The organism is Micromonospora gifhornensis, assembly GCF_016863515.1.
In the GTDB taxonomy this organism is placed as follows: domain Bacteria; phylum Actinomycetota; class Actinomycetes; order Mycobacteriales; family Micromonosporaceae; genus Micromonospora; species Micromonospora gifhornensis.
The window spans coordinates 1-114,716 of record NZ_BOPA01000012.1 but is presented as its reverse complement, the minus strand read 5'-3'; the positions used below and the strand labels follow the sequence as shown (position 1 = coordinate 114,716).

General features: G+C 71.0%; 96 protein-coding genes and 4 pseudogenes. 57 read left to right on the top strand and 43 right to left on the bottom strand.

What is annotated here, in order from left to right:
* The first annotated feature begins 394 nt into the window (after nt 1-394).
* The 4 genes from Vgi01_RS07740 to Vgi01_RS07725 are packed head-to-tail and all read left to right on the top strand — an operon-like array spanning nt 395 to nt 4,990.
* Nucleotides 395-3,577 (top strand): sensor histidine kinase, encoded by a 3,183-nt coding sequence (locus tag Vgi01_RS07740; RefSeq protein ID WP_204290562.1) that lies wholly within the window; start codon nt 395-397, stop codon nt 3,575-3,577.
* On the top strand, nt 3,574-3,981 hold the full coding sequence (locus tag Vgi01_RS07735; RefSeq protein WP_067313320.1) for a roadblock/LC7 domain-containing protein: 408 nt from the start codon (nt 3,574-3,576) through the stop codon (nt 3,979-3,981). Before Vgi01_RS07740 ends, Vgi01_RS07735 begins: the two co-directional genes overlap by 4 nt.
* A gap of 42 nt (nt 3,982-4,023) precedes the next feature.
* Entirely contained in the window at nt 4,024-4,386 is a 363-nt protein-coding gene (locus tag Vgi01_RS07730; protein WP_102658793.1) for a DUF742 domain-containing protein, read from the top strand.
* Nucleotides 4,367-4,990 carry a GTP-binding protein gene (locus Vgi01_RS07725; protein ID WP_013735905.1) on the top strand — a complete coding sequence of 208 codons (624 nt, stop codon included), beginning with the start codon at nt 4,367-4,369 and terminating at the stop codon, nt 4,988-4,990. The genes Vgi01_RS07730 and Vgi01_RS07725 overlap by 20 nt, the downstream gene beginning before the upstream one ends.
* Nucleotides 4,991-5,115: 125 nt before the next feature.
* On the opposite strand, the gene Vgi01_RS07720 is transcribed toward Vgi01_RS07725, so the two are convergent.
* Genes Vgi01_RS07720 through Vgi01_RS07700 form a run of 5 tightly spaced genes read right to left on the bottom strand, consistent with a single transcriptional unit; the run spans nt 5,116 to nt 12,726 of the window.
* A complete protein-coding gene (locus tag Vgi01_RS07720; RefSeq protein ID WP_102658794.1) occupies nt 5,116-6,204 on the bottom strand; it encodes a uroporphyrinogen-III synthase in 1,089 nt (362 codons plus the stop codon).
* Nucleotides 6,205-6,552 (bottom strand): nitrite reductase small subunit NirD, encoded by a 348-nt coding sequence (gene nirD / locus Vgi01_RS07715; RefSeq protein ID WP_013735903.1) that lies wholly within the window; start codon nt 6,550-6,552, stop codon nt 6,205-6,207.
* On the bottom strand, nt 6,549-9,071 hold the full coding sequence (nirB, locus tag Vgi01_RS07710) for a nitrite reductase large subunit NirB (protein WP_204290561.1): 2,523 nt from the start codon (nt 9,069-9,071) through the stop codon (nt 6,549-6,551). The genes nirD and nirB overlap by 4 nt, the downstream gene beginning before the upstream one ends.
* Nucleotides 9,068-10,504, bottom strand: a complete 1,437-nt coding sequence (locus tag Vgi01_RS07705; RefSeq protein ID WP_204290569.1) for an FAD-dependent oxidoreductase — start codon at nt 10,502-10,504, stop codon at nt 9,068-9,070. Before Vgi01_RS07705 ends, nirB begins: the two co-directional genes overlap by 4 nt.
* A 14-nt stretch (nt 10,505-10,518) precedes the next feature.
* Nucleotides 10,519-12,726: a molybdopterin oxidoreductase family protein gene (locus tag Vgi01_RS07700; RefSeq protein WP_204290560.1), complete on the bottom strand. Its 2,208-nt coding sequence runs from the start codon at nt 12,724-12,726 to the stop codon at nt 10,519-10,521.
* 248 nt (nt 12,727-12,974) lie between these two features.
* On the opposite strand from Vgi01_RS07700, the gene Vgi01_RS07695 reads away from it, so the two are divergent.
* From Vgi01_RS07695 to Vgi01_RS30520, 8 genes and pseudogenes are all read left to right on the top strand, one after another.
* On the top strand, nt 12,975-13,232 hold the full coding sequence (locus Vgi01_RS07695) for a hypothetical protein (protein ID WP_102658798.1): 258 nt from the start codon (nt 12,975-12,977) through the stop codon (nt 13,230-13,232).
* The gene (locus Vgi01_RS07690) at nt 13,222-13,515 is read left to right on the top strand and encodes a type II toxin-antitoxin system PemK/MazF family toxin (protein WP_204290559.1); all 294 of its coding nucleotides are present in this window, start codon (nt 13,222-13,224) and stop codon (nt 13,513-13,515) included. The genes Vgi01_RS07695 and Vgi01_RS07690 overlap by 11 nt, the downstream gene beginning before the upstream one ends.
* Before the next feature lie 105 nt (nt 13,516-13,620).
* A complete protein-coding gene (locus Vgi01_RS07685) occupies nt 13,621-14,988 on the top strand; it encodes an MFS transporter (RefSeq protein WP_204290558.1) in 1,368 nt (455 codons plus the stop codon).
* Nucleotides 14,989-15,196: 208 nt separating this feature from the next.
* On the top strand, nt 15,197-15,640 hold the full coding sequence (gene rplM / locus Vgi01_RS07680) for a 50S ribosomal protein L13 (RefSeq protein ID WP_013735896.1): 444 nt from the start codon (nt 15,197-15,199) through the stop codon (nt 15,638-15,640).
* Between the two features lie 20 nt (nt 15,641-15,660).
* Nucleotides 15,661-16,125 carry a 30S ribosomal protein S9 gene (gene rpsI / locus Vgi01_RS07675; protein WP_102658823.1) on the top strand — a complete coding sequence of 155 codons (465 nt, stop codon included), beginning with the start codon at nt 15,661-15,663 and terminating at the stop codon, nt 16,123-16,125.
* Between the two features lie 186 nt (nt 16,126-16,311).
* Complete coding sequence (glmM, locus tag Vgi01_RS07670) at nt 16,312-17,667, top strand: phosphoglucosamine mutase (protein WP_204290557.1); 1,356 nt, start codon at nt 16,312-16,314, stop codon at nt 17,665-17,667.
* 264 nt (nt 17,668-17,931) lie between these two features.
* Nucleotides 17,932-19,206, top strand: a pseudogene (locus Vgi01_RS30525) (collagen-binding domain-containing protein); the annotation flags it as partial.
* Nucleotides 19,189-19,752: a CLIPPER-2 domain-containing protein gene (locus Vgi01_RS30520; protein WP_425559837.1), complete on the top strand. Its 564-nt coding sequence runs from the start codon at nt 19,189-19,191 to the stop codon at nt 19,750-19,752. The pseudogene Vgi01_RS30525 and the gene Vgi01_RS30520, both read left to right, overlap by 18 nt.
* A 68-nt stretch (nt 19,753-19,820) precedes the next feature.
* Here the strand turns inward: Vgi01_RS30520 and Vgi01_RS07660 are convergent, their stop codons facing one another.
* The gene (locus tag Vgi01_RS07660) at nt 19,821-21,014 is read right to left on the bottom strand and encodes a pyridoxal phosphate-dependent aminotransferase (RefSeq protein ID WP_204290555.1); all 1,194 of its coding nucleotides are present in this window, start codon (nt 21,012-21,014) and stop codon (nt 19,821-19,823) included.
* A gap of 157 nt (nt 21,015-21,171) precedes the next feature.
* On the opposite strand from Vgi01_RS07660, the gene glmS reads away from it, so the two are divergent.
* Nucleotides 21,172-23,085: a glutamine--fructose-6-phosphate transaminase (isomerizing) gene (gene glmS, locus Vgi01_RS07655; protein ID WP_204290554.1), complete on the top strand. Its 1,914-nt coding sequence runs from the start codon at nt 21,172-21,174 to the stop codon at nt 23,083-23,085.
* Nucleotides 23,086-23,218: 133 nt separating this feature from the next.
* Here glmS and Vgi01_RS07650 read toward each other — a convergent pair whose 3' ends face one another.
* On the bottom strand, nt 23,219-24,868 hold the full coding sequence (locus Vgi01_RS07650) for an alpha/beta hydrolase (protein WP_239088832.1): 1,650 nt from the start codon (nt 24,866-24,868) through the stop codon (nt 23,219-23,221).
* A complete protein-coding gene (locus Vgi01_RS07645) occupies nt 24,865-25,161 on the bottom strand; it encodes a hypothetical protein (RefSeq protein ID WP_204290553.1) in 297 nt (98 codons plus the stop codon). Before Vgi01_RS07645 ends, Vgi01_RS07650 begins: the two co-directional genes overlap by 4 nt.
* 170 nt (nt 25,162-25,331) lie before the next feature.
* On the opposite strand from Vgi01_RS07645, the gene Vgi01_RS07640 reads away from it, so the two are divergent.
* The 9 genes and pseudogenes from Vgi01_RS07640 (at nt 25,332) to Vgi01_RS07605 (ending at nt 33,191) form a co-directional block, all read left to right on the top strand.
* Nucleotides 25,332-26,801: an NAD(P)H-hydrate dehydratase gene (locus Vgi01_RS07640; RefSeq protein ID WP_204290552.1), complete on the top strand. Its 1,470-nt coding sequence runs from the start codon at nt 25,332-25,334 to the stop codon at nt 26,799-26,801.
* 92 nt (nt 26,802-26,893) lie between these two features.
* Nucleotides 26,894-28,012 (top strand): alanine racemase, encoded by a 1,119-nt coding sequence (gene alr, locus Vgi01_RS07635; RefSeq protein ID WP_102658805.1) that lies wholly within the window; start codon nt 26,894-26,896, stop codon nt 28,010-28,012.
* Nucleotides 28,009-29,103, top strand: a complete 1,095-nt coding sequence (locus Vgi01_RS07630; protein WP_102658806.1) for an alpha/beta fold hydrolase — start codon at nt 28,009-28,011, stop codon at nt 29,101-29,103. Before alr ends, Vgi01_RS07630 begins: the two co-directional genes overlap by 4 nt.
* 106 nt (nt 29,104-29,209) lie before the next feature.
* Nucleotides 29,210-29,911 carry a uracil-DNA glycosylase gene (ung, locus tag Vgi01_RS07625; RefSeq protein ID WP_204290551.1) on the top strand — a complete coding sequence of 234 codons (702 nt, stop codon included), beginning with the start codon at nt 29,210-29,212 and terminating at the stop codon, nt 29,909-29,911.
* Nucleotides 29,912-30,068: 157 nt separating this feature from the next.
* A complete protein-coding gene (locus tag Vgi01_RS07620) occupies nt 30,069-30,419 on the top strand; it encodes a hypothetical protein (RefSeq protein ID WP_102658808.1) in 351 nt (116 codons plus the stop codon).
* A 461-nt stretch (nt 30,420-30,880) separates the two neighbouring features.
* Complete coding sequence (locus Vgi01_RS07615) at nt 30,881-32,044, top strand: glycoside hydrolase family 11 protein (protein WP_199180231.1); 1,164 nt, start codon at nt 30,881-30,883, stop codon at nt 32,042-32,044.
* A gap of 265 nt (nt 32,045-32,309) precedes the next feature.
* Nucleotides 32,310-32,420, top strand: a pseudogene (locus tag Vgi01_RS31390) (tRNA (adenosine(37)-N6)-threonylcarbamoyltransferase complex dimerization subunit type 1 TsaB); the annotation flags it as partial.
* A 2-nt stretch (nt 32,421-32,422) separates the two neighbouring features.
* A complete protein-coding gene (gene rimI, locus Vgi01_RS07610; RefSeq protein WP_203222346.1) occupies nt 32,423-32,875 on the top strand; it encodes a ribosomal protein S18-alanine N-acetyltransferase in 453 nt (150 codons plus the stop codon).
* A gap of 61 nt (nt 32,876-32,936) precedes the next feature.
* Nucleotides 32,937-33,191 (top strand): hypothetical protein, encoded by a 255-nt coding sequence (locus tag Vgi01_RS07605; RefSeq protein WP_043725801.1) that lies wholly within the window; start codon nt 32,937-32,939, stop codon nt 33,189-33,191.
* 20 nt (nt 33,192-33,211) lie between these two features.
* Here Vgi01_RS07605 and Vgi01_RS07600 read toward each other — a convergent pair whose 3' ends face one another.
* The 8 genes from Vgi01_RS07600 to Vgi01_RS07565 form a co-directional block, all read right to left on the bottom strand.
* A complete protein-coding gene (locus Vgi01_RS07600; RefSeq protein ID WP_204290550.1) occupies nt 33,212-34,867 on the bottom strand; it encodes a copper resistance CopC/CopD family protein in 1,656 nt (551 codons plus the stop codon).
* Between the two features lie 9 nt (nt 34,868-34,876).
* On the bottom strand, nt 34,877-35,614 hold the full coding sequence (locus Vgi01_RS07595) for a DUF4142 domain-containing protein (RefSeq protein ID WP_204290549.1): 738 nt from the start codon (nt 35,612-35,614) through the stop codon (nt 34,877-34,879).
* A 148-nt stretch (nt 35,615-35,762) separates the two neighbouring features.
* The gene (locus tag Vgi01_RS07590) at nt 35,763-36,944 is read right to left on the bottom strand and encodes an ROK family transcriptional regulator (RefSeq protein WP_204290548.1); all 1,182 of its coding nucleotides are present in this window, start codon (nt 36,942-36,944) and stop codon (nt 35,763-35,765) included.
* A 28-nt stretch (nt 36,945-36,972) separates the two neighbouring features.
* Complete coding sequence (locus Vgi01_RS07585) at nt 36,973-38,232, bottom strand: sugar ABC transporter permease (protein WP_102658813.1); 1,260 nt, start codon at nt 38,230-38,232, stop codon at nt 36,973-36,975.
* Nucleotides 38,229-39,047 (bottom strand): ATP-binding cassette domain-containing protein, encoded by an 819-nt coding sequence (locus Vgi01_RS07580; protein ID WP_102658814.1) that lies wholly within the window; start codon nt 39,045-39,047, stop codon nt 38,229-38,231. Before Vgi01_RS07580 ends, Vgi01_RS07585 begins: the two co-directional genes overlap by 4 nt.
* A gap of 101 nt (nt 39,048-39,148) precedes the next feature.
* The gene (locus Vgi01_RS07575; protein ID WP_102658815.1) at nt 39,149-40,246 is read right to left on the bottom strand and encodes a sugar ABC transporter substrate-binding protein; all 1,098 of its coding nucleotides are present in this window, start codon (nt 40,244-40,246) and stop codon (nt 39,149-39,151) included.
* 352 nt (nt 40,247-40,598) lie between these two features.
* A complete protein-coding gene (ybaK, locus tag Vgi01_RS07570; RefSeq protein ID WP_102658816.1) occupies nt 40,599-41,078 on the bottom strand; it encodes a Cys-tRNA(Pro) deacylase in 480 nt (159 codons plus the stop codon).
* A 67-nt stretch (nt 41,079-41,145) separates the two neighbouring features.
* Nucleotides 41,146-42,393, bottom strand: a complete 1,248-nt coding sequence (locus Vgi01_RS07565; RefSeq protein ID WP_204290547.1) for a THUMP-like domain-containing protein — start codon at nt 42,391-42,393, stop codon at nt 41,146-41,148.
* A 488-nt stretch (nt 42,394-42,881) separates the two neighbouring features.
* On the opposite strand from Vgi01_RS07565, the gene groES reads away from it, so the two are divergent.
* Both groES and groL read left to right on the top strand, forming a co-directional pair.
* Nucleotides 42,882-43,190, top strand: coding sequence for a co-chaperone GroES (gene groES, locus Vgi01_RS07560; protein WP_013735873.1), 309 nt, complete (start codon nt 42,882-42,884; stop codon nt 43,188-43,190).
* A 70-nt stretch (nt 43,191-43,260) separates the two neighbouring features.
* Entirely contained in the window at nt 43,261-44,904 is a 1,644-nt protein-coding gene (gene groL, locus Vgi01_RS07555) for a chaperonin GroEL (RefSeq protein WP_102658818.1), read from the top strand.
* A 183-nt stretch (nt 44,905-45,087) separates the two neighbouring features.
* Here the strand turns inward: groL and Vgi01_RS07550 are convergent, their stop codons facing one another.
* Entirely contained in the window at nt 45,088-45,471 is a 384-nt protein-coding gene (locus tag Vgi01_RS07550) for a WhiB family transcriptional regulator (protein WP_043725796.1), read from the bottom strand.
* A 255-nt stretch (nt 45,472-45,726) separates the two neighbouring features.
* Between Vgi01_RS07550 and Vgi01_RS07545 the strand changes: the two genes are divergently transcribed.
* Entirely contained in the window at nt 45,727-46,524 is a 798-nt protein-coding gene (locus tag Vgi01_RS07545) for a helix-turn-helix transcriptional regulator (protein WP_102658819.1), read from the top strand.
* Nucleotides 46,525-46,607: 83 nt separating this feature from the next.
* Here Vgi01_RS07545 and Vgi01_RS07540 read toward each other — a convergent pair whose 3' ends face one another.
* Nucleotides 46,608-47,027 carry a DUF5319 domain-containing protein gene (locus Vgi01_RS07540; protein ID WP_013735869.1) on the bottom strand — a complete coding sequence of 140 codons (420 nt, stop codon included), beginning with the start codon at nt 47,025-47,027 and terminating at the stop codon, nt 46,608-46,610.
* Between the two features lie 217 nt (nt 47,028-47,244).
* Here Vgi01_RS07540 and guaB point away from each other — a divergent pair, with 217 nt between their 5' ends.
* From guaB to Vgi01_RS07525, 3 genes are all read left to right on the top strand, one after another.
* The gene (gene guaB, locus Vgi01_RS07535) at nt 47,245-48,807 is read left to right on the top strand and encodes an IMP dehydrogenase (RefSeq protein ID WP_102658820.1); all 1,563 of its coding nucleotides are present in this window, start codon (nt 47,245-47,247) and stop codon (nt 48,805-48,807) included.
* 28 nt (nt 48,808-48,835) lie between these two features.
* Nucleotides 48,836-49,954 carry a GuaB3 family IMP dehydrogenase-related protein gene (locus Vgi01_RS07530; RefSeq protein ID WP_102658821.1) on the top strand — a complete coding sequence of 373 codons (1,119 nt, stop codon included), beginning with the start codon at nt 48,836-48,838 and terminating at the stop codon, nt 49,952-49,954.
* A gap of 158 nt (nt 49,955-50,112) precedes the next feature.
* Entirely contained in the window at nt 50,113-51,510 is a 1,398-nt protein-coding gene (locus Vgi01_RS07525; protein WP_204290567.1) for a M1 family metallopeptidase, read from the top strand.
* On the opposite strand, the gene Vgi01_RS07520 is transcribed toward Vgi01_RS07525, so the two are convergent.
* Nucleotides 51,450-51,674 (bottom strand): hypothetical protein, encoded by a 225-nt coding sequence (locus Vgi01_RS07520; protein WP_204290546.1) that lies wholly within the window; start codon nt 51,672-51,674, stop codon nt 51,450-51,452. The genes Vgi01_RS07525 and Vgi01_RS07520 overlap by 61 nt on opposite strands.
* Nucleotides 51,675-51,771: 97 nt before the next feature.
* Complete coding sequence (locus Vgi01_RS07515; RefSeq protein WP_204290545.1) at nt 51,772-52,875, bottom strand: LCP family protein; 1,104 nt, start codon at nt 52,873-52,875, stop codon at nt 51,772-51,774.
* Nucleotides 52,876-53,049: 174 nt separating this feature from the next.
* Here Vgi01_RS07515 and Vgi01_RS07510 point away from each other — a divergent pair, with 174 nt between their 5' ends.
* Together Vgi01_RS07510 and guaA are read left to right on the top strand one after the other, a co-directional pair.
* On the top strand, nt 53,050-54,714 hold the full coding sequence (locus Vgi01_RS07510; RefSeq protein ID WP_204290544.1) for an FAD-dependent oxidoreductase: 1,665 nt from the start codon (nt 53,050-53,052) through the stop codon (nt 54,712-54,714).
* Nucleotides 54,715-54,892: 178 nt separating this feature from the next.
* Nucleotides 54,893-56,449: a glutamine-hydrolyzing GMP synthase gene (gene guaA / locus Vgi01_RS07505; RefSeq protein ID WP_204290543.1), complete on the top strand. Its 1,557-nt coding sequence runs from the start codon at nt 54,893-54,895 to the stop codon at nt 56,447-56,449.
* A 241-nt stretch (nt 56,450-56,690) separates the two neighbouring features.
* On the opposite strand, the pseudogene Vgi01_RS07500 reads toward guaA, so the two are convergent.
* Nucleotides 56,691-57,020: pseudogene (locus tag Vgi01_RS07500) on the bottom strand (PspC domain-containing protein); the annotation flags it as partial.
* Between the two features lie 144 nt (nt 57,021-57,164).
* Here Vgi01_RS07500 and Vgi01_RS07495 point away from each other — a divergent pair.
* The 3 genes from Vgi01_RS07495 (at nt 57,165) to Vgi01_RS07485 (ending at nt 60,446) form a co-directional block, all read left to right on the top strand.
* Nucleotides 57,165-58,112, top strand: coding sequence for an NUDIX hydrolase (locus Vgi01_RS07495; RefSeq protein WP_043721911.1), 948 nt, complete (start codon nt 57,165-57,167; stop codon nt 58,110-58,112).
* Between the two features lie 112 nt (nt 58,113-58,224).
* Nucleotides 58,225-59,148, top strand: a complete 924-nt coding sequence (locus Vgi01_RS07490; protein ID WP_233196944.1) for an NUDIX hydrolase — start codon at nt 58,225-58,227, stop codon at nt 59,146-59,148.
* A 371-nt stretch (nt 59,149-59,519) separates the two neighbouring features.
* Complete coding sequence (locus Vgi01_RS07485) at nt 59,520-60,446, top strand: CDP-alcohol phosphatidyltransferase family protein (RefSeq protein ID WP_204290566.1); 927 nt, start codon at nt 59,520-59,522, stop codon at nt 60,444-60,446.
* Nucleotides 60,447-60,507: 61 nt separating this feature from the next.
* Here Vgi01_RS07485 and Vgi01_RS07480 read toward each other — a convergent pair whose 3' ends face one another.
* The 3 genes and pseudogenes from Vgi01_RS07480 to Vgi01_RS07470 all read right to left on the bottom strand — a co-directional run bounded on the left by Vgi01_RS07480 (nt 60,508) and on the right by Vgi01_RS07470 (nt 64,041).
* Nucleotides 60,508-61,755 carry a phosphatidylserine decarboxylase gene (locus Vgi01_RS07480; protein ID WP_204290542.1) on the bottom strand — a complete coding sequence of 416 codons (1,248 nt, stop codon included), beginning with the start codon at nt 61,753-61,755 and terminating at the stop codon, nt 60,508-60,510.
* A 298-nt stretch (nt 61,756-62,053) separates the two neighbouring features.
* Nucleotides 62,054-62,326 (bottom strand): annotated as a pseudogene (locus Vgi01_RS30515) (hypothetical protein); the annotation flags it as partial.
* Nucleotides 62,323-64,041 carry a PspC domain-containing protein gene (locus tag Vgi01_RS07470; protein ID WP_204290540.1) on the bottom strand — a complete coding sequence of 573 codons (1,719 nt, stop codon included), beginning with the start codon at nt 64,039-64,041 and terminating at the stop codon, nt 62,323-62,325. The gene Vgi01_RS07470 and the pseudogene Vgi01_RS30515, both read right to left, overlap by 4 nt.
* Before the next feature lie 193 nt (nt 64,042-64,234).
* Between Vgi01_RS07470 and Vgi01_RS07465 the strand changes: the two genes are divergently transcribed.
* The 7 genes from Vgi01_RS07465 (at nt 64,235) to Vgi01_RS07435 (ending at nt 72,381) form a co-directional block, all read left to right on the top strand.
* Nucleotides 64,235-65,473, top strand: coding sequence for a PspC domain-containing protein (locus Vgi01_RS07465; protein WP_373306898.1), 1,239 nt, complete (start codon nt 64,235-64,237; stop codon nt 65,471-65,473).
* The gene (locus Vgi01_RS07460; protein ID WP_204290565.1) at nt 65,473-66,159 is read left to right on the top strand and encodes a response regulator; all 687 of its coding nucleotides are present in this window, start codon (nt 65,473-65,475) and stop codon (nt 66,157-66,159) included. The genes Vgi01_RS07465 and Vgi01_RS07460 overlap by 1 nt, the downstream gene beginning before the upstream one ends.
* 362 nt (nt 66,160-66,521) lie before the next feature.
* Nucleotides 66,522-68,153, top strand: a complete 1,632-nt coding sequence (locus Vgi01_RS07455) for a peptide ABC transporter substrate-binding protein (protein ID WP_102659610.1) — start codon at nt 66,522-66,524, stop codon at nt 68,151-68,153.
* Nucleotides 68,154-68,259: 106 nt separating this feature from the next.
* A complete protein-coding gene (locus Vgi01_RS07450) occupies nt 68,260-69,321 on the top strand; it encodes an ABC transporter permease (protein WP_102659609.1) in 1,062 nt (353 codons plus the stop codon).
* 71 nt (nt 69,322-69,392) lie between these two features.
* Nucleotides 69,393-70,337, top strand: coding sequence for an ABC transporter permease (locus tag Vgi01_RS07445; RefSeq protein WP_102659608.1), 945 nt, complete (start codon nt 69,393-69,395; stop codon nt 70,335-70,337).
* Nucleotides 70,338-70,340: 3 nt separating this feature from the next.
* The gene (locus Vgi01_RS07440) at nt 70,341-71,378 is read left to right on the top strand and encodes an ABC transporter ATP-binding protein (protein WP_204290539.1); all 1,038 of its coding nucleotides are present in this window, start codon (nt 70,341-70,343) and stop codon (nt 71,376-71,378) included.
* The gene (locus Vgi01_RS07435) at nt 71,371-72,381 is read left to right on the top strand and encodes an ABC transporter ATP-binding protein (RefSeq protein WP_102659606.1); all 1,011 of its coding nucleotides are present in this window, start codon (nt 71,371-71,373) and stop codon (nt 72,379-72,381) included. The genes Vgi01_RS07440 and Vgi01_RS07435 overlap by 8 nt, the downstream gene beginning before the upstream one ends.
* 145 nt (nt 72,382-72,526) lie before the next feature.
* Here the strand turns inward: Vgi01_RS07435 and Vgi01_RS07430 are convergent, their stop codons facing one another.
* Nucleotides 72,527-72,877 carry a chorismate mutase gene (locus Vgi01_RS07430; RefSeq protein ID WP_373306897.1) on the bottom strand — a complete coding sequence of 117 codons (351 nt, stop codon included), beginning with the start codon at nt 72,875-72,877 and terminating at the stop codon, nt 72,527-72,529.
* Nucleotides 72,878-73,209: 332 nt separating this feature from the next.
* On the opposite strand from Vgi01_RS07430, the gene pcrA reads away from it, so the two are divergent.
* Both pcrA and Vgi01_RS07420 read left to right on the top strand, forming a co-directional pair.
* Complete coding sequence (gene pcrA / locus Vgi01_RS07425; RefSeq protein ID WP_102659605.1) at nt 73,210-75,603, top strand: DNA helicase PcrA; 2,394 nt, start codon at nt 73,210-73,212, stop codon at nt 75,601-75,603.
* Between the two features lie 224 nt (nt 75,604-75,827).
* Nucleotides 75,828-77,489, top strand: coding sequence for an ATP-binding cassette domain-containing protein (locus Vgi01_RS07420; protein WP_233196943.1), 1,662 nt, complete (start codon nt 75,828-75,830; stop codon nt 77,487-77,489).
* 12 nt (nt 77,490-77,501) lie between these two features.
* Here the strand turns inward: Vgi01_RS07420 and Vgi01_RS07415 are convergent, their stop codons facing one another.
* On the bottom strand, nt 77,502-78,302 hold the full coding sequence (locus tag Vgi01_RS07415; RefSeq protein ID WP_102659604.1) for a M23 family metallopeptidase: 801 nt from the start codon (nt 78,300-78,302) through the stop codon (nt 77,502-77,504).
* A 276-nt stretch (nt 78,303-78,578) separates the two neighbouring features.
* The gene (locus Vgi01_RS07410) at nt 78,579-79,292 is read right to left on the bottom strand and encodes a M23 family metallopeptidase (protein ID WP_013735844.1); all 714 of its coding nucleotides are present in this window, start codon (nt 79,290-79,292) and stop codon (nt 78,579-78,581) included.
* Between the two features lie 458 nt (nt 79,293-79,750).
* Here Vgi01_RS07410 and icmB point away from each other — a divergent pair, with 458 nt between their 5' ends.
* From icmB to sucD, 3 genes are all read left to right on the top strand, one after another.
* Nucleotides 79,751-80,155 carry a coenzyme B12-dependent isobutyryl CoA mutase small subunit gene (icmB, locus tag Vgi01_RS07405; RefSeq protein ID WP_102659603.1) on the top strand — a complete coding sequence of 135 codons (405 nt, stop codon included), beginning with the start codon at nt 79,751-79,753 and terminating at the stop codon, nt 80,153-80,155.
* Nucleotides 80,156-80,647: 492 nt separating this feature from the next.
* The gene (sucC, locus tag Vgi01_RS07400; protein ID WP_102659602.1) at nt 80,648-81,826 is read left to right on the top strand and encodes an ADP-forming succinate--CoA ligase subunit beta; all 1,179 of its coding nucleotides are present in this window, start codon (nt 80,648-80,650) and stop codon (nt 81,824-81,826) included.
* Between the two features lie 2 nt (nt 81,827-81,828).
* On the top strand, nt 81,829-82,716 hold the full coding sequence (sucD, locus tag Vgi01_RS07395; protein ID WP_102659601.1) for a succinate--CoA ligase subunit alpha: 888 nt from the start codon (nt 81,829-81,831) through the stop codon (nt 82,714-82,716).
* A gap of 46 nt (nt 82,717-82,762) precedes the next feature.
* Here the strand turns inward: sucD and Vgi01_RS07390 are convergent, their stop codons facing one another.
* Entirely contained in the window at nt 82,763-83,032 is a 270-nt protein-coding gene (locus tag Vgi01_RS07390; RefSeq protein ID WP_013735840.1) for a hypothetical protein, read from the bottom strand.
* A gap of 160 nt (nt 83,033-83,192) precedes the next feature.
* On the opposite strand from Vgi01_RS07390, the gene Vgi01_RS07385 reads away from it, so the two are divergent.
* On the top strand, nt 83,193-84,485 hold the full coding sequence (locus Vgi01_RS07385; protein ID WP_204290538.1) for a cell division protein PerM: 1,293 nt from the start codon (nt 83,193-83,195) through the stop codon (nt 84,483-84,485).
* Between the two features lie 84 nt (nt 84,486-84,569).
* Here the strand turns inward: Vgi01_RS07385 and Vgi01_RS07380 are convergent, their stop codons facing one another.
* On the bottom strand, nt 84,570-85,169 hold the full coding sequence (locus Vgi01_RS07380; RefSeq protein WP_102659599.1) for an ABC transporter permease: 600 nt from the start codon (nt 85,167-85,169) through the stop codon (nt 84,570-84,572).
* A 57-nt stretch (nt 85,170-85,226) separates the two neighbouring features.
* A complete protein-coding gene (locus tag Vgi01_RS07375) occupies nt 85,227-86,186 on the bottom strand; it encodes an NAD-dependent epimerase/dehydratase family protein (RefSeq protein WP_204290537.1) in 960 nt (319 codons plus the stop codon).
* A 112-nt stretch (nt 86,187-86,298) separates the two neighbouring features.
* On the opposite strand from Vgi01_RS07375, the gene Vgi01_RS07370 reads away from it, so the two are divergent.
* On the top strand, nt 86,299-86,988 hold the full coding sequence (locus tag Vgi01_RS07370) for a TetR/AcrR family transcriptional regulator (RefSeq protein WP_204290536.1): 690 nt from the start codon (nt 86,299-86,301) through the stop codon (nt 86,986-86,988).
* 134 nt (nt 86,989-87,122) lie between these two features.
* On the opposite strand, the gene Vgi01_RS07365 is transcribed toward Vgi01_RS07370, so the two are convergent.
* Together Vgi01_RS07365 and Vgi01_RS07360 are read right to left on the bottom strand one after the other, a co-directional pair.
* Nucleotides 87,123-87,845, bottom strand: a complete 723-nt coding sequence (locus tag Vgi01_RS07365; RefSeq protein ID WP_204290535.1) for a DUF4190 domain-containing protein — start codon at nt 87,843-87,845, stop codon at nt 87,123-87,125.
* Between the two features lie 6 nt (nt 87,846-87,851).
* Nucleotides 87,852-88,097 carry a CD225/dispanin family protein gene (locus Vgi01_RS07360; RefSeq protein WP_233196942.1) on the bottom strand — a complete coding sequence of 82 codons (246 nt, stop codon included), beginning with the start codon at nt 88,095-88,097 and terminating at the stop codon, nt 87,852-87,854.
* Nucleotides 88,098-88,305: 208 nt separating this feature from the next.
* Between Vgi01_RS07360 and purN the strand changes: the two genes are divergently transcribed.
* Nucleotides 88,306-88,923: a phosphoribosylglycinamide formyltransferase gene (purN, locus tag Vgi01_RS07355; protein WP_102659595.1), complete on the top strand. Its 618-nt coding sequence runs from the start codon at nt 88,306-88,308 to the stop codon at nt 88,921-88,923.
* Nucleotides 88,920-90,491 (top strand): bifunctional phosphoribosylaminoimidazolecarboxamide formyltransferase/IMP cyclohydrolase, encoded by a 1,572-nt coding sequence (purH, locus tag Vgi01_RS07350; RefSeq protein WP_102659594.1) that lies wholly within the window; start codon nt 88,920-88,922, stop codon nt 90,489-90,491. Before purN ends, purH begins: the two co-directional genes overlap by 4 nt.
* Nucleotides 90,492-90,548: 57 nt before the next feature.
* Here the strand turns inward: purH and Vgi01_RS07345 are convergent, their stop codons facing one another.
* The 5 genes from Vgi01_RS07345 to Vgi01_RS07325 form a co-directional block, all read right to left on the bottom strand.
* Nucleotides 90,549-91,571: an ABC transporter ATP-binding protein gene (locus Vgi01_RS07345; RefSeq protein WP_204290534.1), complete on the bottom strand. Its 1,023-nt coding sequence runs from the start codon at nt 91,569-91,571 to the stop codon at nt 90,549-90,551.
* Nucleotides 91,555-92,592, bottom strand: a complete 1,038-nt coding sequence (locus tag Vgi01_RS07340) for an ABC transporter ATP-binding protein (protein ID WP_204290533.1) — start codon at nt 92,590-92,592, stop codon at nt 91,555-91,557. The genes Vgi01_RS07345 and Vgi01_RS07340 overlap by 17 nt, the downstream gene beginning before the upstream one ends.
* 6 nt (nt 92,593-92,598) lie before the next feature.
* Entirely contained in the window at nt 92,599-93,555 is a 957-nt protein-coding gene (locus Vgi01_RS07335) for an ABC transporter permease (RefSeq protein WP_102659591.1), read from the bottom strand.
* Nucleotides 93,548-94,486 carry an ABC transporter permease gene (locus Vgi01_RS07330; protein ID WP_204290532.1) on the bottom strand — a complete coding sequence of 313 codons (939 nt, stop codon included), beginning with the start codon at nt 94,484-94,486 and terminating at the stop codon, nt 93,548-93,550. Before Vgi01_RS07330 ends, Vgi01_RS07335 begins: the two co-directional genes overlap by 8 nt.
* 84 nt (nt 94,487-94,570) lie before the next feature.
* Nucleotides 94,571-96,175: a peptide ABC transporter substrate-binding protein gene (locus Vgi01_RS07325; protein ID WP_102659589.1), complete on the bottom strand. Its 1,605-nt coding sequence runs from the start codon at nt 96,173-96,175 to the stop codon at nt 94,571-94,573.
* A 425-nt stretch (nt 96,176-96,600) separates the two neighbouring features.
* On the opposite strand from Vgi01_RS07325, the gene Vgi01_RS07320 reads away from it, so the two are divergent.
* Both Vgi01_RS07320 and Vgi01_RS07315 read left to right on the top strand, forming a co-directional pair.
* Nucleotides 96,601-97,461: a bifunctional methylenetetrahydrofolate dehydrogenase/methenyltetrahydrofolate cyclohydrolase gene (locus tag Vgi01_RS07320; protein ID WP_203222307.1), complete on the top strand. Its 861-nt coding sequence runs from the start codon at nt 96,601-96,603 to the stop codon at nt 97,459-97,461.
* Nucleotides 97,462-97,637: 176 nt separating this feature from the next.
* Nucleotides 97,638-98,588 (top strand): malate dehydrogenase, encoded by a 951-nt coding sequence (locus Vgi01_RS07315; RefSeq protein WP_102659588.1) that lies wholly within the window; start codon nt 97,638-97,640, stop codon nt 98,586-98,588.
* Between the two features lie 84 nt (nt 98,589-98,672).
* Here Vgi01_RS07315 and Vgi01_RS07310 read toward each other — a convergent pair whose 3' ends face one another.
* Nucleotides 98,673-99,461, bottom strand: a complete 789-nt coding sequence (locus tag Vgi01_RS07310) for a TetR/AcrR family transcriptional regulator (RefSeq protein WP_204290564.1) — start codon at nt 99,459-99,461, stop codon at nt 98,673-98,675.
* Nucleotides 99,462-99,539: 78 nt separating this feature from the next.
* Between Vgi01_RS07310 and Vgi01_RS07305 the strand changes: the two genes are divergently transcribed.
* Both Vgi01_RS07305 and Vgi01_RS07300 read left to right on the top strand, forming a co-directional pair.
* Nucleotides 99,540-99,938: a VOC family protein gene (locus Vgi01_RS07305; RefSeq protein ID WP_102660644.1), complete on the top strand. Its 399-nt coding sequence runs from the start codon at nt 99,540-99,542 to the stop codon at nt 99,936-99,938.
* 226 nt (nt 99,939-100,164) lie between these two features.
* Nucleotides 100,165-101,382, top strand: coding sequence for an NADP-dependent isocitrate dehydrogenase (locus tag Vgi01_RS07300; protein WP_102660645.1), 1,218 nt, complete (start codon nt 100,165-100,167; stop codon nt 101,380-101,382).
* Between the two features lie 579 nt (nt 101,383-101,961).
* On the opposite strand, the gene galT is transcribed toward Vgi01_RS07300, so the two are convergent.
* From galT to Vgi01_RS07285, 3 genes are all read right to left on the bottom strand, one after another.
* A complete protein-coding gene (gene galT, locus Vgi01_RS07295) occupies nt 101,962-103,038 on the bottom strand; it encodes a galactose-1-phosphate uridylyltransferase (RefSeq protein ID WP_204290563.1) in 1,077 nt (358 codons plus the stop codon).
* A gap of 45 nt (nt 103,039-103,083) precedes the next feature.
* On the bottom strand, nt 103,084-104,613 hold the full coding sequence (gene cysC, locus Vgi01_RS07290; RefSeq protein ID WP_204290531.1) for an adenylyl-sulfate kinase: 1,530 nt from the start codon (nt 104,611-104,613) through the stop codon (nt 103,084-103,086).
* A gap of 99 nt (nt 104,614-104,712) precedes the next feature.
* Nucleotides 104,713-106,284 (bottom strand): glycosyltransferase family 2 protein, encoded by a 1,572-nt coding sequence (locus tag Vgi01_RS07285; RefSeq protein WP_102660648.1) that lies wholly within the window; start codon nt 106,282-106,284, stop codon nt 104,713-104,715.
* Nucleotides 106,285-106,509: 225 nt separating this feature from the next.
* Between Vgi01_RS07285 and Vgi01_RS07280 the strand changes: the two genes are divergently transcribed.
* The 4 genes from Vgi01_RS07280 to Vgi01_RS07265 are packed head-to-tail and all read left to right on the top strand — an operon-like array spanning nt 106,510 to nt 109,949.
* Nucleotides 106,510-107,424, top strand: coding sequence for an ABC transporter ATP-binding protein (locus Vgi01_RS07280; RefSeq protein ID WP_102660649.1), 915 nt, complete (start codon nt 106,510-106,512; stop codon nt 107,422-107,424).
* The gene (locus Vgi01_RS07275) at nt 107,417-108,298 is read left to right on the top strand and encodes an ABC transporter permease (protein WP_102660650.1); all 882 of its coding nucleotides are present in this window, start codon (nt 107,417-107,419) and stop codon (nt 108,296-108,298) included. Before Vgi01_RS07280 ends, Vgi01_RS07275 begins: the two co-directional genes overlap by 8 nt.
* Nucleotides 108,295-109,239: an ABC transporter ATP-binding protein gene (locus tag Vgi01_RS07270; RefSeq protein ID WP_102660651.1), complete on the top strand. Its 945-nt coding sequence runs from the start codon at nt 108,295-108,297 to the stop codon at nt 109,237-109,239. Before Vgi01_RS07275 ends, Vgi01_RS07270 begins: the two co-directional genes overlap by 4 nt.
* The gene (locus Vgi01_RS07265) at nt 109,239-109,949 is read left to right on the top strand and encodes an ABC transporter permease subunit (protein ID WP_204290530.1); all 711 of its coding nucleotides are present in this window, start codon (nt 109,239-109,241) and stop codon (nt 109,947-109,949) included. The genes Vgi01_RS07270 and Vgi01_RS07265 overlap by 1 nt, the downstream gene beginning before the upstream one ends.
* A gap of 149 nt (nt 109,950-110,098) precedes the next feature.
* Here Vgi01_RS07265 and valS read toward each other — a convergent pair whose 3' ends face one another.
* Together valS and Vgi01_RS07255 are read right to left on the bottom strand one after the other, a co-directional pair.
* Complete coding sequence (gene valS, locus Vgi01_RS07260; protein ID WP_204290529.1) at nt 110,099-112,714, bottom strand: valine--tRNA ligase; 2,616 nt, start codon at nt 112,712-112,714, stop codon at nt 110,099-110,101.
* A 43-nt stretch (nt 112,715-112,757) separates the two neighbouring features.
* A complete protein-coding gene (locus Vgi01_RS07255) occupies nt 112,758-114,626 on the bottom strand; it encodes an ABC transporter ATP-binding protein (protein WP_233197063.1) in 1,869 nt (622 codons plus the stop codon).
* Nucleotides 114,627-114,716 lie beyond the last annotated feature (90 nt).

The following is a 114,716-nucleotide window of genomic DNA, read 5'->3' as shown; positions in this document are numbered from 1 at the left end:
CCTCAGTGGATATTCTGGGTAGGTCTGCCGTACCGTGTGCGCGAAGCCTGCAAAACCTTGCCAATGCCGGGCGCTGGGGTCAAGCGGAGCCGCCGGGGAGCGTTTCGGGACGTCAATCCCACATGTTGGCGTAACCAGATGTTTTCGTATGCTCACGCTGGCGACATGAATGACCACTCTGGAGTGACATGCCCTGATCAAGGGCACTGTGGAAATGTAGGTATTAGTTGAGCGGACAACAGGATGCGTGTCCACCAACCGTTTCCTGCCTCACTGCGGCTTCCCAAACCCGATCTCGTCTGATGAAATCGCGGCCGTGCCGCGCGTGGCGCCGGCCGTCGTTCCAACTACGGGTCGACGGGTCAGGCGCGGAGAAAACGACGGAGGCGATGTCGTGAGCACCGGACCGACGACCCTGCCCGCCAGCGGCGACGCCGAGCACAACGGACGGCGCAGGCTGCCCCGGCTGCGCGACGCCCGGATCCGGTCCAAGCTGGCGTTGATCCTGGTCGTTCCGGTGGCTGCGGTCATCGCATTGGCCACAGTCCGTCTGGTCGCCGTCGGTGAAGGCGCCTACGAGGCTTCCCAGGCTCGCTCGCTCACCGTCCTGTCGACGAAGATCTCCGCCTTGGCCAACGACCTGCACGCCGAGCGGATGGCGGCTGCCGCCTACCTGGCCTCGACGCAGCAGCAGGTCGACGCGTACAACCTGCGGGTGCGTCGGACCCAGGAACGGGTCGATGCGTACCGCGCGGAGCGAGCCCGGATCGGCGACGTCCCCACCGCGGTCCGCGACCGGCTGACGGCCATCGACCGGCACCTGGACACCCTCGACGGCACCCGACAGGAAGTGCTCGACCGCCAGCAGATGCAGGTCGCCGAGGCCGCGTTGCGCTACGGCGTAATCCTGGCCGACCTGGTCGGCTACAGCGACGGCCTGGCCCAGTTGCCGGGCGAGGAGAGCCTGGCCGACAACCGGCGCGCGGTCGCCGCCTTCGCCCGCGCCAAGGCGGCCGTGGCCGAGGAAGAGGCCGTCGCGTTCACTGCGCTGACCACCGGACGGCTCGACACCGAGCAGTTCTCCGCGTTCGTGGCCACCCTGACCGGCCAGCAGGAAGCGCTGCTGTCCTTCTCGTTGGCCGCCGACCCGACCCAACGGGCGCTTGTCGAGAGCACCGTCTCCGGTGACGCCGTGGTGCTGGCCGACCGGATCGCCACCGACATCACCCGCTCGGTCGGCCGGGGCTCGCCGGTCTCCGCCCAGGACGCCACCGCAGCGATCGGCGCGGTGCACGAGCTGATGCGGTGGGCCGAGGGCGAGCTGGAGAACCGGCTCCTCGCCAAGACCGAGCAGGCCCGGTCGGACGTCATCCGGCAGGCGATCGTCGAGACCACGCTCGTGTTGCTCACCCTGGTCATCGCGGTGACCCTGGCCGTGGTGCTGGCCCGCTCGCTGAACCACTCGCTGCGTCGGCTCCGCGAGGGTGCGCTCTCGGTGGCCAACCACGACCTGCCCGAGGCGGTGCGCCGCCTGCAGGGGATGGGCAACGTCAGCGACGGCAGCGTCGACGAGATCGTCCGCGAGGTACGAGACCCGATCCAGCTCAACAACCGTGACGAGGTGGGCCAGGTCGCCTCGGCGTTCAACGTCGTGCACCGGGAGGCCGTCCGGGTCGCGGCCGAGCAGGCGGCCCTGCGGAGCAGCGTCTCGGCGATGTTCCTCAACCTGGCCCGCCGCAGTCAGACGCTTGTCGACCGGATGATCGGCGAACTCGACGCGATCGAGCGCGGCGAGGAGGACCCGAAGCGCCTCGCCCAGCTCTTCGAGCTCGACCACCTCGCCACTCGAATGCGCCGCAACGACGAGAACCTGCTGGTGCTGGCCGGGGCCGACTCCGCCGTGCCACGCCGCGACGACGCGTTGCTCGTCGACGTGCTGCGGGCCGCGCAGTCCGAGGTGGAGCTCTACAACCGGATCGAGTTCGGCACCGTCGACACCGACGTGTCGGTGGCCGCGCACGCGGTCAACGACGTCGTCCGGCTGGTGGCCGAACTGCTCGACAACGCCACCCGCTTCTCGCCGCCGAACACCACGGTGGTTGCCGACGGCCGGCGGATCCGTGACTACGTGCTCATCCAGATCGAGGACCGTGGTCTCGGCCTGACCGACGAGCAACTGGACTCGCTGAACAAGCGACTCGCCGCTCCCTCCACCGTGGACGTCGCGGCGTTCCGGCTGATGGGTCTGGCCGTGGTCAGCCGGCTCGCGGCCCGCTACGGCATCCGGGTCGAGCTGCGCCGTAACGTCGAGGGTGGCACCGTCGCCCAGATCACGCTGCCGGCCGCCACGGTGATCCTGCCGAGCCTCCGGGGCCGCGACCAGGCGATCACCCGCCCGCGCCAGCCGCTCGCGGTCGAGCAGTCGCCGGCCGGTGCCGGTGAACCGCTCGCCGGAGCGGGGCGCAGCACCACCGCCACCCTCAGCGACAGGTGGCGCAGCGCGCCGGCCGCCACGCCGTGGCCCGCCGCCGACCCCACACCGCAGCACACGCCACCGGCGCACACGTCTCCACCGGCGTACGCCGGCGGGTTCAACGCCGGTACGCCCACCGTCGCCTCGCCGACCATCGACCCGCTGTCCTACCGGACGGCGAACACCCCCAGCAACCCGCAGCCGGCCGCACCCGTGCTGCCGGTCGGTCCGGTCGCCGGTGCCCCGGTCACCACCGCGAACGGGTTCGCGCCCGCCGCCCCGAACGGCTTCACACCGGCGGCGGCGCCGAGCGGGTTCACACCGGCGGCGGCGCCGAGCGGGTTCGCGCCGACCGCGGGTCAGGGGTCGGGCGGCGGTCAGGACGCCCCGATGTTCGGTGGGCTGGGTGCCAGCCTGGCCGCGACCGCTCCGATGGCCAGCGCACCGATCACCGCGCCGCCGGAGCCGCAGGCCGAGGCGCCGATCTTCCGCGAGATGGAAGCGGTCTGGTTCCGGTCGCACGGCAACGACGTGACGGCGATCTTCAGTCGGCCGCAGTTCGACGAGTCACCCGCGACCGCGACCGCGACCGCCGGTCCGCCGGCCGCCAGCCCGTCGGCACCGGCCGTCGAGCCGACGAAGGGGCGCACTCCGCTGCCCACCCGTACACCGGGTGCTGCTGCCGGCGACGCCTCCCTGTCGCCACCGTCGTACCCCACCTCGTCCGCCGCGTCGACAGGTACCCCGGCTGCGGCGCCCCCACCGGCCGCGCCCCCGCCGGCGGCGCCACCGACGCCGGCTGCCGCCCCGTCCGCCGCTGCCGACGACGACGCCTGGCGGACCGCGGCCGACGAGGGCTGGACGCGCGCCAGCCAGGCCGCCGAGCCCACCCCGGCCGGTACGACCCGGTCCGGCCTGCCGAAGCGGGTGCCGCAGGCGCAACTCGTGCCCGGCGGGATCGAGCCCCGGAGCGGACGGGAACACAGTCGGCGTACGCCGGACGAAGTACGCGGTCTGCTGTCGGCCTACCACCGCGGCGTCCAGCGCGGCCGAACGGCCGGCGCGACTCAGAACAGCACCTCGACCAAGGAGACGAGCCGATGAACAGGCCCGCGGCCATGCAGGACATGGGTTGGCTACTCACCAACTTCGCCGACAGCGTGGCGGGCATCGCCCACGTGGTGGCGGTGTCCGCGGACGGGCTGCTGCTCGCCTCCTCCCGCGACCTGCCGACGGACCGGGCTGATCAGCTCGCCGCCATCACCTCAGGTGTGGTCAGCCTGACCGAGGGCGCGGCGCGGATGTTCAGCGCCGGCGGGGTGTTGCAGACCGTCATCGAGATGGACAGCGGCTACCTGTTCCTGATGTCGATCAGCGACGGTTCGTCGATGGCGGTGCTCGCGGCGCGCAGCTGCGACGTCGGTCAGGTGGGTTACGAGATGGCGTTGCTTGTCGAGCGCGTCGGCGCGGCGCTGGTGCCGTTGCCCCGGGACGCGGTGCGGTCATAGCGCGCACGGTGCGACGGCGGACGGGAGAGGAGGTGATTGCGGATGGATCCGCGACGTGACCCGCGGGGTGCTCTGGTGCGACCGTACGCGGTCACCAGGGGCCGCACCGAACCGCTCCAGGACATCGCCCTGGAGGCGGTGCTGGTCGCCAGCCCCACCCAGATCGCCGAGTCGCGGTTTGCCGGGCACGACAAGCATCGCATCGCCATGGTCTGCGAGGGCCGCCCCGAGTCCCTGGCGGAGATCGCCGCGTACACCCGGCTACCGCTGGGTGTCGCCCGGGTGCTGGTCGCCGACATGGTGGCCGACGGCCTGTTGACGCTACAGACGGCTGCTCCCGCCACAGGTTTCGAGGAGCGGATGGAAATGCTGGGAAGGGTGCTGAGTGGACTTCGCGAGCTATGACCCCGCCGGGGCCCGCCAGAGCCGGGGAATCATCTCCGCGAAGATCGTCGTCGCGGGTGGCTTCGGTGTCGGCAAGACCACGTTGGTCGGTGCGATCTCGGAGATCACACCGCTGACCACCGAGGCGGTGATGACCGCGGCGGGCGTCGGGATCGACGACTCGTCAAAGGTGCCGGGCAAGGAGACCACCACGGTCGCCATGGACTTCGGCCGGATCACCATGGCGCAGGATCTGATCCTGTACCTCTTCGGCACACCTGGGCAGACCCGGTTCTGGTTCATGTGGGACGAGATCATCCGTGGTGCGGTGGGGGCTGCCGTCCTGGTGGACACCCGCCGGATCACCGACGCGTTCGCCCCCCTGGACTACTTCGAGAACCGCAGGCTGCCGTACGTGGTCGCGCTGAACCGGTTCGACGGCGCGCCGCAGTACGAGTTGGACGAGGTACGTGAGGCGCTGGCCATCTCGCCGGACGTACCGCTGGTGATGACCGACGCCCGGCGGCGTGAGTCGGTCAAGCAGGTGATGGTGACCGTCGTCGAACACGCCATGGCGCGGCTTCAGGCCGAACACGACAGGGGTTTCCCGACCCCGGTCGGCTGACCTCCGACGAGCACTCGTCTCGCCAGCCCGGCACTGTCCGGTACTGGCGGGACGGGTGCTCGTCGCATGTTAAGCAGGGGCCCCTGTACTACTCCAGGCGTTAACGAGGGGCCCTTCCTTACACGTCAGTCGACGCGGAGGCGGTAGCCGCGCTTGACGACGGTCTGCACCACCCGGGGAGCCTTCAGACCGGCGCGTAGCCGCGCCACCGCCATCTCCACGGCATGCTCGTCGGCACCGCGCGGCAGCGTCCGCAGCAGGGCGGTACGCGACAGCACCCGACCCGGAGACTGGGCCAGCGCCCGCAGCACCGCCATCGGCGCCGGCGCCAACGGACGCAGTTCCCCGTCGATCACGGCGGCGTGCCCGCGCAGCGTGAGCAGATGCCCGGCGACCTTGATGGTGACCGTACGGCGGGGCAGTTCGTCGACGATGGTGCGCACCAGCGCGCCCAACCGGGCCCGGCTCGGTGCACTCACCGGTACGCCCCGGCGGACCAACGGCTCGGCGGTCACCGGGCCGACACAGCTGGCCAGCACGTCGCTGCGCAACGCGGCCAGGACCGCCTCCGTCCGGTCGCCTGCGGCGCGCAGCAGTGCCTCCGCCGCCGGTGCCGAGGTGAAGGTGACCGCGTCCACCAGCCGGCCGGCCACCAGGTCGACAAGCCGGTGCAGGGGCGCCGGATCGGTGGGTGGCGCCCAGCGGTAGACCGGGATCTCGATGACGGTCGCCCCGGCCTCCTCCAGGGCCCGGGTGCACTCGGGCTGCCGATCGCCGTGCAACTGCATGGCGATCACCTGCCCGGCCACCCCCCGGCGGCGCAGGTGCTCGACGACCTCGTCACAGCTCTCCGATTCCGGAGACCACTGGTCGTACAGGCCGGCCGCGCGGATCGCGCCACGTGCCTTCGGGCCCCGGGCCACCACGTACGCGTCGCTGAGCACCGAGCGCAGCGGCTCGGCGACCCCCCAGCCCTCGGCGGCCTCCAGCCACCCGCGCATGCCGATCCCGGTGTTGGCCATCAGCACGTCCGGTGGCCGGTCCAGGCAGGCCCGGGTGGCCTCGCGCAGCGCGCTGTCGTCCGCGAGCGGCACGATCCGCAGCGCGGGCGCGAGCACCACCCGCGCGCCGCGCCGCTGGAGCAGCGCGGCGAGTTCGTCCCGCCGCCGGTCGGCGGTCACCCCGATGGTGAAGCCGGCCAGTTCCTCGCGCATTCACTCCTCCTGTCGCAGCCGCACCTCGACCATGCCGTCCCGGCAACGGATCTCGTGCCGGGCAACACAGACACCTGGCAGGTCGAGACAGTCCCCCGTACGCAGGTCGTACACCTGCTTGTGCAGCGGCGAGGCGACCGTGGGCACGCCGCGGCGGCTGCCCACGATGCCCCGGGACAGCACGTACGCGCCGGTGACCGGGTCTCGGTTCTCGATCGCGTACAACCCGTCGGCGGTCCGGAAGAGCGCGACCTGGACGCCGTCGATCAGGGCGGCGACGCCCCGGTCCAGGTCCAGTCGGCTCAACGGGCAGACGGTGTGCCAGCGCACGGTCGTCACGGTGTTCATCGCCGTACCTCCGGCAGTCCGAGGGTGACCGGTTGACGGCCGTCGGATGCGGCGGGTCTGCCGCCGGCGGGTACGGGTTGCCCGCGTTCGGTGACGAAGGTGATCGACGGGTCGGGTACGTCCGGCGCGTTGACGAAGGAGGTGAACCGGCGTAACCGGTCCGGGTCGTCGAGCACGTCACGCCATTCGTCGGAGTAGGACGTGACGTGCCGGGCCATCGCGGCGTCGAGGTCGGCGCAGAGGCCGAGCGAGTCGTCCACGATGACTGCTCGCAGGTGGTCCAGGCCGCCGTCCATGGCTTCGATCCAGGCGGCGGTGCGTTGCAACCGGTCGGCGGTGCGGATGTAGTACATCAGGAATCTGTCGATGAGCTGGATCAGTGCTTCTGTGGACAGATCAGTGGCGAACAGGTCGGCGTGCCGGGGCCGGAAGCCACCGTTGCCGCCGAGGTAGAGGTTCCAGCCGGTCTCGGTGGCGATGATGCCGAAATCCTTGCTGCGCGCCTCGGCGCACTCCCTGGCACAACCGGAGACCGCCGACTTGATCTTGTGTGGGGCGCGCAGTCCCCGGTAGCGCAGTTCCAGCGCGACGGCGAGGCCGACCGAGTCCTGCACGCCGTACCGGCACCAGGTCGAGCCGACGCAGGACTTCACCGTCCGCAGCGCCTTGCCGTACGCGTGACCGGACTCGAACCCGGCGTCGACCAGCCGCCGCCAGATCTGCGGCAACTGTTCCACCCGGGCCCCGAACAGGTCGATCCGCTGGCCACCGGTGATCTTCGTGTAGAGCTGGAAGTCCCGGGCCACCTCGCCGATCACGATGAGCTTCTCCGGGGTGATCTCGCCGCCGGGGATCCGGGGCACCACCGAGTAGCTGCCGTCGCGTTGCAGGTTCGCCAGGAAGTGGTCGTTGGTGTCCTGCAACGCGGCCTGCTCGCCGTCGAGGATGTGCCCGTTGCCGAGCGACGCGAGGATCGAGGCGACGACCGGCTTGCAGATGTCGCAACCCCGGCCCCGCCCGTGTTCGGTGATCAACCGGGAGAAGGTCCGGATGCCGCGTACCCGCACGATGTCGAACAGCTCCTGCCGGCTGAGGTCGAAGTGCTCGCACAGCGCCCGGGACTGGGTGACACCGGCCGCGTCGAGCAGTTGCTTGAGCATCGGCACGCAGGAACCGCAACTGGTGCCGGCCCGGGTGCACGCCTTCAGGGCGGCCACGTCCGCGCAGCCGTCCGCGATGGCCGAGTCGATGTCCGCGCGGGTCACCGCGTTGCAGGAACAGACCTGCGCGGACGCCGGCAGCGCCCCCACCGACGCGCCGTCGGCACCGGCCGGGGCGAGCAACGCCAACGGGGGTGCCGGCAGCGGCCCGCCCACACTCGCCCGCAGGGTCGGGTACGCGCTGGCGTCACCCACCAGCACCCCGCCGAGCAGCGTCGTCGCGTCGTCGGAGAGGACCAGCTTGGCGTAGACCCGGGTGGCCGGATCGGTGTACGTCACGTCCAGGCAGCCCGGCGTGGTGCCGTGCGCGTCACCGAACGAGGCCACGTCGACGCCGAGCAGCTTGAGCTTGGTGGCGGTGTCCGCGCCGGGGAAGGTGGCCGCCCCGCCGACCAGCCGGTCGGCCACCACCTCGGCCATCGCGTACCCGGGTGCCACCAGCCCGTAGCAGGTGCCCTCGACCGCCGCGCACTCGCCGACCGCGTAGATCCGCTCGTCGCTGGTGCGGCAGGAATCGTCCACCAGCAGCCCGCCGCGCGGGCCGACGTCGAGTCCGGCCGCGCGGGCCAGCTCGTCGCGGGGGCGGATGCCGGCGGCCACCACCACCAGGTCGGCGTCGAGCAGCGTGCCGTCGGCCAGTTCCAGGGCGGCGACCGTACCGTCCGGGCCGGGTCGCAACGCGGTGGTCGCCACCCCGAGGTGACAGCCCACTCCCAGTTCCTCGACGTACCGGCGCAGCAGCGCACCCCCGGCGGTGTCGATCTGAGCCGGCATCAGCCGGGGCGCGAACTCCACCACGCTTGTCGAGAGGCCGAGCAGGCGCAGGGCGTTGGCGGCCTCCAGGCCGAGCAGACCGCCCCCGATCACCGCGCCGGTGCGCCGGCCCCGGGCGTGCTCCTCGATCGCCGCCAGGTCGTCGAGCGTCCGGTAGACGAACACCCCGGGCAGGCCGACGCCGTCCACCGGGGGCACGAACGCCGACGAACCGGTGGCGAAGACCAGCACGTCGTACGGGTACTCGCCGCCGGCCGTGGTCACCACCCGGCGCTCCCGGTCCACACCGGTCACCGCCTCGCCGAGGCGCAACCGCACCCCGTCGTACGCGGTGTGCAGGTTCAGGTCGTCGGCCGAGACGCCGTCGAAGTACGCCGAGAGCCGCACCCGGTCGTACGCCGGCCGGGGTTCCTCGGCGAGCACGGTGACCCGCCAGCGGCCCTGCGGGTCCCGCGAACGCAGTGCGTCCACGAACCGCTGCCCGACCATGCCGTTGCCGATCACGACCACGTTGCCGCCGGTCATCGTCCCACCTCCACCGGATCCGCTCTGGACAACCAGTCGACGATGCCGGCGACCGCGTCCCGGCAGCTGCCGCAGCCGGTACCGGCCCTGGTCCCGGCGACGACCTCGTCGAACGTGCGCGCCCCGCCCCGCCAGCAGGTCACCAGCGCGCCCTTGCTGACCGTGTTGCACTGGCACACGGTGGCCGTGTCGGGCATCAACGCCGGGGAGGCGGCCGGAGCCGCGACAGCCCCGCCCACGGCCCGGCCGAGCAGCAGTGCCCGCCGGTCGGTGGGCACCGGATGACCCCTGTCGAACAACTGGATGACCGTGCCCACCGACGGGTTGTCGCCGAGCAGGATCGCGGCGGCCAACCGCTCGTCGTGGATGCGTAGCCGGGCGTAGGTGCCCCGGGCCGGATCGGCGAAGGTCAACTCCTCGCCGGGGCCACTCGTCGGGTCACCCATCGCCGCGAGGTCGATGCCGGCCGCCTTGAGCCGGGTTACCACCGGCCGGGGGTGGTAGCGGGCCTGCGGGTCCTGCCCGGTCAGCAGTTGGGCCACCACCCGGGCCTGCGCCCAGGCCGGTGCGACCAGGCCGGTCGGGGCCGTGCCGTGCTGCGCGCAGTCGCCGATCGCGGAGATCCGTGGGTCGCTGGTGCGCAGCCGGTCGTCGACAAGCACACCCCGGTCCACCGTCAGGCCGGCCGCCTCGGCGAGCGCGGTGTCGGGGCGTACCCCGCAGGCGAGGACCAGCAGGTCGGCGTCGAGCGTACGACCGTCGGACAGGCTCAGCCGGACCCCGCAGGCGTCGGCCGTCAGGCCGGTCGGAGTGACGGCCAGATGGGTGGTCACGCCGAGTTCGGCGAGGGTGCCGGCCAGGATCTCGCCGGCCACGGCGTCGAGTTGGCGTTCCATCAGGTACGGCACCCGGTGCACCACCGCGACGTCGAGCCCTCGGGCGGCCAGCCCTCGGGCCGCCTCCAGGCCGAGCAGCCCACCGCCGAGCACCAGGGCGCGGTGCGCGCCGTCGGCCAGGGCGAGGATGCGCCGGCAGTCGGCCAGGGTCCGGAAGGCGACCACCCGTTGCGGCGGCGAGGTCGGGTCGAGGCCGGGCAGCGCCGGCACCACCGCCTGCGCGCCGGTGGCGAGCACCAGGTGGTCGTAGCCGATCCGGCCGCCGTCGTCGGTGCGTACCTCCCGGGCGGCGCGGTCGATGGCCCGTACCGCGACTCCGGTGCGCAGGTCGACGCCGCGACCGGTGGCCTCCGTCAGCTCCACGTCCGGCTCGCCGATCTTCCCGGCGAGCAGCGTGGACAGCATGATCCGGTTGTACGCCCGGTGCGGCTCCGCCCCGACCACTGTGACCTTGTCCTGGCCGCGGGCGTGCAGCTCGGCGGCCAGGCGGGCCCCGGCCATGCCGTTGCCGACCACCACCACCCGCTCGCCGCTCATGGCGCTCTGCCCGGTCACGCCGCCACCCGCTCCACCCGGACCGCGCAGATCTTGAACTCGGGCATGCCGGAGATCGGGTCGACGGCGTCGTTGGTGACGGAGTTGGCCCGGGCGGCCCCACCCCAGTGGAACGGTGCGAAGACGGTGTCCGGCCGGATCGCCGAACTGAGCCGGGCCGGCGCGCGGAACTCGCCCCGTCGGGAGAGCACCCGCACCGGTTCGCCGTCGACCACCCCGAGCCGCCCGGCGAGGTCGGGGTGCAGCTCCACGAAGGCGTCGGGAGCGGCCTGCCGCAGCGCGGCCACCCGGCGGGTCTGGGTGCCGGACTGGTACTGGGCGAGCACCCGGCCGGTGGTGAAGTGCAGCGGGTACTCCGCGCAGACCTCCTCGGCCGCCGGTCGGTGCTCCACCGGATGGAACCGGGCCCGCCCGTCGGGGGTGGCGAAGCCGTCGGCGAACAGTCGCGGCGAGTCCGGCCCGTCCTCGCTCGGGCACGGCCAGAACACGCCGTCGGCGGCGTCGATCCGCGCCCAGTCGATCCCGGCGTAGTCGGCGATCCCACCGGCCGAGGCCCGCCGCAACTCCGCGAACACGGTACGCGGGTCGGCGGCCAGCTCTTCGCGCTCACCGTCGGCGGCGCTGTCGGCTGCTTCGGCGGCGTTGGCGGCTGTTAACAGGGGGCCCTTGCTATGCACGAGGCGATAAGAAGGTGCCCTTCCTTTCAACCGGGTGGTGAGGGTGGCGAGGATGGCGAGGTCGGTGCGGACGCCGGGTGGGGGTGGGCGCAGGGCGCGGCGGCGTAGCACCCGACCCTCCAGGTTGGTCATGGTGCCGTCCTCCTCGGCCCACTGGGCGGTGGGCAGCACCACGTCGGCAAGCGCCGCCGTCTCGGAGAGCAGCAGGTCGGTGACGACGAGCAGGTCCAGGTCACGCAGCCGGCTCTCGATCCTCGCCGCCCGAGGGGCGGAGACCACCGGGTTGGAGCCGAAGACCAGCAGCGCACGCGGGCCGTCGTCGGTGCCCAACGAATCCAGCAACTGGTACGCGGGCACCCCCGGGCCGGGGAGTTCGTCGGCGGACACGCCCCACACCTGTGCGACGTGGGCGCGGGCCGCCGGGTCGTCGATCCGGCGGTAGCCGGGCAGTTGGTCGGCCTTCTGCCCGTGCTCGCGGCCACCCTGCCCGTTGCCCTGCCCGGTCAGGCAGCCGTACCCGGAGCCGGGGCGGCCGGGCAGGCCGAGCGCCAGGGCGAGGTTGACGAAGGCGGTGACCGTGTCGACGCCCTTGGCGTGCTGTTCCGCGCCCCGGGCGGTGAGGATGATCGCCCGTTCGGCGGTGCCGAGGGCGCGGGCGGTCGCCTCCAGGTCGGCCACCGGCACGCCGGAGAGTGCCTCGGTCCGCGCCGGCCACCAACCCGCTACCGTGCGCCGGACGTCGGTGAAGCCGGTGGTACGGGTGGCCACGTAGTCGTCGTCGACGTAGCCCTCGGTCAGGGCGATGTGCAGCAGCGCGTTGGCCACCGCCAGGTCGGTGCCGGGCAGCGGTTGCAGGTGCAGGTCGGCCTGCCGCGCGGTGGCGGTGAGCCGGGGATCGACCACGATCAGCGTGCCGCCGCGCTGCCGCAGCTCGGTGAGCCACCGGACCAGCGGGGGCATGGTCTCCGCCGGGTTCGCGCCGACCAGCAGCAGGGTGTCCGCGTGCCCGAGGTCGGACAGCGGGAAGGGCAGTCCACGATCGACACCGAAGGCGCGCATCCCGGCGGCGGCGGCCGACGACATGCAAAACCGTCCGTTGTAGTCGATGTTGCGGGTGCCCAGCGTGACCCGCGCGAACTTGCCGAGCGCGTACGCCTTCTCGTTGGTGAGCCCGCCGCCACCGAAGACGGCGACCGCGTCGCGGCCGTGCCGTCGCTGCACCTCGCCGATGCCGGTGGCGATGCGGTCCAGCGCGGCCTCCCAGCTGGCCGGGCGGAGTTCGCCGCTGGTCGGGTCGCGCAGCAGCGGGGTGGTCAGTCGGTCCGGGTGGGTCAGCAGCTCGGCCGAGGTCCAGCCCTTCTGGCACAGGCCACCGCGGTTGGTGGGGAACTGCCGGGGGAGTACGGACACCGGGCCGTCCTGCTCACGCAGCGTCATCCCGCACTGAAGGGCGCAGTACGGGCAGTGCGTCGCCACCTCCCGGGGTGTGCGCCCCGGTGCAGTCGCCGACCGTGCACCGTCTGTCATGTCGGCAAAGCGTGCCGCCGCCCAGTTTCCGGCCCGCGTCTCGTTTGTTTCGGTCCTGTCAAGTGCCGCTCACACCGCACGGCGGCGGCGCACCGGATCGCATGGCCTGGAATGTGGAACGATTCTCCCGGATATCGGGAGAGGGGAGTGGTCGCCATGGATGTGACCGAGGCGTTCGACGCCGCAGCCGGTAGTCACGGTGTGCGGATCGGATGACTGACGGTCATACCAGCGGTATTCTGTCTGGCATGACAGCCAAGGTGACTCTGTCGTTCTCCGACGAGACGATCGCCGACGCCCGACGGTTCGCCGAACGGGAGGGGCTCTCCCTCTCCGCCTGGATGGACCAGGCCGCGCGGGAGAAGGCGCTGCGCGAGGTCTTCGCGGCCCACGCCGCCGCGGTGGGTCGGGCCGGGCTGGATCTGGAGTCCGCCTCGCTTGCCGACGCGCAGGAGGTGGGCCTGGTCGACGACCTGCTCTTCGGCGGTCGCCCACGTGCTGCGTAGGGGCGAGGTCTGGCGGATCGAGGGGGCCCGCGAGCGGCTCGGGCTGGTGATCAGCTCCGACGTCTACAACTCCACAGCCGTGCCCATCGTGATCGTCGCCGAGGTGGTCGAGGCGGCGTTGCTGCGTGACTCACCGCTGGCGGTGACGATGGGCGGCTGGGTGGTGATGCCCGACCGGATCTCCTCGCCGATGAAGAAGTGGTTCACCGAGTGCGTGGACGTGGCCGACGCCGAGACGATGCGCCACGTCGACCGGGCGCTGCGCATCCTCCAGCAACTCTGAACCGGCGCGTCTCACCGCGCACCCCGGCCGGTGGTGCGCTTCCCGTTGCCGGGCCGACCCGAAGGACGAACGCCACGGTAACTGTCGATTCCTAGCTTCGGCGCCATGACCACCACGAGCGCGCAACCCGAGGCCGTCCAGGAGGAGACCCTGGACCGCCGTCCCGGCCGCTGGATCGGGCACTGGGCACCGGAGGACCACACCTTCTGGCGTACGACCGGCAGCCGGATCGCCCGCCGCAACCTGATCTGGTCGATCTTCGCCGAACACATCGGCTTCTCGGTGTGGCTGCTGTGGAGCATCGTCGTCGTCCGGCTCGGTGACGCCGGTTGGCAGCTGACCACCAGCCAGGCGCTCTGGCTGACCGCCGTACCGAGCGGGGTCGGCGCGTTGCTGCGGTTGCCGTACACCTTCGCGGTGCCGGTGTTCGGCGGCCGGAACTGGACGATCGTCTCGGCACTCCTGCTGATCGTGCCCTGCGCGGGCCTGGCCTGGGCGGTCGAGCGCCCGGAGGTCGGCTTCCCGGTGTTGTTGCTGATCGCCGCCACCGCCGGGTTCGGCGGCGGCAACTTCGCCTCCAGCATGGCGAACATCTCGTTCTTCTATCCGGAACGCGAGAAGGGCTGGGCGCTGGGTCTCAACGCCGCCGGCGGCAACATCGGCGTGGCGGTGGTGCAGTTCCTGGTGCCGCAGATGATCGTGCTCGGTGGCGGGCTCGCGCTGGCCCGGGCCGGGCTGATGTACATCCCGCTGGCGGTGATCGCCGCGGTCTGCGCGTACCTGTTCATGGACAACCTGGTGGAGGCCAAGGCCGACGTACGGCCGGTCTGGTCCTCGCTGCGGCATCGGGACACCTGGATCATGTCCCTGCTCTACATCGGCACCTTCGGCTCGTTCATCGGCTACTCGGCGGCCTTCCCGACCCTGCTCACCTCGGTGTTCGGTCGGCCGGACGTCGCACTGACCTGGGCGTTCCTCGGCGCGGCGGTCGGCTCGTTCTGCCGCCCCTTCGGCGGTCGGCTCTCCGACGTGGTGGGCGGTGCCCGGGTGACGATGGTCAGCTTCGTGCTGATGGCAGTCGGCGCGCTGGCCGCGCTCTGGTCGGTCGAGCAGCGCAGCCTGGGTGTCTTCTTCGCGGCCTTCCTGCTGCTGTTCGTGGCCACCGGCGTCGGCAACGGCTCGACCTACCGGATGATCAGTCGGATCTTCCAGGTCAAGGGGGAGGAGTTGGGGGGCTCGCCGGAGGTGATGCTGGCGATGCGTCGACAGGCCGCCGGCGCGTTGGGAATCATCTCGGCGGTCGGTGCCTTCGGTGGTTTTCTGGTGCCGATCTGTTACGCCTGGGCCCGGTCGACCTACGGTGGGATCCAGCCGGCGCTGCGCTTCTACGTGGGCTTCTTCCTGGTGCTGCTCCTGCTCACCTGGGCGGCGTACCTGCGGCCGGGGGCCCGATTGGCGCGGGCGGGGGTGTGATCAAGGCCATTTACGGTGCGTTCGGCGCGCCTGTCGGACCCCGTTTTGACCGGCCGGTCGGGCTGCGGGTATCGTTGCCTGCTGTTGTACGACATCTGTGGGCGTGCCGCCTGAGGTACGCTTGGTCGTTCGTGCGCGCTGGTCCGGCTGGGATGTCCTGGTCACCTCGGCGCGCGACCCCAGACCGACGACGAGACAAGGTAGACCTGTGCGTACGTACAGCCCGAAGCCGGGTGAGATCGAGCGTCAGTGGCACGTCATCGACGCCTCTGATGTCGTGCTGGGCCGCCTGGCCACCCACGCCGCCACGCTGCTGCGGGGCAAGCACAAGCCGACTTTCGCGCCGCACGTTGACACGGGCGACTTCGTCGTCGTCGTGAACGCGGGCAAGGTTGCGCTGACCGGCAACAAGCGCCAGCAGAAGATCGCTTACCGGCACTCCGGTTACCCGGGTGGCCTCAAGCAGGTCGGCTACGAGGAGCTGCTGTCCAAGCGCCCCGAGCGGGCCATCGAGCTGGCTGTGAAGGGGATGCTCCCGCACAACAAGCTCGGCCGTCAGCTGATCAAGAAGCTGAAGGTCTACGCCGGTGCAGAGCACCCGCACGGCGCGCAGCAGCCGGTGCCGTTCGAGATCAAGCAGATCGCGCAGTGAGCGCGGGCGAAGGAAGCAGCATGACCGACATCACCGCCACCGAGGTTGCCCCTGAGGCCACCGAGGCGCCGGCGCCCGTCGCCCGCGCGCCTCGTGGTGACCGCCCGATCCAGACCGTGGGCCGCCGCAAGGAGGCCATCGTCCGGGTGCGGATCGTGCCGGGCACCGGCAAGATCACCTGCAACGGCCGGGACCTTGAGGCCTACTTCCCGAGCAAGGTGCACCAGCAGCTGATCAAGGACCCGCTGGTGACCGCCGAGAAGCCCGAGGCGTTCGACGTCATCGCCAACCTGCGTGGCGGCGGCACCACCGGCCAGGCCGGTGCGCTGCGGCTGGCCATCGCCCGGGCGCTGATCGTCAACGAGCCGGACGACCGCCCGGCCCTGAAGAAGGCCGGCTTCCTGACCCGGGACGCCCGGGTCAAGGAAAGCAAGAAGTACGGCCTCAAGAAGGCCCGTAAGGCTCCTCAGTACTCGAAGCGCTGATCTTCAGCCGCACCTTGTACTTCTGACGGACGGCCGGTCCGCCTCCCCTCGACTCGGGAGGTGGGCCGGCCGTTTCCGCCTCTTCGTGACAGGGCAGGTTCCGCCCCTTCTCACAGGGCAGTTTCCGTCCTCCTTTCCAAGGGCAATTTCTCCCACGACGGCAAGTTTCATCGGAGGTTGGCGGGTATGGGCCGGTTGTTCGGCACGGACGGCGTACGCGGGCGCGCGAACGCCGATCTCACCCCGGAGTTGGCACTCTCGGTGGCGGTCGCGGCTGCCCACACCCTTGCCGAGTCGGATCGAAGTCATGCCCCGCTGGCCGTGGTCGGGCGGGACACCCGGGCCAGCGGCGAGATGCTGGAGGCGGCCGTGGTCGCCGGGCTGACCAGCGCGGGCGCGACAGTCGTCCGGGTCGGAGTGCTGCCCACCCCGGCCGTGGCGTTCCTCACCGCGGAGGCCAAGGCGGACCTCGGGGTGATGCTGTCCGCCTCGCACAACCCGATGCCGGACAACGGGATCAAGCTCTTCGCGGCCGGCGGGCACAAGCTGCCCGACGAGATCGAGATGCGGATAGAGGCGACCGTCGAGGCCAACGGCAGCACCGCCTGGGAGCGCCCGGTCGGCGCGGGAGTCGGTCGGGTGCACGACCTGCTCGACGGTGCCGACCACTACGTGCAGCACCTCGTCGGCACCGTGCCGCACCGCCTCGACGGGATCAAGGTCGTGGTGGACTGCGCCAACGGCGCCGCCGCCGAGGTGGCGCCGGCGGCGTACCGGGAGGCCGGTGCCGAGGTCATCGCGATCCACGCCGAGCCGGACGGGCTGAACATCAACGACGAGTGCGGGTCGAACCACATCGCGACCCTGCGTCAGGCAGTGGTCGAGCACGGCGCACACCTGGGCATCGCGCACGACGGTGACGCCGACCGGTGCGTCGCGGTGACCGCCGACGGCGACGAGGTCGACGGCGACCAGGTGATGGCGATCCTGGCCCTGGCCATGCGGGAGGCCGGCACGCTGACCGGGGACACCCTGGTCGCCACCGTGATGAGCAACCTCGGCCTGCGCCTGGCCATGTCCGCCGAAGGCATCCGGCTGATCGAGACCAAGGTCGGCGACCGGTACGTGCTGGAGGAGTTGCGCGCCTCCGGGCTGGCGCTCGGTGGCGAGCAGAGCGGACACATCGTGATGCCCGCGTACGCGACCACCGGCGACGGGGTGCTGACCGGGCTGCACCTGATGGCCCGGATGGCGGCCACCGGTCGTACCCTGGCCGACCTCGCGGCGGTGGTGACCAAGCTGCCGCAGGTGCTGATCAACGTGCCGGTCGGGGACCGCACCGTGGGTGCCGCCGCGCCGGCGGTCCGCGCCGAGGTCCAGCGGGCCGAGGTCGAGCTGGGCGAGACCGGCCGGGTGCTGCTGCGCCCGTCGGGCACCGAGCCGCTGGTGCGGGTGATGGTCGAGGCGGCCAGCGAGGCGGTCGCCCAGGAGGTCGCCGAACGCATCGCCGCTCAGGTCCGCACCGCCAGCCCGGCTTCCTGACCGGCCTCACCGCCCTGAAAGGCAGTCATTGTCCACCTGCGGGTGACTATCGGGCAAATGGGACCTAATTCCCTTTCCGCCCCGAATGGGTCGATAGGCTTCGGCCGAATCGGTATTCATACGGGGGAAAGTGAATGGGAACTCTTATTCGAACGCGGTGCGTGCATGTCGTTCGCGCATCATGGACAGCCGTCGCGCTCATGCTCCTGGCGACCCTGTCGCTCGCTGCCGCGCCTGCGCACGCGGCACCGGCGGTGGGAGCGGCCCGTCGGCCCGGTCAATCCCGTGGACCCGGCGTTGAGCTTCGGTGTGATGACCGAGGGGGATGCCAATCTGGTCGGCGACGAGAACGAGGGCACCATCGCGGTCGGCGGCAACCTGAGCTTCGGCAACTACCAGGTGGCGGGCCAGACGGCCGGCTCCTTCATCGCACCGGGTGACAGCGTCCCCTCGGCACTCGTCGTCGGGGGCCGCGTCGACTTCGCCAACAGCGTGCCGGGCAGCCGGCTCCAGGTGCTCTCCGGCGGATACGCCAAGGTCGGTGACCTGACCGGGACGTTCGTCCGGGACACCGACAACAACGGTGCGGCCGTGAACACCCGCATCCTGCCGGCCGACGACTACGAGGCCACCCCTCGGGTGGAACTGACGGTCCGGCAGGATCCGGACGATGTCGGTCCCACCTCCCCGATCGACTTCGCGGCGGCGTTCCAGAGCTTCCGCAGCACCTCGAACTCCCTCGCCACCTGTGCCAACACGGTGGTCCTGCGAAACCCCGAAGGCGAGGTGCTGCCGCGGCCCATTCCGCCCGGCACCAACGCCGTGGTCACCCTGGCCCCCGGGGTGACGAATGTGCTGAACATCAGCGCCACCGACCTGAACAACATCGACATTCTGACCTTCGCGGACCGGCCGACGGCGAGTACGCCGCTGCTGGTGAACGTGGACACCAGCGATGTCGGCAACGAGTTCGACTGGGAGGTCCCGATCTTCGCCGGCATCGGCGGTGAGGAGGCCCGCTACATCCTGTTCAACTTCCCGACCGCCACCGAGCTCACGCTCACGGCGGAGTCGGCGAGCCTGGAGGGGACGATCTACGCCCCCAACGCAGACCTGACCGATCTGGCGTCCTCCAACACCGAGGGCACCATCATCACCCGCACTTTCGAGCACCGTGGCGGTGAGGTCCACTACTTCCCGTTCTCGACGACGTTGACCTGCAACGGGGAGGCCCCCGCCGCAATCAGCCTGGTCAAGTCGTCGACGACGACGGTGATCACCGAGGTGGGTCAGCAGGTGCCGTACCGGTACCTGGTGACGAACACAGGTGAGGTGACCTTGACCGAGGTGACGGTGACGGACGTGCGGACACCGCCGTCGTCGGGTAGCGGGCTGAGCCCGATCAGTTGCCCGCGGACGGAGCTTGCGCCGGGCGAGTCGATGACGTGTACGGCGACGTACACGGTGACGCAGGCGGACCTGGAAGCGGGCCGCGTGACGAACGCGGCGACGGCGTCGGGGGTGACTCCGCAGGGGGAGACGGTGACGTCCCCGCCGTCGTCGGTGACGATCCCCACGCAGCCCGGCGAGGCGTCGATCACCCTGGTGAAGTCGTCGTCGACGAAGATCGTGCACCGGATCGGTGAGCAGGTCGTCTACCAGTACGTGATCACCAACACCGGCTCGGTGCCGCTGACCGGGGTGACGGTGACTGACACGTTCGTCGCACCTGCGGACCCGGCGAACCTGAGCCCGATCGTCTGCGGCCCGGATCAGACCCCCAACGGTCAGGTCACGTTGGCCGCCGGGGAATCGGTGACGTGTACGGCCACCTACACGGTGACCAAGGCGGACTTCCACCACGGTGCGATCACCAACACGGCCACGGCGACCGGCACGCCTCCTTCCGGGCCGGCACCGGTCTCGCCGGAGTCCAGCGTGACCGTCCGGGTGAAGGGGAAGCTGCCGGTCACCGGAGGTTCGTTCCTGGTCCCGCTGGCCGGCACGGGTACGGCGGCGCTGGCCGCGGGTGCGGCCCTGCTGCTGATCACACGACGGCGCGTCCGGCCCGAACTCGGGTCGTGACCGCCTGACGGGGGTGGGCCGGAACCGTACGGGTTCCGGCCCACCTGCGTGACTGTCGCGCGTATCCCTCAGGGGTTGAGTGCGAGCCGGTGCAGCCGGGTCACCGCCTCGGCCAGCACCTCGGTGCGTTTGCAGAAGGCGAACCGGACCAGGCGGCGTCCGGCCTCCGGGTCGTCGTAGAAGACCTGGGTGGGTACGGCCACCACGCCACAACGCTCGGGCAGGGAACGGCAGAACTCGACGCCGTCGGAGCCGCCGAGGGCGGTGATGTCGGCGGTGACGAAGTACGTCCCCTCCGGAGTGAGCACCTCGAAGCCGGCGTCGACCAGCCCGCCGATCAGTTGGTCCCGGCGGGCCTGCATGCCGGCGCGGAACTCGGTGAAGTAGGCGTCGGGCAGACCGAGCGCGACCGCCACCGCCGGTTGCAGGGGTGCGGCGTTGACGTAGGTGAGGAACTGCTTGACCCGCAGCATCGCGGAGACCAGCGCGGCCGGTCCGCTCGCCCAGCCCACCTTCCAGCCGGTGCAGGAGAAGGTCTTGCCGGCCGAGGAGATGCGCAGGGTGCGCTCCCGCATGCCGGGCAGGCTCGCCAGCGGGACGTGTTCGCTCGCCGCGTCGGTGAAGACCAGGTGCTCGTACACCTCGTCGGTGACCGCGTACGCGCCGTGCTCCTGGCAGAGTTCGGCGATCAGGGCCAGTTCGGCCGGGGTGAAGACCTTGCCGGTCGGGTTGTGCGGCGAGTTCAGCAGCACCAGCCGGGTACGCGGGCCGAACGCGGCGCGCAGCGCGGCCGGGTCGAAGGCGTACCGACCGTCGGGGCCGGGCCGCAGGGTGACCGGTCGGCGCACCGCACCGGCAAGCGCGATCGAGGCGGCGTACGAGTCGTAGTACGGCTCGAAGCAGAGCACCTCGTCACCGGGCTCGCAGAGGGCGAGGATCGCCGCGGCGATCGCCTCGGTGGCACCGGCGGTGATCACCACTTCGCCGTCCGGGTCGTACTCCAGGCCCCAGAAGCGGTGTTGGTGGGCCGCCACCGCCGCGCGCAGCTCGGGGATGCCGGGGCCCGGCGGGTACTGGTTGCGGCCGGAGCGCAGCGCGTCGGCCGCGGCGGCGAGCATCTCCGGCGGGCCGTCGGTGTCGGGGAAGCCCTGCCCGAGGTTCACCGCGCCGGTCCGGACGGCGAGGGCGGACATCTCGGCGAAGATCGTCGTCCCGAACGGGCGCATCCGGCTCACCAGGGGGTCGACATCAGTGCTCGTCACGCCCGTCAGGGTACGGGTGCGCGCCATCACGACGCCTTGCCCAACCTGAGTGCTTTGTGAGCCCGATCACCTGATCCTGCCTAATCGCTCAAGTTCAGTGATTGTTTACCCGGCTTTCGCGCAGACAACGTGAGCGAAACTGGTTAGGCTGCCACCCATGTGTGGAATCGTGGGTTACGCCGGTGCCCGACCGGCGCTCGGCATCGTGCTCGACGGTCTGCGGCGGCTGGAGTACCGCGGCTACGACTCGGCCGGCGTCGCCGTCGCCTGCGACGGACAGCTGTTGACCGAGAAGAAGGCCGGCAAGCTGGCCAACCTGGAGAAGGTGCTCTCCGAACGCGCCGCCGAGGACCCGGACGGTTGCGCTGCCAGCCCGCTCGGCATCGGTGACGGCACCACCGGCATCGGCCACACCCGCTGGGCCACCCACGGCGGACCCACCGACCGCAACGCCCACCCGCACCTGTCGCCGGACGGCCGGGTCGCGGTCATCCACAACGGCATCATCGAGAACTTCGCCAAGCTCCGCACCGAGCTGGAGGACGACGGCGTCACCTTCGTCAGCGACACCGACACCGAGTGCGCGGCGCACCTGCTCGGCAAGGCACTTGCCGAGCTGCGCGCGGCCGGTCAGCCGGACGGGCCGCACCTGCTCTCCGCCGCCATGCAGGTGGTCTGCCAGCGGCTGGAGGGTGCCTTCACGCTGCTCGCCGTGGACGCCGCGATCCCCGGTGCGGTGGTCGGCGCCCGCCGCAACTCGCCCCTGGTGGTCGGCCGCGGCGACGGGGAGAACTACCTGGCAAGTGATGTCGCCGCGTTCATCGAGCACACCCGCGACGCGGTCGAGCTGGGCCAGGACCAGATCGTCCTGATCACCGCCGACTTCATCGAGATCACCGACTTCGCCGGTCAGCCCGCCAGCGGCAAGGACTTCCACATCGACTGGGACTCCTCGGCCGCGGAGAAGGGCGGCTACGACTGGTTCATGCTCAAGGAGATCGAGGAGCAGCCGCAGGCTGTGGCCGACACGCTGCTCGGCCGGCTGACCGAGAGCGGCGAGATCATGCTCGACGAGGTGCGCCTCAGCGACCAGGATCTCCGCGACGTCGACAAGATCTTCATCGTGGCCTGCGGCACCGCGTACCACTCCGGGCTGGTCGCCAAGTACGCCATCGAGCACTGGACCCGGATCCCCTGCGAGGTGGAGCTGGCCAGCGAGTTCCGCTACCGCGACCCGGTGCTCGACCGGTCCACCCTGATCGTGGTGATCTCGCAGTCCGGCGAGACGATGGACACCCTGATGGCGCTGCGGCACGCCAAGGACCAGAAGGCCCGGGTGCTGGCCATCTGCAACACCAACGGCTCCACCATTCCCCGCGAGTCCGACGCGGTGCTCTACACCCACGGCGGGCCGGAGATCGCCGTCGCCTCCACCAAGGCGTTCCTCACCCAGTTGGTCGCCTGCTACCTGATCGGCCTGCACCTGGCCCAGGTGCGCGGCATCAAGTTCGCCGACGAGGTGGCCGCCGTGGTGGAGCAGCTGCACCAGGTGCCGGACAAGCTGCGCGAGCTGCTCGGGCGCATCGAGCCGGTGCGGGAGCTGGCCCGCGAGCTGGCCGACCAGCCGACGGTGCTGTTCATCGGCCGGCACGTCGGCTACCCGGTGGCGCTGGAGGGTGCGCTCAAGCTCAAGGAGCTGGCGTACATGCACGCCGAGGGCTTCGCCGCGGGCGAGCTCAAGCACGGCCCGATCGCCCTGATCGACCAGGGCACCCCGGTGATCTGCGTGGTGCCCTCGCCGGTGGGTCGCGGCCTGCTGCACGACAAGATCGTCTCCAACATCCAGGAGGTACGCGCCCGAGGCGCCCGCACCATCGTGATCGCCGAGGAAGGCGACGAGTCGGTGGTGCGTTACGCCGACCATCTGATCTACGTGCCGCGGACGCCGACGCTGCTCGCGCCACTGCTGACGACCGTGCCGTTGCAGATCTTCGCCGCCGAGATCGCCGCCGCCCGGGGACACGACGTGGATCAGCCGCGCAACCTCGCCAAGTCCGTCACCGTCGAGTAGCCGGCCCCGCCGGGCGGTCACCGCTGACCGCCCGGCCGCCGCGCTTGTGTCGAAGCGCCGGCACCGTCCGGCCGCCGCACTTGTGTCGAAGCGCCGGCACCGCCCGGCCGCCGATTCTGCCGCCGAAGCGCCGTCACCGGCCGAGGACGATCCGGGCCATGCCGTCCAGCGCCGGATTGTCCGGATGCCAGTAGCCGCTGTGGCCGTACCGGCCGCTGGGGAAGCTCCGGCCGCCGAAGGACGCTTCGACCGGGTCCCGCCCGAACCAGAGTTTGTCGTCGTCGCCGGTCAGCAGCCCGACGATCCCGGCGGCGGGGGAGAGGCTGAGCACCGCGTGCCGAGCCAACTCGCCGGGTGACCGGGTCAGGCGGATCACGTCGTCGGGTGCGCGGCTGGCCCACACCTGCCCGGCCGGTACGCCGAGGTCTGCGGCGTGCTGCACGCCGACTCCGGGCGACCCGACGAAGACCAACGCGTCGGCGGCGAGCCCGTGATCCCGGGCGGCACCGCCCACCACCAGCGACCCGTAGCTGTGCCCGAGCACGGTCTGCCGGGCGGCCGGCCCGTCGTGGGTGGCCCGCAAGCCCTCCTGGAACCGGTGCAGCGCGTCACCAGCCGCGTGGGCCTGCCGGTCCCAGGCCGCCTCGTGCAGGAAATCCGGGGCGTCGTAGTCCAACCAGAGCACCGCCGAGGTCTCCTGCCCCGGTGCCAGGTCGGCGCAGCGGGACAGCACCCGGGCGGCGCGGCCCAGATCGTCGGTGGCGTCGTGCAGCCCGGAGGTCGTGCCCGGTACGTGGGTCAGGATGCTGGCGGCCCGATCCGGGTTGCCCAACGCCACCACCGTCCGCCCCTCACCGCCGACGTCCAGTCCGAGCAGGTACGCGCGTGGTGCGTCCGGCGACGCCAGCCGAGACGTCAACGCGTCCAGCCCGCTCAGCGCGGCTTCGACGCTGCGTAGCCCGACCATCTCGGCGGGGCCTCGGGGCATCCGGGCCAGCAACTCCTCCCAGCGTTGCAGCAGCGCGGCCCGGCGTACCTCCAGCAGCAGTCGGTTCGCCTGGTCGCGGGCGGCGGCCGGAATGCCGTCCAACCCGCCGATCAGCTCCGGTTCGTGCCCGACCAACCAACGGCGCTGCGCGGGGCTGAGCCCGCTCCACCAGCGGTTGACCTGGGCGGGATCGGAGTGCGGTGCGGGTCGGTCAGCCGGCGGTCGGCTCAGCCAACCCGACTCGGCGTCCGCGGTCAGTTGATCGAGACGGTCGGCGGCTTCCCGATCCGCCGCGGTGGCCAGGTCGAGGGCGTCGCGCAGCGCCGTCGTCACCGGCGCCACCGTCTGGACGGCCCGGTGGGCCGGCACCCGGCTCGGATCGGGGCTGGTCCGACCCCACCGGTCGATGAGCACTCCGACGCTGGCGGCCAGGGTCACCGCCGCCGCCAGCCGTGCCCGGGCCGCGGTCAGCCGGGCGGCGAACTCGGCAAGCACCTGGTCGATCTCGATCGCCACCGGGGCCAGGGCGAGCAACTCGACCCGCAGGTCGGACACCTGCTTCTCGGCTGCGGTCGCGGCCAGACCCGACCACTGCGACCGCAACGCCGCCGCGTCGTCCGCCAGTTCGGTGGCCCGTCGCCGGGTCGGGTCGAGCAGTCCCGCCCAGGCCGTCCCGGTGGCCCGCCAGCGCGTCGGGTCGGCGGTCGAGAGCTGGGCGTAGCCGACCTGGTCCGGCCGGACCACTCCCGGCCGGGTCACGACCTGGTCCGACTGGACCACTGCCGGCCGGGTCACCGGGGCAGGGCGGAGAGCCGGGCCGCCGCCCGACCGTCCACCGACTCGTAGGCCCGAGCGGCGGCGCGTACCGCGTCACCGGTCCGGGTGACCCGGGCGCCGAGCCGCCCCGACCAGGAGTGCACGGCCGCCTCCAGGGTGCCCAGCGCGACCCCGGCCGACCAGCCGGGGGCCGGTGCCGCCAGCCCCGGTATCCCGGCCAGCCCACTGGCCAACCGATGGCCGTGCTCACCAAGCGATCGCCCGGTCCGGTGCAGCCGTTCCGGCTGCACGGTCAAGTCCTGCTCGCTCATCGCCCCTCCCACCCCGTACCGCCAACGGGCAGGACGCTAGGCGGTGCCGGGCGGCGCGACGGTGCCCTGTGGACAACCGCTGTGGGGCGGACCGTCGGGTTGTCCACAGGCGTTGCCCGGTCGACGGCGGAGGGCTATCTTGCGACCCGCGCGCCGGTAGGGTGGGCCGGGTGAGACCAGTCTGGCGGGTCGCGGACGTACGGGCGGCAGAGGCGGCACTGATGGCCGAACTCCCGCCGGGCACGCTGATGCAGCGCGCCGCCGCCGGGCTGGCGCGACGCTGCGCGCTGCTGCTCGCCGAGCGGGGCGGGGTGTACGCCGCGCCGGTGCTGCTGCTGGTCGGCTCCGGCGACAACGGCGGCGACACTCTGTACGCCGGTGCGCGTCTGGCCCAGCGGGGTGCGGCGGTGTCGGCATTGCTGCTCACCCCGGATCGTGCGCACGCCGACGGGCTGGCCGCGTTGCGCGCCGCCGGTGGACGGGTCGTGGAGCACCCCCCGGCCGTGGTCGACCTGGTGCTCGACGGCATCGTGGGCATCGGCGGGCACGGCGGGCTGCGGGAGACAGCCGAGCAGTTGGCGGCGAGCCTGCTGGACCACGCCGGGCGCGACGGTGCCCGGGCGACGGTGGTGGCGGTGGACGTGCCCAGCGGGGTGGTGGTGGACACCGGCGACGTCCCGCTGACCGCCTCCGGTCGACCCAACGCGGTGCGCGCCGACGTCACGGTCGCCTTCGGTGCGCTGAAGCCGGCCCTGGTGGTCGGTCCGGCCGCCGCGCTGGCCGGGCAGGTGGAGCTGGTCGACATCGGGCTCACCCCGTGGCTGCGCGGCACCCCGGCGCTGCAGGTGGTGGAGTGGTCGGACGTGGCGCAGTGGTGGCCCCGGCTCGGTGCCGCGTCGGAGAAGTACACGCGGGGCGTGGTCGGGGTGGCCACCGGTTCGGCGACGTACCCGGGTGCCGCCATGCTCTCCGTCGGTGGGGCGCTGGCCGGGCCGACCGGTCTGGTCCGCTACGCCGGTGGCGCCCGCGACGACGTGGTACGCGCGCATCCATCGGTGATCGCGACCGGCCGGGTGGCCGACGCCGGCCGGGTGCAGGCCTGGGTGTGCGGGTCGGGGTTGGGCACCGACGAGCGGGCGACGACGGAACTGCGCACGGTGCTGGCCGCGCCGGTGCCCGCGGTGCTTGACGCGGACGCGCTGACCCTGCTGGTCGACGGGTCCCTCGCCGATCAGTTGCGCCGACGTGACGCCCCGATCGTGGTCACGCCGCACGACCGGGAGTTCACCCGACTCTGCGGCGAGACGCCGGGCGCCGACCGGGTCGCCGCCACGCTCCGGCTGGCCGCCTGGATGAACGCCGTGGTGCTGCTCAAGGGCGACCGCACGGTGGTCGGCACGCCGGACGGCCGGGCGTACGTCAACCCGACCGGCACCCCCGCGCTGGCCACCGGCGGGACCGGGGACGTGCTGGCCGGGCTGCTCGGCTCGCTGCTCGCGGCCGGGCTGCCGGCGGAGCGGGCCGCCGCGGCGGCGGCGTACCTGCATGGCCTGGCCGGTCGGGAGGCGGCCCGGTCCGGGCCGGTCACCGCGCCCGACGTGGCCGCCGCGCTGCGGCCGGTGCTCGCCCGGCTGCCCTGACGGTCCCCCCGAGTCCGCCCACCGGGGCAGTCGACCGGCCGGACCTGGCCGGGTCGCCCTGCGGTGATCAGCGCGGAAAGTAGGGTGGAGGCATGTGGCAGGCTGAGGTGCGCGTGGATCTCGACGCGATCCGGGAGAACGTCGACCGGATGCGCGCCGGCACCAGCGCCGAGCTGATGGCGGTGGTGAAAGCCGACGGCTACGGCCACGGAATGGTCCCGGCCGCCCGCGCCGCGCTCGACGCCGGGGCGGCCTGGCTCGGTGTCTGCACGCTTGACGAGGCGTTGGCGCTGCGCGCGGCCGGCATCGACGCCCCGGTGCTCGCCTGGCTGCTCGCGCCGGGACTGCCGCTGCACACCGGCGTCGCGGCCGACGTGGATCTGGGCGTGGCGAGCCTGCCGCAGCTGGACGAGGCGGTCGAGGCGAGCCGCCGGGCGCAACGGCCCGCCCACATCCACCTGAAGATCGACACCGGGTTGTCCCGGAACGGGGCGACGGTCGCCGACTGGCCGGCCCTGCTCGACGCCGCGGCCAAGGCGCAGGCCGACGGTCTGGTCGAGGTGGTCGGGGTGTGGAGCCATTTCGTGTACGCGGACATGCCCGGCCATCCGACCACGGACCGGCAGCTGGCCGTCTTCCACGAGGGGCTGGCCATGGTCGAGCGGGCCGGGCTGCGCCCCCGTTACCGGCACCTGGCCAACTCCGCCGCCACCCTGACCCGACCCGACACCCACTTCGACCTGGTCCGCCCGGGGCTGGCCGTCTACGGCCTCTCCCCGGTGGCCGGTGAGACCTACGGCCTGCGGCCGGCGATGACCGCCCGCGCCCGGGTGATGTTGACCAAGCGGGTTCCGGCCGGCACCGGCGTCTCGTACGGCCACACGTACACCACCGAGCGCGAGGCGAACCTGGCTGTGGTGCCGCTCGGGTACGCCGACGGGGTGCCGCGGCACGCCTCGAACACCGGCCCGGTGCAGCTCGGCGGACGCCGCCGGACCATCTCCGGGCGGGTCTGCATGGACCAGTTCGTCCTCGACTGCGGCGACGACCCGGTGGCCGCCGGTGACGTGGCGACCCTGTTCGGCAGCGGTGCCGACGGTGAGCCCACCGCCGACGACTGGGCCGAGGCGGTCGGCACGATCAACTACGAGATCGTCACGCGCTTCGGCAGCACCCGGGTTCCTCGCGTGTACGACGGCACCGGTTCATGAGTCGACACCTCATCCCCCGGCCACGGACGGCGGCGGGGCGGGCCGCCGGTCTGGTGGGTGCGGCGCTCGGGGTGGCCGCCGCGGTGACCGCCGCCGGGGTCGCCACCGAACGGGCCCTGGTCCGCCGGTTGAAGGCGGACCCGACCGATCCGTACGCCGGTGAGGTCTTCGGTCAGCAGCGGTACGACGAGGCGTACCGGCTGGAGATGCCGGACGGCACCGACATCCACGTCGAGGTGGTCGAGCCGACCCGTCCCGTCGAGGGCAACCCGACAGTGGTGCTGGTGCACGGTTTCTGCCTGGACATGGGCACCTTCCACTTCCAGCGCAAGCTGCTCGCCGAGCGGGGCGAGCACCGGGTTGTCGCGTACGACCAGCCCGGTCACGGCCGGTCCGGTCGGCTGGAGAGCGGCGAGTACGACCTCGACGCGCTCGGCCACACGCTGCGCCGGGTGATCGACGAGGTGGCCGCCGAGGGGCCGCTGGTGCTGGTCGGCCACTCGATGGGCGGCATGACCATCATGGCGCTCGCCGAGTTGTATCCGGAGATGTTCGACGACCGGGTGGTGGGCACCGTGCTGATGGCCACCTCGGGCGGGTTGCTGGCGGAGACGAAGCTGGTCGCCCCGGCCCTGCTCGGACGGGTGGGCAGTCCGGTGCTCTACGTGGCCGGCAACGTCACCCGCTACACCGGACCGGTGATCGACCGGGCCCGCAGGTCGACCACGAACGTGGCCTGGCTGCTCACCCGCAAGTACGGCTTCGGCACCCGCAATCCGAGCCCGGCACTGGTGTCGTACGTGGAGCAGATGAACTCGCGTACCTCGGCCGACACGGTGACCCGCTACCTGCGGACCATCGCCACCCACTCGCGGTTCCCGGCGCTCGTGGCGTTGGAGGACACGCCCGTGCTGGTGATCGTCGGGGACAAGGACATGATCACTCCGGTGACTCATTCCGAGGAGATCGTCCGGCGGTTGCCGCACGCCGAGTTCGTCAAGATCAACGACAGTGGGCACGTGGTGATGCTGGAGCACGCCGACGAGGTGAACGAGGCGCTGCTGGCGTTCCTCGGCACCTGCGGGCGGTAGCGACCGGCTCGCCGGGGGTGCGCAGCGGCTGAGGGCCCGGGGCCGAGGGTCGTCGTACCCTCTGCCTACAGTGCCGGGGACCGACCTCGCCACTGAAAGGCCGCCGATGCCCGACGACGTTGTCACCCTGGACCTGCCGGCACTGCTACCGAGCGAGTGGCGGGAGGTGCTCACCCCGCACCTCGACCCGGCCCGCACGGCCGCGTTGGGCGAGTTCGTCGCTCGGGAGTACGCCACCGGCACGGTCTTCCCGCCGGTCGAGGACCTGTTCTCGGCCTACCGGCTCTGCGCCCCGTCGGCCTGTCGGGTGCTCATCCTCGGCCAGGACCCCTACCACCGCGTCGGCCAGGCGCACGGGCTCAGCTTCAGCGTGCGCGAGGGCGTGTCCGTGCCGCCGTCGCTGCGCAACGTCTTCAAGGAGCTGGGCGAGGACCTGGGGGTGCCCAAGCCGGCCAGTGGCAACCTCGACGGCTGGGCGGCGCAGGGTGTGCTGCTGCTCAACTCGGTGCTCACCGTGCGGCAGGGCACCCCGGGCTCGCACGCCAACCGGGGCTGGGAGGAGTTCACCGACGCCACCATCCGGGCGCTCGACGCGATGGAGTCGCGGGTGGTCTTCCTGCTCTGGGGCGGCTACGCGCGCAAGAAGGCCGCGTTGGTCGGCAACCCGCAGCACGTGGTGCTGGAGGCGGGGCATCCGAGCCCGATGAACCCGCGCGGCTTCCTCGGCAGCCGGCCGTTCAGTGCCGCCAACAAGGCGCTCGCCGACGCTGGCCTGCCCACCATCGACTGGGAGCGTACGGCGGACTGATCGTGCAGAGCGGTTGCACGTTCACCCCTTCGATGCCGGTGGAGTGATTGACGCGTTGACATTCCGTAGTCGGACAGTCGACCATGCAACCAGTTGGTGAGGGTCGATCCCTTCGGCTCGTCGCCGACCTGCCACCACCCGCATCAAGGAGGACTGCATGCGCCCGTCGAAGTCTGTCCGGACCGCCCTGCTCGCCACCATCGGTGCCGCCGCGATCGCGGTGACCGGAGCCCCTGCAGCTGCGGCCGAATCCCGCAGCTGCACCTACGTCGACGGCACCCTGTGCCTGCACGAATCCAAGTGGTTCAACGGTGCCACGGTCGAGTACCCGGCACCCTTCGGCACCGACTGCGTGAACAGCTCGATGGGCTTCCTGGGCTGGGTGAACCTCACCGACTACTCGCTGCGGGTGTACGAGGGCGCCAACTGCACCGGGATCAGCTACTACGTGCCGAGCGGTGACCTGCACAACGTGCAGGCTCCGCTGAGCAGCTTCAAGGTCGTCTGACCTCGGCACGCCCACGACCGACGGCGCCGTGTTCCGTGCGAACACGGCGCCGTCGGCAGTTGGCCGTCCAGCCTCGCCAGCTAGGCGTTCGCCGACGCCGGCCTGCCCACAATCGACTGGGATCGGTCGGCCGGCTGAGCCGTGTGCTCCTGCCTCCACACTGCCCGCACCTACCAGGTGATGGCAGCCGCCTGGTAGTTCCGGAAGTGCCGGTCGGACGACATTTCTTGACTGGCGTCGATATTTAGATAACGATATCGAAGACATAGATGCTTGCTAACTTTTTCAGTCTGGGGGTCAGCGACGACGCAAAGTAGCAGTAGCAGTGGAGCACCCACACAACCGACAGTCCGGAAGTTCATACACCCAAGGCGCAGCATCGACGCGCGGTGACCGTCCCTCGACCACACACACCCCGTCGATTACGCCACGCCGCCTCTCTCAAGGAGAAGCACGCCACCATGAACGAAGTCCCCACTCACCGCAAGAGTCGCCGACGCGGCCGCATCAGAATGCTGGCTGCCGCCGCCTTCGCCGCAGTGTTGGCCACCACCGGCACCATCGCGATCTCGGCCAGCCCCGCCCACGCCGAGGCAGACCGGCAGGTCTGCTCGAACACGGAAGGCACCCACAACGGGTTCTTCTTCTCGTTCTGGAAGGACAGCGGCGACGCCTGCATGGTGTTGCGCGAGAACGGCCGCTACTCCAGCTCTTGGGGCAGGAGCACCAACAACTGGGTCGGTGGCAAGGGCTGGAACCCGGGAACCCGCCGCACGATCACCTACTCGGGCAGCTACAACCCGGGCAACAACAACAGCTATCTCGCCCTGTACGGCTGGACCCGTAACCCGCTTGTCGAGTACTACATCGTCGAGAACTTCGGCAGCTACAACCCGAGCAGCGGCGCCACCCGGCTCGGCAGCATCACCACCGACGGCGGCACCTACGACATCCTGCGCAGCCAGCGGGTCAACCAGCCCTCGATCGACGGCACCGCGACGTTCTACCAGTACTGGAGCGTCCGGCAGCAGAAGCGCAGCAGTGGCACCATCACCACCGCCAACCACTTCGACGCCTGGGCCCGCGTTGGCCTGAACCTCGGCAACCACTACTACCAGATCATGGCCACCGAGGGTTACCAGAGCCAGGGAAGCTCCGACATCACCCTCCGGGAAGGCGGCAACTCCGACCCCGGCAACCCGGGTAACCCGGGCAACCCGACCACCCCGCCGCCCAGTGGCGGTAGCGGCCAGATGATCGTCGGTCAGCAGTCCGGCCGGTGTCTGGACGTGCCGAACTCGAGCACCAGCAACGGCACCCAGCTTCAGTTGTACGACTGCTGGGGTGGCGCGAACCAGCGGTTCACCCACACCTCGAGCCGGCAGCTGACGGTGAACGGCAAGTGCCTGGACGCCGCGAATCAGGGCACCAGCAACGGTACGCGGGTGACCATCTACGACTGCCACGGCGGCGCGAACCAGCAGTGGAACATCAACTCCAACGGCACGATCACCGGAGTGCAGTCAGGGCTGTGCCTCGACGCCGGTGGCAGCGGTAACGGGGCGCTTCTCCAGCTGTACAGCTGCTGGGGTGGAGCCAACCAGCAGTGGAGCCGCCGCAACTGATCCGCCGCAACTGATCTGTCGCAACTGATCTGTCGCAACTGATCTGTCGCCCCCGGGGCCAGGCGCTGACGCGCCTGGCCCCGGGCCTCGTTGAGAACCACAGCAAGATCGACCGCTCTGTGCAATCACAGCGCCGGTACCCGGTGCGACTGGCGCCGTCCGATGTCCTGACCACCCACCGTCATGGGTGCGGTACGCGCGAGCGCTACGGCGATGGCGGGCGGGCGTCCAAGGGTCGGAGGCGGTGCGGCTAGGCTGGGTCATTGTGCTCGTACTGGTGGTGGACAGCTCGACCCCGGCCGTGACCGCGGCGCTCGTCGAGGCCACCGTGAGAGGCGGCACGCCCCGGGCGGTCGCCGCAGCCAGGCCGGCCCGGCCGTGAGCGCCGTGCGGCTCGACCGGTTCCGCTGGTGGCACATCGACGAGGTGCTGACCATCGAGGCGGACCTCTTCGGCGCCGAGCAGTGGTCCGCCGCGATGTTCTGGAACGAACTGGCCAACGGGCACCACTACCGGATCGCGACCGACGACGACGGTACGGTGCTCGGCTACGCCGGGCTGGCCGTCGCACCCCCCGACGAGGCGTGGGTGCAGAACATCGCGGTACGCCGGGACGCGCAACGCCGGGGGATCGGGCGGCTGCTGCTGGAGGAACTGCTCGCCGAGGCGGCGCGGCGCGACCTGCGTGCCGTGCTGCTGGAGGTCGCGGCGGACAACGCCCCGGCACAGCGGCTCTACGCCGGGTACGGGTTCGAACCGATCGGCGTACGCCGTGGCTACTACCAACCGAGCAACACCGACGCGCTGGTGATGCGGCGCATCGAGGACTGAGACCGCCATGGCTGACGGCCATGCCGACGACCAGGGTCAGCGGCTGAGGGAGGACGGCGACGTGATCGTACGGATGTGGGAGGCGCGGGCCGAGCCGTACGGGCTCGCCGAGCTGATCACCTGGGTCTGCGACACGGCCCTACCCGAGTTCGAGCACGATCCGCTGCACGTGTCCAGCGAGGTCTTCTCCTCCACGGATCACCGGGTCGTGGTGATCTCCAAGTGGCGCAGCAACCCGCGCCCGCTGCCCGAGCCGCCGGTGATGCTGCTGGCCCGGCCACCGCACTCCTGGGACTTCACCCAGGTCGACCGCTGAGCCCACGGCCCGGTGCGGGCTCAGCGGATGGTCACCGTGGTGGTGGCGGTGGACCTGTCGATCTCGCTGGTCCGGGCGGCGATGCGCAGCGTCCAGTCACCGGCCACCGGAAAGTGGATCTCGGCGCTGCCGTGGTGCGGCTCCAGCGCGAAGACCTCGACGGTGATCGGTTCGATGCCGGCCTCGGGCAGCGCCGCGGTGATCGTCCACTCGGCGACCGGCAACTCCCGCGCCTGCGGCGTGTAGACGTAGGCGTGCAGGCTGTTCGTGGTGCCGGCGGCGGCCGGGTAGATGTCGAACTGCAGCGTGAACAGGTCGGTGGTCAGCGACTGCGCGACGCCCTCGCGGGTGACCCCGGCCGCTGCCGTGCCGGCCGTACGCCCCGGCGGGGTCTGCACCAGCAACGCGGTCAGCGCCAGGACCACCGCGGTCACCGCGAGTTCGACGCCGGCCGCCCGGGCGACCCGTCGGGGCTGGGCTGCGGCGGCCCGCCGGCGGATCAGTCGCCGCTGTCCGGCGGCCACCGCCAGCACCACGGCCAGCAACGCGGCCTTGGCACCGAGCAGCCGCCCGTACGCGGTGTCCAGCAGCGCCGCCGGTCGGCCGAGTTCGATGGCGGCCTGGATCAGCCCGGCGGTCACCAGCCAGGCCACGGCCACCGTGGCCCACCGCGACCAGGCAGGCAGGATCCGGGCGAGGACCCGCTCGTGGGTGCCCCGCAGCAGGAACACGGTAAGCGCGAGCAGGCCGCCCAGCCACACGGTGATCCCGGCGACGTGCACCGTGGTGAGCACGATGCTCACCTGTGGTACGGGTGCGGCGACCGGATGCCCGGCCAGTGGCCAGGTGGCCAGCCCGGCCACCCCCACCACCGCGAGCGCAGCGGTGCGACCGCGTCCGGCGGTGCCCCGGGTGACCGCCGGCAGCAGCGCCGCGGCGAGGCCGACAAACGCCAGGCGTACGGCCAGCACCAGCCCGATGTCGCTGTCCGCGACCGCGCGCAGATCCGCCAGGGACAGCCGCCCGACGGGTGCGCCGACCACCTGCGCCGCCTGCCCGATCCAGGTGCCCACGGTGGCGGTGGCGACCAGTCCGAGCCCGATCAGTGCCATCACCGTGGCACCTCGCCGGGACCGTCGGCGGGGCCACATCGACGCGGCGAGCAGCGGCGGGCCGACGGCCAGCAGCAGGCCCAGGTAGCCGACGTACTTGGCCACCGGCACCAGGATTCCCGCCGGTGACCCGGCCCCGGCGTCGGCCGGCAGTGGCGGGGTGGCCGACGGGGCGCCGGCGGCAAAGGTGAAGCTGCCGGAGATCGGGTGGCTGTCCGCCGAGACGACCCGGTAGCTGACCAGGTAGGTGCCGAGCGGTCGGTCCGCCGCCCGCAGCGCGATCCGCATGGTCCGGTCGCGGACCTCCGGGTCACCGACGTTGATCCGCTTGCCGTCGGGGGCGAGCACCTGTACCCGACCGGGCACGACGGCGACCGGCTCGCTGAAGGTCAGCAGCACCTCGCGCGGGGCGTAGCCCAGCACCTCGTCACGCTGCGGCGTGGTGGCGACCACCACGGCGTGCGCCGCCGCCGGGCCGGCCGCCCCCAGGACCGCGCCCAGGGTGGTGCAGAAGGTGGCCAGGAGCAGCCCGAGCAGGACCCCGGCCCGGGTACGGGTGGGCATCGCGCGGGATCAGTTGCGGCGCAGCAGGCGGTAGCTGAGGAAGCCGCCGGTGCCGATGGCACCGAGGAAGACCACCCAGATCACCGTGTTGCTGATGCCGATCTGCGGACCGGTGTTTGCCGACGCGGCGGCGATCAGACCGTCGTTGCCCGGCGCGGGCAGGGCGGCCGGCGGCAGTTCGGCGTACCTGACCAGACCGGTGCTTTCCAACATCAGCATGTGGTCGCCGACGAACTTGTTGGTGGCGTTGGCCAGGTCCCGGATGATGTCGTTGCGGGTGCTGGCCCGCACCGCGCCGACCACCGGGAAGATCTTGCCGTGGGCCACCCTGAGGCGGGTGACGAAGATCTGGTCGAAGCGGGCCCCGGTGGCGTCCTTCATCTCGGTCAGCCACTGCTGCTGTTCGGCGGTCGGCTGGTTGGGGATGGTGGCGCCCAGCTTGTTGGCGGCCTCCACGGTCAGCCGGTCCAGCTCCTCGTGTTGACGGGCGATCTCCGCGCCGATCTCCCGGACCACCCGGGACTGGCCCTTCTCGGCGGCCATCTGCCCGGCCGGCATCTCCCAGAGCCCGGCCAGCCGTACGCCGTCGAGCAGGGCCTGATCGGCGGCGGCGAGTTGCTGACCTGCGGGCGCGCCCAACGCCAACCCGGGCAGCACGACGAGGGCCGCGGCGATCGTGGTGAGCAGCACCGCCAACCGCGGGGACCGATTGCCCTGCCGGCGACGAGCGGAATCCAGCGATGCCATGTCTGCGGTGCCTCCTCGGTCGAGAACCGATCATCTGCCCGACGGGCGTCCGCACGCCGTTGGCCGCCCGTCCGCACACTGGTACGGATCGACCGGCCGATCAGTTCATCGTTCGCGAATCCACCTCACGGCGGTGGGTGCGGACAGCTCAGCCGACGTCGAGGGGGTCGGCGAGCAGCCGGTCGAAGGCCAGTTCGGCGGCGCCGATCAGCGGGGCGTCCGCGCCGAGCATGGGGGTGCGCAGGCGTACGTGCTCCAGGCAGGCGGGCAGCCCGTTGGAGTTGAGCCGGCTGCGTACCTGTGCGGCGGCGGCCAGGTACAGGTCACGCATCGTCCCACCGAAGATGACCATCTCCGGGTTGAAGATGTTGACCAGGTTGGCCACCCCGAAGCCCAGCCAGTCGCCGGCCTGGCGTACCGCCGTCTGCGCCCGGGCATCGCCCCGGTCGGCGGCGTCGAAGACCGCCAGCAGCGCGTCGCGGCCCCGGGCGTCGGAGCGCCCGGCGGCGCGCAGCAGTCCGTGCTCGCCGATCTCGGTCTCCCAGCAGCCCCGGTTGCCGCACTCGCAGCGTGCCCCGTCGCGGGCCACCACCATGTGACCGACCTCGCCGCTGTAGCCGCCGTGCCCGGTCAACCGTCGACCACCGGCGATGATCCCGGCGCCGACGCCCACGTCCCCGTAGAGGTAGATGACGTTGTCGCAGCCGGCGGCGGTGCCCCGGGCGTGTTCGGCGAAGGCTGCCACGTCCGCCACGTTCCCGACCGTGACCGGCACCTCGACGCCGAGTTCGGCGCTGACCGCCGCCCCGATCGGCTCGTCCACCCAGCCGGTGGCCGGCCCGAGCCGGACCAGGCCGTCGTCGCGGCGCACCATGCCGCAGACCGCGATGCCGGCGCCGACGCAGACGGCATCGGCCGGCAGCGCCTGCCGCATCTCCTTGACCGCCCCGGCCAGCAGCGGCGCGGCCTCCGCGGCGGAGAGACCGCGCGGCCGGTCCAGTTCCCGGCGGTCGAGCACCGCGCCGCCGAGACCGACTCGCGCGGCCCGCAGCCGATCCACCTCGATGCTGTACGCGTACGCGAAGATCCGGTCCGACTCGGGCCGGACGACAAGCGACGGTCGTCCGGCCCGGCCGGTTTCCTTCGGCGCCCCCTCGGTCACCAGGCCGGCCGCGGCGAGGTCGGCGGTGAGCGCGCCGATGGTGCTCCGGTTCAACCCGAGTGCGTTCGTCAACTCGGCGCGCGTTGTCGCCCCGTGCAGGTGCACGTAACGCAGCAGCGCGCCGAGATTCTGCCGGCGGATCTCGTCCTGGCTGGGTCCTACGCGCATCGGGTGGTTACTACTTTCGGTGGTGCGTTCAGCGGTTTCCGGTGGCCGAAGCTCGTCGTCGGGACAGCGCGTCGACACTGGCCGCGAGCAACAGCACGACGCCGGTGACCACGTACTTGACGCCGGAGCTGTAGCCCATCAGACCCATCCCATTGTCGATCACGGCCACGACGGCGCCACCGAGGACCGCGTCCAGGATGCGCCCCTTGCCGCCGAAGAGGCTGGTGCCACCGATCACCGCCGCGCCCACGGCGTAGAGCAGCACGTTGCTGCCGCCGGTGTTCGGGTCCACGGAGTTGGCCCGGCTGGCTGCCACGATCCCGCCGACCGCGGCCATGGTCGAGCAGATCATGAAGGCCGAGATGCGGATGCGGTCCACGTTGATGCCGGCCCGCCGGGCCGCTTCCCGGTTGCCGCCGACCGCGTAGATGTGCCGGCCGTAGCTGGTGCGCTGGAGCACGAAGGTCAGGACCACCAGCAGTACGGCGACGATCGGCACCACGATCGGCACCCCCTTGAGGGAGGTGATCAGCACGTTGAGGCTGCGCTCCAGGTTGAGCACGTAGACGGCGAGGCCCAGGACCAGCGCCAGGGCGGCGATGCGACCCAGCACCACCGGGAACGGATCGTTGATCAGGTTCCGGGCGGCACGGCTGCGGTAGCGCAGCAGTTGCACCACGGCGAATCCGGCGACCGCGATCGCGGCGAGGGTCCAGCCGAGCGCGACCGGCATGTTGCGGTTGACGATCGCCACCACCACCGGCTCGCGGACGGAGATGTTGCGGCCCTCCTTCATCAGCAGCAGCACCACCCCCTGGAAGGCGAGGAAGCCGGCGAGGGTGACCACGAAGGAGGGGATGCCCACCTTGGCGACCAGGAAGCCCAGGATGGTGCCGATGACCATGCCGGTGAGCAGGGCGGCGAGCACCGCGACGTACCACGGGTAGCCCAGGACGGTGATCAGGTTGGCAAGCACTGCCGCGCAGACCCCGCTGGCGAAGCCGGCCGACAGGTCGATCTCGCCGAGCAGCAGGACGAAGACCAGACCCATCGCGATCAGGGTGACCGCCGCGCCCTGGGTGAACAGGTTGGCGAAGTTGCCGGCGGTGAGGAACGACGGCCGCATGATCGAGAAGATGGTGCAGAGGACGAGCAGACCGGCGACCGCAGGCAGCGCGCCGATGTCTCCACCCCGTACCCGCTGCCAGTAGCCGCGGACGTGGCTGCCGACGGTGGGTGCCGGTGCGACGGCGGCCGGGCCCTCCTTCGTGACGGCGGTGATGCTCATGAGACGCCTCCTGTGGTGCTGTCGGCCGGCGCCGCGCCGTTGCCGTTGACGCCCGGGTCGACGGCGAGTCCGAGTTCGCCGGAGCGGCCGGCGGTGATCAGCTCGACCACCTGGGCGTGGGTGATCTCTGTCGTCTTCACCTGGGCGACCATCTGACCGAGGTAGAGCGCGGCGATGCGGTCGGAGACGGCGAAGACGTCGTTCATGTTGTGCGAGATGAGGACGACGGCCAGGCCGTTGTCGGCCAGCCGGCGAACGAGTTCGAGAACCTGGGCGGTCTGCGCGACGCCGAGCGCGGCGGTCGGCTCGTCCAGGATCACCAGCTTGCTGTTCCAGAGCACCGCCTTGGCGATCGCCACGGTCTGGCGCTGCCCACCGGAGAGGCTGGAGACGTGCTGGCGCAGGGACTTGACGGTGCGTACGGAGAGCCCGGCCAGGGTCTCCGCGGCCATCTGTTCCATCGTCGGTTCGTCCAGGACGAGGCCGTTGCGCTTCTCCCGCCCGAGGAACATGTTCTGCACGATGTCGAGGTTGTCGCAGAGCGCGAGATCCTGGTAGACGACCTCGATGCCGAGCGAGGCGGCGTCGCGCGGACTGCTGATGGTGACCGGTTGGCCGTCGAAGACGAACTCGCCGGCGTCGATGGGATAGATGCCGCTGATGCACTTGACCAGGGTCGACTTGCCGGCGCCGTTGTCACCGACGAGCGCGGTGACCTCGCCCGGGTAGGCGGCGAAGGCGACGTCGCGCAGCACCTGGACGGGACCGAAACTCTTGTCGATCCCGCGTAGCTCCAGCAGTGGGGTCGCGGACACGGGGTTCTCCTTATTCCACGGAGGGAGATCGGGGCCCGTCCAGCGACGCCGCCCGGTACGGGGTTGCCGTACCGGGCGGCGTCACTCTGGCGGGGGACAGGTCAGCTGATGCCCGCGTCGGCGCAGAGCTTGGCGTAGTCGCCGGTGCAGACCTGTTCCTTGGTCACGTAACCGTCGGCGATGACGTCCTTGACGTTCTCCTTGTAGATCGCCGCGGGGGTGAGCAGGACGGCGGGCACGTCGCGGTTGCCCTCCGGGTCCCGGACCGTCTGGCCGGTCTGCTTGCGCTCGCCCTTGGCCAGCGCGATGGCCAGCTCGGCGGCGGCGTCCGCCTCCTTCTTGACCGCCTTGTAGACCGTCATGCACTGGTCACCGGCGAGGATGTTCTGCAGCGCCTGCGGGTCGGCGTCCTGCCCGGTCACCGGGACCTTGCCGTTGAGGTTGTTCTTCTTCAGCACCGAGATGGCGGCGTTGCCGAGGCCGTCGTTCGCGGAGAGCACGCCGTCGATCTTGCCGCCGGTCTTGGTGAGCTGCTGCTCGAAGATGGTCGCGGCCTGCGTGTTGTCCCAGTCCGGCACGGAGTCGTCGGCGGCCTTGGTGTACTCGCCGGAGTCGAACTTCGGCTTGAGGACCGAGTCGTAGCCCTCCTTGAACAGGGTCGCGTTGTTGTCGGTCGGCGAGCCGTTGAGGTAGGCGATCGCCGGCTTCTCCGCCTTCGCGTCGGTGAGGCACTTGACCAGGCCCTCGCCCTGGAGCTTGCCGACCGCCACGTTGTCGAAGCTGACGTAGTACTCCGCCGAGCCGCCGAGGGTCAGGCGGTCGTAGTCGATGGTGGCGACACCCTGGGACTTGGCCTTGTCCAGGACGGCCTTGCCGGTGCCGGAGTCCAGGTTGACGATCATCAGCACGGTGACCCCGCTGGTGATCATCTGGTCGGCGAGGGTCTGGAAGGCGTTCTTGTCGCCCTGCGCGTTCTGGATGTCCGACTCGATGCCGGCCGCGTCGAACGCCTCCTTGAGGAACCTGCGGTCCGCGCTCTCCCAGCGGACCGAGGAGCTGCTGTCCGGCAGGATCACGCCGATCTTCGGGGTCTTGCCGGAGCCGCCGCCGGCCTGGTCGCCGGAATCGTCGCCGCAGGCCGTCAGGCTGCCGAGGGCGAGCACGCCCACAGCACCGATGGCGAGGAAGCCCTTGCGCATGTGCAGGGTCCTTTCGAGAGTGGGAAGGTGTCGGTGTGTCGATGGTGTTCTTTTGTTGTGCCCGGCAACGTATTCCGCTGCCGGGCGCCGACACAAGGGCGCGCTGGGCGCTAATTTGTTGTCGGCAGTAACAATTCGGCAACGCCCATGAAGCGCTCACGTCACCGCAGCGGCATCGGTCAGCTGTAATGCCTGGTCAGACGCCACATCAGCGGACGTGGCGGACGGCAGCGGGTTCACGCCCCGGCGAAACCTGGCCTCATCGGGCCAGGAGGTGGGGCGATCGACACGGTCTCCCGGCTGACCCGCGCGCCGGGACCCCACCGTTGCGGCGCAACGGTGCTGGTCGAGGTCAGCCGGTGGCGAGGGGTGCGGTCCGGGCGTCGGTGAGGGCGACCAGGTCGGCCGGGGCCAGTTCGACCTGAAGGCCGCGCCGGCCCGCCGACACGTACACCGTGTCGTGCTCCAGGGCGGAGTCGTCGAGCACCGTGGGTAGCCGCTTACGCTGCCCCAGTGGGCTGATGCCGCCGCGTACGTAGCCGGTGGCGCGTTCGGCGGCACCGCGTTCGGCAAGCGTGGCCCGCTTGCCGCCGACCGCCGCGGCCAGCGCCTTGAGGTCCAACTCGCCGGTCACCGGCACGATCGCCACGGTGAGGGCACCGTCCACCTCGGCGATCAGGGTCTTGAAGACCCGTCCGGGTGGTACGCCGATCGCGGCGGCGACCAACGCGCCGTAGTTCGGCGAGTCCGCCGCGACATCGTAGGGATGGGTGCGATGGGTGATGCGGTGCTTCGTCAGCAGCACCATCGCCGGCGTACCCCGTCCCGTCATGTGCGCCAACCTAACTGCGCCCCCGGCCCGGAGGCCAGCAGCTTTCCCGCCTCGACCCTGCGTGGCCCTAGCCGGTGACCGGCTGGCAGACCAGCACCGTCGGGGCGGCGGCGACCCGGGTCAGCACCAGGCTCGCCGGTTGGTCACCGGCCAGCCGCAGGTCGTGCCGGAGTCGTTCGGGTTCCAGCGCCGAGCCACGCTTGAGGATCTCCACCCGGCCGACCCGGCGCTCCCGCAGCAACGCGCGCAGGCGCTTCAGCGAGAACGGCAGCACGTCGGTCACCTCCAGGCAGCGGGCGTACGGCGTCGGCGTCGGCGCGTCGGCATAGAGGTAGGCGATGCTCGGGTCGGCCAGCGAGGCATCCAGGTCGGCGGCGAGTTCGGCGACCAGGTGGGCGCGGAGCACCGCCGGGTCCGGGTCGTACACGAAGCGGCGTACCGGCCCGACAGGTGCCTCCTGCCGCCCCGAACCGACGAGTTGGTGGACGCTCGTTCCGTCGACGGGGTGATAAGAAGGGGCCCCTTTACTACCGGAGGCGTTAACAGGGGGCCCTTCCTTCAACACGGTCGCGCGGCGGGGGGTTTCGGCGAGCGGGCCGCACCAGAGCGCCGCCTCGACCAGGTTGCCGTCGACGCTCACCCACTCGGCCTCGGCACCGGCGGGGATGAGGGCGTGGTCGAGACCGGGGGCGACCTTCACCACCGTCCGGGGCACCCGTTGCGCGAGCCCGGTGACGAAGTCCCACGGCGGCGAGTACGAGTTCGGGTCGAAGATCCGACGTCCCGTTCCGGCCCGGCGGCGCGCCGGGTCGCAGAAGACCGCCTCGACCCGGTTCACGTCGAACGCCGTCGCATCCCCGCACTCGACGGTGAACAGCTCGGTCAGCCCGGCGGCCTGCGCGTTCGCCTCGGCCAGCGCGGCGGTGAGCGGGTCGGCCTCCACGCCGTACACCCGGATGCCGGTCCGGGCGGCGGCGAGCGCGTCGGCCCCCAGTCCGCAACCCAGGTCGGCCAGGCTGGTCACCCCGGCCTCGCGCAGCCGGTGCGCGCGGCGTCGCGCGACCACCCCTCGGGTGGCCTGTTCCAGGCCGGGCCGGGTGAAGAACATGCCGCTCGCCGCCGGCCCGAACTTGCCCGCCGCCCGGCGGCGGAGCTCCGCCTGGGTCAGCGCCGCCGCCGCCAACCCGGCGGGGATCCCGGCCGAGCGCAGCGCCGCCGCCGCGGCCAGCGGGTCACCGCCGGCCACCCGGGCCGCCGCCGCGAGCGCGCCCGACCCCTCGGGCGTACGCAACGCCGCAAGCTGCTCCAGATCCACCCACCCATTGTCCCGACCCACCCGACCCCACTGACCGCCCCACCCACCCGGCCCCGCCCCCACCCACCCGGCCCCGGCCTGGACCGCCCGGCCGGCTCGCCTGGGCAGGCCGCCCGCCCGGCCCGGCTGGCTTGATCGACACCGTTACGCCGGAGTGGCGGTGTCCCGGCGCGTGGGTTGCCGCTACTTCGGCGTAACGGTGTCGATCAAGCCCCTGAAACCGGGGACCGGGCGGGCCGCGGGTGTCGGAAAGGTGTCGACACGAAGGGGGAGCGTTGGCACTCTCCTTGACGGAGTGCTAGCCGAGGAATAACCTGCGATTAGCACTCTCACCCTGAGGGTGCCAACCCTCGGGCCCTCGTGCCCGGGAGTTGAACGCCAGGCGGACCGGCACCCGCGACGACGGCCCCGCCCGGTGGCATGTGGCAGACCGACGCTGGTCGGTACGCCGACCGGTAACGAAACCAGTACCCCAGGAGGGTATGCCCGTGACTACCGCGACCAAGGTTGCGATCAAGCCGCTCGAGGACCGGATCCTGGTCCAGGCGAACGAGGCTGAGACCACCACTGCGTCGGGCATCGTGATTCCCGACACCGCCAAGGAGAAGCCGCAGGAGGGCACCGTCCTCGCTGTCGGCCCGGGTCGTTTCGACGACGACGGTGACCGGATCCCGATGGACGTCAAGGTGGGCGACACCGTCCTCTACTCGAAGTACGGCGGCACCGAGGTCAAGTACGCCGGCGAGGAGTACCTGGTGCTCTCCGCCCGCGACGTCCTCGCGATCATCGAGAAGTAAGCAACCGATCAGTGTCGTTGCCCCGGACCGGCTCGCCGGGCCGGGGCAACGTCGCTTCGAAGGGACATACATGGCGAAGATCCTGAGCTTCTCGGATGACGCCCGGCACCAGCTGGAGCACGGTGTCAACGCGCTCGCGAACGCGGTCAAGGTCACTCTCGGGCCGCGCGGGCGCAACGTCGTCCTGGACAAGAAATTCGGTGCGCCGACGATCACCAACGATGGTGTGACCATCGCCAAGGAGATCGAGCTCACCAACCCGTACGAGAACCTGGGCGCGCAGCTGGTCAAGGAGGTGGCGACCAAGACCAACGACGTCGCCGGCGACGGGACCACCACCGCGACCGTGCTGGCCCAGGCGATGGTCCGCGAGGGCCTGCGCAACGTGACCGCGGGCGCCAACCCGGCCGGTCTCAAGCGGGGCATCGACGCCGCTGCGGCCAAGGTCTCCGAGGCGCTGCTCGGCAAGGCCGTCGAGGTCTCCGACAAGAAGTCCGTCGCGCACGTGGCGACGATCTCGGCGCAGGACTCCACAATCGGTGAGCTGATCGCCGAGGCGATGGAGCGGGTCGGCCGCGACGGTGTGATCACCGTCGAGGAAGGCTCGGCGCTGCAGACCGAACTGGACGTCACCGAGGGCCTCCAGTTCGACAAGGGCTTCATCTCGCCGAACTTCGTCACCGACGTGGAGGCGCAGGAGTCGGTCCTGGAGGACGCGTACATCCTGATCACCACGCAGAAGATCTCGGCGATCGAGGAGCTGCTGCCGCTGCTGGAGAAGGTCCTCCAGGACAACAAGCCGCTGCTGATCGTCGCCGAGGACGTCGAGGGTCAGGCGCTGTCCACCCTGGTGGTCAACTCGATCCGCAAGACCCTCAAGGTCTGCGCGGTCAAGGCGCCCGGCTTCGGTGACCGCCGCAAGGCGATGCTGCAGGACATGGCGATCCTGACCGGTGCCGAGCTGGTCGCGCCCGAGCTGGGCTACAAGCTCGACCAGGTCGGCCTGGAGGTGCTCGGCACCGCCCGGCGCATCGTGGTCGACAAGGAGAACACCACGATCGTCGACGGTGGTGGCCAGGCCAGCGAGGTCGCCGACCGGGTCGCCCAGATCCGCAAGGAGATCGAGGCTTCGGACTCCGACTGGGACCGGGAGAAGCTGGCCGAGCGGCTGGCCAAGCTCTCCGGTGGCATCGCCGTGGTCAAGGTCGGCGCGGCCACCGAGGTCGAGATGAAGGAGCGCAAGCACCGCATCGAGGACGCCATCGCCGCGACCAAGGCCGCGGTCGAGGAGGGTACGGTGCCCGGCGGTGGCGCCGCCCTGGCCCAGATCCTGTCGGTGCTCGACGACGACCTCGGCTTCACCGGTGACGAGAAGGTCGGTGTGTCGATCGTGCGCAAGGCGCTTGTCGAGCCGCTGCGCTGGATCGCCCAGAACGCCGGGCACGACGGGTACGTCGTGGTGCAGAAGGTCACCGAGGGCAAGTGGGGCCACGGCCTCGACGCCGCCATCGGCGACTACGTGGACCTGGCCGCGTCCGGCATCATCGACCCGGTGAAGGTGACCCGTAACGCGGTCACCAACGCCGCGTCCATCGCCGGCCTGCTGCTCACCACCGAGAGCCTCGTGGTGGAGAAGCCCAAGGAGCCGGAGGCCGCCGCAGCCGGTCACGGCCACGGTCACGGTCACAGCCACCAGCACGGCCCGGGCTTCTGAGCCGTCCGTGACACGGTACGGCGGGTGCGCCGCTCTCCCGGAGCACCCGCCGTACCGCTCAGCGGCTGTCAGCTGACCGGGTGCAGCACACGAGGACCAGCCGGCACCACAGTTCCCACCGTGGTGCCGGAAGCACGCTGCCGCGCCCTGTGCAGGGCGCGGCAGCGGTGGTTCATGGCTGGATCAGGCGACGTTGCGTTGGGTGGGGACGGTCGACCGGTGGCTGCTGCCCAGTCGGGCCTCCAGGCGGGCGACGTCCACCCGGGTCTGCCGGCGGTCGGCGAGATCCTCCCAGCCGACCGCGAGCAGCCGTAGCCGCTCGGATTCGCTGAAGCCGCCCCACACTCCGTACGGCTCCCGCACGGTCAGGGCGTGCGCGGCGCATTCGGCCCGTACCGGGCAGGCGCGGCAGACGGCCTTGGCGCCCGATTCCCGGCGCAGCCGCGACGAGCCCCGCTCGCCGTCCGGGTGGAAGAACTGCGCGCTGTCCCGGCCACGGCAGGCGCCCAGACGTTGCCAGTCCCACAGGTCGACGATGGGTCCGGGCAGTCTACGTACGTTCGACATCAGCACCCCTCCTCTCGCGCGGCACCGCGAGATGCTTGTTGGCCGGCTTGTCCGGGTGGCGGGCCGCGCAGGGCACCGTTCCCGGCCTTGAGCCCCCGGTACCCCGACCGCTCTCCGCTCACACGTCTTGTGATCCAAAAGCTGTGGCGACTTGGGGCAAATGACCTATCTGTCGGAAAACTTGGGAGGATTGCCCGGAAGTTCCTCCCGAGGCTGCCCGGTCATGGTCTGCTCGTCTGCGGAGAGGAGATCGTTGTGCGTACCGTTCTTGTGTGCGTTCGGACGCCGCTCGCTGCACAGCATTTGACTTCCGCAGCGGCGCGGCTGGGATTGTCCGGTGCTGTCCGGACGGCCGTCTCCGACCCCGAGGTGATGCTGCGGCTGGCCGAGCGTCCCGCCGACGTGGTGCTCGCCGACACCGCCCTCACCCGCCCCGACAGTGCCGGGTTCGTCCGGCGGGTACTGGCACGCGCGCCGCAGGCCGCGGTGCTGCTGCTCGGTATGGAGGAGTCCGAGGCGGCGGCGGCGACGATCCACGCCGGAGCGCGTGGGCTGATCCAGGGCATCGACCATGACCTGACCAGCGCGGTCGCCAAGGCGCTGCTGCTGCTGGCCGCACCGGGTCGGGCCAACCGGAACCGGATCGCCGACCCGGCGCGGGACACCGCGGCGGTGGGCGGCCCTCGGCCGGCACCAAACGGTCGGCCCACCGGCGACAGCTCCCCGACCTGGACGGCAACGGACGCGGCGGGCAGCCCCGCGATGGTGCCGGTGCAGCGCGGCGAGGATCCGGCCGAGCCGGACGCCGAGGAGGAGAAGGGCACCGCCGCCAGGCCGCCCCGCGCCGACCGGTCCACGATTGGGCTCACCGAACGCGAGTTGCAGGTGCTGCTCGGCATGGCCGAGGGCAAGAGCAACGCCGAGATCGGCCGTGAGTTGTTCGTCTCCGAGGACACCGTGAAAACCCACGCCCGACGGCTGTTCCGCAAGCTCGGTGCCCGGGACCGGGCCCACGCGGTGGCCGCCGGATTCCGTGCTGGCCTGGTCGCCTGAAGGCGGTAGGCCGACCCCGCCGGGGCGAGTCCTCTGTGGGTGAGCGGCCGTGCTCCGCTGATGCCGTCACCCGGGCGGGCGGGTCAGTCCCGGGAGGCGGCCTCGTCCTCGCTGTCCTCGGTGCCTTCGCTGAGTGTGTCGTGCACACCGTCGGCGTAGCCGCGCGCGTAGTCCCAGGTGACGTAGTGGTCCGGGTCCGGGTCGAAGGCCGGCTCGTGCACCCGGGGTCGCCCGGAGCTGAGCAGGTGCCGCAGGTTGCCCCGGAGCAGGTCCCAGTCGAAGTAGTGCGGCTCGCGGCAGTCCTCACACTCGATGACGAGCCCGCGTACGCCGATCGGCGCGAGCAGCGCCTGGTAGATCTCCAGATCGGCGAGATCCTCCAGCACGTCCTGACGTTCGACGTCGGTCAGTGGGTCGAGCGAGGAGTCGCGGTCAGGGTCGTCCAGGCCGGCTGCCGGGTCGGCGGGGTCGCCGGTGAACGGGTCGATGGGCTCGTCTTGCACCCCCTCACCGTAGACCTAAGCACCCGCCGATGCCCGTCCCCCGTCGAGCAATCCAGCTCGGGACATCCCGTCGCCGCGTCTTCGCCGCACCTACCGCCGCTCGCGGGTGCCACCGGAGCCACTGGGTACGATGGGGCCGACGCCTTCCTGCCCGGCCGTTCGCCGGTGCCCAGACCACCCTCACTGCAGCCCGTTCGAGCAGCTCAGGAGAGCAATCGTGGAGAATTCGCCCCAGACCGACCTTTCCGCCGGCGCCGATGCTGGCGAGCTGGGCGGCCACCTGCCCGAGCTGCCGGCGGGCTCGGCCCGGGTGGTGCCGCTGGGGCTGACCTTCGACGACGTGCTGCTGCAGCCCGGCGAGTCGGACGTGGTGCCCAGCCGGGTGAACACCGTCACCCGGCTCACCCGCAACGTCACCCTCTCCATCCCGCTGCTGTCCAGCGCGATGGACACGGTGACCGAGGCGCGGATGGCGATCGCCATGGCCCGCCAGGGCGGCATCGGCGTGCTGCACCGCAACCTCTCCGTGGAGGACCAGGCGCTCCAGGTCGACCTGGTGAAGCGCTCCGAGTCCGGCATGATCACCAACCCGGTCACCGCCAGCCCGGACGACACCCTGCGTGAGGTCGACCAGCTCTGCGGGCGTTACCGGATCTCCGGCGTGCCGGTGGTGGACGCCGAGGGGCAACTGGTCGGCATCGTCACCAACCGGGACATGCGGTTCGTCTCCGACCCGGCCACGCCGGTCCGCGACATCATGACCCAGCCGCCGCTGGTCACCGCCCCGGTCGGGGTGAGCAAGGACGACGCGCTGGGCCTGCTGCGTCAGCACAAGGTCGAGAAGCTGCCGATCGTCGACGGTGCCGGCAAGCTGCGCGGGCTGATCACCGTGAAGGACTTCACCAAGAGCGAGCAGTACCCGAACGCCACCAAGGACGACGCCGGTCGCCTGCGGGTGGCCGCGGCGATCGGGGTCGGCGAGGACGCCTACAAGCGGGCCCGGGCGCTCGTCGACGCGGGCGTCGACGTGCTGATCGTGGACACCGCGCACGGCCACCAGCGGGCCGTGCTGGAGATGGTCGCCCGGCTGAAGAAGGACGTCGCCATCGACATCGTCGGCGGCAACGTGGCCACCTACGCCGGGGCGAAGGCGCTCGTCGACGCTGGTGCCGACGGGGTGAAGGTGGGCGTCGGCCCGGGTGCCATCTGCACCACCCGGATCGTGGCCGGTGTCGGCGTGCCGCAGATCACGGCGATCATGGAGGCCGCCCGGGCGGCCCGACCGGCCGGCGTGCCGGTGATCGGCGACGGTGGCATCCAGTATTCGGGCGACATCGCCAAGGCGCTGGTCGCCGGGGCCGACACGGTGATGCTCGGCAGCCTGCTGGCCGGCTGCGAGGAGAGCCCCGGTGAGCTGATCTTCGTCAACGGCAAGCAGTTCAAGGCGTACCGGGGGATGGGTTCGCTCGGCGCGATGCAGTCGCGTGGGCAGGCGAAGTCGTACTCCAAGGACCGCTACTTCCAGCAGGACGTGACGAGCGACGAGAAGCTGGTCCCGGAGGGTGTCGAGGGCCAGGTGCCCTACCGTGGGCCGCTGTCGCGGATGGCCCACCAGCTCGTCGGTGGCCTGCGGCTGGCGATGGGGTACGCGGGCGCGGAGAGCATCGCGGAGCTGCACCAGCGTGGCCAGCTGATCCGGATCACCGCAGCCGGGCTCAAGGAGAGCCACCCGCACGACATCCAGATGACCGTCGAGGCACCGAACTACCACACCCGCTGACACCCCTTTCGTTGGAACTGGAGCCCACATGCGTGACGTGGTCGAGATCGGGCTGGGCAAGACCGCGCAGCGCGGCTACCACCTGGACGACATCGCCATCGTGCCGAGCCGGCGTACCCGGGACGTCGACGACGTCTCCACCGGCTGGCAGTTGGACGCGTACCAGTTCGGCATCCCCTGCGTGGGGCACCCCTCCGACGCGACGATGAGCCCGGCCTCGGCGGTCCGCCTGGGCCAGCTCGGCGGCCTCGGTGTGCTCAACGTCGAGGGGCTCTGGACCCGCTACGAGAACCCGACCAAGGTGCTGGAGGAGTTGGCCGGTCTGGGCGAGGACGCCCGCGCCACCAAGCGGCTCCAGGAGGTGTACGCCGAGCCGATCCGCCCGGATCTGATCACCGAGCGGGTCCGCGAGCTGCGCGCCGGCGGCGGCACGGTGGCGGTGCGGGTCTCCCCGCAGCACACCCTGGCGCTGGCCCCGGTGATCCTCGACGCGGGCGTCGACCTCCTGGTCATCCAGGGCACCATCGTCTCGGCCGAGCACGTCTCGACCACCGACGAGCCGCTCAACCTCAAGGAGTTCATCGCCGACCTCGACCTGCCGGTCATCGTCGGCGGCTGCACCGACTACAAGACCGCACTGCACCTGATGCGTACCGGCGCGGCCGGTGTGATCATCGGCATCGGTGGCGACGAGTGGTCCACCACCGAGTCGGTGCTCGGCATCCGGGTGCCGATGGCCACCGCGATCGCCGACGCCGCCGCCGCCCGGCGGGACTACCTGGACGAGACCGGTGGCCGGTACGTGCACCTGATCGCCGACGGCGACATCCGTACCTCCGGGGACATCGCCAAGGCGCTCGGCTGCGGCGCGGACGCGGTCATGCTCGGCGAGCCCCTGTCGCTCTGCGCGGAGGCCCCGGCGGGCGGTGCCTGGTGGCACTCGGCCGCCAGCCACCCGTCACTGCCCCGAGGCGCCTTCGAGGTGGCCGGCGAACCGCTCGGCTCCATGGAACGTCTCCTCTTCGGCCCCGCCGACGAGCCGGACGGCCAACTCAACCTCTTCGGCGGCCTCCGCCGCGCCATGGCCAAGTGCGGCTACCGCGACCTCAAGGAATTCCAAAAAGTAGGCCTCGTCCTCGACCGCTGACCCCCCCCGCCCCCACCCCCCCCGCCCCACCCCCACCCCCTTCCTGCGTCGATCATGGAGTTGTGGTCGCAGGTTCGTGGTGGTTTCGGGTGGTTCGCCGCGACCGCAAGTGCAAGATCGACGGGGTGGGCGGCGGTAGGCTCGGCGGGGTGAGCAGGGTGGTGGGGTTGCGGTGGCGTGGGGTTGCGGTGGCGGTGGTGGCTGCCGTGGCGCTGGTGAGTTGCACGGGGGAGAATGAGGACGGGTTCCGGCCGGGCAGTGTGGACGTTGCCGATCCGTACGTGCCGGGCAGTGGCAACGGTGGTTACGACGTCGACAATTACCGGCTCGCGGTGCGGTACGACCCGGCCGACGACCGGCTCGTTGGGCGGGCCGTGGTGACCGCGACCGCCACGCAGAACCTCTCCCGGTTCAACCTCGACCTGAGCGGTCTCACGGTCGACTCGGTCACCGTGGACGGTGCCTCCGCCGAGCACCGGCAGGCCGACGGCGAACTGGTCGTCACGCCGAACCGGAGGCTGGAGAACCTCAGCCGGTTCACCGTCGAGGTGAGCTACGCCGGGGTGCCCACGGCGGTCACCGACGGCGTGCTGGGCAGCGGTGGTTTCCAGCACACCGACGACGGGGCGATCGCCCTGGGCCAACCGCACTCGGCGGCGACCTGGTTCCCGGTCAACGACCACCCCTCCGACAAGGCGACCTACGACATCGAGGTGACGGTCCCCGAAGGGCTCGCCGCGCTGAGCAACGGTGTACCGGGGGAGCGGACCACGGCCGACGGGTGGACCACCTGGCGTTGGGCCGAGCGGTCACCGATGGCGAGTTACCTGACCACACTGGTGATCGGTGACTACCGGGTGGACGTCGGCACGCACAGCGGCAAGCCGCTGATCACGGCCGTGCCGGCCGACATGCCGGCCACCGGGCCGCAGGCCCGGTCACTGTCGCGCACCGGTGAGATCGCCGACTACCTGGCCGGTCTCTTCGGGCCGTACCCGTTCGAGGCGTACGGCGGGGTGGTGGTGGCCGACCCGAGGATCGGGTACGCGTTGGAGACACAGTCCCGGCCGGTCTACGGGCCCGGGTTCTTCCGCTCCGGGGAGCCGAACTACGGCGTGGTCGTCCACGAGGTGGCCCACCAGTGGTTCGGCAACAGTGTGGCGCTGGCCCGGTGGAGTGACATCTGGCTCAACGAGGGCTTCGCCAGCTACGCCGAGTGGCTCTGGGAGGAACACGACGGCGGCCCGAGCGCCCAACGCAACTTCGAGCAGCAGTACGCCGTGACGGACTGGTCCCGGCCCACCCTGGACCCCGGCCCCGGCGCGATGTTCAGCGCTGCCGTCTACAAGCGCGGTGCACTTGTCGTGCACGCGTTGCGGCGTACCGTCGGCGACGACGACTTCTTCCGGATCCTGCGCACCTGGACCACCGAACGGCGGGACGGCACCGCGACCACGGCTGACTTCGTCGCCCTGGCCGAGCGGGTCTCCGGGCGTCAGCTGGGCTCGTTCTTCGACGCCTGGTTGACAGGTACCACCGCACCGGCGTTGCCCTGACCCGCCGCCCGGGCGCTGGTCGCCCGGCGGGCGGCGCGCTCACCACGCCAACTGTGGCGGACCGCCACTCCGCGAGCCGCCAGGCGGTCCGGGACCTCCGGGTCGTCGAGGTCCGCGTGAAAGGCGTCGAGGCTGCGCAGCTGAGGTAGCGACTCCAGCGTCACCGCCGAGGCGCAGAAGCCGGTCCAGTAGGGCGTTCAGCACGCCGAGGTGCAGGCCGCGGTCGGCGAAGACGAGATCCACGATCTTGACAGTATCGCCCTATCGGGGCACCACCAGTTTCGGGTGCTCGGCGAGGAACTCGTCGACCTTGCCGGCCCGCAACTCGGTGATGAAGCGGCGGCCGGTCTGGGTCAGTTCCTCGCCCCGGTAGGCGTTGCCCCTACCGAGGGCCGCGCCGGGCAGGGTGACGAGCGTCAGCGCGTCGGGGGAGAGCCCGCCGAGGGCGTACGCGAACTCCACGATCCGTCGCCCGCCGACGTAGACGAGCATGTCGCCGAGGGCCGCCACCACCTGCTCGACCCGCTCGGGCTGGCGGGCCAGGTCGGTGTCGAGGATCTTGCCGACCAGCGACCGGATCAGTTGCTGCTGGTGGCGTTGCCGGGTGTAGTCGCCGCCGGGCAGGTAGCGCTGTCGGGCGTAGTCAAGCGCCTGCCAGCCGTTGAGGTGCCGATCGCCGGGCTCGTAGACCATCTGCGGTCCGACGTACCCGCCGACGCCCGGCCCGGGTGAGCGGTGCTTGCCGTCGGGCTGGCGATGCCGCGAGACCACCCGCTGGTCGACGTGGATGTCGACGCCGCCGAGGCTGTCCACCAACTCGTCGAATCCGCCGAAGGTGAGCACCGCGCCGGCGTCGATGCGCAGCCCGGTGTAGTCGCTCACCACCTGGCTCAGCAACTCGTACCCCTGTGCCGGGTCCGGCTGCTTCGGGCGGTCCGGCACCCGGCTGCCGTAGCTCATCGCGTTGGTGAGCTTGGTCCGCCCGCCCCGGTAGCCGGCCGGCTTGAACGCCGGGACGTCCACCACCAGGTCGCGGGGGAGCGAGAAGAGGTACGCCCGGGACAACCCCGCCGGTACGTGCAGGATGAGCACCGCGTCGGCGTGCGGCTCCCAACCCGGCACGCTGACCCGGGTGTCGATGCCGACCAGCAGCAGGTTGAGCGGGCCGGTGATGTCGGCACCCGGCGGCGGGGTGCTCGGGCTCGGGCTCGGTGGCGCGTCGGCCGACGCGCTCGGGGCGGTCGGTGTGCTCCGGTCGGTGCCGACCAGCCGGGTGATCACCACCGCGCCGACGGCCACCACCGCCACCGCGACCAGGGCGGCAAGCACAAGCGTCAGTCGTCTCCGAGGTTCTCCGAGCATCATTCCCCCGCCTTCTTCGAGCACCTGTCGACACAACGCCGTGAGGTGGGCTCAGGGTTGCGTCGACCTCGGTGTCGCTTCGATCACCCGCGTGGGCTTCTCCCGGCGGGCTGCGCAGCATGATTGCGCGCACACTGCTCCTGGCGCGAGGGCTACTCGTGAGTAATGATTCGAGGCATGCGGTACGACGTGGTCGTCATCGGGTCGGGCTTCGGCGGTAGCGTGGCCGCCCTGCGGCTGGCCGAGAAGGGTTACTCGGTCGGCGTCCTGGAGGCGGGCCGACGGTTCGCCGACGACGAGTTCCCGAAGACCTCGTGGCGGCTTCGGCGGTTCCTCTGGGCGCCGAAGCTGGGCTGCTTCGGCCTGCAACGGATCACCCTGCTGCGGGCGGCCGACCGGCGGGCCGGCGGCGGGGTGCTGGTGCTGTCCGGTTCGGGGGTCGGCGGCGGCTCGTTGGTCTACGCCAACACGCTGTACGAGCCGCTTGACGCCTTCTACACCGACCCCCAGTGGCGGGACATCACCGACTGGCGGGCCGAACTCGCCCCGCACTTCGCCCAGGCGAAGCGGATGCTCGGGGTGACCACGTACCCGCTGCACACCGCCGCGGACCGGGCGATGCGGCGGGTGGCCGACCGGATGGGGGTGGGGGACACCTTCCACGCCACTCCGGTCGGGGTGTACATCGGGCGACCGGGGGAGCGGGTGGCCGACCCGTACTTCGGCGGTGCCGGGCCGGAGCGTACCGGCTGCACCAACTGTGGCGCCTGCATGACCGGATGCCGGTACGGCGCGAAGAACACCCTGGTCAAGAACTACCTGTGGTTGGCTGAGCGAATCGGTGCCCAGGTGCATCCGCTGACCACGGTCACCGCCGTGCGGCCGTCCGGCGACGGGTACACCGTGCACACCGAACGCACCGGCGCCTGGCTGCGCAAGCGCCCGCAGGTGATCCACGCCGATCAGGTGGTCTTCGCCGCCGGGGCGTTGGGCACCCAACGGCTGCTGCACGAGATGCGTGAGCGTGGTGCCCTGCCCAACATCTCGCCGACGCTGGGGAAGCTGACCCGGACCAACTCGGAGGCCATCCTCGGCGCCTCGGTGCCGCGTCGCCGGGCCCGGGCCGCAGGAGTGGACTACACCGAGGGGGTGGCGATCACCAGCTCGTTCCACCCCGACCCGCAGACCCATATCGAGCCGGTCCGCTACGGGCGCGGCTCGAACGCGATGGCTCTGCTGCAGTCCCTGCTTGTCGACGGCGGGCCGCACCGGGTACGCCGCTGGCTCGGTCAACTCGTCCGGCATCCCTGGCAGGCCGCCCGGCTGCTGCTGGTGCGCAACTGGTCGGAGCGTACGGTGATCGCCCTGGTGATGCAGTCGGCGGACAACTCGCTCACCACCCGGCTGCGGCGCGGGCCGCTGGGTCGTCGACTGGTCGCCGCCCCCGGCCACGGCACCCCCAACCCGACCTGGATCCCCGCGGGCAACCGGGCGGCCCGACTGCTCGCCGAGGAGATCGGCGGTACGCCCGGCGGCGCGCTCACCGAACCGTTCGACATCCCGATGACCGCCCACATCCTCGGCGGCGCGGTGATCGGCGCCACTCCCGAGACCGGGGTCATCGACCCGTACCACCGCGTCTACGGCCACCCCGGCCTGCACGTCGTCGACGGCGCCGCCATCTCGGCCAACCTGGGCGTCAACCCCTCTCTCACCATCACCGCCCAGGCCGAGCGCGCCATGTCCCTCTGGCCCAACAAGAACACCCCCGACCCCCGCCCCCCACACCCCTCCCCCTACCGCCCCCTCACTCCCATCCCCCCAACCCACCCCGCCCTCTAGCCCCCGCCCCCCATCCCCCGTCGATCTTGCACTTTCTGCCGGGGCAAAGGGTGCACAAGCCGCGTATTCGCGACCGAAAGTGCAAGATCGACGGGGGATGGGGTGTGGGGTGGGGAGGAGCGCGAGGAGGGTGGGGTGGGGGTGGGGGAGGGGGTGACTGTCGGTAGGCTTGCTGCACATGAGCCTGCCGCGTCCTGTCCTCGTGGTCGACTTCGGTGCCCAGTACGCCCAGCTGATCGCGCGCCGGGTGCGTGAGGCCAAGGTCTACTCCGAGATCGTCCCGCACTCCATGCCCGTGGCCGAGATGCTGGCCAAGAACCCGGCCGCGATCATCCTGTCCGGCGGTCCGGCCAGCGTCTACGCGCCCGACGCCCCGCAGGTGGACGGCGGGCTGTTCACGGCGGGGGTGCCGGTCTTCGGCATCTGCTACGGCTTCCAGGCGATGGCGCAGGCCCTGGGCGGCACGGTGGCGCGCACCGGCAACCGGGAGTACGGCGGCACGCCGCTGCGCCCCCGCCTGCTCGAACCGGGCGTACTGCTCCGTGACCTGCCGGCCGACCTTCCGGTCTGGATGAGCCACGGCGACTGTGTCACCGAGGCGCCGGAGGGCTTCACGGTGACCGCCGAGTCCGCCGGTGCACCGGTCGCCGCCTTCGAGGACGTGGCCGGTCGGCGGGCCGGTGTGCAGTTCCACCCCGAGGTGGGGCACACCGCGCACGGGCAGGAGATGCTGACCCGCTTCCTGTACGAGATCGCCGGGATCGAGCCCACCTGGACGCCTCAGAACATCATCGACGAGCAGGTGGCCCGCATCCGCGAGCAGGTCGGCGACAAGGAGGTCATCTGCGGCCTCAGCGGCGGGGTGGACTCTGCGGTCGCCGCCGCGCTTGTGCACAAGGCCGTCGGTGACCAGCTCACCTGCGTCTTCGTCGACCACGGTCTGCTGCGCGCCGGTGAGGCCGAGCAGGTGGAGAAGGACTACGTCGCGGCCACCGGCATCAAGCTCAAGGTGGTCGACGCGGCCGACCGGTTCCTCGGTGCGCTGGCCGGGGTGACCGACCCGGAGCAGAAGCGGAAGATCATCGGCCGGGAGTTCATCCGGGTCTTCGAGGCCGCCGCCCGGGAGATCGCCTCGCACGGTGACGTGGAGTTCCTGGTGCAGGGCACCCTCTACCCGGACGTGGTCGAGTCCGGTGGCGGCACCGGCACCGCCAACATCAAGAGCCACCACAACGTCGGTGGGCTGCCCGAGGACCTGAAGTTCGCCCTGGTCGAGCCGCTGCGCACGCTGTTCAAGGACGAGGTCCGTACCCTCGGCCTGCAACTCGGCCTGCCCGAGGCGATGGTCTGGCGGCACCCGTTCCCCGGCCCCGGCCTGGCCATCAGGATCATCGGCGCGGTCGACCAGGAGCGCCTGGACGTGCTGCGCCGGGCCGACTTCATCGCCCGGCAGGAGCTGAGCGCCGCCGGTCTGGACCGCGACGTCTGGCAGTTCCCGGTGGTGCTGCTGGCCGACGTACGCAGCGTCGGCGTGCAGGGCGACGGGCGCAGCTACGGTCACCCCGTGGTGCTGCGCCCGGTCTCCAGCGAGGACGCCATGACGGCCGACTGGTCGCGCCTGCCCTACGACGTGATCGCCCGGATCTCCACCCGGATCACCAACGAGGTCGCCGAGGTGAACCGGGTGGTCCTGGACGTGACCAGCAAGCCGCCGGGCACCATCGAGTGGGAGTGACGCCGACTCAGGCCGGCGGCTGAGCAGCCGCCTCGGGCCTGGTCGGCGCGGTGCCTTCGGCGGTGGCGATCCGTACCGTCGGCGCGCTGCTCTCCTGCGCCGCGTCCGGCGCGGCACCGGTCGCCGCTGCGACAGTCGGCAGGTGCTGCGCCACAGGCGGCACCGGCCCGTGCTGCGTGGCGGCCGGCACCGGGCCGTGCTGTGCGGCGGGCGGAACTGGCCCGTACTGCGTGGTCGGTGTGCCGGGTGGGGGGTAGGGCCATCCCGGGTGCGGGGCGGGTCCTGCCGGTCCGGCGTGCGGCGGACCGCCGGCCGGGCCCTGCGGCGGTACGCCCGTCGGGTGCGGCCAGGCCGGCGCGCTGGCCGGCTCCGCGGGCATCAGGAACCACATGATCGGGTACGCCAGTGCGGCGATCCCGCCGGTGAGCAGGGTGCCGACCGCGAAGACGACCCGGACCAGGGTCGGGTCGACGCCGAGGTAGCGGCCGACGCCGCTGGCCACCCCGGCGACCATCCGGTCGGTGGTCGGGCGGCGCAGTTGCTTGTACGGGGCGTGGGGTGTGGAAGTCATGTCTCCACGGTCCGCGTCTCGGGGCGCATCGACCTCGGTGACCGCCCGGATCAATACCCTGACTCGCGCCTCAGGGGTAAGTAGGAAGTCAGGAATCCGACTCTTTTCCGCGCCGTTAACGGGTCGCGGGGAGAATTTGGCTCCGTGACCACCATGCTGGAGCCGCTCCGCAGGATCGCGGCATACGCAGTCTGTACTGATTCGGTAGACCGAGTGTTGCTGGTTCGCGCATCGGAGCGCTCCGGCACCCCCGGTACGTGGTCTCTGCCCGGTGGGGCGGTCGACCACGGTGAGGACCCTCAGCACACCGTCGTCCGGGAGACCGCCGCCGAGACCGGGCTGTCGGTCTCCGTCGCGAGCCTTCAGGACGTCCTTGCCGACATGCGGGCGCTGCCCGAGCGCGGCATCACCATCCACACCGACCGGCTGGTCTACCAGGTCTCGGTCCGGGGTGGCTCGCTTACCGACCGGGTCGACCGGCCGACCGACCTGGCCCGCTGGTTCACCCGCGAGGAGGCCCGGCAACTGCCCCTGCGCTCGTTCACCGCGCGGGCCCTCGGGCTGCCCACTTCCTCGGCCGACATCGTGCCCGACGAGCCGCCGGAGTTCCCCTCCTTCTACGCGGTACCCGGTCCCGACGGCCTGCACCGGGCGCAGCGTTTCGCCGCGTACGCCGTGGTCACCGATCCGGACGGCCGGGTGCTGCTGACCCGGGTCTCCGACGGTTACCCGGGTGCCGGCTGCTGGCATCTGCCGGGCGGCGGCACCGACTACGGCGAGCAGCCGGGTGCCGCGTTGATCCGGGAACTGGTCGAGGAGACCGGGCAGACCGGGCGGCTGATCGGGCTGCTCGGTGTCGCCAGCCACCGGGACGCGGCCTCCCTGGGCCCGGAGGGTTACCCGATCGACTGGCACGGCGTACGTGCCTTCTACCGGGTGGTGGTCGACAAGCCGGCCCCGCCCACGGTCGCCGACGTCGGCGGCTCCACCTGTGAGGCCCGCTGGTTCGCCCGCGAGGAACTCGGTGCCCTGCCGACCGACCGCCTCACCGAGGTGACCGCCGAGGCCGTCCAGGCCGCCCGCCTCACCTGACCACCGCACACTCCGCGCCCGGCCGCGCGATCATGAAGTTATTGTCGGGGCACGCCCCCGACAGGTGGCGACAACTTCGTGATCGACGGCGGCCGGGCGGCCGGAGACGGTCGTGCAGGCGGGGGTCGGTGTGGAGCAGGTACGGCGGGTGGGGGCGTACGGCGTGCTGCGGGACCCCGACGGGCGGGTGCTGCTCGTGCGGGGGTCCGACCGGGCCGACTTTCCCGGCGTCTGGTCGCTGCCGGGCGGCGGCCTGGAGCATGCCGAGCATCCGGCGCGGGCGGTGCTGCGTGAGGTCGCCGAGGAGACCGGGCTCGCCGTCGAGGTGACCGGGCTGCGGGCGGTGGTCGCCGATGTGACGCCCTACCCCGACCTGGGGGTCGCCCTGCACACCGATCGGGTGCTGTTCGACGTGACGGCCGTGGGTGGCACGCTGCGCGGCGAGCGGGACGGCACCACCGATCTGGCGCGCTGGCTGCCGCCGGACGAGGTGGCCGGGTTGCCGCTGCTGCCGTTCACCGCCGAGGCGCTGGGCCTGCCGGTCGTGCCGCTGCCCTCCGGCGCGCTGCGTCGGCGGGAGCCGTTCGCCGCACCGGTTGCGGCTCGGCGGCAGCGCTTCGGGGCGTACGGGTTGGTGTCCGACCCGGCCGGGCGCGTGCTCCTGGCGTTGATCGCGGACGGTTACCCGGGCGCCGGGCAGTGGCATCTGCCCGGCGGCGGTACGGACCACGGTGAGCAGCCGGTCACCGCACTGCTACGCGAACTGGTCGAGGAATCCGGCCAACTGGGTCGGGTGACCGAACTCATCGGGGTGGACAACCTGCATAATCCGGCCGCGCTCGGGCCGGAGGGCTACCCCATCGACTGGCACGGCATCCGCGTCGTCTACCGGGTGCTGGTCGACCGCCCGACCGAGCCGGCAGTGACCGAGATGGCTGGCGGCTCCACCGCCCGTTCGGCCTGGTTCACCCCGGCCGAGCTGCGCGAACTTCCGTTGACGGAGATCGCCGCCGAGGCTGTCGCGACCGTCGGGTGAGCCGGACGGCCGACCGGGCCTCACCGGTCGCCCGGCGGCCCCGGAAGGCGATCTCCGGTACAGTCGGGAGAAGGGTCGAGGGAGGAAAACGGGCGATGAGGCCCCAGATGGGAATAACCGTGCGGTTCGCGTGGTTAGGGGAGATATAAGTACCGCCGGCAGCTATCGCCAATCCCCACTCGCCTATGCGATGGTGTACTCCGCAAAATGGGCTGCCGGGCCCGAACGGTCCGGCAACGAGACAGCCGGACACCCGCCCCGCACGGGCGGCCAGCTGATCCGGTGATGGAGGAAGCGTGCCGAGAGCCCCCTGGCGCCGGCGTCGTACGACTGACAGCCCGCGTCCCGCAGGGCGAAGCTGGACGGGCCCGCTGCGCCGCAGCGGCAGCCTGGCCCGTCAGGTCCTGCTGGTCCGCGTCGGCCGCCGCGATGGCGAGCTGCACGGCGCGACCGATGCCCTGCCCGAGCCCCGGTATTCGGATCGTCCCCGCCGTCGCTACGGCCTGCAGCGGTTCCACCGGACCCGGATCGAGACGATCGCTCCTGCGGCGATCGGGCCGGCTCCCCGTGTCGAAACCCCGGTGACGGACGACGCCACGGTCAGCGCCGCACCGCTGCTGCCCGGCGAGCGGACAATCGCCCGTCGGGTGAAGTTCGCCCTGGTCAACGCCTGCACCCTGGCCAGCCTGGTGCTCGGCATCAACGCGATCTTCATCGCCATGAACGGCGATGTACGGGTCGCCGCCCTGCTCCTCATCGCCTGTGTCGCCTTCGACGGACTGGACGGCGCGCTGGCCCGCAAGCTCGGCGTCTCCAGCCCGTTCGGCGCCCAGATGGACTCGCTGGCCGACATGTGCTCCTTCGGCCTCGCCGCGCCCGTGGTGGTCTACGCCTCGCTCGCCGGTGAGGTGCCGACGGCTGCCGCCGGAGTGGCCGCCGCGCTCGTCGCCGCCTGCGCCGCGATCCGGCTCGCCCGGTTCAACGTCTCGCCCCAGGACGGCCGCTTCTTCAGCGGCGTACCCACCACGATGGCGGCGGCCGTGCTCGCCCTGATGGTGGTGATCGGTCTGCCGGTGCCGGGCGCGGTGCAGATCGCCGGGGTGTCGCTGCTCGCCTTCACCATGGTCAGCAGCTTCCCGTACGCCAAGCTCGCCCGGTTGGTCAAGCTGCCGCCGTGGCTCTGGCTCGCTCCGGTGATCGGCGCGCTGATCGACGTGCGGCTCACCTTCGGCCTGATCGTGGTGGGCTACCTGATCAGCGGGCCGCTGCTCTGGCTGCACCAGCGTCGCACCATCTGATCTCCGTACCGACGAAAGGGCGCCGCGGTCGACCGCGGCGCCCTTTGTCGTTCGCTTCCGATCAGCGCCAGCGGGCGATGACGGTCGACCCGCCGACCACCTTGTCGCCCGGCCCGACCAGCGGGTCCGCGGCCTCGACGGGCAGGTAGACGTCGGTACGCGAGCCGAACCGGATCAGCCCGAACCGCTCGCCGCGTGCCAGCAGGGTGCCGATCGGCGCCCGCTGCACGATCCGCCGGGCGATCAGGCCGGTCCGCTGCGCCACCACCACCGTGCCGTGCGTGGTGTCCAGCACCGTGTACGCGGCCACGTTGTGCTCCGCGTCCGGCTTCATCGCGTTGACGAAGCCGCCGTCGGCGACGAAGTAGTCGACCACCTTGCCGGCCACCGGGGAACGGTTGACGTGCACGTCGAGCACCGACAGGAAGACCGCGATCCGCAGGAACTCGCCGTCGCCGAAGCGCTCGTCGTGCAGCCGCTGGACCGACAGGACCTTGCCGTCGGCAGCGGCGACCACCGCCGACGGGTCCTCCGGCACATCCCGCTCGGGGTCCCGGAAGAAGGCGGCCACCGGCGCGGCGGCCAGCGCGGGCACCAGCCACAGCTTGGACTTCGGCCGGGCCAGCCGGGTCAGCGCGGCCAACCCGACGGCGATGCCGGCGGCGGCCACGCCGTTGGAGTCGATGTGCATGCCGCGGGTCACCGGCACGCTCGACGGCCGGTAGGCCGGGGCGAGGCGCTCCGCCGCCGCCGCGTCCGTCGGGGTGAAACGGAGCCGGAACACGCGTACCGGCTCCGGGTTTCGCAGCACCAGGTCGACACCGACACCGTGCAGCGCGCCCTGGCGCTCCAACTCTGCGGCGGCACCGGCGGTTCGGCCGACGGCGGTGGCCACACTCAACACCGCGCCGTCGGCCAGGTACTTGGTAAGCGTCTCGACGGTCGCGCGCGCCTCCTCGGCGGTGCCGGCCAGCGCCTCACCGGCCACGACCACCGCGGCCGGCTCGGCTTCGGCGAGGCTGTCCACCACGCGGACCCGATCGGCGACCCAGCGTCCCTGGGCGCTGACGTGCTCACGCAGGGCCGTGGGGCTGACCGACTCGGCCGGCACCACGGTGAGGGTGTCGCCAGGCAGCAGCGCTTCGATGGCCGCGGCCATCACCGCGGACTCCGGTGCCGCGCCGACCAGCAGCGCGGCCTTGGGGTCGTTGATCCGGGCGAGCTCGGCGACGAGGGTGCGGGCGGCACGCTCGCCGAGGCGGACCGGGCCGGACCGGCCGGCGGCACGCACGCCGGGGAACTGGGTCATCTGCAACGGGCTCCTGACGGGATAGAGGCGACTGACGCGAGATCACCGCTCGGCGGCGAGGTCGGCCCGGCCGCGAGCGGCCCGCGCGGACCGGCTGACCCGCGCGGGATGCCCCGCGACGTGGGCCGGCCGGCGATGGCGGGAGCACACCGGCCAGCATAGGCGGCCCACCGCCGCTGTCGCATGGTCAGGCAGCCGGGCCTCGCCGCCGCGGCAGGTCCGCGTCGTCGGCCAGATCGAGCGTACGGTCGTCATCGGTGCTCCGGTCCACATCGGTACCCGTACCCGAGCCCTCGTGTCGCTGGGCGTCCGTCGCCTCGGGCCCGTCGGTACCGGCCGCGCCCGAGTCTTCGGTGCCCGGACCGGGCTGCTCCGGCTGGTTGGCCTGCTTGCTGGAACGCAGCGCGCCGACGAGGCCGAGGAGACCGATCAGGATCAGCCCGCCGGCGAGGAACCAGCCCACCGGTGGCAGCACGAGGCCGACCACCTGGGCGAGCAGCCACCACGCGGCGAGCGCGACGAAGAGCAGCCCGAAGGCGAACGACACCAGGTCGGTGCGGTGTGCCCTCATCGGGTCACCTCCATCTTTCCGGCGTTCACGTGCAGGTTCAGGCGTAGCTTTCCGCCGCCCGGCCCGTCCGGACCGAGATCGACGATCTCCCTGCGGTGGTTGTCCCGACCCCAGCCGCGCTGCTCACCGAAGATGTCCGCGTCACCGGCGGTGACCTGGGTCACGGTCGTCACGTCCACGTTCGGGGGCACAAGCACGGTGGCTTCACCGAAGTTGATGACGACGGTGACCTCGGTGTCCAGCTGGCTGAAGTCGATCGCGCGCAGGTCGAGCACCGCGTCGTCGAAGCTCTGCTCGTACCGCAGCGCCAGTTCGCGGTGGTTGGTCGGGGCCCAGACGACCGCGCCGTCGATGCCACCGAGCCGGTTGTACGACTCGGCGACGGTCGCCACCGCGAGCGCCGCGGCGGTGACCAGGCCGAGCGCGATCAGCCAGCGGGCCCGACCGAACCAGGTACCCACCAGCAGGCCGAGACCGATCACGGCGAGCGCCGCCGCGAAGTAGGCCGAGGCGCCGATCCGGAAGACGTTCAGCAGGTCGAGCACGACCACCAGACCCAGCGCGACGAAGATCAGCGAGAACGTCACCGCGCCCAGGGCGGACCGCTCGCGTGGCTTCTTCGGCGGTTTGGGCGGCGCCTGCGGCGGTGGCGGTGCCATGGTCCGCCCGGCGTACGGGCCGTGCGGGGCGAACGGGGGACGGTACGTCGGCGGTAGCGGCGCGGGGGGCGGCGGACCCAGCGGTGCGCTCTGCGTGCTCGTCGTCGGCCAGGGCGGCGTGGGGGAGGGAGGCATGTTCGGTTCTCTCGGCGCTGCGGTGGAGGGCGTACCGGGCGGGGGGACCGGGCTGTAGGGCGGGACGTACGGCGGGATGTGGGTCCTGGTCTGGGTGCTGGCGGCGTACGCCGGTGAGTACACGCTGGGGGCGGGATAGCTGACCGGCGGGACCGGTGCACTCGGCGGTGTGGTCATCGGCGTCGGCTCGGGCTGCGGCTGGTGTTGCTGGCGGTTGAGCAGCAACGCCCCGCCGACCAGGATGGCCGCGCCGAGCAGCACCGCGCGGAACGCGTCGGTGACGATGTAGCCGAAGGCCACCGCGACCAGGATGCTGAGCACGATCACGGTGACCGGGGACATGCTGGACCTGCCCCGGCCCAGCATCGACTCGACCGGCGAGGCCGTGTCGCCCTCTCCCGGGATGATCAACCAGCCGATGACGTAGATCAGGATGCCGACGCCACCGAAGAAGCCGAGCACCGCGAGCAGCACCCGCCAGAGCACCGGATCGGTGTTGGTGGCCCGGCCGATGGCGGCGCAGACGCCGGCCAGGTAGCGACCGTCGCGAGGACGGACGAGCCCGTACCGCGAGGTGAACCCCGCACCTCCGTGAGGTCCGCCGGCACCTCCGTACGATCCGCCGGCACCTCCATAGGGTCCCCCGGCACCGCCGGGAGGCGGTGGGGCGCTGGGCGAGCCGCCACCGGGGGGTGGTGCGGTCTGGTCGTACCCGGGAGCGCTTGCCGGCCCGGGCCCGGCGGGCGCTGTGGGGGCGCTGGAGGCGGTCTGCGCGCTGGGCATCGGTGGGGTGCCCGGTGCTGCCGCGCCGTCCCCGGTCGCGCCCGCCGGTGCGGCGGCCGCGCCGGGCGACGCGGTCGGCGGTGTCGTGCCCGCGTCCGTCGGCTCCGGTCGGTTCGGCTGCGCAGCGTCGTCGGTCATGTCTTCGATCCTGCGCGGCCCGATGCCCGAACGACCTCAGGATGCGACCCTGACCCCACCCTGAGATCCTGCGGCCCGCAATCTCCGGGGCGTCCCCGTGGTCGACCGTTCGCCCTGCGTGTGACGATCAACCTGGGCCGCAACCCCAGCGTATCCGGCGCAGGTCCTGCCCAGGGAGTCCGTGATCAGTACCGTGAGTCAGCCACCCCGTCTCTACCGAGACCCGAAGGACCGCATGGCCGCCGGGGTGGCCGCTGGCATCGCCGAGCACCTCGGTGTTCCGGTGGTCCGGGTCCGGGTCGCCTTCATGGTGCTGCTCGGCCTGAGCGGTCTCGGTCTGCTGCTGTACGCCGCCTTCTGGGCCGTCGTCCCGCTGCGTCCCGGTGACACCGCGGCGCCACCGCGTCGGGACGTCACCCAGTTGCTGCCGTTCGTGGCGATCGGGCTGGGCGTACTGCTGATCCAGGTGTTGGTCTTCGACTCGGTCGGGGTGGCCGGCACGGCCGGCTGGCTGGTCGCGATCATCGCGGTCGGCGCCGGAGTGATATGGCACCAGTCCGGGCCGGAGCGGCGGCGTCAGTGGAACGAGTCGATGCCGGTGCCGTGGCTCAGCGCGGTGGTCGAGGAGAGCGACCGGCGGGCCTTCGTGCTCCGCTTCGTCGGTGGTGGGGTGCTGGTCGCGGTCGGCATCATCGGGGTCGCCGCCGTGTACTCCCCGGCCCAGAACCTCGATGCCGTGGTCAACGGGGTCATCTTCGCCCTGGTCGGGCTGGCCGGGGTGGGAGTGGTGGCCGCGCCGGTGCTCTGGCGGACCTGGAACCAGCTCCGGTCGGAGCGGGAGGGCCGCATCCGCGAGCAGGAGCGGGCCGAGCTGGCGGCCATGGTGCACGACCAGGTGCTGCACACCCTGGCGTTGATCCAGCGCAACGCTAGTGACGTCAAGATGGTGCAGCGGCTCGCCCGGGGCCAGGAGCGCTCGTTGCGCAACTGGCTCTACAAGCCCACCGCGTCGCCGACGGAACGCTTCGCGGCGGCGTTGGAGCAGGCGGCGGCCGAGGTCGAGGACACCTTCGCGATCACGGTCGAGGCGGTGGTGGTCGGCGACCGGGAGACCGACGAACGGGTGGGCGCGCTGGTCGCCGCCGCCCGCGAGGCGCTGGTGAACGCCGCTCGGCACGCCGGGGTGCAGACCGTCTCGCTGTACGCCGAGGTCGAACCCGAACAGGTCAGTGTCTTCGTACGGGATCGGGGTGCCGGGTTCGACCCGGATACCGTGGAGGATCACCGGCACGGGGTCCGAGGCTCGATCATCGGACGGATGAAGCGGCACGGCGGCCGGGCGGAGATCCGCTCCCGGCCGGGGGAGGGGACCGAGGTCCGGTTGATCTTGCCGATCGCCCGGGACTCGGCCACTGCGGAGAGGGACAGATGATGGCTGAGCAGTCGACGCGACCGGTGGAGCCGAACGACGCCGGAGCAGAGCGGTTGCGGGTGTTTCTGGTCGACGACCACGCCATGTTCCGGGCCGGTGTCCGCGCTGAGCTGGGGGCACACGTCGAGGTGGTCGGCGAGGCGAGCACGGTGGCCGAGGCGGTCAGCCGGATCGCCGCCACCGAACCCGACGTCGTCCTGCTCGACGTACACATGCCGGACGGTGGCGGTCGGGCGGTGCTGGAGGCGATGCGGCGCAGCCACCCGCAGGTGCGTTTCCTGGCGCTCAGCGTCTCCGACGCCGCAGAGGACGTGATCGGGCTGATCCGGGCCGGTGCCCGGGGCTACGTGACCAAGACGATCTCCCCGGACGAGCTGGCCGCGGCGATCCGCCGGGTGGCCGACGGGGACGCGGTGTTCAGTCCACGGCTGGCCGGCTTCGTGCTGGACGCCTTCGCCGCCCGCCCGGACGCCCCGGTCGCGGATCCCGAGCTGGACCAGCTGACCAACCGCGAACGCGAGGTGCTGCGGCTGCTGGCCCGTGGGTACGCGTACAAGGAGATCGCCCGGGAGCTGTACATCTCGATCAAGACGGTGGAGACGCACGTCTCGAACGTGTTGCGCAAGCTCCAGATGTCCAACCGGTACGAGCTGTCCCGGTGGGCCGCGGACCGGCGACTCGTCTGACCGATCGGCGGGGTCGACGGGCCGGTCACCCGGCCCGTCTGCGCGCCGTGACGTCTGGTTGCGGCCTCCTACTTTCGGGTAGCCTCCCGCTACAAGTGGCCGGACTCACGTTCTGATTTCCCACCGTCACAGAGATCAATAACGCCCCCCTGCCAATCCCCCATTCGGGCGCGAAAAGCCGTTGACGGGCAGGTCATACCATGCATCTGGGGTGAAACGAATTCGCCTCCAGGCGGATGTCGGCACCGTCCCGGGCGGGTATCGGCTTGATAACACGCCTTCCGGCTTGGGCGCATTTGGTGTCACAGTGGCAGGCACCTCACAACCCCCTCGTGAGCCGAGCGCCCTGAGGAGGCACTCCCATGCGCGGGAAATTCCTGAAGGTGGCGGTCGCGGCGACCGCCACCGCCATGTTGGCCACTGCCTGCGGCGGCAGTAGCGACAACGACAATGACGACGCCGGCTCGACCGGCGGCACGTTGCGCGTCTACAACGCGGAGCCGGCGTTCCTGACGCCCTCCGGTGGTGACGACGAGCCGTCGCTGTACGTGATCCGTTCGCTCTTCCGTGGTCTGGTGAAGTACAACGCCCAGACCTCCGCGGTCGAGATGGACCTGGCCGAGTCGGTCGAGTCGGACGACCAGAAGCTCTGGACCATCAAGATCAAGAGCGGCTACACCTTCGACAACGGCGAGCCCGTCAACGCTGACGCCTTCATCCGTTCCTGGAACTTCGCGGCCTACAGCCCGAACACCCAGAACAACGGTTACTTCATGAAGCGGATCGCCGGCATCAAGGACGTCCAGTCCACCGACCCGGACGGCGACGGCCCGCAGAAGGCCCCGGAGCCGAAGGCCAAGGAGCTCTCCGGCCTCAAGAAGGTCGACGACCTGACCTTCACCGTCGAGCTGGAGGCTCCGTTCTCCGGCTTCCCGACCACCATCGGCTACCCGGGCTTCTTCCCGATGGCCGAGGCGTGCATCGCCGACATCGCGGCCTGCAACGAGAAGCCGATCGGTAACGGCCCGTACAAGATGGACGGCAGCTGGCAGCACAACGTTGCGATCAACGTGGTTCGCAGCGACACCTGGAAGGGTGAGCCCGGCAAGCCGGACCGTATCGAGTACAAGATCTTCGCCGACGTCGACGCCGGTTACGCCGCCTTCCAGGCCGGCGAGCTGGACGTGATGTACACCGTGCCGCCGGCCCGCTACAAGGAGGCCAAGGCCACCTACGGCGACCGCATGTACGAGCAGCCGGGTGACAGCTTCACCTACGTCGGCATGCCGCTGTACCAGGACAACTTCAAGGACAAGCGGATCCGTCAGGCGCTCTCGCTGTCGATCGACCGCCAGTCGATCATCGACGCCGTCTTCGACGGCCGGTTCACCCCGGCCACCGGCTTCGTCGCCCCGACCTTCGAGGGTGCCCGCACCGACGTCTGCAAGTACTGCACCAAGGACGTCGAGAAGGCCAAGCAGCTGCTCGCCGAGGCTGGCGGCTGGCCGGCCGGTGAGAAGCTGGTCCTGTGGGCCAACGCCGGCGCCGGTCACGAGGGGTGGCTGCAGGCCGTCGGTGACCAGATCAAGGACGCCCTGGGTATCGACTACGAGCTGAAGGTCAACCTGCAGTTCGCCGAGTACCTCGAGACCGCGGACCAGAAGAAGTTCACCGGTGGATTCCGGCTCGGCTGGGGCCCGGACTACCCGTTCATGGAGACCTTCCTCTACCCGCTCTACGGCACGGGTTCGGGCAGCAACAACTCGACCTACAGCAACCCCGCGTTCGACGCCGCGATGAAGGAGGGTGACTCGGCCGACTCGATCCAGGCCGCGATCCCGTCCTACCAGAAGGCGGAGGACCTGATCGGTGAGGACCTGCCGGTCATCCCGATGTGGTTCAACAAGGTTGGTGCCATCTACAGCGAGAACGTCGACCAGTTCGTCTGGAACGCCGTTTCCGACGCGGACTACGCAGCGACCTCTCTGAAGTAGAAGTGAGCTTCAGGCTCCTGACCCAGCCGTAATACGACGTGGCGGTAACGGTCACCTCACCAGGGTGATCGTTGCCGCCACGTCAGCGCCGAGAGGAGACCCCGAGATGGGGCGCTACGTCATTCGACGGTTGCTCCAGTTCATCCCCACCGTGCTGGGCACCATGTTCCTGCTTCACTACATCACCTCGCTGGCCATCCAGTTCAGCGGGAACCCGGTCCGGGCCATGTTCGGCGACCGGACCCCCTCCCCCGCCCAGTTGCAGGCGCTCACCGAGCGGCTCGGTTACGGTGACCCATGCCTGAGTCGCAAGGGTGATCCCTGCCTCTGGCGCGTAGCGGCGGACGGCAACGGCTGGCTGGGCACCAGCTTGGAGCCGGGTCTCTTCTTCGACCGCCTGGGCAACATCTTCTTCCGCTTCGACTTCGGCATCAACCTGCGTCAGCGTGAGGTCACGGACCTGGTGGCCGACGCCATCCCGTTCACTCTCAAGCTGCTGGTGATCGCGATCATCTTCGAGGCGGTCGTGGGTATCGCCGCTGGTGTGCTGGCCGGTCTGCGCGGCGGCAGCTTCCTCGACTACATGGTCAAGATCAGCACGGTCTTCATCATCTCGGTGCCGATCTTCGTGCTCGGCGTGGTGGTGCGGGAATTCGTCGGGGTCAAGTTCGGCAACGTCCTACGGGGCCAGGACTGGGTTCCCGATCTGATCTCTGCGGGTATCTTCACGCCCGGCTTCAAGGCCGACTATCCGTTCGCCAGCCTGATCATTCCCGGCATGGTGCTCGGCGCGGTGTCGCTGGCCACCACGGCCCGGCTCACCCGCACCAGCATCATGGAGAACATCCGGGCCGACTACGTCCGGACCGCCAAGGCCAAGGGCCTGACGAACAAGCGGGTCATCGGCGTGCACACGCTGCGCAACTCGCTGATCCCGGTGATCACCTTCCTCGGCGTCGACATCGGTGCGGCGATGGCGGGTGCGGTGGTCACCGAAACGATCTTCAACGTTCCCGGCATCGGTCGACTGGTGACGTTCTCCGCCCGGAGCGGCGAATCATCAGTCGTGGTCGGTGTGGTGACCATGCTGGTGCTTGTCGTTCTGATCGCCAACCTGCTGGTCGACCTGCTGTACGCCGTGCTCGACCCGAGGATCCGCTATGAGTGACCGAACCGTGGTGACGATGCGGAACGCGGGGCATCCGACCGACTCCGGCTGGAGCGAAACGAGGTGTGGACATGAGTGACCTGACGAGTGCGGGTGCGGCCGTCGGTGGCGCGCCGGTCGGGGGTGACGGCCCGACGACGGAGGCCACGACCGGCGGCGATGGCAAGGAGCGCAGCGCAAGCCTGTGGGCGGACGCCCGACGGCAGTTGGTCCGCGACCCGGTCTTCGTGATCGCTGCCCTCTACATTCTCGTGGTCGGCTCGATGGCAGCCTTCCCGAAGCTCTGGACCAGCCAGGACCCGCGTGCATGCAGCACCGACCGGTCCCGCATCGGGCCGAGCTGGGAGCACCCCTTCGGGTTCGACCTCCTCGGTTGCGACTACTACGCGCACGCCATCTACGGCGCCCGGCCGTCGATGGTGATCGCGGTGATGGCGACCTCCGCCATCGTGATCGTCGGCGGCCTGCTCGGTCTGCTGGCCGGCTACTACGGTGGCTGGGTCGACACGATCATCTCCCGGGTGATGGACATCTTCTTCTCGCTGCCGTTCCTGCTCGGCGCGATCGTGTTCCTCACCGTGATCAAGCGGCAGAACATCTGGACCATCACGATGGTGCTGTTCCTGCTGGCCTGGCCGACCATCGCCCGGATCATCCGGGGCAGCGTGATCTCCTCGAAGGATCTGGACTACGTGCACGCGGCGAAGGCGGTGGGTGCCCGCAACTCGCGGCTGATGTTCCGGCACGTCCTGCCGAACGCGATCGCCCCGATGCTGGTGTACGCCACCATCGTGCTCGGTTCGTTCGTCGCCGCGGAGGCCACGCTCACCTTCCTCGGTGTCGGGCTCCAGCCGCCGGCCCAGTCGTGGGGCATCATGATCTCGGCCCACCAGGTCTACTTCCTGGAGGATCCGTGGCTGCTGCTCTTCCCCTGCGGCCTGCTGATCGGCACGGTGCTGTCCTTCATCCTCATGGGTGACGCCCTGCGTGACGCCCTCGACCCGAAGTTCCGGTGAGGCATGAGCACTGATGTGAACGTCAAGTTGGACGCGCTGCCGGGCCTGGACCCCAACGCGCTGCCACTGGAGGTCAAGAACCTCCAGGTGGAGTTCCGTACCCGTAACGGCATCGCACACGCGGTCAACGGGGTGAGCTTCGACGTGCGGGCCGGCGAGACCCGGGCGATCCTCGGCGAGTCGGGCTGCGGCAAGAGCGTGACCGCTCAGGCGATCATGGGCATCCTGGACAGCCCGCCCGGGTTCATCACCGGTGGAGAGATCCTCTACCGGGGTGTCGACCTGCTCAAGCTGCCCGAGGCGCAGCGCCGCAAGGTCCGCGCCAACCGGATCGCGATGATCTTCCAGGACGCGCTCTCCGCGCTGAACCCGGTCTTCACCGTCGGGTTCCAGCTCGCCGAGCTGTTCCGCAAGCATCGGGGCATGTCCCGCCAGGACGCCAAGGCCCGCGCCGTCGAGCTGCTCGACCTGGTCAAGATCCCGGCGGCGAAGCAGCGGGTGAACGACTACCCGCACCAGTTCTCCGGCGGCATGCGGCAGCGCGTCATGATCGCGATGGCGCTGGCGCTCGACCCCGAGGTGCTGATCGCCGACGAGCCGACCACCGCGCTGGACGTGACCGTGCAGGCCCAGATCATGGCCCTGCTGGCCGAGCTCCAGCAGGAGCGGAACATGGCCCTGGTGCTGATCACCCACGACATGGGTGTGGTCGCCGACGTGGCGGACCGGATCTCGGTCATGTACGCCGGTCGGGTCATCGAGGAAGCCGGCGTGAACGACATCTACGCCAGCCCGGCCCACCCGTACACAAAGGGTCTGTTGGAGTCGATCCCGCGTCTGGACCTCAAGGGCCAGGAGCTCAGCGCCATCAAGGGCCTGCCCCCGGCGCTCACCAACATCCCGCCGGGGTGCGCCTTCAACCCCCGCTGCCGGTACGCACAGGACGTCTGCCGCCAGAACCCGGGGCCGCCGCTGTATCAGGTGACGCCGAGCCGTACGTCGGCCTGCCACTTCTGGAGGGAGGTCAAGGGCGATGAGTGACTACGTGCTGGAGACCCGTGACCTGGTGAAGCACTTCCCGCTGACCCAGGGGATCGTCTTCAAGAAGCAGATCGGCGCGGTGCGGGCCGTCGACGGCGTCAACCTGCAACTGCGCCGAGGGGAGACCCTCGGTGTCGTCGGCGAGTCCGGCTGCGGCAAGTCGACCCTGGCCCGGATGCTCGTCGGGTTGGAGACGCCGACCTCCGGTGACCTGTTCGTGCAGGGCCGCAACATGGCCAAGGTCGGTGCCGAGGAGCGGCGCCGGGGCCGGCGCAACATCCAGCTGGTGATGCAGGACCCGTACACCTCGCTGAACCCCCGGATGACCGTCGGTGACATCATCGGCGAGCCGTTCGAGGTGCACCCGGACGTGGTGCCCAAGGGGCAGCGGCGGCGCAAGGTGCAGGAGCTGCTGGAGCTGGTCGGTCTCAACCCCGAGCACATCAACAGGTATCCGCACCAGTTCTCCGGCGGTCAGCGGCAGCGCATCGGCATCGCCCGGGCCCTGGCGCTCAACCCGGAGATCATCCTCTGTGACGAGCCGGTGTCGGCGCTGGACGTCTCCATCCAGGCCCAGGTGATCAACCTGCTGGAGAAGCTCCAGAACGAGCTGGGTCTGTCGTACATCTTCATCGCCCACGACCTGTCGGTGGTCCGGCACATCGCCGACCGGGTCGCGGTGATGTACCTCGGCAAGATCGTCGAGATCGGCACCGAGGACGAGATCTACGAGACGCCCACGCATCCGTACACCCAGGCGCTGCTGTCGGCGGTGCCGGTGCCGGACCCGACGCTGCGTGGGCAGCGCGACCAGATCGTGCTGACCGGCGACGTGCCCTCGCCGGCCAACCCGCCGTCGGGTTGCCGGTTCCGCACCCGCTGCTGGAAGGCTCAGGACATCTGCGCCGAGCAGGAGCCGCTGTTGGAGGTTCGCGACAAGTCCGGCCACCCGAGTGCCTGCCACTTCGCCGAGGTACGCGACGTGGTGCACGCGACGGAGTAGCCGCACAGACGCCGTCGCCCCGACCATCCGTACGGGAGCGGCGGTAAGGGTAAGTGCCTCCTCAGTGATCCGGGGCGTCGGCCATCACCAGCGGCCGGCGTCCCGGATTCCTGTGTCCCGAGGAAGTTGCCCAGCGGGCGGCCGGTCAGAGCGGTCCACGGCCGGCGCGCAGCAGCAGCAGGGCGAGTTGGGTGCCGTCGGCGCCGAGGGCGCTGCGGAACCGCTCCAGGATCTCCTGCTCGCGGGAGAGCACCAGCCGGGTGCCGCCGGAGGCCATCCGGGTCGCGCCCACCTCGCGGGACAGCTCGGCCCGTTCCTGCCACAACTCGATGAGCGTCCGGTCGATCTCGTCGATCCGGGTCCGGATCTCGACGATCCGGGCCGCGGCCATCGGCTCCGTGGTTCCGGTACCCGGCTTCGCCGAGTCGGGTGTGCCGGCCGCCCCGGTGCGGTCGGAGGTCATGCCGGAACCGGCCGGGACGCCACTCTGTTCCATCACGTCTGACATCTTCGGGTACCTCTCAGAGTCTGGTGCCCGCTGCCCGGATCCCGGGACGAAAAAGCCCCGGGCTCCGTGAGCCCGGGGCTTTCGTAGGTCTGATTGATCAGGCGCGACCTACGGCAGCCGGACTCCCGGTGCCGTAGTAAAAGTAGAAGCGCTGATCGAACATGTCGTCGAGTATGCCGCCCGCGTCGGCCGGTGCGCAAGCGAACGGCCGTCACACGCTGCGACAACGCGGCTGTCAGCGGCCCGGTCCGGCGCGTGGGGAGCGCTGCGTCACCGCCAGGGCGGGCGGTGTCGGGCCGGCGGCATAGACTCGCTCTGCGATGCATCCTCTCTTCGACATCCCCGTGTCCTCGCCCGCGCCCGAGCAGCCGCCGCGCCGGGCCGCCGCGCCGGGCCGTCTCGACCCGTTGCAACTGGTGGAGGGCCTCAACGGTCCGCAACGGGACGCGGTCACGCACGCGGGATCGCCACTGTTGATCGTCGCCGGCGCGGGCTCGGGCAAGACCCGGGTGCTGACCCACCGGATCGCCTACCTGCTCGCCGCCCGGGACGTGCATCCCGGCGAGATCATCGCGATCACCTTCACCAACAAGGCCGCCGGTGAGATGAAGGAACGGGTGGCCAGACTGGTCGGGCCGCGCGCCCGGCTGATGTGGGTTTCCACCTTCCACTCGGCCTGCGTCCGGATCCTGCGGGCCGAGCACGAGCACGCCGGTCTGAAGTCGACCTTCTCGATCTACGATGCCGACGACTCCCGCCGGCTGATGCAGATGGTCACCCGTGAACTGGATCTCGACCCCAAGCGCTACCCCGCTCGGGGGCTGGCCGCCCAGGTCTCCAACCTGAAGAACGAGCTTGTCGATCCGGAAACCTTCGCCGCCCGCGCCTCCGGGCCCAACGAGCGGGCGCTGGCCGAGGCGTACACGCTCTATCAGCGGCGGCTGCGGGAGGCGCACGCCCTCGACTTCGACGACCTGATCATGACAACGGTGCATCTGCTCCAGTCGCATCCGCACGTCGCCGAGACCTACCGGCGTCGGTTCCGGCACGTCCTGGTCGACGAGTACCAGGACACCAACCACGCGCAGTACGTCCTGATCAAGGAGCTGGTCTCCGGCACCGAAGGGCTCGAACCGGCCGAGCTGTGCGTGGTCGGCGACGCGGACCAGTCGATCTACGCCTTCCGGGGCGCGACGATCCGCAACATCCTGGAGTTCGAGCGCGACTTCGCCGACGCCCGCACCATCCTGCTGGAGCAGAACTACCGCTCCACCCAGACCATCCTGAACGCCGCGAACGCGGTGATCGACCGCAACACCTCCCGCAAGCCGAAGCGGCTGTGGAGCGACGCCGGCACCGGTGAGCCGATCGTCGCGTACGTCGCCGACACCGAGCACGCCGAGGCGGACTGGGTGGCTCGGGAGATCGACCGGCTGGTCGACGACGGCGAGACCCGACCGGGCGACGTGGCGGTCTTCTACCGCACCAACGCCCAGTCCCGGGTCTTCGAGGAGGTGTTCATCCGGGTCGGCCTGCCGTACAAGGTCGTCGGCGGGGTGCGCTTCTACGAGCGCAAGGAGGTCCGGGACGCGCTGGCCTACCTGCGCGCCGTGGTCAACGACGACGACACGGTGAGCCTGCGTCGCATCCTCAACACCCCGCGCCGGGGCATCGGCGAGCGTGCCGAGGCGTGCGTGGAGGCGTTGGCCGGCCGGGACCGGATTTCGTTCGGTGCCGCGTTGCGCCGGGCCAAGGACGCGCCGGGCATCTCCAGTCGGGCGGCCAACGGCATCGCCGACTTCGTGGCGTTGCTCGACTCCGCACGGGAGTTGTCCGTCGACGGCACCCCGGAAGAGGTGCTGGAGGCGGTGCTGACCCGCTCGGGATACCTGACCGAGCTGGAGGAGAGCCTCGACCCGCAGGACGCCGGGCGGGTCGACAACCTCCAGGAACTCGTCAGCGTCGCCCGCGAGTACACCGAACGGATCGAGTCGACAGGCGAGGAGGGGGAGCGGGCCACCCTGGCCGGCTTCCTGGAGCAGGTCGCGTTGGTCGCCGACGCCGACCAGGTGCCGACCGACGACCCGGACCACCAGGGCGTGGTCACCCTGATGACCCTGCACACCGCCAAGGGCCTGGAGTTCCCGGTGGTCTTCCTGACCGGCCTGGAGGACGGCGTCTTCCCGCACCTGCGGTCGCTCGGCGACACCCGGGAGCTGGAGGAGGAGCGCCGGCTGGCGTACGTCGGCATCACCCGCGCCCGGCAGCGGCTCTACCTCTCCCGGGCGGTGACCCGGTCGGCCTGGGGGCAGCCGTCCTACAACCCGCCGTCGCGGTTCGTCGAGGAGCTGCCGCCGGAGCTGGTTCGCTGGGAGCGCACCGAGGGGTCGTACACCTCGTGGGGTGGCGGTGGCGGCGGCGTGGGCGGTCGCGCGGAGCGCACGCCCGGCGGGCGCGGCACCTTCGCCGGGGGTACGCCCCGGGCCGTGCAGTTGGCGCGCAAGCTCGGCGTGGACGGCAGCCGCCTGGCCACCGCGAGCGAGCTGCCGCAGGGGCCGAAGGTCGTCGCCGGGGACCGGGTCAACCACCAGCGGTACGGCCTGGGTCGGGTGGTCACCGTGGAGGGGCACGGCCCGAGCGCCCGGGCGCAGATCGACTTCGGTGACCAGACGCTCTGGCTGGTGCTGCGACACGCTCCCATCGACAAGCTCTGAGCCCGCCGACCGTCGCCGATCATTACCGGGCACCAGAGCCGCCCCGGCTGCGCTATCGTCGGAGCATGCACTCGTGCGCCTTCTCGATGAAGCCCTGGTTCCGCCGCTGACGGCGGCAGGGTTGACCGGCTCTTTCTGAGCGATCTCTGTTCCGCCGTCCTGGTGTTCCCGCCGGGCGGCGTCTTCGTGCTGCCCGGCTCCACGACGAGCCGAAGAGCAGACACATGAGCATGAGCAAGTTGCATCCCGCCGGCCAGCTGCCGGCAGGTCACCGGGCGCACGTACGGGCGGACGGCATCCGGGTGGTACGAGGTGGGCGGGTCGTGCTGTCCGATGTCAGCGTGACCGTTTCGGCCCGTTCCCGCCTGGCCATCGTCGGCGAGAACGGCCGGGGCAAGACGACGCTGCTGCACGTGCTGGCCGGGGTGGCCGCGCCCGATCAGGGCACGGTGGACCAGGCGGGCACGATCGGCCTGGCCGAGCAGGCCCTCCAGGCACGTGACGGCGAGACGGTCGGCACCCTCGTCGCGGCCGCGACCCGCGAGTCCCGCCGCGCGTTGCGGGCGCTCGACGACGCCACGGCGGCGCTGACCGAGGGGCTGGCCGGGGCGGAGGACGCCTACGCCGCCGCGCTCGACGCGGCCACCCGACTCGACGCCTGGGACGCCGAGCGGCGCGTCGACGTGGCACTGGCCGGGCTGGACGCCTGCACCGACCGGCAGCGCCCGCTGGCCACGCTATCGGTCGGTCAGCGTTACCGGGTCCGCCTGGCCTGCCTGTTGGGGGCCCGCTACGACCTGCTGATGCTTGACGAGCCGACCAACCACCTCGACGCCGGCGGGCTGGCGTTTCTCACCGGACGGTTGCGTGAACATCCGGGTGGGGTGGTGGTCGTGACGCACGACCGGGCGTTGCTGCGCGACGTGGCCGTGGAGTTCCTGGACCTCGACCCGAGCGAGGACGGCCGACCGCGCCTGTTCGCCGGCGGGTACGCCGGTTGGCAGGAGGGGCGCCGTCGGGAGCGCGAACGCTGGGAACGGGAGTACGAGGCACAGCAGGTCGAGCATCAGCGGCTGGCCGAGGCGGTGAACGAGGCACAGCAACGGCTGAGCACCGGTTGGCGTCCGGAGAAGGGCCACGGCAAACACCAGCGCCAGTCCCGCGCCCCCGGTGTCGTCCAGGCGTTGCGGCGCCGGCAGGAGGACCTGGCGGCCCACCAGCTCACCGTGCCGCAGCCGCCGCTGCGACTGCGCTGGCCCGAACTCGGCACCCGGACGCGGTCACCGATCCTGCGCTGCACCGCCGTCACGGTGACCGGGCGGCTGCGCCGCGCCGTCACCCTCACCATCGACGGCGGGGACCGGCTGCTGGTGACCGGCCCCAACGGGGCGGGCAAGTCGACGCTGCTCGCGGTGCTGGCCGGGCAGCTCGAACCGTCCACCGGCGAGGTCCGTCACCTGCCGCAGGCCCGGGTCGCGCTGCTCGGGCAGGAGGTGCCGGACTGGCCGCCGGGGGTCCTCGCGCACGAGTTGTACGACCGGTACGTGGGTCGACTCCAGTCCGCGGGGCGGCTCGGCGACCGGGACCGGCTGCCGCTGACCGCGACGAACCTGCTCGACCGGGAGGCGCTGCGGACCCCGGTGGGGCGGATGTCCCAGGGGCAGCAACGCCGGTTGAACCTCGCGCTGCGCCTCGCCGAACGGCCGGACCTGCTGATCCTCGACGAGCCCACGAACCACCTGTCGGCACCGCTTGTCGACGAGTTGACCGCCGCCCTGCGGGAGACCTCGGCGGCCGTGGTCGTTGCCACCCATGACCGGCAGATGCTCGTCGACCTCGCCGACTGGCCCGTCCTGTCGCTCGCCGACCCGCCGGAGGCGCCTTGAGGCTCTATCCGTTCAGCAGGCCACGTTGATGCCGCGGGCTCGCAGGAAGGGCGCCGGGTCGATCTGGTTCCACATCTGGCCCTGGTGCACCTCGAAGTGCAGGTGTGGACCGGTCGAGTCGCCGGTGGAGCCCTCCAGGCCGATGGTCTGCCCGGTGCTGACCTTCTCGCCCACGCTCACCCGGGCGGTGCTCAGGTGGGCGTAGTGGGTGAGGTAGCCGTTGCCGTGGTCGATGACGACGGAGATGCCGTAGCCGTCGCCGACGTCACCGGCCTTGGTGACGGTGCCGCCGAACGCGGCACGGACCGGAGTGCCGGCCGGCAACGCGAAGTCGATGCCGGCGTGCAGGGTGCCCCACCGGGGGCCGTAGCACGAGGTGATGGCGGCACCCGCCATCGGAATCACCCAGCCCGAGGTCGCGCCCTTGCTGGCCTTCGGTGTTGCGCTCCTGGTCGCCTTCGCCGTGGCCTTGGCGGACCCGGTGGCCTTCGGGCTGGGCTTGGCCGTCGGGCTGGCGCTGGCCGACGGGGTCGGCGTCGGGCTGTTCGTCGCGGTGGGGGCGACCGAGTCGCGGGCCGACCGGTCGGCCCGCGCGGCGGCGTCGGCCCGGGCGGCCTCGACCTCGGCCTGCGCGTCGAGCGAGACCGGGCTCGGTGTGGGTCGGCCGTCGCGGGTCGCCACGGCGACACCGCCGAGACCGACAAGCGCGACCGCGCCGATGACCAGGCCGCGGTCGCGCCAGCCGACCTGACGTCGGTGTCGCGCCGGAGCGTTGGGGATCTTCCGGTACGGGGTGGAGTTGTCGTCCTGCACGGGCGGACCTCACGGGATCGAAGTGGCACGTGACCTCGAAATCCTGGTGTCGATCCGCCGTGCGGTGGGTACCGGGGGTGGACGGGCCGGTGCGGCGCCGCCGGGTGGCTGTCCGCTTCTGTCCGACGCAGTGCTCGACTGTCCGGGCCCGCTGCGAGGCGGTGCTGTGGCATCCGCCACAGTCGCTGTTGTGAGCTGGGACACTTTGCTTGAGGAGCGCACAGACAAAACCGCCCGGATCATGCGATCCGGGCGGTTGTCAGGCCTCACTGGCGGTCAGGAGTCGGCTACCTCGCTGTAAATTGCCTCGACTTGCAGCTTGATGTCCACTCCGCGCTCCTGCAGCCACGGCACCGGGTCCAGCGGCTGGCCCTTGACATGGACCTCCAGGTGCAGGTGGGAGCCGTACGAGTGGCCGGTGTTGCCGACCAGACCGAGCTGGTCGCCGGCCTTGACCTGCTGGCCCTCGCGGACGCTCAGGGCGGAGGAGTGGCCGTAGATGGCCTCACTGCCGTCGGCGTGCTGGACGATGACGGCGTAGCCGTAGCCGCCGAACCAGCCCGCCTTGGTGACCTTGCCCTCGTGGATGGCGACGTACGGGGTGCCCTCGGGCGCGACCAGGTCGATGCCGGTGTGCAGCTTGCCCCAGCGCATGCCGTACGGCGAGTTGAAGTCGTAGCCCTGCAGGGGGAGCAGCCAGACACCGGAGTCGGCGACGATCTCCGAGGCGCCCCGGCCGTCGCGGGATGCGCGCTCGGCGGCGTCGGCCCGGTCCGCCGCGCCCTGGCTGCTGATCGACGCCTGCTTGAGCTCGTCCAGCACCGACGGGTTGACGCTCTTGGCGTCCGGCAGGGCTCCCGCGCCCAGGGCCACCACACCGGCGCCGACGAAGGCGGTGGTGACGACCGCGGCGTAGCGGCTGCGTGGCGGGGTGGGTACGCGACGACGGCCGCGATATCTATCGGGCTCAGACGACAGGCGCTGGCGCACGCATACCCTCCGTTGTCGGGGTTCCGATGCGGCCCGGCCCGCACCCGGACCGAGGTCCGAGTGTGGCTGGTTCCGCGTCGTCACCCGTCCGTAGACCTGATGACAACCGTGGACACGGTAGCCAACCGTCAGGCGAGCCACAAGCCGGAGCGCCGAACTCGCTGCTCCATTCTGTCCCTTTCCGTCCCTGATTGTCAGTCCTTTGGGTCACGACAGGGTGCCCTGGTTATCGTCCGTTCGTCGCACACCGTGACCGATCGGCTGAGTCGTCCTCCTTGACTCGTCTGGCGTCGGTCATGGTGATTCGGGGGCGTGCCGATGTCGCCGAGATCCCGTGGGTGCGCGCCGTGGCCGCTGTGATGCTCGCCCCGGTTTCCCGGGTCCGCCCGCGCGGGTTACCGTTCGTTCAGGTGATTACCGCGGATGATTGCCGCGGAGCCGGTGAAAGGGATGCGCAGATGAGCTCTCGTGTTCGGGTCGTCGTCGCCAAGCCGGGCTTGGACGGCCACGATCGTGGCGCCAAGGTGGTGGCCCGCGCGTTGCGTGACGCCGGCATGGAGGTCATCTACACCGGCCTGCACCAGACCCCGGAACAGATCGTGGAGACCGCGATCCAGGAGGACGCGGACGCCGTCGGCCTGTCGGTGCTCTCCGGCGCGCACATGACGCTGTTCCGGCGGGTGATCGAACTGCTCGACGAGCGCGACGCCCGGGACATCGTGGTCTTCGGTGGCGGCATCATCCCGGACGCCGATCTGCCGGAGTTGACGCAGCTGGGTGTGGCCAAGATCTTCACCCCGGGCGCGACCACCCAGTCCATCGTGGAGTGGGTCCGGGAGAACGTCGCGCAGCCGGTGAGCTGAATCCCGGCCGACTGTCGCGCGCCGATCGGGTCATCACGGGCGTACTGCGGCCTGAGGGCAGACAGAGTGAGGGGCCGGACGCACCCCTCACACGTCCGGCCCCTCTATGCACGATGCCCCGCCGCCACCCCTCGACCGACAGGGCATCGGCCGCTTTCGTGTCCTCGCGCCTTCCAGCGCGCCGACATCAGACTCAACGACGCCCTTCCGGCGGGGTTACGCACCATCGTCGAGATCCCTGTCCGAGCTGGCAGGATCGCTCGTTCGGGTGACCGTGCCGTCGGTCCTGACGGAGGCTGCGGGCGGCGTCTGCGACGGCTGTGGATTACCGCACACCGCGCACCCGCTCGGTTGCCCGCCGTGCCGTCATCGCTAGGCTGCGCCCAATGGCCTGTTTCAACTTCCACTGATGTCAGGCATCGCACTGTTTTCTTTCCATACGCTGGTGGCGGCGCGACGGTGCGCCGCAGAGACGGGACGGGACGCGCAATCGTGGACCTGTACGAATACCAGGGGCGGGACCTGTTCGAGCGGCACGGCCTGCCCGTGCTCGCCGGCGGCGTCGCTACGACCCCAGAGGAGGCCCGCGCGATCGCCGAACGCCTCGGCGGCCGGGTGGTCGTCAAGGCACAGGTGAAGGTCGGCGGCCGAGGCAAGGCCGGTGGCGTCAAGCTGGCCGAGGGCGCGGAGGAGACGGTGGCCCGCGCCACCGACATCCTCGGCATGGACATCAAGGGTCACACGGTCCACAAGGTCATGATCACGGTGACCGCCGACGTGGCCGAGGAGTACTACTTCTCGTACCTGCTCGACCGGGCGAACCGCACCTTCCTCTGCATCGCCAGCGTGGCCGGCGGCATGGACATCGAGCAGGTCGCCGCCGACACCCCGGAAAAGGTCGTCAAGGCCCCCATCGACGCGGTCAAGGGCGTCGACGAGGCCAAGGCGCGGGAGATCGTCGAGGCCGCCGGCTTCCCGGCCGAGGTCGCCGACCAGGTCGTCGAGACCGCGGTGGGCCTGTGGAAGGCGTTCGTCGCCGAGGACGCCACCCTGGTCGAGGTGAACCCGCTGGCCAAGACCAAGGACGGCAAGCTGCTGCTGCTGGACGCCAAGATCTCGCTCGACGAGAACGCCGGCTTCCGGCACCCGGATCACGAGGCCCTGGTCGACCAGGCCACCGTGGACCCGCTGGAGCAGGCCGCCAAGGAGAAGGACCTCAACTACGTCAAGCTCGACGGCGAGGTCGGCATCATCGGCAACGGCGCGGGTCTGGTCATGTCGACCCTCGACGTGGTCGCCTACGCGGGCGAGCGGCACGGCAACGTCAAGCCGGCCAACTTCCTCGACATCGGTGGCGGCGCGAGCGCCGCGGTGATGGCAAACGGTCTGGAGATCGTGCTCTCCGACCCGTCGGTCAAGAGCGTCTTCGTCAACGTCTTCGGCGGCATCACCGCCTGCGACGCGGTCGCCAACGGCATCGTCCAGGCGCTGGACCTGCTCAAGCAGCGTGGCGAGGAAGTCACCAAGCCGCTTGTCGTACGACTCGACGGCAACAACGCCGAGGCCGGTCGGGCGATCCTCGACGGCGCGAACAACCCGCTCATCGAGCGGGTCGACACCATGGACGGCGCGGCCGAGCGGGCCGCCGAGCTGGCGGCTGCGGGGGTCTGATCATGGCAATCTGGCTGACCAAGGACTCGAAGGTCATCGTCCAGGGGATGACCGGCTCCGAGGGTTCCAAGCACACCCGGCGGATGCTCGCCGCCGGCACCAACGTCGTCGGCGGCGTCAACCCGCGCAAGGCGGGCACCACCGTTGACTTCGACGGTGCCGAACTGCCGGTCTTCGCCAGCGTCGCGGACGCGATGAAGGAGACCGGCGCCGACGTCACCGTCATCTTCGTACCGCCGCAGTTCACCAAGGGCGCGGTCATCGAGGCGATCGACGCGGAGATCCCGCTGGCCGTGGTGATCACCGAGGGCGTACCGGTGCACGACACCGCCGCCTTCTGGGCGTACAACGTGGCCAAGGGGGAGCGGACCCGCATCATCGGGCCGAACTGCCCGGGCATCGCCTCGCCGGGCGCCTCCAACGCCGGCATCATCCCGGCCGACATCACCGGCGCCGGCCGGATCGGCCTGGTCAGCAAGAGCGGCACGCTGACCTACCAGATGATGTACGAGCTGCGCGACATCGGCTTCTCGACCTGCGTCGGCATCGGCGGTGACCCGATCATCGGGACCACGCACATCGACGCCCTGGCCGCCTTCGAGGCGGACCCGGACACCGACGCAATCGTGATGATCGGTGAGATCGGTGGTGACGCCGAGGAGCGGGCGGCCGAGTTCATCAAGGCCAACGTCACCAAGCCGGTGGTCGGCTACATCGCCGGCTTCACCGCCCCGCCCGGCAAGACCATGGGCCACGCCGGTGCGATCATCTCCGGCTCGGCGGGCACCGCCGACGCCAAGAAGGCCGCGCTGGAAGCGGTAGGCGTCAAGGTCGGCAAGACGCCGACCGAGACCGCCAAGCTGATGCGGGAGCTCATGTCCGGCCGCTGACCGGACCGCTGAACCGCGCTGAGGGGCTGACCGGCTGGTCGGCCCCTCAGCGGTTCCAGTACGGGTAGTTCCCGGTCGCCTGCAGGATCAGGCTCAGCACGATGTTGAGCACACCGAGGCCGATCGCCACGTAGCCCAGCACCGGAGACTGGTGGTAGCGCCGCGCATCGCGGATCGACAGCCAGCCGAAGACGATGCCGAGGATGCCGCAGCAGAGCAGGCCCGTCACGATGCCCAGCACACCCCAGAGCGTGGTGCGGTCCCGACCGGCCGGGCGCGAGGGCGGCGGCGGTGGTGGTGGATACGGAGTGGTCACGGCTTCCCTCCGGGCGCTAGCTGCCGCGACACGGATCACGGCTCCTTGCTGCCGAGGCTAGAGCAGTACCTGTGGCGTCACACGCGATAAGAGCAACTAGGTGTCCCGCCGGTGTGGTGTCGGTCAGCCGACCTGGGCGCGGCATGCCAGAGTAGAACCGATGTCTTTCGTCACCCCTGACCAGCCCCGGCGGGCCACCGAAGCCCGGGACGCCGGCAGTCGGCCGCCCGGTCGTGCCGGCCCGCCGCGCCGGGCACCGCTGCCCCGTGGCGGGCACACCGGCCGCAACCACGCGCCGCTGGTGGTCGCCGCCCTGGTGGCCGCCGGTGGCGCCGCCCTCACCTCCTGGCTGCCGGTGGCGCTCGTGCTCTGGTTGTTCCAGCTCAGTGAGGGTGCCGCCAGCCTGCTCGGCGCGGTGCGCGCGGGGACGGCAGGTTGGCTGCTCGGGCACGGGGTGCCGCTGGAGACCGCCACCGGGCCGTTGGGTCTGGCACCGCTGGCGGTGACCGCCCTGGCGGTGTGGCGGTTGTCCCGGGCCGGGGTGCACGTCACCCGCGCCATCGGCGCCCGGGGCAGCCGATCACCGGGCCGCACCCTCGTCGCCGCGGTGGCCGTCGGCGTCGTGTACGCCCTGCTCGGTGTGCTGGCCGCGATGCTGGTCGGGGCCGGCGGGCTCGGGGTGTCGACGGTGCGGGCCGGGCTCACCTTCGGGGTGCTCGGCGTGCTCGCCGCCGGGGCCGGCGCGTCGCGCACCAGCCGACTGTCCGACCTGCTCGCCGCCCGTACGCCGAAGCCGCTGCGCGACGGTGCGCAGGCGGGGTTGGTGGCCGGACTGGTGCTGCTCGGGGCGGGAGCGGCTGTGGCCGGGCTGGCCGTGGCGACCGGCGGCGGTGACGCGGCCGACCTGATCGGCGCCTACCGCACCGGGGTGGCCGGTCAGGCCGGCATCACGCTGGTGAGCCTGGCCTACGCGCCGAACGCCACCGTCTGGTCTACCAGTTACCTGCTCGGCCCGGGCTTCGCCGTGGGCACCGACACGGCGGTGCGGACCAGTGAGGTCGCCGTCGGCGCGCTGCCGGCCCTGCCGTTGGTCGCCGGGTTGCCCGGTGGGCCGGTCGACGGCTTCTGGTCGGCCACCATCCTGGCGCTCCCAGCCCTGGTGGGGTTGGCCATCGGCGGGCTGCTCGCCCGCCGCCTGCTCCGAGCGGCTGCCGTCGAACGAGCACCGTTGGGCTGGGGTGCGCTGCTGGTTCCCGCCGTGCTGGCCGGGCCGGTGACAGGTCTGCTGATGGGTGCGGTCGCCGAGGCGTCCGGCGGGCCGCTCGGCGCGGGCCGGCTGGCCGAACTGGGCCCGGTCGGTTGGCAGGTGGCGCTCGCGTCGACCGTGGTCATCGGCGCGGGTGCGCTGCTCGGTGCCGCCGCCACCCGCTGGCTCACCCGGTTCGCCACCTGACGGCCTGCCGGCTGACCGGGCCGGACGGCGAACAGCGGCGATCCCGGGGGACCGCCGCGTGTCGCAGGCATGGACGTGGACCGTTCAGTGGGCGGCGAGCCGTCGGGATTCGAGTACGGCGGCGAGGACGTAGGCGCCACCGCCGGCGAGAGCGAGGATCCAGTACGGCCCGGGTGCGCTGAGGAAGAGCGCGGCGGTGGAGACCACGGCGAGCCAACTGCCCAGCGCGTAGTGCAACACGTTGCGACGGACGGCGCCCTCGGCGAGATAGATCAGGCCGACGATGAACGCCGAACCGCTCGGCCAGAGGATGGTGTGCAGCTCGGGCATGTCGAGGGTGGTCGCCAGGCCGGTGATGACGAAGAACAGGCCGGTGAAGGCGGTGACCCAGGCGATGCCGAGGAGCTTGCCGGAGAGCAGCTCGGCTCGTCCGGCGTCGCGCTGGGCGCGGGTGGCGGCGACCGTGGCCGCGACACTGCCGGCCACGATGCCGGCGGCGAGCAGGGTCATGGGCAGCCATCCGGGCAGGTCGACCAGCGGGTCGGCACCGCTGGAGAGCGCTGCGGCTCCGTGCCCGAGCAGGTAGGCGACGGCGAAGCTGGCGTACGGGATCCGGTTGTCGACCCGGTCGACGGTGCTGGCGGTCCCGGCCACGGCGGGCGGGGCGATGGCGACGGCGGACATATCTGGTACCTCCGGTAAGAGCGGATGTTCGGGGCGGGACGGGGGCAGCGGCGGCGGTCAGACGGCCGCCGGTCGCCGGGCGGTCGTGGCCGGGAGCCCGCCGAGCAGTGCGGCGGTCTCCCGTAGCGCCTCGTCGAGCGGCTGGTGGCGTAGACCGAAGGTGTCGGTGGCCGCGGTGGAGTCCATGACGAACGGCCTGTCGAACTGGTACGCCGTGGTCTGGAACTCGCGCAGCATCGCGGAGAGCAGGCCGGCGGCGCGGAAGACCGGGCCGGGGATGGTGGTGAGCTTCGGCGCGGGCGCACCGAGCACCTCGGTGAACCGGGTGGCGAGTTCGCGGATCGTCAGCGGTGCCGCGCTGGGCACATGCCAGGCGCGGTTCCACGCCCGCTGGTCGGTGGCCGCGATGATCAGCATCGCCGCCATGTCGTTGATCGAGGTCCAGGTGTGCGGTACGTCGAGCGGGCCGGGCACGAAGGCGCGGCGGCCGGCGAGCAGCGGCTTCCCGAGCAGGAAGCTGAAGATCGACTGCGCCTGGAGGTAATCGCTGCCACGCACCTCGGTGACGGCGCGGATCCGCCCGGCGCGCTGGGCGGCGAGGGCGGCACGCCACATGTCGGCCCGTACCTTCAGTTTCGGGTGGGTGGCGGCGAGCGGGGTGTTCTCGGTCATCGCGCCGGTGACCTCGCCGTACCCGTAGAGGCAGCCGGTGACGACCAGGGGTGCGCCGGAGCGCTCGGCCGCGGTGAGCAGCGCGTCGGCCAGGGGCGGCCAGTCGGTCAGCCAGCGGTGGTAGGCGGGGTTGAGGCAGTTGTAGATCGCCCTCGCGCCGTCGGCCAGCTCGCTGAGTCGATCGGCGTCGACCGCGTCGGCAGCGATCCGTTCGATCCGTGGGTGGTCCGGGCCCCGGCCGGAGCGGCTGACGATGCGGACCTGTTCGCCCTGCTCAGCGAGCTGTCGCGCGGTGGTCGAGCCGACCAAACCGGCGCCGACGATCAGGTGTGCGGATGTGGCCACGGGAGTCCCCTCTCGAAATGGAGAGCAGTGCTCTCCGTCGAGAGCTATGTTCTCTGATGCGAGCCCCTGTCGTCAAGAGCAGTGCTCTCGAATGTGTGCGACACTCACTGTCATGCCTGCTGCCAGCATCCGGGCTCGGGCCCGAGCCGAGATGATCAACGAGATAAAGGCGATCGCCCGCCGGCACCTCGCGGCGGAGGGGGCGAACCTGTCGTTGCGCGCGGTCGCCCGGGACATGGGGATGGTCTCCTCGGCGATCTACCGCTACTTCGCCAGCCGGGACGAGTTGCTCACCGCGTTGATCGTGGACGGCTACCACGCGCTCGGCGACGCGGTGGCGGCCGGCGACGCCGAGGTCACCGACCGCACCGACCTGCGTGGCCGGTGGCTCGCGGCCTGTCACGCCGTACGCCGCTGGGCGCTGGCCCATCCCGCCGAGTACGCCCTGCTCTTCGGTAGCCCGGTCCCCGGCTACGCCGCGCCGCAGGAGACCACCGTGGCGGCGGTCCGGACACCGACCGTCCTGATCGGGATTCTCGCCGACGGCTTCGCCAGCGGTGCCCTGAGCGACCCCGGTGACCTGCCCGGGCCGGTCCAGGGCGACCTGGCCGCCGTCCGCGACGGATTCTTCCCCGAAGTCCCCGAGGCGCTGCTCAGTCGCGGTGCCACCGGCTGGATGTGCTGCTTCGGTGTGGTGAGCTTCGAACTCTTCGGCCAGCTCGACGGGCTGATCCAGGCGCGGGAGGAGTACTTCGACCACCAGATGCGCCGGATGGCCGACCTGATCGGCCTGCCCAGGTAGTCGGGGGAGCCGGGGGAGTTGGGTAGCCCTCGGATCCGGGGGGAGTCGGGTGGCCGGCGGAGTCCGTCACGCCGGCCGGGTGAACGACCGAGGGGCGTTCCGGTCGTCCGGAACGCCCCTCGATGCGGGTGTGCTCAGGGCTGCGGCAGGCTGACGTTCACCACCAGCAGCACGATCTGGAGCAGGCCGAACAGTACGCCGATGCCACCGCAGATCAGACCGGTGAGCGCCTGTCCCGAGTTGTTGGCCAGGCCCTGGTCCGCCTTCTGCTTGCCCAGCCAGCCGGTGATCAGCGCGGCCGCGCCCAGCGGAATGCCGAGGTAGCAGCAGGACAGCGGAATCGACGCGATGCCGAGGATCATCGACAGCAGGCCGAGGGTGTTCTGTGGGCCGCTGGCACCGCCGAAGCCGGCCTGCGGGTACATCGGTGCGCCACCGTACTGCTGCTGCGCGGCGTACGGGTCGGCGTAGGGCTGACCGTACGGCTGGCCCGACACCTGCGGCTGGCCGTAGGCCGGTTGCCCGTAGGCGGGCTGCTGCCCGTAGGCCGGGGGCTGCCCGTACGCCGGGGGCTGGTTGGCCGGCGGCGGCGCGTACGGGTCGTAGGGTGCGGGCGAGACCGGCGGCGGCCCGGACGGCTGCTGACCGTACGGATCTGCCGGAGCGTTGCCGGCCGGCCCGTACGGGTCCGCCGGTGGGGCGTACGGATCCGCGGGCGGCGTGTACGGGTTGGCCGGCGGCGGAGCGTACGGGTTTGCCGGCGGCGGGGCGTACGGGTTGGCGGGCGGCGAAGAGGTCGGATCCCCGTACGGCGGCTGCTGGCCGTACGGGTCCTGACCGGGGTTACCGGGCTGCATCCGGAATCAGTAGCTCATCGCGGTGTTGCCGCTGAGCGCGCCGATCACGCTTCCGCCCACGCAGCACACCAGGACGATCGCGATCCAGGCGATGCCGACGATCAGGGCCCACTTGGACCACTTCTTCGACTCGGCCGCCGCGGCCTGCGCACCGGCGTAGTCGCCCTGCTGGAGCAGCGGGTTGACCTTCGAGGCGTTGATGATCGCGGGGATGGCCAGCGGCCAGAAGAGGAAGATTGCGACGATCGACATTGTCATGTTGTTGTCGACCTGCTGGGGTGGCTGAGAGGGGTATCCGGGCTGCATGTCGATGCGCTCCTCAGGTTGCTGTCGCTGGTGGGTGCGGGCCGGACGTGCGCCGGGCCCGAGCGACCGGCAGCGTACCTGGTCCACGCGAATTCGGCAGTCGCCGATCCGGTCCCGCCCAGCGTCCGGGCGTCGGTCGACGGCCCGATAGGGTGTGCCGGTGAACGAGCCCGCCCGTATCGTCGTGCTGATCTCCGGTTCCGGAAGCAACCTTCAGGCGCTGCTGGACGCGACCGCTGACCAGGCGTACGGGGCCCGGGTGGTCGCCGTGGGCGCGGACCGCGACGGCATCGCCGGGCTGGACCGGGCGGCCGCCGCGGGGGTGCCGACCTTCGTGGAGCGGGTCTCCGATCACCCGACCCGGGAACAGTGGGATGCGGCGCTCACCGCCCGGGTCGCCGAGCACCGGCCGGACCTGGTCATCTCGGCGGGCTTCCTGAAGTTGGTAGGCACGCATTTCCTCGCCGCCTTCGGCGACCGCTACCTCAACACGCACAACACCCTGCTGCCGGCGTTTCCCGGCATCCACGGCCCGCGTGACGCCCTCGCCTACGGCGTGAAGGTCACCGGGGCGACCCTCTTCTTCGTCGACGCCGGGATGGACACCGGCCCGATCGTCGCGCAGGTGGCGGTGCCCGTCCACGACGACGACGACGTCGACACGCTCACCGAGCGCATCAAGGAAGCCGAGCGGCAGCAACTCGTCGAGCAGGTGGGCCGGCTGGTCCGCGAGGGCTGGACGATAACCGGAAGAAAGGTCACAGTTCCGTGAGTTCCACTGAGGATGGGCGCCGCCCGATCCGGCGGGCACTGGTAAGCGTCTACGACAAGACCGGGCTGGTCGAGTTGGCCCAGTCGCTGCACGCCGCCGGGGTGGAGATCGTCTCCACCGGCAGCACCGCGTCGACGATCGCCGGTGCCGGCGTACCGGTGACCCCCGTGGAACAGGTGACCGGCTTCCCGGAGATCCTCGACGGCCGGGTGAAGACCCTGCACCCGAAGATCCACGGCGGGCTCCTCGCCGACCTGCGCAAGGACGCCCACGCCGCCGCGCTCGACGAGCACGGCATCGCCGGGATCGACCTGCTGGTGTCCAACCTGTACCCGTTCCAGGCCACCGTCGCCTCCGGGGCCAGCCAGGACGAGTGCGTCGAGCAGATCGACATCGGTGGTCCGGCGATGGTGCGGGCCGCCGCCAAGAACCACGCCTCGGTGGCGGTGGTGACCGACCCGGCCGCGTACCCGCTGCTGCTGGCCGCGCTCGGCGACGGTGGCTTCACCCTGGCGCAGCGCCGGGCGCTCGCCGCCCGCGCCTTCGCCGACATCGCCGAGTACGACGTGGCCGTGGCCGACTGGTTCGCCACCACCCTCGCCCCGTCCGCCGACGGCTGGCCGCAGTTCGCCGGGCAGGCGCTGCGTCGCCAGGCGGTGCTGCGCTACGGCGAGAACCCGCACCAGGGCGCGGCCGTCTACGCCGACCCGGCGAGCCCGGCCGGGCTGGCGCAGGCCGAGCAGCTGCACGGCAAGGAGATGTCCTACAACAACTACGTCGACGCCGACGCCGCCTGGCGGGCCGCGAACGACTTCGCCGACCAGCCGGCGGTGGCCATCATCAAGCACGCCAACCCGTGCGGCATCGCGGTCGGCTCGGACGTGGCCGACGCCCACCGCAAGGCACACGCCTGCGACCCGGTCTCCGCCTTCGGTGGCGTCATCGCGGTGAACCGGCCGGTCTCGGTCGAGTTGGCCGGGCAGATCGCCGAGATCTTCACCGAGGTCGTGGTGGCGCCCGGCTACGAGCCCGGCGCGGCCGAGGTGCTCCAGGCCAAGAAGAACATCCGGCTGCTGCGGGCGCCGGAGTTCCGTCCGCTGCCGGCCGAGTGGCGGCAGGTCACCGGCGGCGTACTTGTGCAGCAGCGCGACGCGATCGACGCCGACGGCGACGACCCGGCGACCTGGCGGCTGGCCACCGGTGAGGCGGCCGACGAGGCCACCCTGGCCGACCTGGCGTTCGCCTGGCGGGCGGTCCGCGCGGTCAAGAGCAACGCCATCCTGCTGGCCCGCGACGGCGCGACCGTCGGTGTGGGCATGGGTCAGGTCAACCGGGTCGACTCGGCCCGCCTGGCGGTCAGCCGGGCCGGTGCCGACCGGGCCGGCGGCGCGGTCGCCGCCTCGGACGCGTTCTTCCCGTTCGCCGACGGTCCGCAGATCCTCATCGACGCCGGCATCCGGGCCATCGTGCAGCCCGGCGGCTCGATCCGCGACGAAGAGGTGATCGCCGCCTGCAAGCAGGCCGGCGTCACCATGTACCTCACCGGCACCCGGCACTTCTTCCACTGAGCCAGCCGTTAACAAGGGCCCCTTCCTATACGCGAGGCGTTAGGAAGGGGCCCTTCCTTACTCCCGGAGGGCGGCGAAGTGGCAGGCGGAGGGGTGCGGGTCGGCGGCCCGCGGCACGGCCCGCGGGTCCTCCAGGGCGCAGATCTCCTGCGCCTTCCAGCAGCGGGTACGGAAGTGGCAGCCGCTCGGCGGGTCGGCCGGGCTGGGCACGTCACCGGTCAGCCGGATGATGTCCCGGCGGTCCCGGGCCTCCGGGTCGGGCAGCGGCGCGGCGGAGAGCAGCGCCTGGGTGTACGGATGGGTGGCCCGCTCGTAGATCTGCTCCTCGGTGCCGATCTCCACGATCCGGCCGAGGTACATCACCGCGATCCGGTCGGAGATGTGCCGGACCACCGACAGGTCGTGGGCGATGAAGATGTACGACAACCCGAACTCGTCCTGGAGTTCCTCCAGCAGGTTGATCACCTGGGCCTGGATGGAGACGTCGAGGGCGGAGACCGGTTCGTCGCAGACGATCACCTCGGGTCGTAGCGCCAACGCCCGGGCGATGCCGATGCGCTGCCGCTGACCTCCGGAGAACTGGTGCGGGTAGCGGTTGATGTGTTCCGGGTTGAGCCCGACCACGTCGAGCAGTTCCTGGACCCGCTGCTGGCGGCTGCCCTTCGGTGCCGCCTCCGGGTGGATCTCGAACGGTTCGCCGATGATGTCGCCGACAGTCATCCGCGGGTTCAGCGAGGTGTACGGGTCCTGCATCACCATCTGCATGTTGCGCCGGATCCGACGCAACTCGCCTCCGGAGGCGGCGAACAGGTCACGCCCGGCCAGGGTGGCCCGCCCGGCGGTCGGGCGCTCCAGTCGCATCAGCAACCGGGCCAGGGTGGACTTGCCGCAGCCCGACTCGCCGACGATGCCCAGCGTCTCGCCCCGGCGCAGGTCGAAGCTGACCCCGTCGACCGCCTTGACCGCGCCGATCTTCCGTTTGAACAGCACCCCCTGGGTGATGGGGAAGTGCTTGACCACGTTGTCGACGTCGAGGATCGTCTCGCCCCGGATCTTGGTGGGGTCAGCCGGCGCGGTCATCGTGTACCTCCTGCGCGAAGTGGCACGCGCTGGTCCGGCCGTCGCCGAGGACCAGGTCGTGCGGCACCACGTCCACACAGACCTGCTGCACGTACGGGCAGCGGGGGTGGAAGGGGCAGCCGCTGGGGATGCGCATCAGGTTGGGCGGTAGCCCTCGGATGGTGGAGAGCTTCCCGCCGCGCTGGTCCAGGCGCGGGATCGATTCCAACAACCCCTTGGTGTACGGGTGGGCAGGCGCCCGGTACAGCGATCGGACGTCGGCGTGCTCGACGATGCGGCCCGCGTACATGACCGCGATCCGGTCCGCCACGTCGGCGACCACACCCAGGTCATGGGTGATCAGGATCAACGCCATGTTCAGGTCGCGCCGCAGGTCGGCGAGCAGATCCATGATCTGGGCCTGCACGGTGACGTCGAGGGCGGTGGTCGGCTCGTCGGCGATGAGCACCTTCGGCTCCATGGCCAGCGCCATGGCGATCATGACCCGCTGACGCATGCCCCCGGAGAACTGGTGCGGATAGTCGTCGAGCCGACTGGCCGCCCCCGGGATCTGCACCAGTTCCATCAGCTGCACCGCACGGCGGCGGGCGTCGGCCCGGGACATGCCGAGTCGCTGGCGCAGCGTCTCGCCGATCTGCCAGCCCACCGGAAACACCGGGTTCAGCGCGGAGAGCGCGTCCTGGAAGATCATCGCGATCTCCTTGCCGCGTACCTGCCGGCGCTGCTCCTCGGGCAGTTCCAGCAGGTCCCGACCCTGGTAGCAGATCTGTCCGGAGCGGATGTGGGCCGGCGGCGTGTCCAGGATGCCCATGATCGCCTGGGCGGTGACGGACTTGCCGGAGCCGGACTCGCCGAGCACGGCGAGCGTCTCGCCGGGGTCGAGGTGATAGCTGACCCCGTTGATCACCTTGGCCACCCCCTCGCCGGTACGGAACTCGATGTGCAGGTCCCGCACCTCCAGCAGGTGCTCACCGGGCGGGGTCGGCGAGGCCGGCGTCGGCGGTGAGGTCGGCGTTGGCATGGTCGGTCACCGCAGTTTCGGGTCGAAGGCGTCGCGGATCGCGTCGCCGAGCATGATGAACGCCAGCACGGTCAGGGCAAGGAAGGTCGACGGGACCAGCAGCGGGGTGGCCGACTCCCGCATGTGCACCCGACCGTTGTTGATGTCGATGCCCCAGGAGATGGTGGGTTCCTTCAGCCCGATGCCGAGGAACGACAGGGTCGCCTCGGCGGCGATGAACGAGCCGAGCGCGATGGTCAGCACCACGATCGCCGGGGCGAGCGCGTTCGGCAGGATGTGTCGCCACATGATCCGGCCGTTGCCGGCACCCAGCATCCGGGCCGCGGCCACGTAGTCCTGCTGCCGGGCGGTGATCACCGAGGACCGGACGACCCGGGCGGCGGTGGTCCAGCCGAGCACCGCCAGCACGAAGATGACCGAGCCGAGGCGTACCGTGGCGCTGTCGCTGGCCACCCGCTTGAGCAGCACGATCGCGGCCAGCAGCAGCGGGATGCCGAGCACGATGTCGACGATCCGGGAGAGCACCGCGTCGACCCAGCCGCCGAAGTAGCCGGCAAGCATCCCCACCACCAGCGCGATGATCCCGGTGAGCAGCGCCGACAGGGCGCCGACCAGCAGCGAGGCCCGCGCGCCGTAGACCGCCCTGGCGTACGTGTCACAGCCCTGGAAGTCGTACCCGAAGATGGCTCCGCCGCTCGGCGCGGCGTGCTGCCGCGACAGGATGCAGTCCGTCGGATCGTTGCGGGTGAACAGCCCGGGCGCGACGGCCATCGCGGTGACCAGCAGCACCAGCGCCAGGCTGATCCAGAAGATCGGCTTGCGGCGCAGGTCGCGCCAGGCGTCGCCGGCCAGACTGCGGGGCCGGCCCGGCTGTCCGACGCGTCCCGGCGTGCCGGGCTCGCCCGACACCCCCCGCCGCGCGGCCTGGTTCTCCGAGGACGCCACCGTCTCGAAGTCACTCATAGCGGATCCTCGGGTCGAGTACGGCGTACAGGACGTCCACCACCAGGTTGGAGACGAGGTAGACCACGACGAGCACGCTGACGATCCCCACCACAAGTGGACCGTCCTCGGTGCGGATGGCGCGGAAGAGGTTGAAGCCGACGCCCGGGATGTTGAACACGCCTTCGGTGATGATCGCGCCGCTCATCAGGTTGCCCAGTTCGACGCCGAGGAAGGTGATCACCGGGATCAGCGAGTTGCGCAGCACGTGCACGGTGACCACCCGCCGCCTCGGCAGGCCCTTCGACCGGGCGGTACGGACGTAGTCGGCCCGCAGGTTCTCCGCCACCGAGGTACGCGTCAGTCGCAGCGCGGTGGCCAGGGAGAGCGAGCCGAGCACGATGCCGGGCAGCAGCAGCGCGTAGAAGCTCGGGTCGGCGCCGGAGGTGGCCGGGAAGAGCTGCCACTTGACGCCCAGCAGGTACTGCGCGAGCGGGGCGAGCACGATGGTCGGGATGCCGAGCACCAGCAGCGTCAGCAGCAGCGTGGAGTTGTCGAAGATGCTGCCGCGCCGGATACCGGCGAGCACGCCCGCGGTGACCCCGAAGATGACGGCGACGGCGATGGCGATCAGCGCCAGCTTGATGGTGACCGGCCAGGCGTTGGCGAGGATCTCGCCGATCGGCCGGCCGGTGAGCGACTCGCCCAGGTCGCCCCGGAGCAGGTTCGACAGGTAGTCGAAGTAGCGGTAGAAGAAGCCGCCGAAGCCTGTCGCGTCGAGGTGGTACTTCTCGGTGAGGTACGCCCGCTGCGCGGCGGTGACCGGACGTTCGCCGGCCAGTGCCTGGATCGGGTCGCCCTGCCCGGCGAACATCAGGGCGTAGACGATCAGCGTGGTGCCGAAGAAGGCCACGACCATCTGGAGCAGCCGCCGCACGATGAAGCGGAACATACTTGGCAGTCTCCCTGAAAAGGGGCGAATGCCGTGGCGGGTCGGGTCATCGCGTGATGACCCGACCCGCCCGTTTGCGCTGTGTTACTTGACTACCTCGATCTTGACGAGGTCGACCCGGTCGAAGAGGTCCACCTCGACGTTCTTCACCTTCGTCGAGTGTCCGAAGTTGTTCTGGCCGAACCGCAGCGGCACGACCGGCATGTCCTGGGCCAGCAGGTCCTCGGCGGCCTGGTACTTCTTGATCGCCTCTTCCTCGCTCGGCGCGCTGACGCCCTCGGCGAGCAGCTTGTCGAACTCGGGGTTGCTGTAGCCGTAGTAGTTCGACGACCCGTTGCTGCTGTACAGCGGGCCCAGGTAGTTCTCCATGGACGGGTAGTCCATGATCCAGCCCATCCGGAACAGGCCCACGGGCTGCTTGGCCTTCACCTTGGTCAGCAGGTCGGCGAACTTCGGCTCGGCGTTGCCGACGCAGTCCACGCCCAGGTTGGCCTTGAGCTGGTTGCAGGTGGCGTCGATCCAGTCCTTGTGGCCACCGTCGCCGTTGTACGACAGGGTGATCTTCGACGGGCCGCCGGCGGACTCGTACAGCTCCTTGGCCTTGGCCGGGTCGAACTCCCCGGCGGCGCCGACGGTGTTGTCCCGGTAACCGGCGACCACCGGCGAGACGAACGAGCGGGCCGGCTGCTGGGAGTCCTTGAAGATCGACTTGGTGATCTCGTCACGGTCGATCGCCATCGAGATGGCCTTGCGCACGTCCGGGTTGCTGAACTCCTCCTGGAAGGTGGGGAACGCCAGGAAGTGCAGCGACGAGGCCGGGCTCTGCAGGAACCGGTCACCCAGGTCGACGGCGGCCGTCGACAGGTTCTCGGTCGGGATGGTCTTGATCACGTCCAGGTTGTCCGACAGCACGTCCGCGTACGCGGCGGTCAGCTGCTGGTAGATCCGGAACTCGACGCCGGCCACCTTGGGCTGCTCGCCGGGGAAGGCGTCGTAACGCTCGACCTCGACCTTGGCGTCGTGCTGCCAGGTGCCCTTCATCTTGAACGGACCCTGACCGATCGGCGCCTGCTCGTACCCCTCGGCCAGGACGCCGGGCGCGGAGAAGGCGGCCTTCGGCAGCGGGTAGAAGGCGGTGTAGCCGAGGATCGACTTGAACTCGCTGTACGGCTGGGACAGCGTGACGGTGAAGGTGTGGTCGTCGACCTTCTTCAGCCCGCTGAGCGTGGTGGCCTTCGGGGTCTCGCCCTGGAGGTCGTCGAAGCCGGCGATCTTCTCGAAGAAGTAGCTGGAGTTCTGGCCGTTGGGGGCGTACGCGCCGTAGTTCCAGGCGTCGATGTAGCTGTCGGCGGTGACGTCCTCGCCGTTGTGGAAGGTGTAGCCGTCCTTGAGCTTCACGGTCCAGGTGGTGTTGTCCTCGGACGTGATCGACTCGGCCGCCACCTCGTACGGCTTGTGCGCCTCGTCGTAGTCGACAAGCGGGCTGAACAGGGCGGACAGCACCTGAGAGCCGCTTGTCTCGTTGGTGTTGGTCGGCACCAGGTGCTGCGGTTCGGCGATCTCGATCCGCACCGCCGCGTTGGGGTCACTCTCGCCGGATCCGCCGTTGCCGCCCGAGCCGCAGGCCACCAGGCCCAGGGTCACCGCGAGCGGGAGGGCGGTCCAGGCTGCGAGCCTACGAACACGCATCAAGCCTCCTCATCTCCTTACGCAGCGCAGTCAGGCCCGGCGTTGGGTGACTCTGCGCAACGAGTGGCAACGGTAGGTCGCGGGCTGCGGGTCGACAACGCGCCGGTTGCTCCCCGGGACCCGTACGTTGTCGGACGGCTACGCTCGTGCTATACGCTTCCATCAGGTAAAAGCCGACATCAGGCGGTAAAATCGTGCGAGGTATCGCCGGAACCCGGCGGCTCTGGCATCGAACGGTGGCCATCGATCGGGTCGTCGTGCTGAGGAGGTTCCGGCCCCGGTGTCCGGCCCGGGCGGGATATCTGCCGAGTCAGGTTACCTAGAGTGACGATGGGCACGTTGCTGAGCGTGATCACAGGCCTGGTGCGGGTGAGCTGGAGTGGTCCGCGCAAACCGGCCGCACGGGTCGTGAGACGATCGGAGGCGTGACGGCGACGCTTCTGGACGGCAAGGCGACCGCAGCCGAGATCAAGGACGAGCTGCGGGCACGGGTCAAGGCGCTGGCGGAGCGGGGCATCGTCCCCGGCCTCGGCACGGTGCTGGTCGGCAGCGACCCCGGCTCCCAGGCGTACGTCAACGGCAAGCACCGGGACTGCGCCGAGGTCGGCATCGCCTCGATCCGTCGGGAGCTGCCCGCCGACGCCACCCAGGCCCAGGTCGACGAGACGCTCGCCGAGCTGAACGCCGACCCGGCCTGCCACGGCTACATCGTCCAGCTGCCGCTGCCCGGGCACCTCGACACCCAGCGGGTGCTGGAGCTGATCGACCCGGACAAGGACGCCGACGGCCTGCACCCGGTCAACCTGGGCCGGCTCGTGCTCGGCTACGACGCGCCGCTGCCGTGCACCCCGCGCGGCATCGTGGAACTCCTGCGCCGGCACGACGTGCCGCTGCGGGGCGCCAACGTCGCGGTGGTCGGCCGGGGCAACACCGTCGGGCGGCCGCTCGGCCTGCTGCTCACCCGGCGCAGCGAGAACGCCACGGTGACCCTGTGCCACACCGGCACCCTCGACCTCGCCGCGCACACCCGCGCCGCCGACATCGTGATCGTCGCCGCCGGCGTACCGGGCCTGCTCACCACCGACATGATCACGCCGGGTGCGGTGGTGGTCGACGTCGGCATCACCCGCGTGATCGGGTCGGACGGCAAGGGCCGCTACACCGGCGACGTGGACCCGGAGGTCGCCGAGGTGGCGGGCAAGCTCGTGCCGATGCCCGGCGGCGTCGGCCCGATGACCCGCGCCATGCTGCTCACCAACGTCGTCGAACGCGCCGAACGCGGCTGAGGTGTAAGGAAGGGCACCTTCTTAACGCCTCCGGTAGAGCAAGGGCCCCTTATTAACACCCGGAGCGGTGGAACGAAACCCCCGAGCTGCTCATAACCGTCCGCCCCTGGCCCGATCGGTGCCACCATGGCTGATACGGTCCGGAAAACCGACTGGTATCAGGGAGTGGGACGACCATGGGTAAGAAAGTCACTGTCGTCGGCGCCGGTTTCTACGGCTCCACCACCGCGCAGCGCCTGGCCGAGTACGACGTCTTCGACACCGTCGTGATCACCGACATCGTGGAGGGCAAGCCCGCGGGTCTCGCCCTGGACCTCAACCAGTCGCGGGCCATCGAGGGCTTCGAGACCAAGGTCGTGGGCGTCACCACCGGCCCGAACGGTGAGGGCTACGAGGCCATCGAGGGCTCCGACGTGGTGGTCATCACCGCCGGCCTGCCCCGCAAGCCGGGCATGAGCCGGATGGACCTGCTGGAGACCAACGCGAAGATCGTCCGCCAGGTCAGCGAGAACGTCGCCAAGTACGCCCCGAGCGCCGTGGTGATCGTCGTCTCCAACCCGCTTGACGAGATGACCGCGCTGGCCCAGCTCGCCACCCAGTTCCCGCACCAGCGGGTGCTCGGCCAGGCCGGCATGCTGGACACCGCCCGGTTCACCAACTTCGTGGCCGAGGCGCTGAACGTACCGGTGAAGACCGTCAAGACGCTGACCCTCGGCTCGCACGGCGACACCATGGTCCCCGTGCCGTCCAAGAGCACCGTCGACGGCAAGCCGCTGCGCGAGGCGATGCCCGCCGAGCAGATCGAGGAACTGGTCGTCAAGACCCGCAACGGTGGCGCCGAGGTCGTGGCGCTGCTCAAGACCGGCTCGGCGTACTACGCCCCGTCGGCCGCCGCCGCGCGCATGGCCAAGGCCGTCGCCGAGGACTCCGGCGAGGTCATGCCGGTCTGCGCCTGGGTCGACGGTGAGTACGGCATCTCCGGCGTCTACCTCGGCGTCGAGGCCGAGATCGGTGCCCAGGGCATCAAGCGGGTCGTCGAGACCGACCTCGACGCCGACGAGCTGGCCGCCCTCAACGAGGCCGCCGAGGCCGTCCGCGCCAAGCAGGCCGACGTAGCCAACATGTAACCGCCGGGGCGCCGCCCCCAGCTGAGTTGATCAAGAGGTTTGCGTCTCGGGAAGCCCCTTCCCCAGACGCAAACCTCTTGATCGTCAGGGGGAAGTGGGGGTGGTGGGTGGGGGGTCGATCAAGGGGGTCAGGGCGTCCAGGACTCGGGTCAGGCCGAAGGTGTAGGCGTGGTCGGGGTGGTAGGCGGCGTTGTGGGCGGCGCCTGCGGCGGCACCGACTCGGACGGCGGTGGGATAGCGCCGTTCGTCGAGGACCTCGGCCAGCAGGGGGGCGTTCGCGGTCCACCACTGCTCGTCGGTCCAGGCGCTGGCCTGCCGCGCTGATCGCGCCTCGGCCGCGGAGCGGGCGGCGGCCCGGACGAAGTCGAGGACGAAGGTCAACGCGGCGTCCCGGGTCACGTCGTCCAGGCCGGTGTCGTCGAAGGCGCGTAGCTCGTACTCGTACTTGGCCATCAGGCCCGGCCCGAGCGGTGGCCGGCCGGTGGCCACCTCGGCGGCCCACGGATGGGCCGCGAAAAGCTCCCGGTTGTCCTGGGCGAGCGCCGCCACCCGCGTACGCCACGGCTCGCCGGACCGGTCCGGCCGCGGCATGTCCGCGTAGAGCGCGTCCAGCATCAGGTCGATCAGTTCGGCCTTGCCCGGCACGTACGTGTAGAGCGTCATCGGTGCCACCCCGACGGCCTTGGCGAGCGCCCGCATCGTGACCGCGTCCAACCCTTCGCGGTCGGCCAACTCGATCGCGGCGCGGACGATGTCGTCCAGCGAGCGGCCCTGGCGTGGGCCGCGACGCGGGCCGTCCTCGGTTCGACGCCAGAGCAGTCGCAGGGTGTGGGCGGGATCGCCGCCTCCGGTGTGATGGTCGGGCACCCTCAGATCTTCGCAGGCCAAATCGTCGTACGCAGTACGTTGTACAATGTACGAAGATAAAGTTCCCGCGCCCAGGGAGGGCATGTGCAGATCACCGGATCGGCCGTCTCGCTAAACGTCCAGGACGTCTCGGCCTCTGCCGAGTTCGTCAAGCAGCACTTCGGGTTCCGGGAGGAGATGTCGGCCGACGGGTTCGTCTCGCTGGCCCGCGACGGGGTCGGCTTCAACCTGGTCTTCCTGCGCACCGGCCTGGCCAGCCTCCAGCCGCCGGTCCTGAAGGAACAGCAGGCCCAGGGCGTGCTCGTCGCCTTCGTGGTGGACGACATCGACGCCGAGTACGCCAAGATCCAGGCCGCCGGTGTGCCGATCACCACACCGATCCAGACCGAGCCCTGGGGCGAGCGCTTCTTTCAGGTCACCGACCCCAACGGAGTGATCCTCCAGCTGGTGCAGTGGATGCACAGCCCCGAGCAGGCCGGCTGAGTGCGGCGCTGACGGCATGTTCCGGGCCCGGTGGGGTAATTCCGCGCCGGGCCCGGCGGTCCGCCTGGCCGCGAGCCCGCCGACCGCGAACGGTGTCGGTCGTGCCCTGAGTGGGCCGGTCAGCGGTGGGTGGTCGGCCAACCGGTGGCCGCGACGTTCCTGCTTCGGGCGGGTCCAGTACGCTCGTACTGCTTGAGCATGTGTCCCCCGAGAGGAGCGCCGGCCGATGGCGAAGATCAAGGTAAACAACCCGGTCGTGGAGCTCGACGGCGACGAGATGACCCGGATTATCTGGAAGCAGATCCGGGAGCAGCTGATCCTGCCCTACCTCGACGTCGACCTGCACTACTACGACCTGTCGATCCAGCACCGCGACGCCACCGACGACCAGGTGACCGTCGACGCCGCCAACGCCATCTCCGAGCACGGCGTCGGCGTCAAGTGCGCGACCATCACCCCGGACGAGGCCCGGGTGGAAGAGTTCGGGCTGAAGAAGATGTGGCGGTCGCCGAACGGCACCATCCGCAACATCCTCGGCGGCGTCGTCTTCCGCGAGCCGATCATCATGTCCAACGTGCCGCGGCTCGTCCCCGGCTGGACCAAGCCGATCATCATCGGCCGGCACGCCCACGGTGACCAGTACCGCGCCACCGACTTCGTCGTACCCGGCCCCGGCAAGGTGACCATCACCTACACCCCGGCCGACGGCGCGCAGCCGATCGAGATGGAGATTGCCAACTTCCCGGGCAGCGGCATCGCGATGGGCATGTACAACTACGACGACTCGATCCGGGACTTCGCCCGGGCGTCGTTCCGGTACGGCCTGGACCGCGGCTACCCGGTCTACATGTCCACCAAGAACACCATCCTCAAGGCGTACGACGGCCGGTTCAAGGACATCTTCGCCGAGGTCTTCGAGAACGAGTTCAAGGCGGAGTTCGACGCCGCCGGCCTCACCTACGAGCACCGGCTCATCGACGACATGGTCGCCGCCGCGCTCAAGTGGGAGGGTGGCTACGTCTGGGCCTGCAAGAACTACGACGGTGACGTGCAGTCCGACACCGTCGCGCAGGGCTTCGGCTCGCTCGGCCTGATGACCTCGGTGCTGCTCTCGCCCGACGGCCGCACCGTCGAGGCCGAGGCCGCCCACGGCACCGTCACCCGGCACTACCGGCAGTGGCAGAAGGGCGAGAAGACCTCGACCAACCCGATCGCCTCCATCTACGCCTGGACCCGGGGCCTGGCCCACCGGGGCAAGCTGGACGGCACCCCGGCGGTCACCGAGTTCGCCAACACGCTGGAGCAGGTCATCGTCGACACCGTCGAGGGCGGCCAGATGACCAAGGACCTCGCGCTGCTCATCTCGCGGGACGCCCCGTGGCTGACCACCGACGAGTTCATGAACGCGCTCGACGAGAACCTGGCGCGCCGCCTCGCCGCCTGATTTCCGTCGTACGCAGCCCGCCGGCCTCAGCGCCGGCGGGCTCGTTCATTTCACAGCCCACCACCAACCAGCGTCACCTGCCCCGGCGCGCCTCGTTGACCTGGGTGGACGAGATGCCAGTCCCGTCCCTGGAAGGTTGATCGTCGCCGCCGTGCGGCACGAGTGCCCAGCCAGCCTTCCCGGCTGTCGAGCACAGCCAGCCGTCCCTTCCCTGCGGGGGGCCCTGTCCCGGGCCCCCCGCGCCCTGTCTCGGACCCCATCTCGACCTGGGCTCCGTCTCGCCTTGAGTCGCAACCCGGCTTCATCGCTGGGCAACGCGTCCGCACGCCCGGGCAAGAACCCACCACCGGGCCCTTTGCTCTGCTTCACCCCACGCAACGTTTTCGGTCGACATTCAGTGCGTGGAGTGAAGCAGAGCAAAGGGCGTGGGTAGAGGGTTGTGCGAGCGGAGCAACCCGGCGTGGGCAAGGCGAAAGGCGGGGACAAAGGGGTACGCGGGCAGAGCGGCGCGGGCAGGGCAGGGCGGTGCGGCGGTGACCAGCGGAAAGAGCAGCCGGGTGACGCCGAGCGGCGGTGAGGTCAGGTGGCGCGGAGCAGGGCGGCGGCCCGCTCCGGGGCGATGTCGTTGATGAAGACGCCCATCGCCGACTCCGACCCGGCCAGATACTTCAGCTTGTCCGCCGCTCGGCGGATGCTGAACAGCTGAAGGTGCAGGTGACCCAGCTCGCGGTCGACGCGTACCGGCGCCTGGTGCCAGGCGGCGATGTACGGCATCGGGGTGTCGAACAGCCCGTCGAAGCGGCGCAGCAGGTCCAGGTAGAGCGGGCCGAAGGCGTCCCGTTCGGCTTCGGTCAACGCCGGGATGTCCGGCACCGGCCGGTGCGGCGCGACGTGCACCTCGAACGGCCACCGGGCCGCCGCCGGCACGTACGCCGTCCAGTGTTCGTTTGTTGCCACCACCCGCTCGCCGGCGGCGCGTTCGGCGGCGAGCACGTCGGCGTAGAGATTGCGTCCGCCGGTGCGCTCGGCGTGGCGGCGGGCCGCGGCCAGCAGTGCGCGGGTACGCGGCGGAAGGAACGGGTAGGCGTAGATCTGCCCGTGCGGGTGGTGCAGGGTCACCCCGATCTCCACGCCCCGGTTCTCGAAGCAGAAGACCTGCTCGACCTCGGGCAGTTCACCGAGCACCGCCGTACGGTCGGCGAGCGCGTCGAGGACTGTGCGTACCCGGCGCGGCGGCAGGCCGGCGAAGGAGGCGTGGTGGTCGGCGGTGAAGCAGACCACCTCGCAGCGGCCCCGGCCGGGGCGTACCTCGGTGAGCGGGGTGATCTCGGCCGGTTCGTCGACCACCCGTTGGCTGAACGCCGGGAACCGGTTCTCGAAGACCGCGACCGCGTAGTCGGGCGCCGGGATCTCGCTGAGCCGCTGCTCGGTGGACGGGCAGAGCGGGCACTGGTCGACCGGCGGGAGGAAGGTGCGCGTCTGCCGGTGTACGGCCAGCGCCACCCACTCGTCGGTGAGCGGGTCGTAGCGCAGCTGCGAGGCGGGCGGGGGCGGCGGCAGGTCGCGGCGATCCGGCTGGTCCCGGACGACGTCGTCCCGCTCGTCGAAGTAGATCAGCTCGCGGCCGTCGGCCAGGCGAATCGCGGTACGCCGCATCGCGCTGACCGGTAACTGATCAACCATCGGAAGACGGGCTCCTCATCAGAACGACTGCAGGCGCGGCTCGATCCAGCCGGTCTCGGTCAGGTGATGCAGTACCTGCTGCACCGCCTCGTCCACGTCGAGGTCGCTGGTGTCGATCACCAGATCGGCGTCGGTCGGCTCCTCGTACGGGTCGTCGATGCCTGTCATCCCGGTGAGCAGGCCCGCCCGCGCCCGCGCGTAGAGACCCTTGCGGTCGCGTCGCTCGCAGACCTCCAGCGGCGTGGCGACGTGCACCAGCACGAACCCGGCGCCCGCCGCCACCGCCATCTCCCGGGCGGTCGCCCGAGCCTGGGCGTACGGGGCGATCGGGCAGCAGATGCCGATGCCGCGGTGCCGGGCGATCTCGGCGGCCACCCAGCCGATCCGGCGTACGTTGGTGTCCCGGTCGGCCCTGCTGAAGCCCAGCCCCGCGGTCAGTTCGCGGCGCACCACGTCGCCGTCGAGCAGGGTGATCGTCCGTTCGCCCTGCTCACGCAGCGCGTCGGCGAGGCCACGGGCGATTGTCGACTTGCCCGAACCGGAGAGCCCGGTGAGGAACACCACCAGGCCCCGGTGCCGTCGGGGCGGCCGGGCCCGGCTCAGCTCCTTCGCCACCGCCGGGGGAGTGTGCCACTCGGGCAGCGGGAACCCCCGGTCGAGCAGGTCCTCGATCTCGTTGTGGGTGAGCGGGAGGCGACGGTTGCGCGGCGGGATGTCCTCGCGCCAGCGCCACTGGCCGTCCCGGTTGTCGTAGGCCAGCTCGCGCGGCACCAGCACCCGCAGCCCGCCCCCGGAGAGCATCTCGCTGGTGGAGAGCAGGTGGGTGACGCCGTACGCGGCGGAGACCCGGGCCCGCAGCAGGGCGTCGCCGATCTCGTCGCGCCGTCGGGCCAGCGGCACCGCGACCACGGTCGTCGGCGGCATCCGGTCCCGGGCGGCGAAGACGCAACGCACCAGCGCCTCCGGCGGCAGCCCGCCGGCGCCGTCCTCACCGACCGGAATCATGATCAGCAGATGGGCGCTGAGCGTCCGCACGGCGTGCGCGATCTGGGCCAGCTGCGGCCGGTGCAACGGTCGGTCGGCGACGACACCGAGCACCCGTCCCGGTGGCAGCAGCGCGCGGATCTCCTCGGGGGTACGCCGCAGCCGCTGGAACGGCCCGTGCCCGCCGTCACCGAGCCGGCGTACCCTGCCGCCGACCCCGGCCACCCCGTCGCGTACCTGCCAGCTGTCGGTGACCTCCAGGGCCGCCACCGGCGCGCCCTCGCCGTCGGTGAGCACAAGCGTGCGTCGGTTCGGGTCGGCCAGGTCGAATTCGCGCAGCAGGGCGGTGGGCACCTGGAGGGTCACCGCGACCGGCCATGGCGTGCCGTCGACGAGTCGGCCCCGGCGGCTGACCGAGACCAGGTCGGCCCGGGTCAGGAAGCCGGTCAACGGCGCGTACGCACCGGTGAGCAGCAACTCCAGATCCGCGAGCTCGCCGGGACGCGGCGTGTACGCCGGTGCGTCCCGCAGTATCTCGTCGGGCAGCACCCACCCGTTGCTCATCAGACCCCCAACTCCGGCGACCGGCACACAGTTTCGCAGTCGCCCGCCAATCGGTCGAGGGCAGCACTGCCACCGGCCCGATCGGGCCACCGCCCGCTGTTACGACAGCGGCACCGCCTGCGGGCGGGCCAGGCCCAGCCGGTCCCGTGCGGAACCGGTCAACCGTCGCCACAGACCGGGCCGGGGCGCCGGTGGTGAGGCGGGAGTCTTCTTCTTCCGTTTGTCGACCACCACCGGCCGGGCACCGTCGGCGTCGCAGGTGATCTCCAGCGGCAGCTTCGCGTCGATGGTCCAGCCGAAGCCGGCGACCCGGGCCTTGAGGATCCACTCGCCCCGGGTACGACCCTCGTTGAGGGTGCCGAAGTCGACAGTGGCCGCCCCCCGGTAGCGCACCTGAAACTCACCTGCTTCCCCGGGGACCCGGTCCACCTCGTGGTGCACCGGGAGGAAGAACTCGTCGTTGGTGGTGGCGTGCTGCGCGATGACGTCGAGGCGGGCCGCGCTCAGGTCGTCGGTGCAGTCGAGCCACTCGTCGGGTACGTCGTCGACCGGCACCACCAGCCGATCCCGGCCGTCGGCGTGCGTGAACGAGACCGGTTCGTCGGCGTTGCGGAGCTGGCTGTTGAGCAGCAGCGTCAGGGTCAGACCGGTCAGCTCGTACGCCTTCAGCCGGGTCCGGGCGCGCACGCCCGCGTCCCACTCGGCCAACCGGACCAGATCCTCGACCCGACCCTGCGCGGCCAGGCCGGCGACGGTGCGCTCGACGCTCCGCAGGCCGCCCGCCACCTCCGGGGCGAACCGCTCCTGGATGGTCTTCTGCACCTCCGCGGCGACCTGGTCGACCCAGTCCCGGGGCGCGTTGCCCAGCCCGGTGCCGCGCAGTCGACGGACCATCTCGCTGCGCAGCCAGCGCCGGTGCATCGTGTCGCGCAGCAGCCCCGGCTCGGTGTGCGCGTCGACGATGTCCAGCACCTCACGCAGGCTGTCGTAGTACCCGGAAGGCTCCATCCGGGTGGCTGTCAGGTTGCCGCCGTCCGGTCGCCGCGCATGGTGGTAGCAGGTGTAGTCGGACAGCACACTCGTGCGCCGGGACAGCAGGTAGGCGCGCGCGACCAGGTGATGGTCCTCCAGCCGCTTGTGCGGTTCCTCGGGGAAACGCAGGTCGTGCGCCAGCAGGAACGCGCGGCGGAACATCTTGTGGCAGGTGAGGCTCTCCATCAGCGGAGAGTCGTCAAGCCTGGCGTCGGGGCGGTTGACCCGGAACAGCTCGCGGGGCACCGACCGGCCGTGCCCGGTCATCTTGCCGATGGCGATGTCGGCGCCGTTGGCCACCGCGTAGCCGTGCAGCCGCTCCAGCGCCTCGTCGGCGAGCCAGTCGTCGTCGTCGACGAACTGGACGTACTCGCCGCGGGCCCGGTCCAGACCCAGGTTGCGGGGGCGCGACGGCCAGCCGGAGTGCTCGCAGCTCAGCACCGTGACGTGCGGGTGGGCGGCGGCCAGCTCCGCCAGTCGGGCCGGTGTGTCGTCGGTCGAGCCGTCGTCGACGAAGACCACCTCGAAGTCCGTCACCGGCATCGACTGGCCCAGCAGCGAGTCGATCAGCTGCTGGAGGTGCCCGCCCGAGTTGTACGTCGGGACCACCACACTTACCTTGAGCTCGCCGGTCGTCATGGCTGACCACTACCCATCGTGCTGTCGGAAGAGCGAATGGTGGGCTCCAGTGTGTACCAGTGAATCGATCTTTCCGGGGCGGGGTACGTGCACCGGAATCCATGCAAGCCGCAGCAGGACGACGACCCCGACTGATCCCTAGGGGGAGTCACCGGAAGCAGGATCAGGGAAAACCGGGGCGCGTGCCGGACAGACCGCGTTGTCGTCCGTCTCTAGGCTGTCGTCGTGACACTGATCGCAACCGAGTCGTTGACCAAGGTCTACGGCGGTGGGGTGACCGCGCTGTCCGAACTGACAGTGACGGTCGAGCCGGGAATCGTCGGCCTGGTCGGCGCCAACGGCGCCGGCAAATCAACCCTTATCAAGCTCCTGCTGGGCCTGCTCACCCCGACCCGTGGCCGGGTCCGGGTGCTGGGCCTGGACCCGACCACCGAACCGGCGGCAGTCCGCGCCCGGGTCGGCTACATGCCGGAGCACGACTGCCTGCCACCTGACCTGTCCGCCGCCGAACTGGTCACCCATCTCGGGCAGATCAGCGGCCTCCCACGTACCGCCGCCCGGGAACGGGCCTCCGAGGCGCTGCGGCACGTCGGGCTGCACGAGGAACGCCATCGTCCGGTGGGTGGCTACTCCACCGGCATGAAGCAGCGAGTCAAGCTCGCCCAGGCTCTCGTGCACGATCCCGACCTGCTGCTGCTCGACGAACCCACGAACGGCCTCGACCCGGCCGGCCGGGACGCCATGCTGGCCCTGGTGCACCGGATCGGCACCGAGTTCGGCATCTCCGTACTTGTCTGCTCCCACCTGCTCGGCGAGGTCGAGCGGATCTGCGACACCCTGGTCGCCATCGACGGCGGGCGGCTGCTGCGTGCCGACCACATCGCCGCGATGACCTCGACCACCGACGTGCTCGCCGTCGAGGTCAGCGAGGGCACCGAGACGCTGGCCGCCCGGCTGGCCGCGCTCGACCTGCCGGTGAGTCGGGAGGGACGGCTGCTGCTCGTCCCGCTCGCCGACCAGCAGACGTACGACCTCATCATCGGCGCGGTCGCCGACCTGGACCTGCCGCTGCACCGGCTCGACCAGCGCCGGCACCGGGTGGCCGAGCTCTTCGCCCGCAGGGAGGGCAGTCATGTCTGAACCGACGGGTGTCATCCACGACATCGGCTACCAGCGCTACACCGGCCTGCGGCTGGGCCGCCGAGCGGTCTTCGGCGCGCTCTACGTGCACGGCGTACGGACCGCCTTCGGGTTGGGTCGCAGCGCCAAGGCCAAGATCTTCCCCTGGCTGGTGGTCGGCATCGTCCTGATGGTGGCCGGCGCGGTGACCGCGATCGGCAGCCAGATCGGCGAAACCCTCATGACGTACGCCCAGTTCGCCGATTCGATGAGCTGGCTTGTCATCTTCTTCGTCGCGGTGGCCGCGCCGGAACTGGTCTCCCGGGATCTGCGCAGCGGTGTGCTGCCGCTGTACTTCTCCCGGCCGTTGCCGACCGTCGACTACCCGATGGCCAAGCTGCTCGCGCTGGCCACCGCGCTCTGGATGCTGCTCGGCGCGCCGCAGCTGGTGATGTTCCTCGGCGCCGCGTTCACCGGCAACGACATGGGCGCGGTCTGGGACGAGCTGCTGGACCTGGTGCCCGGTCTGCTCTACGCCGGGTTGTGGGCGGTGGTCTTCGCCGCGGTGGGGCTGCTGATCGCCTCACTGACCGGCAAGCGGGCCTTCGCCGCCGGCGGCATCGTCGCCGTCTTCCTGATGACCACGCCGATCGTCGGCGTCCTGTCGATCCTGCCCTCGCAGGCCGCGAACCAGCTCGCCGGCATCGCCTCGCCGTCCACGCTCGTCCAGGGTGTCGGCATCTGGACGATGCGCGACCAGGTGATCACCGACCCGGACGCCCTCGGTCCCGACCTCGGTGCCTTCGGCCCGGTGTACGCCCTGGTCGCCGCCCTGCTCGTCGCGGCCTGCGTCGCCCTGCTGCTGGCCCGCTACCGGAAGGTGGCCGCCCGATGACCACGACCAGTAGTCCCGCCCCGACCACCACCAGCACCCTCGACCTCGCCGGGGTCTCCCGCTGGTACGGCAACGTGGTCGCGGTCAACGACGTGAGCATGAGCCTCGGGCCGGGCGTCACCGGTCTGCTCGGCCCCAACGGCGCCGGCAAGACCACGCTGCTGCACATGATGGCCGGCTTCCTCGCCCCGTCCCGGGGGCAGGTCACCCTGGACGGTCTGCCCACCTGGCGCAACCCGGAGGTCTACCGCCGGCTGGGGTTGGTCAGCGAACGGGAGGCCGTGCACAGCTTCCTCACCGCGCACGAGTTCGTGCTGGCCACCGCGAAGCTGCACAAGCTGCCCGACCCGCAGGCGGCGGCCCGCCGGGCCATCGCCATGGTCGAGTTGGAGGGCGCACAGGACCGCCGGATCGGCACCTACTCCAAGGGCATGCGGCAGCGGGCCCGGGTGGCCGCGTCACTCGTGCACGACCCGCAGGTGCTGCTGCTGGACGAGCCGTTCAACGGCATGGACCCGCGCCAGCGCCTGCACATGATGGAGTTGCTGCACTCGCTCGGCGATGCCGGCCGCACCATCCTGTTCAGCTCGCACATCCTGGAGGAGGTCGAGCAGGTCTCCGGCACCGTGCAGGTGATGGTCGCCGGGCGGCTCGCCGCCTCCGGTGACTTCCGCACCATCCGCCGGCTGATGACCAACCGGCCGCACGTGTTCGCCATCCGCTCCACCGACGACCGGGCGCTGGCCGTCGCGCTGATGGCCGAGCCGTCGGTGACAGGTGTCGAGTTGGGCCGCGACGGGCTGACCGTACGGGCCGGCGACTACGGCGCCTTCACCCGCGTACTGCCGAAGGTCGCTCTGGCCCGGGGCGTACGGGTGCGGCAGCTGCTGCCCGAGGACGAGTCCCTGGAGAGCGTCTTCTCCTACCTGGTGGAGGCCTGATGTCCACTGTTTCCTGGATCACCGCGCGCGGGCTGTTCGGGCGTCGCCGGTTCCTGTTGCTGCTGCCCTTGCCCGTGCTGCTGGTGGTGCTGGCCGTGCTCTCCCGAGGCCTCGGGGTGGCCCCGTCCGCCTGGGGGCCGCCGGTGCTCGTCGGCCTCGGGTTGGCCGTCGTGCTGCCGGTGGTCGCGTTGATCGTCGGCACCGGTGTGCTCGGTGCCGAGATCGACGACGGCACGGTGGTGCACGTGCTCACCACACCGCTGCCACGCTGGCAGATCGTGCTGCCGAAGCTGGCGGTGGCGGTCGGGGCCACCGCGGTCACCGTCGCGGTGCCGCTGTTCGCCGCCGGCCTGCTGGCCGACTCGGTACGCCTCGGACTGGCGCTGGCCGTCGCCGCCTCGATCGGAGCGCTGGCCTACTCGGCCCTGTTCGTGGCGGCCAGCCTGCTCACCCGACGCCCGGTCCTGCTCGGCCTGGTCTACGTGCTGATCTGGGAAGGGCTGCTCAGCAACGTCGTCACCGGCACCCGGGTCCTTTCCATCCAGCACTACGTGATCGCGCTGGCGGACCGGCTCGCCCCGACGAACCTGCTCGACACGACGGTCTCCGTACCGGTGGCGGCGGTGATGACGGCGCTGGTGAGCGTCGCGTTCACCCTGCTGGCCGTCAACCGCCTCCGCTCCTTCTCCGTAGCCGGCGAAACCAGCTGACGTGCAAGGAAGGGCACCTTATTAACGCCTGAGGTAGAGGAAGGGCCCCCTGTTAACACGAGCCGATCTGCTGTGATCGACAACTGTTAACAAGGGGCCCTTCCTATGCACGAGGCGTTAATAAGGTGCCCTTCCTTACACCTCACCCCCTAGAAGGCGCAGGCGATGACGAGTTCGGGGGTGCGGTCGGGGAGCAGGTCGAGTTTGCCGATGTGTCCGGCCGCCCGCAGGTCGTCGACGATCAGCGTGAGCTGGTCGAGCAGGGCGGCCGGGCCGAGCGCCTCGGCCAGCGGCACCTCCGCCTTCATGGACAGCTTCCGCTCGGACTTGGCCCGCCGCACCTGCCCGAGCGCGTCGGAGGCCAACCGCAGCAACGCCGGATCACCCTCGCCCTGGATCGCCCGGCTCACCTCGTACGTGGTGGGCCACGGTGACCGGTGCACCGAGCCGTACCGCCACCAGGACCAGACCTCCTCGGTCGCGTACGGCAGGAACGGGGCGAACAGCCGCAACTGCACCGACAACGCGGTGGCCAACGCGGCTCGGGCCGAATCCGCGCCCGCGCCGGTGCCGTAGGCGCGTTCCTTCACCAACTCGATGTAGTCGTCGCAGAACCGCCAGAAGAACGACTCGGTGGCCTGCAACGCCGCCGTGTGGTCGTACGCCTCGAAAGCCGTCGTCGCGGTCGTCACCACCTCGGCCAGCGCGGCGAGCATGGCCCGGTCCAACGGTTCGGTCGCCGCAGCGCGCAGCGCGTCGGCGGCGCCCAGCCCGAGCGCGAACCGCGACGCGTTGAGCAGCTTCGTGGCCAGTCGCCGACCGACCTTGATCTGCGCCGGGTCGAAGGCCAGGTCGACGCCGGGACGCCCGGTGGACGCCCAGTACCGCACCGCGTCGGAGCCGTGCTGCTCCAGCAGCCCCATCGGGGTGACCACGTTTCCCTTGGACTTGGACATCTTCTTGCGGTCCGGGTCCAGGATCCAGCCGGACAACTCGGCGGTCCGCCACGGCAGCACGCCGTGTTCCAGGTGGGCCCGCACGACCGTGGCGAACAACCAGGTGCGGATGATCTCCTGCCCCTGGGGGCGCAGGTCCATCGGGAAGACCCGGGCGAACAGGTCCGGGTCGGTCTCCCAACCGGCGGCGATCTGCGGGGTCAGCGACGAGGTGGCCCAGGTGTCCAGCACGTCCGGGTCACCGACGAAACCGCCCGGCATCCCGCGCTGGGACTCGTCGTAGCCGGCGGGCACGTCGTCGGACGGATCGATCGGCAGCGAATTCTCGTCGGGCGTGAGAGGCTGGGACCAGTCCGGCTCGCCAGTGTTGTCGAGCCGGTACCACACCGGCACCGGCACGCCGAAGAAGCGCTGTCGGCTGACCAGCCAGTCACCGGTCAGGCCACCCACCCAGTGCTCGTAGCGGTGCCGCATGTGCTCCGGCACCCAGCGCAGCTCGCGTCCCCGAGCCAGCAACGCCTCCCGCAGGTCGGTGTCGCGGCCCCCGTTGCGCAGGTACCACTGCCGGGTCGAGACGATCTCCAGCGGCCGGTCGCCCCGCTCGTAGAACTTCACCGGGTGGGTGATCGGGCGCGGCTCGCCGACCAGGTCACCCGCGTCGGCCAGCAACTGCGCGATGGTCCGCCGGGCCGCGTTGACGCCCTGCCCGGCCAGCGCCGCGTACGGTTGCGCCGGCACCCCGGCCGGCGGTTCCGGCAGCAGCCGGCCGTCGCGCCCGATCACCACCCGGGTCTCCAGGCCCAGATCCCGCCACCAGGTCACGTCGGTCAGGTCACCGAACGTGCAGACCATCGCGATGCCGGTGCCCTTGGCCGGCTCCGCCAGCGGGTGCGCGCGCACCGGCACCTCCACGTCGAAGACGGGCGTACGCACAGTGCCGCCGACCAGGTCCGCGTACCGCTCGTCGTCGGGGTGGCAGACCAGCGCCACGCAGGCCGGCAGTAACTCCGGACGGGTGGTGTCGATCAGCACCTCCCGCCCGCCGGGAGCGTGGAACCGCAACCGGTGGTACGCGCCGGGTCGCTCGCGGTCCTCCAACTCGGCCTGCGCGACGGCGGTGGCGAAACCGACGTCCCACAGCGTCGGCGCCTCCGACTGGTACGCCTCACCCCGGGCCAGGTTGCGCAGGAACGCCCGCTGCGAGGCGGCCCGAGCCACCGGGCCGATTGTGGTGTACACCAGCGACCAGTCCACCGACAGGCCGAGTCGACGCCACAGCGCCTCGAAGACCTGCTCGTCGGCGAGGGTCAACCGCTCGCACAGCTCGATGAAGTTGCGTCGGGAGATCGGGGTCGGATTCTTGCGGGCCGCATCGTTCACCGGCGCGTCCGGTGCCTGCCAGTCCGGGTCGTACGGCAGCGACGGGTCGCAGCTCACGCCGTAGACGTTCTGCACCCGGCGTTCGGTGGGCAGCCCGTTGTCGTCCCAGCCGATCGGGTAGAAGACCGTCCGACCGCGCATCCGCTGGAACCGGGCGACCAGGTCGGTGTGGGTGTACGAGAAGACGTGCCCCATGTGCAGCTCGCCCGATACGGTCGGCGGCGGGGTGTCGATCGCGTATACGTCCGCGCTACGGCCATCCGGGCTCGGCGAGTCTGACGCCTCGCCGCGACCCCGGACAGCCGCCTTCGAGCGGTCGAACGCGTACGTGCCCTCCTCCTGCCAGCGGCGCGACCAGGTCTCCTCGAGCCCGTCCAAACTCGGACGCTCGGGGACGCCGGTACGGGCCGTCCTCGCCGTATCAGTCATCCGTCGATGGTAGGCAGCGTCGCGCCGCCGGGCATCGAATTACCTAGAGCAGCGAGTCGATCCACTGGCGGTGCAGGTCGGCGTACCGGCCACCGCCGGCGATCAGGTCGGCCGGTGGACCGTCCTCGACGATCCGGCCGTCGTCGAGGACCAGCACCCGATCGGCGATCTCCACAGTGGAGAGTCGGTGCGCGATCACCACTGCGGTCCGGTCGCGCAGGATGGTGCCGAGCGCCCGCTGCACCAGCCGCTCGGTCGGGATGTCCAGCGACGAGGTGGCCTCGTCGAGGATCAGCACCGCCGGGTCGGCCAGGAACGCGCGGGCGAAGGCGACAAGTTGCCGCTGCCCGGCGGAGAGCCGTCCACCGCGCCGGTGCACCTCGGTGGCGTACCCGTCGGGTAGTGCCGCGATGAAGTCGTGCGCGCCGATCGCCCGCGCGGCCGCCTCGACCGCCGCGTCGTCGGCGTCCGGGCGACCGAATCGGATGTTCTCCGCCACGCTGCCACCGAACAGGTGTGTCTCCTGGGTCACCAGCACCACCGCCCGACGCAGGTCCGCGTCGGCCACCTGGCGCAGGTCCACCCCGTCCAGAGCGACCGTGCCGACTGCCGGGTCGTGGAATCGGGCGAGCAGTTTGGCGAGCGTCGACTTGCCGGCCCCGGTCGGCCCGATCAGCGCCACCGTCTGCCCGGCGGGGATGGTGAGGTCCAGCCCGGTCAGGATCGGCGCGTCCGGCCGGTACCCGAACGAGACGCCACGGAAGGTGACCGCACCCTGGTTCGGCCCCCGGGGCAGCGGCACCGGGCGTTGCGGCTCGGCCACCTCGGGCCGTTCGTCGAGCACCCCGGCGAGCTTCTCCAGGGCGGCGGTGGCCGACTGGAGCGCGTTGTAGAACTGGCTCAGCTCCTGCATCGGCTCGAAGAACCGCCGCAGATAGAGCAGGAACGCCGCGAGCACCCCGACACCGGTCTCGCCGCCGAGCACCCGGGCGCCGCCGTAGCAGAGCACCACCGCCACTGTGACGTTGCCGATCAGCTTGATCCCCGGCGAGTACGTGGCGATCAGGCGGAAGGCATGCCGGCTGGAGTGCCGGTAATCGTCGTTGACCGTGGCGAAGATGTCCTGGTTGCGGCCCTCACGGCGGTACGCCTGCACGGCCCGGATGCCCCGCATCGACTCCACGAAATGGACGATGACCAGAGCCATCGCCTCCCGGGTGCGGCGGTAGGCGGCGGCGGATGCCCGGGCGAACCAGCGGGACAGCCAGAACAGCAGCGGAAAGGCGAGCAGGGTGACCGCGGCCAGCGGCAGGTCCAACCAGAGCAGGATGCCGGCCACCGACACGATCGTCAGGGCCGCCATCACCAGGCTCTCCACCCCACCGTCGACGAGTTCGGCGATGGAGTCGATGTCGCTTGTCAGCCGCGAGATCACCCGACCCGAGGTGTACCGCTCGTGGAAGGCCACCGGCAGGCGCAGGAAGTGCCCGTACACCCGCTGGCGCAGATCGAGCAGGACGGCCTGGCCGATCCGGGCGGAGAGGGTGAGGAAGGCGCGGCGGGCGGCCCACTCGATGCCGGTCGCGGCGGCGAACGCCACCGCGACGGCCACCAGTGGGCCCGCGTCGCCGTCGCGCAGCGGGTCGATGGCCCGGTCGATACCGAGCATGACCAGGTACGGCCCGGACATCGCCGCCGCGTTCTGGGTCAGCAGCAGCGCCACCGCACCGCCCAGCCGGGCACGATGCGGGCGCAACACGTCGGCCAGCAGTGCACGACTGCGGACCCGTAGCCGGGCCACCGCCTCCGGGTCGGTGTCCTCGGCGAGACTGCGGTCGGCGTGCGGATCGGCAGCGAGCCCGCGCCAGCGCGCCGGGTCGGCCTCGTGACGACCCGAGCGCTGGCCCGGCACCCGGTGGTTCCGACCGGTCGGGTCGCCGGCCGTCACGAGCGCACCAGCGGGGAGCCGTCCGGTGCCGGGCCGACCGTGGACGACGACGCG

Bases quoted from the DNA above. Each gene is read 5' to 3' on its own strand.
- valS (WP_204290529.1), bottom strand. From the start codon at position 112,714: ATGACTGATACGGCGAGGACGGCCCGTACCGGCGTCCCCGAGCGTCCG.
- Vgi01_RS07285 (WP_102660648.1), bottom strand. From the start codon at position 106,284: ATGACGACCGGCGAGCTCAAGGTAAGTGTGGTGGTCCCGACGTACAAC.
- alr (WP_102658805.1), top strand. From the start codon at position 26,894: ATGTGGCAGGCTGAGGTGCGCGTGGATCTCGACGCGATCCGGGAGAAC.
- Vgi01_RS07515 (WP_204290545.1), bottom strand. From the start codon at position 52,875: ATGATGCTCGGAGAACCTCGGAGACGACTGACGCTTGTGCTTGCCGCC.
- groL (WP_102658818.1), top strand. From the start codon at position 43,261: ATGGCGAAGATCCTGAGCTTCTCGGATGACGCCCGGCACCAGCTGGAG.
- Vgi01_RS07420 (WP_233196943.1), top strand. From the start codon at position 75,828: ATGAGCATGAGCAAGTTGCATCCCGCCGGCCAGCTGCCGGCAGGTCAC.
- Vgi01_RS07340 (WP_204290533.1), bottom strand. From the start codon at position 92,592: ATGCCAACGCCGACCTCACCGCCGACGCCGGCCTCGCCGACCCCGCCC.
- Vgi01_RS07440 (WP_204290539.1), top strand. From the start codon at position 70,341: ATGAGCACTGATGTGAACGTCAAGTTGGACGCGCTGCCGGGCCTGGAC.
- glmM (WP_204290557.1), top strand. From the start codon at position 16,312: ATGGGCCGGTTGTTCGGCACGGACGGCGTACGCGGGCGCGCGAACGCC.
- Vgi01_RS07695 (WP_102658798.1), top strand. From the start codon at position 12,975: ATGACAGCCAAGGTGACTCTGTCGTTCTCCGACGAGACGATCGCCGAC.
- cysC (WP_204290531.1), bottom strand. From the start codon at position 104,613: ATGAGCAACGGGTGGGTGCTGCCCGACGAGATACTGCGGGACGCACCG.
- Vgi01_RS07730 (WP_102658793.1), top strand. From the start codon at position 4,024: ATGGATCCGCGACGTGACCCGCGGGGTGCTCTGGTGCGACCGTACGCG.
- Vgi01_RS07620 (WP_102658808.1), top strand. From the start codon at position 30,069: ATGCGCCCGTCGAAGTCTGTCCGGACCGCCCTGCTCGCCACCATCGGT.
- Vgi01_RS07435 (WP_102659606.1), top strand. From the start codon at position 71,371: ATGAGTGACTACGTGCTGGAGACCCGTGACCTGGTGAAGCACTTCCCG.
- Vgi01_RS07720 (WP_102658794.1), bottom strand. From the start codon at position 6,204: ATGCGCGAGGAACTGGCCGGCTTCACCATCGGGGTGACCGCCGACCGG.
- Vgi01_RS07595 (WP_204290549.1), bottom strand. From the start codon at position 35,614: ATGGCATCGCTGGATTCCGCTCGTCGCCGGCAGGGCAATCGGTCCCCG.
- sucD (WP_102659601.1), top strand. From the start codon at position 81,829: ATGGCAATCTGGCTGACCAAGGACTCGAAGGTCATCGTCCAGGGGATG.
- Vgi01_RS07615 (WP_199180231.1), top strand. From the start codon at position 30,881: ATGAACGAAGTCCCCACTCACCGCAAGAGTCGCCGACGCGGCCGCATC.
- Vgi01_RS07630 (WP_102658806.1), top strand. From the start codon at position 28,009: ATGAGTCGACACCTCATCCCCCGGCCACGGACGGCGGCGGGGCGGGCC.
- Vgi01_RS07325 (WP_102659589.1), bottom strand. From the start codon at position 96,175: ATGCGTGTTCGTAGGCTCGCAGCCTGGACCGCCCTCCCGCTCGCGGTG.
- galT (WP_204290563.1), bottom strand. From the start codon at position 103,038: ATGCGGCGTACCGCGATTCGCCTGGCCGACGGCCGCGAGCTGATCTAC.
- Vgi01_RS07315 (WP_102659588.1), top strand. From the start codon at position 97,638: ATGGGTAAGAAAGTCACTGTCGTCGGCGCCGGTTTCTACGGCTCCACC.
- Vgi01_RS07275 (WP_102660650.1), top strand. From the start codon at position 107,417: ATGTCTGAACCGACGGGTGTCATCCACGACATCGGCTACCAGCGCTAC.
- Vgi01_RS07600 (WP_204290550.1), bottom strand. From the start codon at position 34,867: ATGCCCACCCGTACCCGGGCCGGGGTCCTGCTCGGGCTGCTCCTGGCC.
- Vgi01_RS07430 (WP_373306897.1), bottom strand. From the start codon at position 72,877: ATGGAACAGAGTGGCGTCCCGGCCGGTTCCGGCATGACCTCCGACCGC.
- Vgi01_RS07450 (WP_102659609.1), top strand. From the start codon at position 68,260: ATGGGGCGCTACGTCATTCGACGGTTGCTCCAGTTCATCCCCACCGTG.
- pcrA (WP_102659605.1), top strand. From the start codon at position 73,210: ATGCATCCTCTCTTCGACATCCCCGTGTCCTCGCCCGCGCCCGAGCAG.
- Vgi01_RS07575 (WP_102658815.1), bottom strand. From the start codon at position 40,246: ATGCGCAAGGGCTTCCTCGCCATCGGTGCTGTGGGCGTGCTCGCCCTC.
- Vgi01_RS07345 (WP_204290534.1), bottom strand. From the start codon at position 91,571: ATGACCGCGCCGGCTGACCCCACCAAGATCCGGGGCGAGACGATCCTC.
- icmB (WP_102659603.1), top strand. From the start codon at position 79,751: ATGAGCTCTCGTGTTCGGGTCGTCGTCGCCAAGCCGGGCTTGGACGGC.
- ung (WP_204290551.1), top strand. From the start codon at position 29,210: ATGCCCGACGACGTTGTCACCCTGGACCTGCCGGCACTGCTACCGAGC.
- Vgi01_RS07705 (WP_204290569.1), bottom strand. From the start codon at position 10,504: ATGAGCGGCGAGCGGGTGGTGGTGGTCGGCAACGGCATGGCCGGGGCC.
- Vgi01_RS07445 (WP_102659608.1), top strand. From the start codon at position 69,393: ATGAGTGACCTGACGAGTGCGGGTGCGGCCGTCGGTGGCGCGCCGGTC.
- Vgi01_RS07585 (WP_102658813.1), bottom strand. From the start codon at position 38,232: ATGAGCATCACCGCCGTCACGAAGGAGGGCCCGGCCGCCGTCGCACCG.
- Vgi01_RS07385 (WP_204290538.1), top strand. From the start codon at position 83,193: ATGTCTTTCGTCACCCCTGACCAGCCCCGGCGGGCCACCGAAGCCCGG.
- Vgi01_RS07370 (WP_204290536.1), top strand. From the start codon at position 86,299: ATGCCTGCTGCCAGCATCCGGGCTCGGGCCCGAGCCGAGATGATCAAC.
- nirB (WP_204290561.1), bottom strand. From the start codon at position 9,071: ATGACCGGCGGCAACGTGGTCGTGATCGGCAACGGCATGGTCGGGCAG.
- Vgi01_RS07365 (WP_204290535.1), bottom strand. From the start codon at position 87,845: ATGCAGCCCGGTAACCCCGGTCAGGACCCGTACGGCCAGCAGCCGCCG.
- guaA (WP_204290543.1), top strand. From the start codon at position 54,893: ATGAGCCTGCCGCGTCCTGTCCTCGTGGTCGACTTCGGTGCCCAGTAC.
- Vgi01_RS07470 (WP_204290540.1), bottom strand. From the start codon at position 64,041: ATGACCGACGACGCTGCGCAGCCGAACCGACCGGAGCCGACGGACGCG.
- Vgi01_RS07700 (WP_204290560.1), bottom strand. From the start codon at position 12,726: ATGACAGACGGTGCACGGTCGGCGACTGCACCGGGGCGCACACCCCGG.
- Vgi01_RS07300 (WP_102660645.1), top strand. From the start codon at position 100,165: ATGGCGAAGATCAAGGTAAACAACCCGGTCGTGGAGCTCGACGGCGAC.
- Vgi01_RS07330 (WP_204290532.1), bottom strand. From the start codon at position 94,486: ATGTTCCGCTTCATCGTGCGGCGGCTGCTCCAGATGGTCGTGGCCTTC.
- Vgi01_RS07510 (WP_204290544.1), top strand. From the start codon at position 53,050: ATGCGGTACGACGTGGTCGTCATCGGGTCGGGCTTCGGCGGTAGCGTG.
- Vgi01_RS07270 (WP_102660651.1), top strand. From the start codon at position 108,295: ATGACCACGACCAGTAGTCCCGCCCCGACCACCACCAGCACCCTCGAC.
- Vgi01_RS07590 (WP_204290548.1), bottom strand. From the start codon at position 36,944: ATGCGCGTAGGACCCAGCCAGGACGAGATCCGCCGGCAGAATCTCGGC.
- Vgi01_RS07480 (WP_204290542.1), bottom strand. From the start codon at position 61,755: ATGACCCAGTTCCCCGGCGTGCGTGCCGCCGGCCGGTCCGGCCCGGTC.
- Vgi01_RS07455 (WP_102659610.1), top strand. From the start codon at position 66,522: ATGCGCGGGAAATTCCTGAAGGTGGCGGTCGCGGCGACCGCCACCGCC.
- Vgi01_RS07685 (WP_204290558.1), top strand. From the start codon at position 13,621: ATGACCACCACGAGCGCGCAACCCGAGGCCGTCCAGGAGGAGACCCTG.
- nirD (WP_013735903.1), bottom strand. From the start codon at position 6,552: ATGAACACCGTGACGACCGTGCGCTGGCACACCGTCTGCCCGTTGAGC.
- rpsI (WP_102658823.1), top strand. From the start codon at position 15,661: ATGACCGACATCACCGCCACCGAGGTTGCCCCTGAGGCCACCGAGGCG.
- Vgi01_RS07265 (WP_204290530.1), top strand. From the start codon at position 109,239: ATGTCCACTGTTTCCTGGATCACCGCGCGCGGGCTGTTCGGGCGTCGC.
- Vgi01_RS07460 (WP_204290565.1), top strand. From the start codon at position 65,473: ATGGCTGAGCAGTCGACGCGACCGGTGGAGCCGAACGACGCCGGAGCA.
- Vgi01_RS07550 (WP_043725796.1), bottom strand. From the start codon at position 45,471: ATGTCGAACGTACGTAGACTGCCCGGACCCATCGTCGACCTGTGGGAC.
- Vgi01_RS07530 (WP_102658821.1), top strand. From the start codon at position 48,836: ATGCGTGACGTGGTCGAGATCGGGCTGGGCAAGACCGCGCAGCGCGGC.
- Vgi01_RS07735 (WP_067313320.1), top strand. From the start codon at position 3,574: ATGAACAGGCCCGCGGCCATGCAGGACATGGGTTGGCTACTCACCAAC.
- Vgi01_RS07645 (WP_204290553.1), bottom strand. From the start codon at position 25,161: ATGAGCGAGCAGGACTTGACCGTGCAGCCGGAACGGCTGCACCGGACC.
- glmS (WP_204290554.1), top strand. From the start codon at position 21,172: ATGTGTGGAATCGTGGGTTACGCCGGTGCCCGACCGGCGCTCGGCATC.
- Vgi01_RS07335 (WP_102659591.1), bottom strand. From the start codon at position 93,555: ATGAGTGACTTCGAGACGGTGGCGTCCTCGGAGAACCAGGCCGCGCGG.
- Vgi01_RS07360 (WP_233196942.1), bottom strand. From the start codon at position 88,097: ATGTCGATCGTCGCAATCTTCCTCTTCTGGCCGCTGGCCATCCCCGCG.
- ybaK (WP_102658816.1), bottom strand. From the start codon at position 41,078: ATGACGGGACGGGGTACGCCGGCGATGGTGCTGCTGACGAAGCACCGC.
- Vgi01_RS07380 (WP_102659599.1), bottom strand. From the start codon at position 85,169: ATGTCCGCCGTCGCCATCGCCCCGCCCGCCGTGGCCGGGACCGCCAGC.